Raw genomic sequence first — 115,343 nt, 5'->3', positions numbered from 1 at the left:
GTTTTCATCACGCCAATCGAGAACTTGCCGCCCGATTGTTTGGTGAAGGCGATCAGATCGCCGCGTGGCGACCAGACCGGCGTGGAATACGACCCGTCGCCGAACGAAATACGCTGCTGTCCTGAACCATCGGCATTCATTACGTAAATTTGCTGACGGCCGCCACGGTCGCTTTCAAAGGCAACACGTTGCCCATCCGGGGAGAATGACGGTGCAGTATCGATCGCGGACGTGTTCGTCAGGCGCGTCGTGGTTCGTGAGCGCAGGTCCATGGTGTAGATATTGGCGTTACCATCCTGCTGAAGGCTCATAATGACCTTCTGGCCATCCGGCGAGAAGCGCGGCGAGAATGTCATGCCGGGGAAATTACCGACCACTTCGCGCTGTCCGGTTTCCAGCTGCAGCAGGTAAACGCGCGGCTGCTGGCCTTCAAACGACATGTAGGTGACTTCCTGACGGTTCGGCGAAAAACGCGGCGTCAGAACGATGTCGTTCGAATTGGTGAGGTTACGGACGTTGAAGCCGTCCTGGTCCATGATCGACAGCTGACGCTTGCGGGCTGTCTTCGGGCCGCTTTCGGAGACGAAAACGACGCGGGTATCGAAGTAACCCTTTTCACCGGTGACGCGCTCATAAATGGCGTCCGCGATGATGTGGGCGACACGGCGCCAGTTTTCCGGCTGCGTGAAAAACTGCTGCCCGGTCATCTGCTGGCCTGCGAAAGTATCCCAAAGGCGGAACTCGGCACGCAGACGGCCGTCGCTTTCACGCGTCACGCGGCCCGTTACGAGTGCCTGCGCGTTGATAACCTTCCAGTCCTCAAAACGCGGCTGCTGATCCGGGTTGGCGATTTTTTCGATGAAGGCACTCTTGTTGACTGGCGCAAACAGGCCGGAACGCTGCAGATCGGCAGCAATTACGGCCGATACCTGCGCGCCGATGCCGTCACCCGAGATGAAGTCGGTGATGGCGATGGGCAAGGGTTCGACGTTACCCTTGTTGATGTTGATTTCCACCCGCGCAAAAGCCGGTGCGGAGAAAACCGACATAAGGGCCGCGACAGCGAGCACCAGCCGGATCGGCGAAAATATCTTCATGTTGCCAGGCCTTTCAGCATTCATAGCAATTCACTGGGATCGAAATTCACTACGACTTCGTTCCATGCATCATATTTGTCGGCAGGAAGGTTCGTGAACGGAGCAGAACGCATGATGGCACGATAGGCACCACCGGAAAGGGCGCGACGCGTTCCCTCGGAACCACCCGTTGCTTCGATCTCGGGTCGGCCGATGATGGATCCATCACGGTCAAGCTTCATGGTGACCCGAACGCGAACGTCCGAGGCATCCGCCATGCCGGGAATGATCTGCCAGTTTTTCTGGATTGCGCCACGCAGCGCATCCATTTCCGTCTGGCTGAGCGTCGAACCGCCCGTGGTCTTTTTGCCGCCAAGCGATGCCTGCTGGGTGGAGCGCTTTGCACCACCGCCGGAGGGCGCCTGCTTGTTCAAAAGCGCGGCAACATCGTCAGCGTTAAAATCGCTTTCCTTCGACGAAGCGGATTTCGCCGTTTCCTGCTTTTTCTCACCCGGCTTCTTGTCGGAAGGCTTGTCCGTGGACTTTGCCTGATCGGGCTTGGTCTCTGCAGGCTTCTCAGCGGGCTTCTGCTCGGCAGGTTTGGTCTCAGCCTGTTTCGGCACTTCCGGCTTCGGCGGCTCCGGGCGGGAATTCGGGCGCGGCACATTCGGCGGCACGGGAATTTCGGCCGGTTCCTGTTGCACCGGGGGTGGCTCTTCCGCTTTCGTTTCCTGCGGCGGCGGCTCCGTCTTCGGTTGCGGCGCGATCTCGGGCTTGGTCTGCGGCAAGGCGGCCATTTCCTGCGGCTTCGGAGCCGAGGTCTCTTCCTTGACGATTTCCTTCACCTCATTCGCCTTGGTGTCGACAACCGGCTGCGGCTTTTCCTGCTTTGGCGGAGCGGCCGCACTGATATTGTCGTTCGGCTTTGTAGTAGGCGTCGGCGGCGCTTCTATATCGGCCACGTTGTTGCCGACATTCTGAGCGTTCGGAACGATATCCGGACGTGTAGTCGGAACCGGGGCCGACTTTTCCGCCTTCGGCGCGTTCTTGTCGCCTTGCTGGATCTGGCTCAATTCCTCGATTGGCACCAGCTCCACAGGCAGTGCCTCAGCCTGCGACACGTCAAGAGGCTCCGGCGAGCCCAGGGAAACGAGGGCGAAAGCCAGAAGCGATGCGTGCACGATCGCGGATGTGGTAAGGCTGCCCTTCATCGCTGACGTCAATTATCCTGTTTCTGCTGGGTCACAAGGCCGATATTCTTGAAGCCCGCTGCCTGGATACGCGCCATCACGTCGGCGACGACGCCGTAGGCGGCAACGGAATCCGCGCGCACGAAGATGCGTTCGTTATAACCTGTCGTGGCGATTGCCTGCAGCTTGTCGGCCACCTCGGCCGCCTGGATTTCCGTTTCCTGCAAATGGATCTGGCCATTGGCATTGACGGAAATCGTGATCGGCTGCGTATCCGAATTCAGCGCGTTGGCAGATGTCTGCGGCAGGTCGATCGGAACGCCGACCGTCATCATCGGTGCGGCCACCATGAAAATGATGAGAAGCACAAGCATGACGTCAACCAGTGGCGTCACGTTGATTTCGCTGATCGCGCCGCCCCTGCGACGTCCGCCGCGCCCACGGCGTCCACCGGAACCGCCGCTGCTGCCACCTGCTGACATACCCATAACATCTACTCCATTTTGCCTTGCGGCAAATTACTGCGCGGCGCGCTTATTGGGCTGCCTGCCGCGTCTGAAGTTTTTCATCGATCTGGCGCGACAAGATCGCGGAGAACTCGTCGGCGAAACCTTCCATACGAGCGGAAAGCTTGTGCGCGTCAGCCGTGAACTTGTTGTAGGCGATAACCGCCGGAATAGCCGCGACAAGACCGATGGCCGTTGCCAGAAGCGCTTCGGCGATACCCGGCGCCACGACCGCAAGGTTGGTGGACTTCGAACCGGCAATCGCCTGGAACGAGGTCATGATACCAACGACCGTACCGAAGAGGCCGATGAACGGACCGGCAGAACCGATCGTCGCCAACGAACCGAGGCGGGCCTCGTATTGTTCGCCTTCACGAGCAATCGTCACGTCCATTGCCCGGTCGATACGCATTTGCAGACCGATGGGTGAACGGGCGCCGCGTTCAAATGATTTCTTCCACTCCCGCATGGCGGAAACGAAAATTGCCGCGAGACCAACATTCTGGCGTTCTGCCAGAGTGCGGTAAAGCTCTTCGAGCGACTGGCCAGACCAGAAGACCTGTTCGAACTGGTCGAACTGGCGCTTTGCCTTGCCGAAGCTTACGTATTTGTCGAAGACGATCGCCCACGTCCAGACCGAGGCGGCGATAAGTCCAATCATCACGAACTTCACGATGAGGCCCGCCTGCATAAACAGCGCCCAGAGACTTACATCGTGCGTCGCCGCTGCCAAACCTGCCTGTTCCATAAATATCCAATCCCCGAATCCAAACGCCCGGTACGGGACCGGGCGATTCAAACGCGTGTTAACGCTCGAAGCTATGCAGCAACAGCCGCAAACCCCTTTGCCATACCCCGATACTTGCCAGTAAGCCTTACTTGCCAATAAATTTGGTGAAAGGAAGGCGTGCGCCGCACAAATGCCAGTTGCTAAAGTAAGACACCATTATGGTTAAAGGAGTGTTACAACCGCGCCACGTCTGATGGATTTACTGGACCAGCCCCGAACTTACTTCAGGAATTTTTCGGCCACCGTCTCCGGAAGGCGCCTTGGCCGGCCATTGGCATTGATGACGGCGATGATGACCTTGGCGGCAACAAGGAGCGTTTCGCCGCGCCGGATTTCCTGATTGAGCACCATTTTTGCGCCCCCGGCCTTTTCGGTAAGGGTGGTGATCGTCAACACATCATCCATCCGGGCCGGGCTCTTGAAATCGATCTCCATACGATGGACGACGAAAACGAGACCCTCCTCGTCGGCGGTCAGGAGTGCGCTTTGCTCGCAGCCGAGGCAACGCAGGTAGTCGGTTCGACCGCGCTCGAGAAAATGCAGATAGCGCGCGTGATAAACGAGGCCGGAAAAATCCGTGTCCTCGTAATAGACCCGCTGGGTCAGGCGGTGCCCATGTTCGATGAGTTCGCCGGAAAGCGAAACCACAAGCTCGCTCATGATATCTCCTTGGAAAGTTCGGCCGCACCTGAACGACCTTCGCGGACGATAAGATGCTCGTGGCGCTGAGGCAGCATCGCGATGCGCTCAGCAATGAAACGGGGTCTGAGATCGTGTTCCAGCAGCGCGGAAGGCTGCGCGGGCAGCCAGCAGAACTCCACCTCGACGCCATCCAGCACGCGATGCACTATATCGCTTTCATGGAACGGCAAAGGCTGGCGCAGCGAAACCAGATAATAAAATGCCAATTCATGCGCGACATAATCATCATAGGCGAAAAAATTCTCCGCCGACCAGAGAAGACGCTCGACGGCGCAATCCCGGTCAAGCTCCTCGCCGATCTCGCGGATGATGGTCTGCTCTGAGCTTTCACCGATTTCCGCCCGCCCGCCCGGCAGGGCCCAATAGCTATCCTTGGCGCCACGCTGGACGAGAAGATAGTTGTCGTGGAAAATCAACGCCGCCACACGCATGCTGAACAGCTGCGGCTTGCGGTCCAGCCGGATCATATGGCGCTCAGGGGCAGAAGTCATTTGGCGTCCAGGTCGCCGTCATACCAGACAAGGTGTCTTGTGGTCTCAGGCAGGTGTTCTATTTCATCCGCGATGAAATAGGGCGGAATATCGAGTTCGGTCAATGCATCACGGGTCGCAGCGACCCAGCGAAACTCAAGCTCGTTATCGCCATCCTGAACGCGGTGAATGATATCCGTCGGGTGAAAGGCAAGGGTCTCCGGCAAATCCATCAGGTAATAGAAACCGAGTTCGTGCCACTCCTTACCCTCATAATGGAAAAAATTCTCGACCGCCCATAGAAGCCGCCCGACCTTCGCTTCGACACCAAGTTCCTCGACCATTTCGCGCGCCAGCGTTTCTTCGGAACGCTCGCCCATTTCGGCGCGACCACCTGGAAAGGTCCAGAATTTCTCATGGGACGCGCGGTGCACACCAACACGTGGCCATCCCGAAACGCCAGCCCCGCAACGCGCATCTGGAAAATGCGTTTCGGCTTGAATTTCATGCGGATACGGGTGTCCTGCACCGTGGTGTCTTGTATCATTAACTGAACCTGCTGGCTGGAAACATCAAATCGGTTTCCGTCCACCCTAACGCATCCATCTCGGCTTTTCTCGCCTTTGCGTCGTCTCCCACAATGAATTCATCCAGTTGTGGCGGCTTGATCATGGTGCCGGACAACATGGCATGCACCTGCCCGCGATGATGCGTCTGGTGCTGGAAGAGATGGGACAACACATCGTCGCAGCGATCCTGCTGGATGCGTGTTCCACGATGGATATTGACGATGGCAGCGAGGCCGTCTTCATCCAGCATGTCGACAAAATCGATCAGTTCTTCGTCCAGTTTCGCTTGGGCAGCATGCAGCTCCGCCATGGTGGCGAAAGGCTCTTCCTCGTCAAAAGCGGCAAGGCCGAGCGTCCCACCTTTGACAGCGTCGATATAAAACAGGTCAACGGTGTAGATGTGGTTCAGGGTCGCCCGAAGGGTTGGAAAGAAGCTGACGCGAGCGGCCACGAATTCCTCCTGCAACAGCTGAAGACAAGCCTGATGCAGCCTTAAATTAGCCAGCCGGTTGTTGCGCGCGAGTTTGCGGAAAACCCGCATCGGATCGTAGGCCATCGACGTCCCTTCTCATGGAGCCTGATAACGCCGCTTTTCAATCGACGTGTTCAAGCTCGGACTTGCTCTTCAGAACCTTCGCCCCATCTTCCTGCTCGATGAGATAAGCGGGTTCGTCCTTGCTAGCCTTGCGCTTTATCGTGGAACCGGAAATCGTTTTTTCGACATCATCAGTAAACGTCTCGACGATTTTTCCTTCGCCGGTTCCGTTGCCCCATTTCCAGCGAACCTTCGTACCCTTGCGATATCCAGACATCATCATTTCCTGACCAAAGAAAATCAAATGCGAAAGCGCCGGGCTTGTTCCCTCAATCCTCTTCCAGCGTCAGCCGGAATTGCGCCGCCTCGAGATCTTTAGGCGGCTGCATGCCCAGATGTTTCCAGGCAGTGCCGGTCAGAACGCGGCCGCGCGGCGTGCGCTGGATGAAACCCTGCTGGATCATGTAGGGTTCTATGATGTCTTCGATCGCATCACGCGGCTCCGACAAGCCAGCGGCGATGGTCTCGATACCAACAGGGCCGCCGCCGAAATTGACCGCGATCATGGTCAGATAGCGCATGTCCAGCTGATCGAGACCCATTTTGTCGACAAGCAACCGCGTCAGCGCTTCGTCGGCAATCTCACGGGTGACGGCTTCCGCCCGTGCCACCTCAGCGAAATCGCGAACCCGGCGCAAGAGCCGTCCGGCGATGCGCGGCGTGCCGCGTGCACGCCTTGCTATCTCGCGTGCGCCATCGTCGGTCATGTTCAGACCCATCAGCCGCGCGCCGCGCCGAACGATCAGCTCCAGCTCATCGACAGTGTAGAAGGCCAGACGGACAGGAATGCCGAAGCGGTCGCGCAGCGGCGTTGTCAACAAACCAAGACGCGTGGTCGCGGCAACGAGGGTGAACTTGGAAAGATCGATCTTCACCGAGCGGGCCGCAGGCCCCTCACCGATGATGAGGTCGAGCTGGAAATCCTCCATCGCCGGATAGAGAATTTCCTCGACTGCCGGGTTGAGACGATGGATTTCATCGATGAAGAGCACATCGCGCTCCTCGAGATTGGTCAAAAGTGCGGCAAGGTCGCCAGCCTTGGCGATCACTGGTCCGGAGGTGGACTTGAAGTTGACGCCAAGCTCCTTTGCCATGATCTGCGCCAGCGTGGTTTTGCCGAGACCGGGAGGCCCGACGAACAACACATGGTCCAGCGCCTCGCCACGGTTCTTTGCCGCCTCGATAAACACCTTGAGATTGGCGCGAGCCTCGGCCTGGCCGGTAAAATCGTCCAGCGACTGCGGGCGCATTGTGGTGTCGATATCTTCACCGCGCTTGTCCGCCGAAATCAGTCTGTCCGCATCGCTCATAGAGGGCATTCCATTGTTCTAAACCAATTCAAGAGATGGTCTTCGCCGCTATATCACGACTGTCGCACGAAGGCGCTTCACGAAATTCAGCATCGCACCCGGCTTCGTTCGCTTGCTGCGCGCAGCTTAGCGTGAAAGTTCGCGCAGGCCGAGCCGGATGAGTTTGGCACTGTCGCCGCCCTCCCCGCCGTTCTTCAGCGCGGCCGCAACGGCATTTGCGGCCTGATCGCGTGAATAGCCGAGATTGGTGAGCGCCGACACGGCATCCGCCACCGGCGCGGAGGCCACACCCTCGCCAAGTTCCTGCTTGAGTCCGATGGAAGCCGAAGCTTCTCCTGCAAAGGCAGGCGCCTTGTTGCGAAGCTCGGTAACGAGGCGCACCGCCACCTTCGGCCCTACGCCCGGCGCACGTGAAATCATCACCTTGTCCTGCAGCGCTATCGCATTGGCGAGTTCAGAAGGCGACAGGGTAGACAAGACGGCCAGCGCCACTTTCGAACCGACCCCCTGCACGCTCTGCAGCAGATTGAACCATTCCCGCTCAAGTGCCGACAAAAAGCCGAACAGCCTCAACTGGTCTTCGCGCACATAGGTTTCGATGAAGAGGACGACCGCTTCACCAGCGGAACCTATTTTTGAGAGTGTGCGCGCCGAGCAATAGGCGACGTAACAAACGCCGTGCACATCCACCAGCACGTAATCCGTGCCGATTTCCTCGATGGTGCCTTTAAGTTTTCCGATCATGATGCCGCCCGCTGCAATGAGACTTCAATATTCAACCGGCTGCCAATAGCCGCGCCATCCTGTCGCCGCCGCGATTATGGGCGTGGCAGATTGCGATCGCCAAGGCGTCCGCCGCATCGTTACCCTTGAATTCTGCTTTCGGCATCAGGATTTTCAGCATCATGTGGATTTGCTGCTTTTCGCCGTGCCCAACACCTATGACGGCTTTTTTGACCGCGTTCGGCGCATACTCGAAAACAGGCAACCCTGCCCGCGCCGGAACCAGCATGGCAATGCCGCGCGCCTGACCGAGCTTCAGCGTGGCGACAGCATCCTTGTTTACGAACGTCTGCTCCACCGCCGCCTCATCGGGTTGATAGCTGTGAACAGTATCCGCCAGCCCATCATGCAGCTGGCACAGGCGGGAGGCGAGATCCATATCACCATCCGATGTCACCGTGCCGGAAGCGACAAACCGAAGGCTGTTGCCGAAGGTTTCGATGACACCCCATCCGGTGCGCCGCAACCCGGGGTCGATACCGATGATTCGAATCGTCTTTTGCATAAGCCACCCTATCTTTTCGGCTGCGACCCTGCCAGCGATAAGTGAACAAAACGACAACATTGATCAAATTTGCAGTGCAGCATTTACCTCTGCTTAAACCGCGTACCGCATTGTTCCCGCACAAAATCAAAAAAGGGGAGCTGCGGACATGATGATCCGCAGCGCAATATTTTCGCCATATCAGCCATCCGGTGGCGCCATCAATGCATGGTGCGGGAAGTGATACGGCATTAAGGGCTGCATCGGCCATGCTGAACCGTTTTCATTCCATATCCACCAAAGTGCTCGTGATTTTCCTTGCGCTGATGACGATCTCGACCGGGGCTCTCACGCTTCTCGGCTATCAAAGCAGCAGCGGCGTTCTCGAGGAACAGGCGTCGAAATCCATGGAGAGCATTCTCGTCTTCAGGGGCGATATGCTGCAGGAACGCCTTGAGCAGCTTGAAACGCAGGCGGATTCCATCGCCAAGATCGAATCCCTGCAAATGGCGGTAGTTTCCATGCGCAGCGGCTGGGGCACCGTGCAGAAGAGTTCCGGCGACGCAAAGGCGGAACTGCAACGCGTCTTCGTCAAGGAGAACCCCTACGGAGAGAAAGAAAAGCTCATCAAGCCCGAAAATCCGAGCGGCTTTTATTATTCCACCCATGAAAAAACCCAGACGGATATCGGCGGCTACCTCAAGGGAACCCCATTCAGCGATGTTCTATTCATCGATCCGGCCGGCACGGTTTATTACTCCTATCTGAAAGGACCGGCTTTCGGGGAAACCGTCACGGGTGGCGCCTGGGCGGATAGCGGCCTTGGGGCTGCTTTTGCGCGCGGAGCCACCAACGCAGGAAAAGCCGTGAACGACGTGGCGCAGACGAGTTTCTCCGGTCTGCGCATCGACGCCGCGACTAAAGAGGCCGGCATCTATTTCGGTATTCCGGTAGTCAAATTCGGTGCGTTCAAGGGCATCGTTCTCTTCCGCGTCAAACAAGAGGTCTTCAGCCAGATCCTCGCGAAAGGCATCTCCGCCGGCAGCTCCGAACAATCCGCGATCGTTTCCGCCGATGGCAAGGTTCTGGGCGTGGATGGCAACGGTCTCGTCAGCCTTAATCCGGCAATCTATGCCTTCCATGCACAAGCACTTAATACGTCCGGCATGACGATTGCCAAGATCAACCGTCCGGACGGCGAAGCCAATGCCTATGCCCGCGCCTTCTCGTTTGCCGGTGAAAAATACCTCGCGGTGGAAAGCATGTTGCGCAGCGAGTTGAACGCCGGTTCCATTTCGATTGCCGGCACGTTAGCCGTCATCGGCCTTTGCGTTCTGGCAGCCATGTGCGCGGCAACCGCCTTTTTTGCACGGCGCCTGTTCGCACCGCTGGAGAAGCTGGCCGGGCTGACTGGCGAAGTGGCGGCAGGCCGTCTCGATGCCGAGATCGGCAATCAGGACCGCAAGGACGAGATCGGCCGCATGGCGCGCGCGCTTGGCAGTTTCCGTGAAAAACTCATTTTGCAGCGGGAAATGGAAGCGACCACGTCCCGCACGCGCGAGGAAGCCGAAACGGCACGCCGCGCACATCTTGCGGAACGAGAGGCCGAGGCCGGCACGCTGCAAATGGTCGTGCGTTCTCTTGACGAAGGGCTGGATCGACTGGCAAGCGGCAATCTCGCCTATCGCATTGAGACTGTCTTCCCAGACGATCTTGAAAGTCTGCGCCACAACTTCAATACGGCGCTTGCAAGGCTCAGCGAGACCATGCAGGCCATCGGCGGCAATTCCGCCGCCGTTCGCGGCGGCTCGGAGGAAATGCGGGTAGGTGCAGACCAGCTCGCTGAGCGCACTGAACGGCAGGCCGCCTCCATTACCGAGACGGCAAGCGCCATCAAGGCAATCACCGAAGCCGTCCGCGACCAGATCGAACGTGCCGAACAGGCAACACGGATCGCCCGCGACGCCAGTACGCAGGCCACTGCGTCCAGCCACGTCATGGAGCAGACCATCGCCGCCATGGAAGCGATCCAGACCTCGTCGCGCCAGATCAACCAGATCATCGGCGTTATCGATGAAATCGCCTTCCAGACCAACCTTCTCGCCCTGAACGCAGGTGTGGAAGCCGCGCGTGCGGGCGAGGCCGGCAAGGGTTTTGCCGTTGTGGCGCAGGAGGTGCGCGAGCTGGCACAACGCTCGGCCGCCGCCGCAAAAGAAATCACCAGCCTGCTGAAGCGCTCCACCGACGAGGTTTCCACCGGCGTGGCACTGGTCGAAAAGGCGGGGGCCTCGCTAACCGGCATCGGCAAGCACGTGCAGACCATCAGTTCCCGCATCGAAGAGATCATGGAATCCACCCGCGAGGAGGCGCATACGCTTGCTGAAATCAACAGCACCGTCACCAGTCTCGACACCATGACCCAGCAAAACGCCGCCATGGTGGAGGAGACGACGGCGGCCATTCACAATCTCGCTTCCGAGGCGGGAGAGATGGACGGCAGGCTCGGACAATTCGTGCTCGCTTCCGACCGGCAACCTCCAGACCATCGCGAAACCCGGCAATTCCGTCGAGCGGGCTAAAAAAATGAAAAGGGGCCTCTTTCGAGGCCCCAATTTTTTTGAACCATCCTTCAATTCTGCGCGACTTCTATGGTAAATCGGGACACGCGCCTTACATCCGCATCAAAGACAGAATTTGTGTAGGAGCGTTGGATGATCCCCTTTTCCATTCTCGACCTTTCGCCAATCGGCGAAGGCGAGAGCGTCAGCCAGGCGCTTGAAAATTCTCGCCGCATGGCGATCAAGGCTGAAGACCACGGTTACAACCGCATCTGGCTTGCGGAGCACCATGGCATGCCTGGTATTGCGAGCGCAGCCACATCGCTCGTGATCGCCCATGTTGGTGCCGCCACGAAACATATTCGCGTCGGTTCAGGCGGCATCATGCTGCCTAACCACTCCCCGCTCGTCATTGCCGAACAATTCGGCACGCTGGCGGCACTGTTGCCTGGCCGGGTCGATCTCGGACTTGGCCGCGCGCCGGGAACCGATATGCGGACGGCAAGGGCGCTGCGCCGCAATCTTGATGCCGGTGCGGAGAACTTCCCGCACGACATCATCGAGCTCCAGCAGTACCTTGGCCAGCCCCAGCAGGATCAGGCGATCCTTGCCGTGCCCGGCATGAATTCGCACGTGCCGCTCTGGTTGCTTGGCTCAAGCACCTATAGCGCGCATCTGGCAGCGGCACTCGGCCTGCCCTATTCCTTTGCGTCGCATTTTGCGCCTGACATGCTGATGGAGGCGATCCATATCTATCGCGAGCGCTTCCAGCCCTCTGCGACGCTGGACAAGCCCTATGTGATGGTTGGAGTGATGGGAGTCGGCGCCGATACCGACGAGGAAGCGCAATATCTCTTCACCTCGTCACAGCAGCAATTCGTCAACCTGCGCCGCAATGTACGCGTCCCGTTCCCCAAGCCGGTTCACAGCATGGACGACCACTGGAACGAGATGGAGCGTTTTTCGGTGGAACATACCTTGCGTTTCGCCGCCGTCGGCTCGCCTGAAACAATCGGACGCCACCTCGACGGCTTCCTCGCCGAAACGCAGGCCGACGAACTGATCGTCTCGATGCCGATCCACAATATCGAAAAACGGCTGCGATCCGTGGAGATCTTCGCCGATGTGCGGACCTCCATCAGGAAGGCCGCCTAAACAAAAAGCCCCGGAGCGATGACGCTGCCGGGGCTTTTTTTAGTCTGAACCGTCAGGCGGAAAGCTTGGCGAGAATTTCTTCCGAAACTTCGAAGTTGGAATAGACGCTCTGCACGTCGTCATCGTCTTCGAGATTGTCGATGAGCTTCATCAGCGACTGCGCCTTTTCCTCATCCACCGGCACCGTGTTCTGCGGCTTCCAGATGGCCTTGACGCTTTCAGCTTCGCCGAGCACGCCTTCCAGCGCCTTGGAAACCTCGTTCATCGCCTCGAAACCGCAGATGATGGTGTGACCGTCCTCAGAAGATTCGACATCGTCGGCACCAGCTTCGATAGCCGCTTCCATGACCTTGTCGGCATCGCCGACTTCGGCCTTGTAAGTGATCTCACCGACGCGGTCGAAGGAGAAGGAAACCGATCCGGTTTCGCCGAGTGCGCCACCAGCCTTGGTGAAGATGGAGCGGACGTTGGAGGCGGTGCGGTTGCGGTTGTCGGTCAAGGCCTCGACGACGACCGCGACGCCACCCGGGCCGTAACCCTCGTAACGGACCTCATCGTAGTTTTCGCTGTCTGCACCGGAAGCTTTCTTGATCGCGCGCTCGATATTGTCCTTCGGCATGGACTGGGCCTTGGCGTTCTGAATTGCCAGGCGCAGGCGCGCGTTCATGTTCGGGTCGGGCATGCCCGCCTTTGCCGCAACGGTGATTTCACGCGCAAGCTTGGAAAACATTTTGGACCGAACGGAGTCCTGCTTGCCCTTGCGGTGCATGATGTTCTTGAACTGTGAATGACCAGCCATGGAAAACCTGATTGTCTTAATTTGGAGATTGCGGGCCTTATAAGTGCGATATGCCCGCCGTTCAAGCCCGCAAGCGCTTTCTCTTGGCCGCAAGAATATAAGGAACTGATTTATCCGCTTTTCGTTTTGACAATGAAAGCGGAAGAGCGGGACATTTTTCACCCTCCCGGTCGCCGCAGCAAACCCAACGGAGGAAACACATGGTCAGCCTGACTGAAGCAAGAGAAAACCCTGCCCGCCAGCTCTGGGATGAGGTCAATTCGGTCCATGCCGGCATGCTTGGCCTCGAGGGCCTGCACAATCATATGCAGCCGATGGCACCGCACGCCGACCCCAAGACCAACACGATCTGGTTTTTCTCCAAGAAAGACACCGATCTCGTCAAAACGCTGAAGCCGGGTTCGCGGGCGCATTTTTGTGTCGTCGGCAAGGACCATGATTATCACGCCTGCCTCTCGGGTGTGCTCGAGGCGCGCGACGACAGGACAAAGATCGAAGAATACTGGAACTCCGTAACCGCAGCCTGGTACGAGCACGGTAAGAGCGATCCGCAACTGACGATGCTGGCGCTGCATGTTGACGACGCGGAAATCTGGGCCTCGACTGACAGCACGCTAAAATTCGGCTGGGAAATCGCCAAGGCCAATATGTCCGACGATAAAATGCCTGATGTCGGCGTTCGCCAGCACCTCGCCTTCGCCTGAGATACGACTCCCCCGACTTTCCTCGCCGGTCGCTTTACTACATGCCTTTTGGCACCAGTATCTGCGGCTGGCGGGGAAGGTTCCTCATTGAGACCCGGATGATCGCATCTTTTGCGTAGGCGATCTGGAAGCTTTCCCCAAACATCGTCAGAAACTGCTCCAACGGCGGCCCGGTGCGGTGCATGGGCAAGATCAGTGCGGAGCGCAGGCGCTTGACCACGCGGCTCATGCTGTCGGCCCCCATCGTCAAACCACCATCCACTGGAACCATCAGCACATCCAGACGACCGATTTCGGCATAATGCTTGTCCGTCAGTTCGTGATGCAGATGGCCGAGATGGCCGATACACAGCCCCGCAACCTCGAAGATGAAAATGGAATTGCCGTTTTCCTGAAAGGATTCGTAATCGCCCCAGCGGTTGCGAATGTCAGTCGCGACGTTGCGGATATAGACATCACCGACCAGAAGCTTGTGCTCGGCCTTTTCTCCGGGCGTATCGCTCCAACCGTGCAGCACATGCTGAATGGCCGGATCCGGACTAAGAGTGAAATGCGTCATATGCGCCCGGTTCATCGTCACCACTGTCGGCGTGACCGGTGGGCGATAGACGCCATTATAATCTGTGGCGATCGTCACGCCGCCAGGACTTTCGATGAGATAGGTGGAATGGCCGATGAAGCTGATCTTCACCTCTTCCTTAGCCGTGGCCTGCGCCAGCTGGGCACCTGCCGGTTTGAAGCTGGCGAACATGACGCCGGGAATGTTGCGGGCGATTGCCTGGCACTGGCTGACGGGAGGGCGGCTTCCAGCCTGGGAAAAGGCCGCTCCCGCGCACGCAACCAGTCCGGCCATTGCAAGCATTAGCACGCGCAGCATCATGCCACTCCCTCGAACTTGCGAAGAAAGGAAGATGAGGCAGGTTTTGCAGGGCGTCCAGCGCCAACAGCGGCGGAACGCTCACGATCTCGTCATTGTGAACGGATGATGAGCGCTAGAAGCCGAAAGCTCACGCCCAGAAGGACGGGAGGGTTTCGGAGAGCCTCGGGCCAATTCGCAGCGGTGCGATCTTTTCCGCAAGGCCGGTCCGGTCGGAAATCTCGACGCCGACGCCGCAGATCGTCGCAGGTCCACTGGCGGCTTCGAAACGGCCCTTCGGCATTTTGGAAATGAAGCGGTTGATCGGCTCTTCCTTTTCCATGCCAAGCGAGCTGTCGTAGTCACCGCACATGCCGGCGTCCGACATATAGGCCGTGCCACCGTTCAAGATCTGGGCGTCAGCAGTCGGAACATGGGTGTGGGTGCCGACGACGAAGCTTGCACGTCCATCAACGAAATGACCGAAACACTGTTTTTCGCTCGTCGCTTCCGCGTGGAAATCGAAGATGATGGCGTCGGCCTGCTCCTTCAGCGGGCAGGCAGCGAGAATGTTCTCCGCCGATTTGAAGGGATCGTCCAGTTCCGGATGCATGAAGACCCGGCCCATGATGTTGGCGACAAGCACACGCGCACCGTTGCGGGCGTAAAAGATGCCCGAGCCCTTGCCCGGCGTACCATCGGGATAATTGGCTGGCCGCAGGAACTGGTCATGGCGCTCGCAGAAGGAAACGGCCTCCTTCTGGTCCCAGACATGGTTGCCGGTCGTCACCACATCCGCACCGGCATTGATGGTTTCGAGATAGATATCCTCGGTGATGCCGAAACCACCGGCGGCGTTTTCGCCATTAACGATGACGAAATCGAGCTTCAGATCGGAAATAAGCCCGGGCAACCTGTCCCAGACAGCCGTGCGTCCGGTCTTGCCAACCATATCTCCGAGAAAAAGAAGCCTCATTCACCCGCCCCGATCTTGCGCATGTTCCTAAATTCCGTCCCCTCTAACGGGTAATCCATCTTTTAAAAAGTGCTAAAGCGCCTTTTTCCGACCGGTCATCAACGGCTACGCCGAAAACCAGCGCAAGCCACTCTCCGTCAGAACCGCCTGAAGCGGCACGTCATGTGGCTCCGCCGGCACGGATGGCACTTCCTGACAATCAAATGCGACGCCGATGAGAACGGGGGCTCGGCCTTTGCTGTGCAATCTCGCAATAGCGCGATCATAATGACCCGCGCCATAACCGATACGCTGACCCTGCCCGTCAAAGACGGAGAGCGGGACGAGCAGAATATCCGGATCGAGAACTTCTGCGTCCTCCGCCGGACCGGTCGTGCCGAAGCCCGTCTTCACCAGCGGTGCATCCGCATCAAAGGCGCGGAAAACGATGGTCTCCCGGTTCAGCACAACGGGAAGGGCGAGGCGCCCGCCTCTTGTCCGCAGTGCCTCCATCAGCGGCCGAATATCGGCCTCTGAACGGATGGGCATGAAACCGGAAATAACGGCACCTGGCGAGAACGGAATGGCAGATGCACCATATGCCGTCATCGCCTCGCTTTTTTGCTGACGCTCGGCTTGTGGCAACGCATCACGCGCGGCAAGCCTTTCGCCGCGCAGCCTTGCTTTTTCGGCGATGTCGCCAGACATCAGGCAGCCCGGCTCACGAGCACCTTGTCGATACGGTGTCCATCAAGGTCTATGACCTCAAAACGCCAGCCGTTGCGGGTGATGTGTTCGCCCAGTTCCGGCAGGCGACGGAACTCGTCAAGCACCAGACCGGCAACGGTCTCGAACTCGGCGTCTTCGTCGATCTGGAAGCCCATGCGGTAAGCGAACTCATCGGCGGGCATCCAGCCGGCAACGAGGAACGAACCGTCCTCGCGCTCGACGATCGCCGGCTCCTCGTCATTGTCTTCCTGGAAGGCACCTGTGATTGCTTCCAGGACGTCGCCAGAGCTGACGATACCTTCGAAATGGCCGTATTCGTCATAGACCAGCACCATATGCACGGTGGAACGGCGCAATGACTGGATGACATCGACAGCGCTCGTCAGATCCGAGACGACGGGAACTTCGCGCAGAAGCTCGCGCACATTCAGCTCCTTGCCGGATGCCAGCGCATCGAAAGCGTCCTTGGCGAAAAGCACGCCGAGAATTTCATCGGAAGCGCCGTTGCGCACGGGCAGGCGGGAACGCTGCGTTTCCCGAAGCTGAACACGGATTTCTTCCGCACTGTCTTCAATATCGACGACTTCCACGTCGCGGCGCGGCGTCATCAGGCCACGGGCATTACGGTCGGCAAGGCGCATGACGCTGGTGATCATCGCCGATTCCTCGGTTTCGATGACGCCGGCGCTATGAGCTTCCGCCAGAACCGTGCGGATTTCGTCATCCGTGACCGATGCATTGGACGTGCCGCTATGGCCGAGAAGCGCAAGGATGGCCTTGCCGGATTTGTCGAGAAACCAGACCAGCGGCGCGCCGACCTTAGAGAGCATCACCATGGTGGGTGCAACACGGGCAGCGATCTTTTCCGGATCGCGCAGCGCAATCTGCTTCGGCACCAGTTCGCCGACGATCAGCGACAAATACGTGATGGCGACGACCACGGAGCCCACGCCCAACGCATCGGCAACCCGATCAGGGACGCCCTGCACCGACAGCCATGCCGTGAACCGGGCGCCGAGGGTGGCGCCGGAAAACGCACCGGAGAGAACGCCGACCAGCGTGATGCCGATCTGCACCGTGGAAAGAAAGCGTCCGGGATTTTCGGAAAGACCGAGCGCCATCGTGGCGCCCTTGCTGCCGTGCGCGGCAAGCACCTTGAGCCTCGCCGGTCTGGAGGAGACAACGGCAAGCTCGGACATGGCAAGCACACCGTTCAATACGGTGAGCAGGACCACGATCATAATTTCAGTAAACAAGTTTAGCTCTTTGGGCTGTTGAACGGCACGTCGCGGTTTTGGCCGCAGCGCCCTCTTTCAAAAAAAAGGGCATGACAGACATACCAATTGAGATAATAGGGAATTGTTCCGCCATTGCAATGACAGCAGCATAAAAAAGCCGTCTCCGGCAGCAATGAAAAATAACTGTCGACACTATATGAGTCAGAAGAAGAATCGGGGAGTGACCCGAAACTTCAAGTGCGATCCACGGCGACCGATGGAGATTTACGATCCTGGGTGCCTACAAATGTAGGTGGGCGCCATGTGTCCAGCCCCACGGGACTGGCCAGGGACAGCTCCCTTTGGATCGAGTATGGCCCCAGGGATTGTGGTTCCTGTCGGGAAGCGCAGAACGCCTCTTAGATATAGGACGTATCCAACCAAACCACCAGAGGGCCACGAACGAATTTTGTTGCTGGAAAGCTTTGCCGGCGATCAATGCGCCGCAGGCTTTGGCCGCGCCAGGAGTTTTTCGGTAATACCGTTCAGACGGTCGGCCAGATCGCTGATGGCAACGGCAACCATCTCGTCCGATCTTGCCTTGTGTTCGGCCATACCGTCGCGGTTGCGAGAAAGGGACGCTATTTCCCCCTCCAGCTTTTCGATCTTGCGGTTGAGCTCGGAAAGTTCGTCCATCACCATGATGCCCGACATGACGGTCAATCGCAGATCACCGATTTCGCCGAACTGGCTCTTTAGATGCCCCACATAACGGTCAAAACGGGTAGCGAGATCGGTCAGGTGCTCTTCCTGCCCTGCCTCGCAAGCCATGCGGTAGGCCTTGCCGTCGATCATAACAGTAACTTGCGCCATGAAACCGCTCCCTATCGATCCAGCACCGCGCGAATCGTCTCCATCGCCGTCACCAGACGGCGGGAAACCTCGCGGTTGACTTCTTCGAGACGATTGGCGCGAAACTCGGCCTGGTCCAGCTCGTGCGCGAGCCTTGCGCGATCGACATGGACCCGCTTGACCTCGTTATCGATTTCGCCCGTCTCCCTTTGCCGTTCGATACGCATATCGATGGCATTTTCGAGATTTGTGATGGCAGCGCTCAGCTCCGTCACCGCAGATTGTACGGTCTTCTCAGCCGACATCGTTTTTTCCAACTCGCAAGTAACCGGCCGAATCGTCCGGTTTCAGGCCTTTTCAACATCCAAGAGGTTATTACCCGATTTATCATCACGTCAATCAAACCAGTGCATTGAGGCGTTTTGCTCTGTGGATGAACGAGGAAACGGCGACACATATCGCACGATTTTTCTCGAGACACCCGTTTTGCTAAACGATTTTTATCCTTGAGAGAACCGCAATTGCCCGTGGATTTATTGACTTGCCTGCCTCACCTGCTATGGATCAACCCGCTTTTTGGATAGTTGCGTAAAACTATCTCCCTTCACCCGGAAACAGACGGAAAAGCCATGATTTCTCGCGACAAACACGACCGGATGGCCAATGCAATCCGCTTTCTTGCCATGGATGCAGTAGAGAAGGCCAACTCCGGCCATCCCGGCCTGCCGATGGGCGCAGCTGATGTCGCCACTGTTCTTTTCACCCGCTTTTTGAAGTTCGATCCCAAGAGCTCGTTGTGGCCGGATCGTGACCGCTTCGTGCTGTCTGCGGGCCATGGTTCGATGTTGCTTTACTCGCTGCTCTATTTGACGGGCTACGAGGACATGACTATCGACGAGATCAAGCGTTTCCGTCAGTTCGGCTCCAAGACCGCCGGCCATCCCGAATATGGCCACGCGACCGGCATCGAAACGACGACCGGCCCGCTCGGCCAGGGCATCGCCAACGCCGTTGGCATGGCAATCGCCGAACGCAAGCTGGAAGAAGAATTCGGCTCCGATCTGCAGAACCACTTCACATATGTGCTGTGTGGTGACGGCTGCCTCATGGAAGGCATCAGCCATGAAGCCATCGCGCTTGCCGGCCACCTGAAGCTCAACAAGCTCGTTCTGTTCTGGGATGACAACAACATCACCATCGACGGTGAAGTTGGCCTTTCCGACAGCACCGACCAGATCGCCCGCTTCCAGGCTGTTCACTGGAACACCATACGCGTCGACGGCCATGATCCGGATGCGATTGCCGCCGCGATCGAAGCTGCACATAAATCCGACCGCCCGACCTTCATCGCCTGCAAGACCGTGATCGGTTTCGGCGCACCCAACAAGCAGGGTACCCACAAGGTTCACGGCAACCCGCTGGGCGCCGAAGAAATCGCCGCCGCCCGCAAGAGCCTCAACTGGGAAGCCGAAGCTTTCGTCATTCCGGAAGACGTGCTGGATGCATGGCGTCTCGCCGGCCTGCGCTCGACCAAGACCCGTCAGGACTGGGAAGCCCGTCTCGAAGCCACTGAAGCCGGCAAGAAGGCCGAATTCAAGCGCCGCTTCGCCGGCGATCTGCCCGGCAACTTCCACAGCGCGATCGATGCCTTCAAGAAGAAGATCATCGAGAACAACCCGACCGTTGCGACCCGCAAGGCCTCGGAAGACTCGCTTGAAGTCATCAACGGCATCCTGCCGGAAATGATCGGCGGCTCGGCCGACCTGACGCCGTCCAACAACACCAAGACCAGCCAGATGAAGTCCATCACGCCGACGGACTTCTCCGGCCGGTACCTGCATTACGGCATCCGCGAACACGGCATGGCAGCAGCGATGAACGGTATCGCACTGCATGGCGGTCTCATTCCCTATGCCGGCGGCTTCCTGATCTTCTCGGACTATTGCCGTCCGTCGATCCGTCTGGCTGCCCTGATGGGCATCCGCGTCGTCCACGTTCTGACGCATGATTCCATCGGCGTCGGCGAAGACGGCCCGACCCACCAGCCGGTGGAGCAGATCGCCGCGCTGCGCGCCATCCCGAACCTGCTCGTCTTCCGCCCGGCGGATGAAACCGAGACGGCGGAATGCTGGCAGCTGGCGCTTGAGCAGAAGCATCGTCCTTCGGCACTGGCGCTCACCCGCCAGAACCTTGCGCCTTCGCGCAAGGAATACGAAGAAAAGAACCTTTCCGCTTACGGCGCCTACGAACTCGTATCCGCAAGCGATGCCAAGGTTTCGATCTTTGCATCCGGCTCGGAAGTGGAAGTAGCGCTCAAGGCTGCAGCGACGCTGAAGGACAAGGGCGTTTCCGCCCGCGTCGTTTCCGTTCCCTGCTTCGAGCTCTTCAAGGAACAGCCGGAAACCTACCGCAACGCCATCATCGGCAAGGCTCCGGTCAAAATTGCGGTGGAAGCCGCCATCCGCCAGGGCTGGGATTACTTCATCGGCTCCGACGGCGCTTTCGTCGGCATGCATTCCTTTGGTGCGTCCGCGCCGGCGAAGGATCTCTTCAAGCACTTCGGCATCACGGCGGAAGCTGTCGTCGCCGCAGTCGAGGCAAAACTTGCATGAGGGCTTCCCAAGCCCTCACATTCCGCAAAGACCAAGCACATATCTTGTTCGGGAGACTATAAATGACTGTAAAAGTTGCCATTAACGGCTTTGGCCGCATCGGCCGCAATGTTCTGCGTGCCATCGTCGAATCCGGCCGCACCGATATCGAAGTCGTTGCCATCAACGACCTCGGCCCGGTTGAAACCAACGCCCACCTGCTGCGCTACGATTCGATCCACGGCAAGTTCCCGGCAGATGTGAAGGTCGAAGGCGACACGATCATCGTTGGCGGCGGCAAGCCGATCAAGGTTACGGCCGTTCGCGATCCGGCAACGCTGCCGCACAAGGAACTGGGTGTCGACATCGCGCTCGAGTGCACCGGCATCTTCACCGCCCGCGACAAGGCCGCTGCCCACCTGACGGCAGGCGCCAAGCGCGTCATCGTTTCCGCTCCTGCTGACGGCGCTGACCTCACGGTTGTCTTCGGCGTCAACGACGATCAGCTGACGAAAGACCATCTGGTCATTTCCAACGCGTCCTGCACCACCAACTGCCTCGTGCCAGTTGTGAAGGTTCTCGATGACGTCGTTGGCATCGATCACGGCTTCATGACAACGATCCACTCCTACACGGGCGACCAGCCGACGCTGGACACCATGCACAAGGATCTGTACCGCGCCCGCGCCGCAGCCCTTTCCATGATCCCGACCTCGACGGGTGCAGCCAAGGCCGTTGGCCTCGTTCTGCCGCACCTCAAGGGCAAGCTGGACGGTACGTCGATCCGCGTTCCGACCCCGAACGTTTCGGTCGTCGATTTCAAGTTCATCGCCAAGCGCGACACGACGGTTGAGGAAGTCAACGAAGCAATCAAGTCCGCTTCCAACGGCAAGCTGAAGGGCATTCTCGGCTACACCGAAGAGCCTTTGGTCTCCCGCGACTTCAACCACGACAGCCACTCCTCGATCTTCGCGATCGATCAGACCAAGGTCATGGAAGGCAAGTTCGTGCGCGTTCTTTCCTGGTACGACAACGAGTGGGGCTTCTCCAACCGCATGTCGGATACGGCCGTCGCATTTGCGAAGACCATCTGAACAAGCACCACGGTTCGCGAATTACGAAAAACCGGCAGGCGCAATCCTGCCGGTTTTTCTTTGCCAAAAAATTGCCGGCGGGACGAGGGACCCGCCGGTATCGCTCCTGAAGCAAGGCGGGGCGTTTCGGATCGAAAACCATCGCCCGGCAAGAGGCGCATGAGACCAAACCGACCAAGTCTGATGAACTGCACAACCCGTTATTTCTTGTTGTTGATGATAATCTGATCCGAACTGCTACCGCTCCAGATCGTATCGAAAGTCTGTTGCCTCAAATCGCTTTGCTGCATGGAAAGCTTCATCATGCAGTCAGCGAAATCACGCGAACCTTCAGGGTAACCAAACACCCGGCAACGCTCGCGTTGGGCGGCCATGTTTTCAGCCGTCTGTTCCGTGCTAGAACAGCCCGAAACAATTGGGCCGACCGCCAGCAAGGCAATAAATATAGTAATGGATTTCCGTTTCATCCGATCGCTCCGGTCATGGTGAAAGCAACTCGGACGCGACAACTAACGTAGCTGCATTGTCTCTATGTTACGTCGAAACGCCGGCATGCGAATTGTTTGCGCGAAACATCCACAGCGCTACACGCCATGAACGTTTCGTCCGGGCGCCGAAAAAAATCCCATTTCCTGCCTTCGTCTGGTCCACTTTGAAACGGACAAGAAGAACAGGGACAACGGTCGTGCGCAATGCACTTCGGCCCTGCCGTATCATTCGATACACCCCGCCTTGCGTCGCCTTTCATCGCCACCCACAACAGCGCTGACAGACCGCAACCCGTGGCGCATTGACTGCAAACGTGCAGGGCATTGATTGCGACGGCCAGCGCGGTTTGAAAGAGGCGGTGGACGTGGAATCATTTTATCTTCTGTTGCTGGTGGCAACTGTTCTGGTTCTCGTCGCAGCGTTCTCAAGCCTCATCGCCTTCCGGTTCGGCGCACCGCTCCTGCTGCTCTTCCTGATGATTGGCCTTGCGGCAGGCGTGGATGGCCTCGGTATCCAGTTCACCAACAATCCGCTCGCCTATATGCTCGGCTCGCTCGTTCTCGCCGTCATCCTTTTCGATTCCGGTTTCGGTACGTCGATACAATCCTTCCGGCTTTCGGCAGCGCCCGCCGTCGCCCTCGCCACCGTCGGCGTCATCCTCACATCCGTGTTTTTCGCAGGCGCTGCCGCCCTGCTGCTCGGACTGTCGTGGCTGGAAGGCCTGCTGCTCGGCGCCATCGTCGCTTCTACGGATGCGGCAGCCGTATTCTTTCTCTTGCGCATCGGCGGCATTCATATCCGCGATCAGGTCCGCTCAACGCTTGAGGTCGAATCCGGCACCAATGATCCCATGGCGATTTTCCTCACCGTCGCGCTGGTCGAGATCATCGCCAAGGGACAGGGACTGGCCGGCATCGACACCGGCTTCCTGCTGCTGTTCGTCGAGGAAATGGGTCTCGGTGTTATTTTCGGCCTGCTCGGCGGCGTCATGATCGCAACAGTCGTCAACCGTTTCGCTGCCGACCGCGGGCTGGCGCCGATCTTCGTGCTGGCTCTTGCCCTGCTGGTCTTCTCCTTCACCGGCGCTATTGGCGGCAGTGGATTTCTTGCGGTCTATGTGGCGGGCATCGTTGCCGGCAACCGCCGGATTTTTGCGAAGGAGACCATCCGCCGTTTCCATGAAGGGCTGACCTGGCTTGCCCAGATCATCATGTTCCTGATGCTCGGCCTTCTGGCAACGCCATCGCAATTTCCAGCGATTGCCATTCCGGCCGTGCTGCTTGCGCTTTTCCTGATCTTTGTCGCCCGCCCGCTTGCGGTGTGGCTCAGCCTCATGCCCTTCAACTATACCCAGCAGGAAACCTCCTTCGTGGCATGGGTGGGCCTTCGTGGAGCGGTTTCCATCCTGCTTGCCATCATGCCCATTCTTGGCGGGCTGGACGATGCGCAAATCTATTTCAATGCCGCCTTCATCATCGTGCTCGTGTCGCTTCTGCTGCAAGGCTGGACCATCAAGCCGGTGGCAACACGGCTCGGGCTGATCGTGCCGCCGCGCATGGGTGATGTCGACAAACTGGAAGTGGACCTTCCCGGCACTGCCAATCACGAACTGATTTCCTACCGCGTGGCCAAAGGCAGCGCCATCATGCAGGGCGAGCGAATTCCCCGCTGGGCGATGCCTTCGCTCGTCGTGCGTGATGGCAAATCCATTCGCTACCAATATGCCGGGCGCCTGCGCGAGAATGATCTCGTCTATCTTTTTATCGCGCCCGGTTATACGCGGCTGATCGACCGGCTGTTTGCAAGCGCCCTGCCGGTTGCGGATGACGACGCCGATTTCTTCGGAATCTTTGCAATCTCTCCCGCGCGTCCGGCCACGGAGCTTGACGCCGCCTACGGCCCCGGCCTTATTTCGGCCAACGAGCATGCCATGAGCATCGCGGAACTGATCGAGGCGCGCCTTTCTGGCAAGGCAGATTATGCCGACCGGGTGCGCCTTGGTTCTATTGTTCTCATCGTTCGGGCGCTGGACGAACATGAGGCGATTACCGGGATCGGAATTTCGCTTGAGCCGGTCGAACCGGCTATCGGCCTACCGATCTTTATCAGCTTTTCGGAAATTCTCCGCCGCGTGCGCGCTTATCTGGCGCAGCGACGCCAGTCGGGCTCCACCGCTGCCGGCAAGGGCATTTCCGCGCCTTCAGACGAGGCAAGAGAAAATGAGGCCTGACCGGCTTGCGTCGGCAATCAGGCATAGTATGGTCCGTCCCGAACTCGCAACGAAATCAGGATCGACCTATGCCCGCCTTCAAGACCATCGATGACCTTAACGATATTGCCGGAAAGCGCGTCCTTGTCCGTGTTGATCTCAACGTGCCGGTTGCGGATGGCAAAGTGACGGACAGCACCCGTATCGAGCGGGTTGCACCGACCATTCTGGAGCTTTCCGAAAAAGGCGCAAAAGTCATTCTGCTCGCCCATTTCGGTCGCCCCAAGGGTGAACCTGTCGCCGACATGTCGCTCTCCCAGATCGTGCCTGCGGTCGAGGAAGTGCTGGATCACGCCGTTTTCTTCGCATCCGATTGCATCGGTGCGCCGGCAGCCGACGCAGTCGCGAAAATGAATGATGGCGATATCCTGCTTCTGGAAAACACCCGCTTTCACAAAGGCGAAGAGAAGAATGACACCGCCTTCGTCGAGGCTCTGGCAGCCAATGGCGATATCTATGTGAACGACGCCTTCTCTGCCGCGCACCGTGCGCACGCCTCCACCGAGGGCTTGGCGCGTCATCTGCCCGCCTATGCCGGTCGCACCATGCAGGCCGAGCTTGAGGCGCTGGAAAAAGGCCTTGGCCAGCCTGTTCGCCCGGTCGTCGCCATTGTCGGCGGCGCCAAGGTTTCCAGCAAGATCGATCTCCTGATGAACCTCGTCAAGAAGGTCGATGCCCTCGTCATCGGCGGCGGCATGGCCAATACCTTCCTTGCCGCGCGTGGCGCACAAGTCGGTAAGTCCCTCTGCGAGCACGACCTTGCCGAAACCGCAAAACAGATCATGATCGAGGCGGCGACATCCGGCTGTGCGATCGTACTGCCGGAAGACGGCGTGGTTGCCCGCGAATTCAAGGCCGGTGCGGCAAATGAAATCGTCGATATCAACGCCATTCCCGCTGACGCCATGGTTCTCGATGTCGGCCCAAAATCGGTCGAAAGCATCAAAGCCTGGATTTCGCGCGCGGAAACGCTGGTCTGGAACGGCCCGCTTGGCGCCTTCGAAATCGAGCCCTTCGATGCGGCAACCGTTGCTGCCGCAAAACATGCCGCCGAATGCACGAAGGCCGGCAAGCTCGTCTCCGTCGCCGGTGGCGGCGATACGGTCGCGGCACTCAACCATGCCGGAGTCTCGGACGATTTCACCTATATCTCGACGGCAGGCGGCGCCTTCCTAGAATGGATGGAAGGCAAGGAATTGCCGGGCGTTGCCATCCTGACCGCCGCCAAGTAGACTTCCCACACTTGCCTGACACGAGGCCGGACAAGCGATGCTTGGCCGGCCTTGTTTTTTGGTAAGTGCGCATGGGAGGAAAGTTTCAAACGATTGAAATGATTTCAATCGTTTCAATGAGTTAGCATGCCATTTCCCTGCCCTGGAACTTCTGTTATCGGGAATTTATTGTGCCTTGGGAGAATAGCAAATGACCGAACGTCTCGAAGACATCGCAATCAAAATGGTTGCAGACGGCAAGGGCCTGCTCGCCGCCGACGAATCCACAGGAACGATCAAGAAGCGTTTCGACAGCATCAACCTGGAATCAACCGAGACCGCCCGCCGCGATTATCGCGAAATGCTGTTCCGCTCCGACGACGCCATGAAGAAGTGCATCTCCGGCGTCATCCTTTACGAAGAAACCTTGTTCCAGAAGGCCGCCGACGGTACGCCATTCGTGGACATCATCAAGGCCGCCGGCAGCCTGCCGGGCATCAAGGTGGATATCGGCGCCAAGCCGATGGCTTTCCACCCGGGTGAATTCATAACCGAAGGCCTTGACGGCCTGTATGAGCGCCTGCGCAAGTACCATGAAGCCGGCGCGCGTTTCGCCAAGTGGCGCGGCGTCATCACCATCGGTGATCAGCGTCCGAGCTGGGGTTCGATCAAGGCAAACTCCCAGTCGCTCGCTCGTTACGCTGCCCTCTGCCAGCAGGCAGACATCGTGCCGATCGTGGAACCGGAAGTGCTGATGGACGGCGAACCCGGTACGCACGATATCGATCGCTGTGCGGAAGTCACGCAATGGGTTCTCCAGACCGTGTTCGCGGATTTGTTCGACGCCCGCGTCAACCTTGAAGGCATGATCCTCAAGCCGAACATGATCATCGACGGCAAGAATGCCCGCAAGGCTTCCGTTGATGAAGTGGCGGAAAAGACCGTGAAGGTTCTGAAGGCGACCGTGCCTTCTGCCGTTCCCGGCATCGCTTTCCTTTCCGGCGGCCAGTCCTCCGAAGAGGCGACGGCACATCTCTCCGCCATGAATGCCGGTTACGACCTGCCCTGGTCGCTGACCTATTCGTACGGCCGCGCCCTTCAGGACACCGCACTCAAGGCGTGGGGCGGTAAGCAGGAAAATGTCGCGGCCGGCCAGCGTGCTTTCACACACCGCGCGATGATGAACACCCTGGCTGCCAAGGGCAACTGGAAGCAGGAACTCGAAAAGGCTGCCTGAGGCATAGCCCCAGGCATTTATAAAAAATTGAAGCCGCCCCTTGGGCGGCTTTTTCTTTATGGGCGCAAAAGCAGCGTCGCCGACCAGATGACGAAGGCGGCAACCGCTATCTTCCAGCAATCGCCTCTTTTCTTGAGGCCGGGCAGGCCCAAGGGGCGGATGATCTGCACAATCATCGCCAGCAGTAAAAAAAGGCCGATCGCCTTTGTCATTTATTGAGCCTTTTCTTTATTTCTGCATCGTCACAGGCTGGACATTTTTACCGTTCACCAGAAGAGTGCAACTCATTCGGGTAACCCCCGTCTTATGGCCTGCCGACCATACGTTCGAACGCATGAGAGTGTCTTCATGAGCAGAAATCTTCTACCCGTATTCGCTCTTTTATCCAGCACTCTGTTTCTTTTTCTCGGTAACGGCCTTCAGGGTCTCGTGCTACCCATGCGCGGTTCGGCGGAAGGCTATTCCAATGAAATTCTGGGCTTTCTCGGCACCTCCTGGGCGGCAGGCTTCGTCATTGGGTGTTTTGTGGCGCCCGCCATCGTGCGACGTGCGGGGCATGTGCGGGCATTTGCCTCCTTCGTGGCGCTTGTCTGCCTGACCGTGCTGATGACCGGCCTCGTTATCGATGATGTCTGGTGGATTACGCTCCGCGCGCTTACAGGGTTCTGCACCGCCGGCACTTCCATGATCATCGAGAGCTGGCTGAACGAGCGCGCGACCAATGAGAGCCGCGGCATGATCTTTTCGCTCTATATCGCCATAACGCTGCTTGGCGTCGTGGCTGGGCAGATGATCGTGCCGATGGGCGATATCAGCAATAGCTCGCTGTTCATGATCTGCGGCATCATCTATTGCATCGCCATTCTGCCGGCCACGCTTTCTAAGGCTGCCAGTCCCCAGCCCTTGCAAAAGGTGAAGCTGGACTTACCCGCCCTCTATCGGAATTCGCCGGTCTCCTTCGTCGGTATCCTGATGATCGGCATCGCCAATGGTGCTTACGGTACGCTTGGCGCCGTTTTCGGCGCGCGGGCGGGCCTTGATCCGACCATGATCGCCATCATGGTTTCAGTCACGATTTTCGTCGGCGCGCTCGCCCAGTTTCCAGCAGGCCGCCTTTCGGACCGGATTGACCGCCGTTATGTGCTTGCCGGACTGGCGGGGCTTGGCGCGGTTGCGGGCTTGGCCGTGGCGGCCGTGCAGCCGCATGATGTCTATGTCCTCATTCCGATGATCGCCATTTACGGCGCCGCCGCCAACGCGCTTTATCCCATCGCCGTGGCGCATGCCAACGACTTTGCGGCATCGGAAGACTTCGTCAAGGTTTCCGGTGGACTGCTACTGCTTTATGGCATCGGCACCATCATCGGCCCGACGCTCGGCGGCGCGGTCATGACCTATTCCGGCCCCTATGCGCTGTTCCTGGTGACAGCCGTCGCCCATGTGCTGATCACGGCCTATGCCATCATCAGAAGCCGTCAGCGCGCCACGCTTTCGAACGCCGAAAAGGACAATTTCTCGACGATGATGCCGACAACGCCCTCACCGCTCGTGACACCGGAAAGCATTGCGCTTGACCCGCGCGCGCCGCAATATCCCGAGGACGATGGCGACCATGTTGAAAAAGGAGCAGGCATATGAGCCTCTTGGACGATGACCGTCCGCAAAAACCGGTAGCGCATGAGATCGGCAGCGATCTCAGCCTTCTTTCGGTGGACGAGCTGAGCAACCGCATCGACATTCTTCAAACCGAAATCACCCGACTTGAAGAGGAGAGGAAAAGGAAGTCTGCCGGCCGGCTTGCGGCGGAGAACCTCTTCCGGTCCTGACAGGCGGCCTTCAGCAAAACCTCCGGCCAAGTCTTAACTCGATAAGCTGCTGCCGGAAAGGCATACGAGATTAACGATTCTGATGCAGTCTTTCGTTTACCATTAACCAAAAATTAAGCTTTCTGAGAGATTACTATACATGTCCAGTTCTTCTGGGCCTCAGGCATCTTCTCCATACGGCGAATTGGTCTGATTTTTCTCCCTGTTTTACCTTGAGAGCCGCTTTCGCGGCTCTTTTTTTACCGATCACCGGATTTCGTAAAACTGTGGGTATTAACCCTTCTTTAATAATTGCCTTGCGCATTTCAGGTAAAGATACCATCCTGAAAACACTAAAGGCCGGAACAAAATATTACCGGTCGTCGTTGCCTGACAGTGTGGTGCGTGAGCAGGGATTCAAAGAAAATGTCGGAACAGGTTTTAAATACCATTAGCTTTGCGGGTCGCGCGGCTGCTTCCAACCAGTTCAAGACCCTCTATACCGAAGGCATGACCTTGGTTGAGGAAACGGCGAGCTATCTTGATGGAGCCGGTCGTACCGCTTCAAAGGTTCTGCCGCGCATGGCGTCTGTCCTTTACGCGGCAGAATCGATGCGCCTCACCACCCGCCTGATGCAGATGGCGTCCTGGCTGCTTCTGCAGCGCGCCGTCAACAATGGCGAGATGACACGCGATCAGGTTCTCAGCGAAAAAAGCAAGGTGCGGCTCGACAGCTTCAACGTCGATCGCAACGCTCCGGGCTGGAACGACCTGCCTGAGTCCTTCCGTGACCTCATCGAGCGGTCGCTCCGCCTCCAGAACCGCGTTGCCCTTCTCGACCGTGAAATTTACCGCCCGTCCGAAGCCACCAAGGTACCTGACAACGAAAACAGCGTGCAGGCGCAGCTTAACCTTCTGCGCACGGCTTTCTCGATCAACTGAGAAAAGACGACCTTATCCGGACAATTTGAAAAGCAGGCTCATGGGCCTGCTTTTTTGTTTTGGCCTACAATGGGCTCGTTTCACCGGATCGACAGACAACAAAAAAGCCCGGTAAAACCGGGCTTTTTTAAATGATCCGTCCACAAGTGGATTAGAGGCCGAGGCCGCCGAAACGCTTGTTGAACTTGGAAACGCGACCGCCGCGGTCCATAAGCTGCTGGTTGCCGCCCGTCCATGCCGGATGGGACTTGGGGTCGATTTCAAGGTTCATGACTGCGCCTTCCGAACCCCAGGTCGAGCGGGTTTCGTATTCGGTGCCATCGGTCATGACGACCTTGATCGTGTGATAAGCGGGATGGATATCAGCCTTCATGACAATCTTCCTGGTTAAGTGACGTGCGGTCCATTTGCCGCAATTGCGTCAACTGAGCCATTTCAATAAATGAAGCCATAGTCCTGATGGGCTATGGCTTCCCAATTCGATGCGGAGCCTATACATGAAGGTCGCCCAGATAACAAGAGCCTGCTATCCCCTTGTGAAAGGAGATGGCCGCAGGGACTAGAATTTTACCGCGCGCCGGAAATTCACCCGCAAAAGGCCGAAAAACGGCACGGAACGAGGAGTGTAGCGGACGTGGCAGACATTGAAGAGCAGAAAGCGGCTAAACAGAGAAACCTGAAGCCGCTGCTTGGCCTGTTTCCCTATCTCAGGCGGTATCGCGGCCTGATGGCGGCGGCCCTGTTTGCGCTTGTGCTTTCTTCCGCCACGACGCTTGCCTTGCCGCTTGCCGTTCGCCGCATCATCGATCACGGTTTCCAGACGCCGGACGGTGGCATGATCAACAGCTACTTCGCTGTGCTTCTGGCCATTGCCGTCCTTCTCGCTCTCGCCAGCGCCATGCGCTATTATTATGTCATGACCATCGGCGAAAGGGTCGTTGCCGATCTGCGCCGGGATGTCTTTGCTCATCTCACCACGCTGTCGCAGCAGTTTTTCGATGCCAACCGCTCGGGAGAGCTGACCTCGCGGTTGACCGCGGATACCGTACAGATTCGCTCGGCGTTCGGTTCCTCAGCTTCCGTTGCGCTGCGTAACATCATCATGTGTTGCGGCGCGGTGGCGATGATGATCTATACCAGCCCCGGCCTTTCCGGCCTCGCGCTCCTGGCCATCCCGTTCATCGTTTTTCCTTTGATTGCTTTTGGGCGCTCGGTTCGTGCCCGCTCCCGCAATACGCAGGACACATTGGCCAATTCCGCCGCCTATGCCTCGGAAACGATCGGGGCGAGCCGCACCGTGCAGTCCTTTAACGCCGAGGCGCTTGCAAATGCCCGCTACGGCGCCTCCGTAGAAGCGGCCTATCAGGGTGCGCGGGCGGCGATAGGCGCCCGCTCCATCCTCACCGCCGTCGCCATCGCGCTCGTTTTCGGCAGCGTCGTCGGCATTCTCTGGTATGGCGCGCAAAGCGTTTTGTCCGGCGGCATGACAGCGGGTACGCTTGGCCAGTTCGTGCTTTATTCGGTCATCGCGGCAAGCGGCCTGGGCCAGCTCTCCGAAGTCTGGGGTGAACTGGCGCAGGCGGGCGGCGCGGCTGAACGGCTTTCCGAACTGCTGAACGAGCGCTCGCCCGTTGCCGAGCCGTCAGCACCCGTTTCGATGGTTCAGCCGCCGCGCGGCGAAGCGACATTCGAGAATGTCGGTTTCATTTATCCACTCGCAACCGGTGGCCCGATCATCTCCGGCCTCTCCTTCAAGGTCAATGCCGGCGAAACCGTCGCCATCGTCGGCCCTTCCGGGGCGGGAAAAAGCACGGTCTTTTCGCTGCTGATGCGATTCTACGATCCGCAGGAGGGCCGCATCACCATCGATGGCGTCGATATCCGCGATGTTAGCCTTGCCGATCTGCGCGCGCGACTGTCCATTGTTCCACAGGATGTGGCGATCTTTGCCTCCTCCATCCACGATAACATCGCATTCGGTCGTCCGGCTGCGACACGCGAAGAAGTGCGCACGGCCGCTATCGCCGCTCAGGCAGACAGCTTCATCGCCCGGCTGAACGATGGTTATGACACGCAGGTGGGCGAGCGCGGCGTAACGCTTTCCGGCGGTCAACGCCAGCGCATCGCCATTGCCCGCGCCATCCTGCGTAACGCCCCTATCCTGCTTCTTGACGAAGCGACCTCCGCACTGGATGCCGAAAGCGAAACGCTGGTGCAAAAGGCGCTCGATGAGCTGATGAACACCCGCACCACCATCGTCATTGCCCATCGCCTCGCCACTGTGCTGAAGGCTGACCGCATTCTGGTGATGGATGAGGGCCGTATCATCGAGGAAGGCACGCACCAGAGCCTTATCCGCCAGAACGGCCTTTATGCGAGACTTGCCCGGCTGCAATTCCAGACAGGGCCGGACGAACTGCGCGCTCAAGCGTGAGCCGTGTGGGCTTAAGCCATCACGCTACCCCCCGCGACACGGCCCGAAAACAGGCAACCGCCGAGGAATGTGCCCTCCAGCGCATTATATCCGTGCATGCCGCCTCCGCCGAAGCCTGCCACCTCTCCGGCAGCATAAAGGCCCGGAACAGGGTTGCCGGCCGCGTCCAGCACCCTCGCCTCTAGGTCCGTATGCAAACCGCCAAGCGTCTTGCGAGTCAACACATGCAGGCGCACCGCAATCAGCGGCCCTTTTGTCGGGTCTAGCAACCGATGTGGTTTTGCAGTGCGCATCAACCCGATCACCAAGATAACGCCGCGCTCCGTGGATCGCCGTAACCTGCGCATCCTTGCTGAAACCGTTTTCGATCTCCCGGTCTCGTGCCTCTATTTGATAGCGGATGTGGTCAATATTCAGCCGATTGTCCCCGTTTATGGTATTCATCGCCGCCACGAGTTCTTCCAGCGTATCACGGACGGCGAAATCCTCGCCGCGTTCCATGAAAGCCTGCACCGGCCCCGGCGGCTCCTTGCCCAACCGTTTAAGCAGTAGCCGCACATCCTTGCCCGTCAGATCCGGATTTTGCTCCGAACCAGAAAGCGCAAATTCCTTCTTGATGATTGCCTTGGTCAGAATGAACCAGCTGTGACCGCTGCCGCGTTCGCCCAGCATCTTAAGCGTGCCGAGTGTATCGAAGCCCGGCATCGCGGGTGCTCCGAGCCGGTTTCCATCCGCATCGCACCAGAAAGACGAGGGGCCGGGCAAAATACGAATGCCATGGTCCGGCCAGATCGGATCGTGATTTTTCACGCCCTCGGTATAATGCCACATACGGTCGCGATTGATGACCGTTCCGCCCGCTGCTTCCGTAATAGCGATCATACGGCCATCCACATGCGCAGGCACGCCACAGACCATGGTCGCGGGGGGCTTGCCCAGCCGCTCCAACGGCCAGTTGCGCCGCACCAGTTCCTGATTGCCGCCGATGCCACCGGAACTGACGATGACCGCCGAGGCCGAAAGGACAAAATCACCCTGCTCTTCCCGGCTGCTTGGTTGCCCGCGCAACACCGGATCCCTGGCAAGAACAACACCGGAAATGCCCGTCACCCTGCCGTCGGTGATATCCAGATGATCGACGCGGTGGCGGAACCGAAAGGTGAGCCGACCGCTTGCCGTCATGATCTTTGCCTTTTCAACGAAAGGCGCCAGCACACCGGGGCCAGTGCCCCAGGTGACATGGAAACGCGGAACGGAATTGCCGTGGCCATGAGCAAGGGCACCGCCACGCTCGGCCCAGCCGACCACGGGAAACCAGCGCATGCCCAGCCGATGCAGCCATTCACGTTTCTCGCCTGCGGCGAAATTGAGATAAGCCTCCGCCCAGCGGCGCGGCCAATGATCTTCCAAGCGATCAAAACCGGCGGAGCCGAACCAGTCCTGCCTTGCAAGATCGAGATTGTCGCGCACCCGCATTCGGCGCTGTTCGGGACTATCAACAAAAAAAAGACCACCCAGCGACCAGAAGGCCTGCCCGCCAAGGTTCTGCTCCCCCTCCTGATCCACAAGGCAAACACTGAAACCGCGCTCAACAGCCTCTGTCGCTGCGACCAGACCGGCAAGCCCCGCGCCGACAACGATCACATCATATCGCTCCATCAGCTCCTCCCAGATGCGACAGAATTACGTTTACGCGAACGTAAATTCACTTGCAGCTCAAGGCAACCGCTATGATACGGCTTAAGGTGTCAGCGCTCGGTGAGCTTCAGTTCGATACGGCGGTTCTGCTGGCGTGCTTCCGGCGTGTCGCCTTCGGCAATCGGCTGATATTCACCGAAACCGGCAGCGACCAGCCGGTTGGCCGAAACACCCTTGGAGATCAGGAACTTCACCACGGAGGTTGCGCGTGCCGAGGAAAGTTCCCAATTGTCACGGAAGCGGCCGGACCCGGAAAGCTGGACATTGTCCGTGTGGCCATCCACGCGCAGAACCCAGTTGATCTCGGTGGGGATTTCCTTGGCAAGATCGATCAGCGCGGCCGCCAGCTTCTCCATCTCCGCCTGCCCTTGCGGATTGAGGTCGTTGCCACCGGATGGAAAGAGCACTTCGGACTGGAAGACAAAGCGGTCGCCGACGATGCGAATGTTTTCGCGATCCGAGAGGATTTCACGCAGACGCCCAAAAAAATCAGAACGATAGCGGTTGAGTTCTTGAACCCGCTGCGCCAGCGCAACATTGAGACGGCGGCCGAGATCGGCGATCTTGACTTGTGATGAGGTATCCTTGGCTTCCGACGCCTGCAGGGCGGCTTCCACCGATGCGATCTGCGCCCTGAGCGCCGCAATCTGCTGGTTGAGCAATTCGATCTGTGCGGAGGCGCGGGAATTGGCCTGTCTTTGGTCATCCAGCTCGCCGGTCAGGCTGCCAATCCGGGCATTGGCGCTTGCATTGTTGCCCGATCCCGCATCGAGAAGCGACTGCAGGCGTGAGCGCTCGCTTTCAGATGCGGCAAGGGTTGATTGCAGGCTCGCCAGCGCGTCCTCGATATCCTGCTTGCTGCCCTTTTCCATGGCCAGAAGTTCGGTCAATTCGGCAATCTGGCTGTTGAGGCGGGTCAACACCTCGTCCTTGCCACTAATTTCCCGCGACAGAACAAATTGCGCCAGCACGAAGACCGTCAGCAGGAACATGATGGCCATGAGCAGCGTCGACAGCGCATCGACGAAACCCGGCCAATAATCCACACCCCTGTCGCGGCGGCGGTTGCGCGCAAGCGCCATGGCTACTCGCTCCCGTTATCGTGCCGGGTGCGTCCGGAGGATTTTGTCTCGCCGTCGATACGTGTCGACAACCGGTCGAGCGTGCGGCGAAGCGATTTCGATTCCTCCTGCTGCGCCTCGATCCAGTCACGCAACATCTGCTGCTCGCTGCGCATGTTCTTGACCAGACCTTGAATGCCTTCAGCAAGACTCGTCATGGCGGCGAGCGAGCGCTCAGTGCTGACCATTGCGCCGGGTTCAGCGTTGAATTCCTTTGGCCCATCCGCCGACGTATCCGTCACCGACGACAGCCAGTTTTCGAGCTGGGTGTAAAAACGGTTCTGGGCACGGCCGGCCTGAAGATCGAGGAAACCGAGGATCAGCGAGCCTGAAAGGCCGAGGAGCGACGAGGAAAACGCCGTTCCCATGCCGGAAAGCGGCGCGGTGAGACCGGACTTGAGCGAGCTTAGAATATCGTTGCTGGTGCCGGCGCTGGGATCGAGCGACTGAATGACATTGCTGATGGCGCCGATGGTGCCGATCAGACCCCAGAAGGTGCCGAGCAGGCCGAGAAACACCAGAAGGCCGACAAGATAACGTGAAGTATCGCGCGATTCATCAAGGCGTGTCGCGATGGAATCGAGAATTGTCCGCTGCGTAACTGCAGAAAGCCGGACTTCGCCACGCTTGCCGATCAACGTGCTCATGGGGGCCAGCAGTTTTGGAGCGCGGCCGACTTTCTCGGCGCTGCCGGCGGCCCGGAATGCGTTAAACCAGCGGACTTCCGAACGCAGGCTCATGGTCTGGGTGAATACCAGAATGATGCCGATGACGAGAACGCCGAGAATGAAGCCGTTCAAGCCCGGATTCGTCATGAAGGCCGTGTGCGCCTGCCGGTAAAGAATGGCCGCCAGAAAGCCGACGAGGATCAGAAACAGAACCATCGTCCACAGAAACGGTGTGGGGCTGGACAGCTTGTGGCTGTATTGCCGTGTGGTCACCGGCTTCTCCACGCCGAGATCGAGCAACTCCGAATCCGCCATAACGTTCGCATTCCCTTCGGTCACGTATCAACCGGACGCTATTTGAAAATTGCGACGATTTGAAGCGAAAAGCCTGTCTTTCGTCACAGGCATTTCACGAAAGCCGGCTTGACCGAAGACCGAAAAAACAAAAACGCCCGGCGATAGTTCGCCGGGCGCCTAAAACCTGGATTAAACGGCAGGTTTTCTGCCGAAATCGATCAACGACCCGGAATCGGACGGTTGGCAACTTCCACAAGTGCCTTGTGGATATATTCGTTTCCGGCAGCAACACTGCCGCTGCCGAAGATATCCGCGCCGCCCTTGGCGTCGGAGGTGAACCCGCCAGCTTCGCGAATCAGCACCAGACCGGCCGCCATATCCCACGGCGAAAGCTCTGCTTCCCAGAAACCGTCGAGGCGACCTGCTGCAACATAGGCAAGGTCGAGTGCTGCAGCACCCATGCGGCGGATGCCGGCTGCTTCACCCATGACATGGCGAAGTTCGACAAGGAATTTGCCGTGATTGCCGCGACCGAGATGCGGCACACCGCAGCCGATGACGCAATCCGTCAAGGCCTTCCGCGCGGCAACGCGGATACGACGATCGTTAAGGAACGCGCCGCCGCCACGCTCGGCGGTGTAGAGTTCGTCGGTCGCGGGATTGAAAATCACGCCGGCTACGACTTCTCCGTTACGCTCGAGCGCGATGGAAACGGCGAAATGCGGAATGCCGTGCAGGAAGTTGGTCGTGCCATCCAGCGGGTCGACGATCCAGCGATGCGCACCATCACTGCCCTTTTCCTCGCCGCCTTCCTCACCCAGAAAATCGTAGGTGGGGCGGGCTTTCATCAGCTCGTCGCGCACGATCTTTTCAGCCTTGAGGTCCGCCTGCGATACGAAATCGCTCGGTCCCTTGACCGAAACCTGAAGGTTCTGCACTTCACCGAAGTCACGCGACAAAGATTTACCCGCCTTGAGGGCGGCCTGAACCATCACATTGAGAAGGGCTGAACGTGCCATCGAATTTGTTTCCTGGAAAGCTTGCGAACCACCCGCAAGCTAGCCGGGCAGGAACGTCATTATTTTCTTGAATTGAAAGTTTGCGGTTCAAGACCACAAAACGCGCGGAAATTCAAGGCAAAAAGCCTGCACATGCACGCTGGCGCCGAACAACCGGCCTTGCATCACATCGGACGGAAACGATTTGCCGCCTCGATAGCCTTTTTCTGCTGCTCGTCGGTGATCCCGAGATAAAAATCCTCGAGAGACGGATCCTTCAGCCCGGCGCGGCGGGAAAGCACGTACCATTTGGCCGCCTCCACCGGATCGGGCCGTGTGCCGAGCGCCTGAATGTAAAGATGCGCCACCTTGTTCTGCGCCACGACATTGCCGCGCTGCGCAGCACCGTAAAGCCAGCGGAAGCCTTCATCCAGATTTCGCTCGCCGCCAAAACCGTTGACCAGCCAGATGCCGAGATCGACCTGCGCGGTATCGTAGCCTGCCTTTGCGGCCCGCGTCAGCCAATCGCGCGCCTTGGCCTTCTTTTCGGCCGGCACATCCTTGACCGAGTGGTAGATCTGCGACACCGCATATTGCGCGTCGGCAATGCCCTGCTCGGCGGACTTTTCATAATACGGCATGGCCATCAGCAATCCCTTTACGCCGGGATTTTCCGAAACCAGTATCTGCCCCCAGTTGAACTGAGCCGAAGCATTGCCGGCTTCCGCCGCACGGTGCATGTAATCGTCGGCCTTCGCCTTGTCGCGGGTAACGAACTTGCCCTCCATCAAAATGAGGGCGAATTTGAACATCGCGACGGGATCGCCACCCTGTGCCGCCTGCTGGTACCAGAAGGCCGCGGTCTTTTCGTCGCGGGCGATGCCGAGACCACGCGACATCATTTCCGCCACCAGCGTCTGGGCGGCCGCATCGCCGTTCTGCGCACGGTTGAGCGCCTTGTCGAGCGCCTGGACATATTCGCCGCGCTGGAAATGCCCATAGGCCTCATCCACCCGGCCCTTGAACTCCTTTTCAGGCGGCAAGGCCGGCAGGTCCGCGCCCATGCGCTGATAGACGTTGACGCCCTGCGACGGTTGCAAGTCCTTCTGCTCTTCGGACTGCACCCTGCCCTGACGGGAAGGCTGCGCCTCATCCTCCAACTGGCGGGAAAGCGCGTTGCTTTCGCTTTGCGGTCCGGATTGGGCAAAAGCAACGCCCGCCGGCGCGCCTAAAGACAGCGCCAGCAGCGAAATAGAAAGGCAGACGTGAACCGAGCGCATCAACATCGCCTGTATCAACCGTCAAACCGTGGCGCTTTTTCGTCAAGCAACGCGTTGATTTCAGAAACGGCCTGGGCAGCACCCGAGGCATTGTCAAAAACGCCGCTGCGCATCGCCACGAATTCCACGCCGGCTTCGGCCACGGCAACCACCGACGAGATATCGGTGCCGCCCATGACGATGGATGGAATCTCGATCATCGATGCCCACCATTCGCCGAGTGCCAGATTTTTGGGATGCGCTTCCGGCTTGATGTCGCCTTCGAGCTTTCCAAAAAACACGTAGTCCGGATTGGACTCACCCATCTCCAGAGCCTTATGCCGATCATCGGCATTGCCACCGCCAACGATCAGCTTCGGCGCGAAATTTTCCACGGCCTCCGCAAGCGCCTCGGCATTGCCCGCCACATGCAGGCCATCCGCCTTCACCCGGCTCGCAACGCGGCTGTCGCCCGCGATAAGGGCAGCGGCACCAGCCTCCTGCACCATCGGCACGATCAATTCGGCGCGTTTCTGGAAAGTGGCGTCATCCAGATCATATTGCGGAATGATGACCGAAGCCACATCGCCGCCTCGCAGTGCTTCTTGCAATTCTGTCGCCTGCTTTTGCGCGTCGTCCAATTGCGGGACGATCAGAACAAGGCGGCAACGGTTATCAACTTTGGTCATCGGTTCGTCCATTTCAGGCAGAAGACACTTTCGGCGTTATCTGCACTCGTTTTGATATGATAAATCCGATAGACCGGACCGGCGAAAGGATCAACCTTCATCCATGCTGACCGATTTTCATTTTTTCCTCGTCGCCATCCCCGCAGTCGTGCTTGTCGGCCTTTCCAAGGGCGGGTTGGGCGGTGCGCTGGCACTGATGGGCGTGCCGCTGATGGCGCTTGCCATCCCGCCCGTGCAGGCGGCGGCAATCTTCTTGCCGATCCTGATCGTGATGGATCTTGTGGCGCTATGGGCCTGGCGGCACCACAACCACCGGCAAACGCTCCTCATCATGCTTCCGGGCGCGATTGCCGGCATTACTCTCGGCTGGGCGACCTCAAGCCTCATCTCGGCAGACGCCATGCGCCTCGTCGTCGCCTCGGTGACGATCCTGTTCGTACTGCGTTATTTCCAGGAGAGCTTCAAAAGCCGCAAAGGGCAGGAGATTCCGGCCAGACCGCAGCGTCCGGTGGCTGCAACACTCTGGTCCAGCCTGTCCGGTTATGCGAGTTTCGTGGCCCATGCGGGTGGCCCACCCTTCCAGATCTATGTTCTGCCGCTGAAGCTCGATCCCAAGACCTATACCGGCATGAGCGTGCGTTTCTTCGCGATCATGAATGCAATCAAGCTCATTCCCTATTTCGCGCTCGGCGCGCTTGATGCCACCAACCTCAAGACATCGGCCAGCCTGTTGCCGGTGGCAATGCTGGCGACGCTTGCCGGCGCAAGGGTGGTGAAATATCTGAAACCATCAGTGTTCTACCCGCTGATGTATACCATGGCGCTGATCGCGGCGCTGAAACTGCTGTGGGACGGGCTGCCTTTCTAGACCCAAGGCGGCCACTAAAAAGCCCTGGCAGCACGCACGTACCGCCAGGGCCGAAAAAGAATCCGTCAGTCCTTCATCGAAGGCTGGGGAATGGCATCAATCAATGCCTTGTGGAGGCGCGAAGCCTCTGTAGTTCATCCTTCAGGCGCAGTTTACGGCGTTTGAGATCGGCGATCTCTCTATCGTCAGAGGACGGGGAAGCAAGAATACTTTCGAGCTCCTCCTCCAGAGCACCGTGTTTCTTTTCGAGCGATGCAATATGAGCCTGAATGGTCATGCGGCACGTCCTTCCATTTTTAAGCCTACCTCCAGCTCTCCATCGCTGGAGTTTCAGGTTTGCGACGACAATGTGACATGGATCGTTGGTCTTGTCGAAGGCGAAATGAAGGCAATAAGTGGGCAATTTGGTCGCAAGGGATAACTTCCCGTTACCGCGATTTGATGATAGAGGCTCGAGAACCGATGACATACGCGCCGGAGGCTCTCCGGCTGGCATAAAATGGGGATGACAAGATGCCCGATCAGGACCAGGCGGACATCAGGCTTACGCTGGCGCGGCTGCGCCAGGAGCATGAGGATTATGACGCTGCGATCAACGCGATGATCCAGACCAACTGCGATGCGCTGAGAATACAACGCATGAAAAAGAAAAAGCTGGCCGTCAAGGACAAGATGACCCAGATCGAAGATCAGGTCATTCCCGATATCATTGCCTAGAGTGGCTTCCGTGCTTCCTGCCGGATGCACGAGAGACGCTCTAATCTATTGAATTTACGCATCGTGCCTTGCAGAAATCAAAATCGATTTTTGCGCCTATGCTGTAAGCCGGAGAAGCGAAGTGACAGCAGAGACACCCCCCGTCGCCATCATCATGGGCAGCCAGTCCGACTGGGAGACCATGAAGAATGCCGCCGATACGCTGGATGCGCTGGACGTGGAATACGAAGCCCGCATCATTTCCGCCCACCGCACGCCTGATCGCCTTTATGATTTTGCCAATGGCGCGAAAGACGAAGGCTTCAAGGTCATCATCGCGGGTGCCGGCGGCGCCGCCCATCTGCCGGGCATGACCGCCGCCATGACCCCGCTGCCGGTTTTCGGCGTCCCGGTACAATCCAAGACGATGTCCGGGCAGGACAGCCTCTATTCCATCGTCCAGATGCCCGCTGGCATTCCCGTCGGAACGCTTGCCATCGGCAAGGCCGGCGCTATCAATGCCGCACTTCTGGCAGCTGCGGTTCTGGCGCTGGGCGACGAGGACCTGGCAGACCGGCTCGATGCATGGCGCGCGCGCCAGTCAGCGGCCGTTGCCGAATATCCCATGGACAGCGCCCAGTGACAGCCTCTAACATGACGATGAATACGAACAATCTCACCATCGGCATCATCGGCGGCGGGCAGCTTGGCCGCATGCTGGCAATGGCCGCCGCACGCCTCAACCACCGCACCATCGTTCTCGAACCGCAAGCCGATTGTCCGGCGGCGCAGGTCTGCAACAGCCAGATCGTCGCGGAATACGGTGACGAGACGGCGCTTGCGGAACTCGCTCGCCTTTGCGATGTCGTGACCTACGAATTCGAGAACGTACCCGTCACCGCAGCCGAGACGCTGAGCGCTTCTGTTCCCGTTTATCCCCCGCCGCAGGCTCTCAGCGCCTCGCAGGATAGGCTGACGGAGAAACGCTTCCTCAACGGTTGCGGCATTCCGACCGCCGATTTCCGCGCCGTGGATAATCAGGAAGAACTGGAGGCGGCATTGGCCGCTTTTGGTGGCAAGGGTGTGCTGAAAACCCGCCGCATGGGCTATGACGGCAAGGGCCAGAGGCTTTTCAAGGGTGGTGAGGACATCGCAGGCGCCTTCGCAACACTCGGTGGCGTGCCGCTCATCCTCGAAAGCTTCGTCGCTTTCGAGCGGGAAATCTCGATCATTGCCGCCCGTTTCAGGGATGGCACCGTTACCTGCTACGATCCGGCCGAAAACATTCATCTGAACGGCATTCTGCATACATCCACGGTGCCGGCAGCACTCTCCGATGCGGCGAAGGCGGTTGCCGTGCAATCGGCGGAAAAGCTTCTGGCTGCGCTCGACTATGTCGGCGTGATCGGCATCGAGTTTTTCGTCCTGACCGATGGTTCGCTCGTTGCCAATGAAATGGCGCCGCGCGTGCACAATACCGGCCACTGGACGGAAGCGGCCTGCGTGGTCTCGCAATTCGAACAGCATATACGAGCCGTCTCCGGTCTTGTCCCCGGCAGCACGGCCCGCCATTCGGATTGCGTCATGACGAACCTCATCGGCGATGACATCAACGATGTGCCAGCATGGCTTTCGAAAAAAGACTGTCTCGTGCATCTTTACGGCAAGACACAAGCACGGCCTGGCCGCAAGATGGGCCATGTGACCGAGCTTTTGCACACAGGAAAAGCCTCAGTCTTTTAAGGCAAAGACGTCTGGAAGTGTTGACAGGCAGGGGTCAAACGGGTATTTGCCTGCCAACCGAAAAGAGCGCGCCCCGTTGCGCGCTTTTGATTGTTTGAATAAGCACGGTAAAAGCCGTGCAAAACTGCGGACCAGTAAAATGAAAATCAAGAATTCGCTTAAAGCGCTTAAGGCCCGTCATCGCGATAACCGCCTGGTTCGCCGCAAGGGCCGCGTCTACATCATCAACAAGCAGAACCCGCGCTTCAAGGCTCGTCAGGGCTGATTGAGTGCCACTGCGGTTCGCGATCACATCGCGGATCACTTTGTTGACAGTGCAGAACTTTGCATTTGATATTGGGCGCAGTCGGGTTAAGCTTTAACCCATGCGCCCAAATCGTTTTTGCACGGCTATCATCGTCGCTCAGGGTTTCCTGCTTTCGGGCCTCCTGCTTTCAGGAATGGCGTCCCTTGGTCATGCGGCAGATGGTCAGCCTCCCGCAGCCCTGGAGGCTGCGCCTTCACCTGCAAAGACAGTTGACAGTCTTTTCGCATCGCTGAAAAAAGAGCGGAATGCGGTCAAGGCGCGCAGCATTGCCAACCAGATCGCTTCCGAATGGAACGATTCCGGCAGCGCGACAATCAATCTCCTGATGCAATGGGCAGGCGAAGCCGCAGACGAGAAGCGCAACGCCGCCGCTTACGATTTTCTCGACCAGGCTATTTTACTCGATCCGGACTACGTGCAGGCGCCCTATCGCCGCGCCATGGTGCATTTTGCGGATGGCGACACCCGAAAGGCGATGGCGGATATCAATCTGACGCTGGAGAAGGAGCCGCGCTATTTTCCGGCATTGGCGAGCCTTGCAAACATCCTCGAAGCCTCAGGCCGTGACGATCTGGCGCTGAAAGCCTGGGAACGCTATCTCGCGCTCTATCCCGCGGACAAGGACGCCCGCAAAGAGGCCGCTGACCTTTCTGAAAAGCTGGCTGGCACTCGCAGCTGAATATCGCAGACGATCCAAACAAAAATCGCCGCAAAAGCGGCGATTTTTCATTGTGGGACCGTCAACCGATCATTCCATGCCAAGCGCAGCCATATAGGTCTGAAGAATGGTTTCTTCCTCGATACGCTCGTTGGCGTCCTTCTTGCGCAGGCGGATGATGGTGCGGATCGCCTTGGTATCGTAGCCACGACCCTTCGCCTCACCCATGACATCCTTGATGTCTCCCTGAATGGCGGCCTTTTCCTCTTCGAGACGCTCGACGCGCTCGATGAATTGACGCAGTTCGGCGGCGGCGACGGTTTCGGTGGTGCTCGTTTCGTCCATCATATCATCCTTCATTGGTAGCAGCTCGGGTGAGCCTTGTTCATTAAATCCAGGCGAAGCCTTCGCCGGTCGCCGCCAGCCGGGCAGCAAAAATTCCGGCCTGTGACCTGCCCACTGACGGGCCTCACGTCAAGTCGTTTCCGTCGATCGGGGGTTATTCCGTTGGCTTGTTCTGCTCAAAGGCAGCTTTCTGGGCGTCGCTCGCCTCCGCCTGATATTTTTCCTTCCACTCCTCATAGGGCATTCCGTAGACGATTTCCCGGGATTGCTCCTTGGTGAGTGCAACGCCGGCCTCGTTAGCGGCATCCCCATACCAGTTGGAAAGGCAATTGCGGCAAAAGCCCGCGAGATTCATCAGGTCGATGTTCTGCACATCGTGACGCTCGCGAAGATGCTCGACGAGACGGCGAAATGCGGCGGCCTCGAATTCAATCTGCTGTTTGTCATTCGGTGTCGTCATGGGGCAGCTCCAGGCTCAGTAGGGGCCGGTGCGAGAGGTGAACAGCTCATATTCATGCAAAATGGGATCGTCGTTCATTGCGGCGAAAATGGGAGCGAGCCGGTCCGACCATTCGGCAATCCCTTCCTCATCCGCGATCAAATCCTGCCGAACTTCAAGAAGCGCATGCGGTATGCCCTTCATCATGCAATGGCGATACATGGTATCGCCCTTCAGCGCCCCGTCATAGGGTTCGTTGTCACCAACGAGAATGTCGCCGGTCGCGCGCAGATGCGCCAGAAGCGGATCGACCGCACGATTATCCGTGTCCCACAGAACCGCCGCATGCCAGGGACGCGGTGTTTCTTTCCAGAACGGCGTGTACGAATGCAGCGACAGAACAAGCGGCGCTTCCCCCGACGACTGCGCTACACCGGTGAGCACGCGATCGACGGCATTGTGATAGGGACGATGAAAAAACTCGATCCGTCTTTGCCATTCATCATCCGAAATCGGGTGGTTGCCGGGGATGATCGCCCCGTCCGAAATCTTCATGATAAGGGTCGGATCGTCCTCGCCGCGATTGGGGTCGATCAGGAGGCGCGAAAATCGTCCAAGCACGGCCGGCACGCCGAGGCGGGCCGCAAGAGAGCGCGTCAGCCCTTCAATGCCAATATCAAATGCGATGTGACGATGAAAAGCGGTTTGCGGAAGGCCAAGTTTGCCGTAGTGTGCCGGCAGGAGGTTCATGGCATGGTCCGCCAGAAGAACCATGCCTTTGTCATAATCGCCTTCTATGATTTCATAGGGTATGAAGTCGTTCATCGATAATTTTCTGGGGCAGGATTGAGGAGAAAAGCTTGATGGCATGGCTTGAGGCCGGGCGCAAGTTTCGGCGACAGAACAGCCATCTACCTTATCGCACTCACGATCCCACGAACAATATAATCGATTAAACTCGCGTTGACTTTCTTTGGCGGCCACGCCAAGAAGTGTGTTCATTATAACCATGGAATCCGGATGGAAGCCGTGACTCAGTCATCTCTCGCTCTTCCTCGCCACTTTCGGCATCTTGCCCGTCTTTTCTCCGCAGCGGCATTGTTTCTGACCCCGTTTGTCTTCGTGGAGGCCGCGCATGCGGATTTCCGCGTCTGCAACAGCACGCAAAACCTCGTGGGGGTCGCAATCGGCTACCGGGCGCAGGACGGCTGGGTCAGTGAAGGTTGGTGGCAGGTCCCCTCCTCTACCTGCGCAACGCTGATAGAGGGTGAGTTGCAGTCGCGTTATTATTATCTTTATGCCGAGGACGCCGCTCACGGCGGCCGCTGGACCGGTGACGTCAACATGTGCGTGGCGGAAAACGAGTTCAAAATCGCCGGCGTAGACGATTGTTATGCCCGCAGCTTCCAGAGAATGGGTTTCAAGGAATATGACACGGGCAGACAGGGCAGCTGGATGGTCCAGCTTTCCGATACGCCAGGCACACAGGGAAATCAAAACTGATGAAGCGTAACCGCAAAGTCAAAATTCTTGCAACTCTCGGCCCCGCCTCTTCCGACGAGGCAATGATCGAAAAGCTGCATCTGGCCGGCGCCGATCTCTTCCGCATCAACATGAGCCATGCGAGCCACGACGTGATGCGGACGCTGATTGAGCGTATTCGCTCCGTCGAAAGCCGTAACGGCCGTCCCATCGGCATTCTGGCCGACTTGCAGGGTCCCAAGCTGCGCGTCGGTAAATTTGCCGAGACCAAGGTTGATCTCGTTCCCGGCCAGACGTTTACGCTGGACAATAACGATACGCCCGGCGACAACACCCGCGTTTTCCTGCCGCATCCTGAAATTCTCGAAGCGGTCAAGCCTGGCCACCGCCTGCTGATCGATGACGGCAAGCTGCATCTGCGCGCTGAGAAGAGCGACGGCAAGAGCATCGTCACCACTGTTGTTTCGGGCACCCGGATTTCCGACCGCAAGGGCATTAGCCTGCCCGACACCCTGCTCGGCGTCGGCGTTCTGACCGACAAGGACCGCGTCGACCTCGACGCCGTTCTTGCAACCAACGAAGTGGACTGGGTTGCCCTTTCCTTCGTTCAGCGCCCGGAAGACCTGGCCGAAGTGCGCAAGATTTCGCGCGGTCGCGTTGGCCTGATGTCCAAGATCGAGAAGCCGCAGGCTATTGAGCGCATCGAAGAAATCATCGAGCTTTCCGACGCATTGATGGTCGCACGCGGCGATCTCGGCGTGGAAATGCCGCTGGAAGCAGTTCCGGGCATCCAGAAACAGCTGACCCGCGCCTGCCGTCGTGCCGGCAAGCCGGTTGTCGTTGCCACACAGATGCTGGAATCGATGATCACAGCTCCGGTTCCGACCCGTGCGGAAGTTTCGGACGTTGCGACTGCCGTATTCGAAGGCGCCGACGCCATCATGCTCTCGGCCGAGTCCGCTTCCGGCGATTATCCGATCGAAGCCGTATCGACCATGGCATCCATCGCCAGCACGGTGGAACAGGACCCCTATTATTCCAACATCATCTACGCGCAGCGCCCACAGCCGGAAGCGACGGGTGCAGACGCCATTTCGCTTGCTGCCCGCCAGATTGCCGAAACGTTGAAGCTCGCCGCGATCGTCACCTACACCTCGTCCGGCACAACGGGTCTGCGCGCCGCGCGCGAGCGGCCACAGGTTCCGATCATTGCGCTTTCGCCGATCATCCAGACCGCACGCCGCCTGTCGGTCGTCTGGGGCCTGCATTGCGTGGTTACCGGTGACGCCAGCGATCTGGACGATATGGTGAACCGCGCTTGTCGCATCGTCGTGTCCGAAGGTTTCGGCAAGCCGGGCGACCGCATCATCATCTCCGCCGGCGTGCCGCTCGGCACCCCGGGCGCGACCAACATGGTGCGCATCGCCTATATCGGTTCGGACGGCCAGAGCGGCGTCTGATATCGCGATATCAAGCATAATAAAAAACCCGCCGTCACCGGCGGGTTTTTTGTTGGCCTTTCGGCCGCATTGCAGAAAGCGGGGCTCAGTGCATCTTCACCGGCGTGCTGAAACGGCTGGACTCGATCGCCGCTGCACCGGGCTTGAAGCTAGCCGATGTGGCGGAAGCCGACATGTCGTGGCTGAGCATACGGTTGGCGACGACGCGCGGCGCCTTCACCGAACGGCCGGTCGAGCCCTTGTTCTGGTTGAGCGCCCAGTCAGAGATCAGATCCTGCGTCAGACGACCACCGCCGACCATGGCCTGATGGGAAACGGCGGCATCCTGCCTGCTCGGGCGTGAGCCCTTGGTCGGTAAGCCGGCCGTCAGCCCACCATTGATGGAAGGTTTCAGATCAAAGGCGTCACCGAAACCTGCCTCTGGCTCAGCCTTAGCCGTTTCGGCGGGCGCGACTGTAACCTTGTGGTTGACGGCAGCCGGGAACGGCGCGGCTGTCGGCACGGTAGCGGAATTGATCTGCGAACGGGCGGCCTGACCGCTCTGTTCCAGAGCAGCAACCACAGTCGGCGAAAGCGTATCTTTCCGCTCTTCGGCGAGATCTTCGTCGCCTTCCGGATCAGCATTGGCCTGTGCCAGCAGGGCTTCCGCCACAGCCGGACGATTGGCCGGCACCGGAATAGACGCAAGTTCGCCCGTCGCTGCGGGTGTCGCACCATCTGCGGATGCGGTCAGGATCGATCCTTCAGCGTCGCCACGCATGCCACGCGGCCCAAGAAGCGTCGGCACAGGCACGGATACCTCAGCCAGATCGGCAAACTGCTGACGCTCGGCCGGAGCAGAGGTTGGCGTCGGTGTTGTCGCAGCCTGGAGTGCATCCTGCGCCGCATTACGGGCTGGAGAATAAAGCGCGGTGGCAAGGCCCGTATTGGCCGGAGGCTGGTTGCCGAAAGCTGGACGTGCAATGGGCAGCGGCGCAGTGCTCACACCGGGAAGCGGTTGGGCGGAAGCAACGGCGATCGTCGGTTCTGGCTCAGGTGCAGCAGGCGGTGGCGTTGCAGGGCGAGCGACAGCCGGACGTTCTGCGGGCTGCGGCGTAGCGATGCTATCGGGATCTTCATCCTCGTCGCCTCCGCCAAAGAGCGCCTGCAACAGTGTCTTGCGCTTGCCGCCACCACCGGAGGACGCAGGGCCGGCACCGGCGCTGGAAGCAACCTGAATGGAAGAGGAATTGACGCGCTTCTTGTAGTCAGCCAAGGCCTGTTCATAACCGGGAAGCGGATTGCCATCGGAAGGAACGTGCAGCGTATTGCCCTTGGGGAAGATACGCACGAGTTCCTGACGGCTCATGCGCGGCCAGGCACGAACGCCGCCGACATCCATGTGCACGAAGGGAGAACCCGAGGTCGGGTAGAAACCTACGCCGCCAATCTGCATCTGCATGCCGATTTCGCGCAGTGTGGAAAGCTTCACGCCCGGAATGTAGAAATCCATTGCCTTGCCGAGCATATGCTGGCTTTTTTCCGCCACGCCCTTGGTGCGCGTGCGCAGGAGGCCGTTAGTCTCAGGCGAACGGAAGGCCGACACAACGTTGATGTAATCGGTCGCGCCACTGCGGCGGTAGACTTCCCAGACAAGATCGAAAAGACGCGGATCCATCCGCGTCGGCTGGTTACGACGCCAGTCACGCAAAAAGCGGTTCAGCTCCTGCAGACCCTTCTGGTCGTATTTTCCGTTGCGCTTGAAGGTTATGACCGCCTTCTCGCGTGTATGGATATAATACAGTTTGAGACTGCGCGTTTCGGCGAAAGCTTCCGTCGCCGAGACACCTGCGAATGGCATTGCGGCGAGCATCAAGCAGGCAAAAGTGACAGCGCGTGCCGACAGCTTCGTGCATATATCCTTGATCAAGCCGCGCGCGATCTTGGTCGACAGCGCGATATTTCGATGCAGATATGGCAATTCGATCCCCGCCTGGAAGACAATTTCTGTCACATTGCCTCAAATGAACGTCAAATACGGTGACACGATGGCAAAATTGCCACACAGATGCAACCTTCCTCTATATAGTGAATCAGCCACTAACAAGAGGTTTATAGACGGTAAGCGGATATCCTTGCTCAGAAGTTAACGAATCTTGCTATCTGCCGTCGAACAGGCGGTTTGTGCAATCAGGCCGCATCCCGCAACGGATCGTCCGGATCAATGCCATAGTCCTTCAGCTTGCGATAAAGCGTCGAGCGGCCGATACCAAGTTTCCTTGCGACCTGACTCATCTGCCCGCGATAAAAACGAAGGGCAAAACGGATAAGCTCCTCTTCGATCTCGGCCAGCTTCCTGATATTGCCTGAGTCGTCCATGCTGGAGATCAGGTTTCCTCCCCGGTATATCGTGGTGGAAATATCTGACGCCTCATCCAGAATGGCGTGACTTTCGGCGACCGGCGGCGGCGGAGAATATGCGGCGAGTTTCAGCGACGATCCAGACGGCGACCGGATCGACTCACCCGCATCGTCCCCACCTGCGAATTCTGGCAATTGCAGCGCGATTTGCGGAAAATCGGAATCAGCCAGTTCCTCGCCCTGCGACAGCACGACGGCGCGGAAGACCGCATTTTCAAGCTGGCGGATATTGCCCGGCCAGTCATAGGCCGTTAGCAGTGCCAGCGCGCTAGCATCGAGGCCGACGGGATTTGGCAATTTCTGTTCCACCGAAAAACGCTCCGCGAACACCCGTGCCAGATGGGGAATATCCTCCTTGCGCCGGCGCAACGCCGGAATGGTGATAGGAAAGACGTTGAGGCGATAATACAGGTCCTCGCGGAAGCGGCCTTCCTTCACCTCTTCGATGAGATTCTTGTTGGTGGCGGAAATCAGGCGGACATTCACCTTCTGCACACGCGCGGAACCGACAGTTTCGATTTCGCCCTGCTGAACCGCCCGCAGTAGCTTTACCTGCACGTCGAGCGGCAGATCACCGATTTCATCGAGGAACAGCGTTCCGCCATCGGCTTCCATGAACTTGCCAACGTGTTTTTCCGTGGCTCCGGTAAAAGCGCCCTTCTCGTGACCGAAAAGAATACTCTCCACCAGATTGTGCGGGATAGCGCCGCAATTGACGGTGATGAATGGTTTGTTCGCCCTGTCGCCAGCCGACTGGATTGCACGGGCGACCATTTCCTTGCCGACGCCGGATTCGCCTTCCAGTACCACGGGAATGCTGGACTGGGCGGCGCGCTGCGCCAGTTCTATCACCCTCAGCATGGCCGGGCTTGCGGAAACGATATCAGTAAAATTCACGGCATTGCTCCGTCCGCGCCTGCCCGTGCGGGCCTTTGCCTCTCTCCTGTCGAGCTTGAGGGCATTGGAGATGGCGGCGCCGATCCGTTCCGGCGAGACCGGCTTGACGACGAAATCGAAGGCGCCGGCGCGCATGGCCTGCACGACGGTATCGATGCCGCCCTGCCCCGTCTGGACGATGACCGGGACGTCGGTGCCGAGTTCGCCAACGGCTTTCAGGAAGGCGAGGCCATCCATTTCCGGCATCATCAGGTCGAGGACGACAACATTGATCCTCGCCGCTATATTGCTTGAGCAGCTCCAGCCCCGCCCTGCCGTTTTCTGCAAGCAAGGCCAGATGCCCATAACGTTCCACCGCATTTTTGAGCAGGCGGCGCTGGACGGGATCATCGTCTATCACGAGAACATGCGCGGTCATTTTTGGCTCCGGTTTCCGGTTTATGGACCTGCGTCATGCGGTCCCTTGTGGCGCACTCTGGCACGGGAGATTTGAACATCCAGTTTTGAGATTTGCTTGCATTTTATCCATTGCTGCGGGAAACAAAGGCCCCATATGCTGCGCAGGCATAACGACAAGGACGCGTTCGATGACCCTCAATCGCCCAACACCGCACCCCGTATTTTCGCTTGCCGAAACCTCCGGCCCTGCCCTTGGCGACCTGCCCGGCTGGAAACTCTCGGATCTCTATCCCTCGGGCGATTCGCCGGAATACAAGGGCGACATTGAGAAGGCGGCGGCGCTGGCGGCGGCTTTCGAGGATAAATGGAAGGGCAAGCTTGAAGACGCTGCAAAGGCGACGGGCGCCAACGGCATCGGCGCTGCTCTCAAGGAATATGAAGCGTTGGACGATCTTATCGGCCGCATCGGTTCCTTTGCGGGGCTGACGTATTTTTCAGATACCTCCAACCCGGCAAACGGCAAGCTTTACGGCGACGCCCAGGCGAAACTGACGGATATTTCCGCCCATCTGCTGTTCTTTACGCTTGAACTGAACCGCATCGACGACGCCGTAATGGATGCCTGCATGGCAAACGATGCCTTAGCTGGGCACTACAGGCCGTGGCTGGTGGATTTGCGTAAGGACAAGCCGCACCAGCTCGATGACCAGCTCGAACAGCTATTCCTCGAAAAATCGATGACGAGTGCCAGCGCGTTCAACCGCCTGTTCGATGAGACGATGGCCGACCTGCGCTTCGACATAGACGGCGCAAGCCTTTCGCTGGAAGTAACGCTCAATATGCTTCAGGAGCCGGAGCCGGAAACTCGCAAGAAGGCAGCGCAGGCGCTCAGCACCACCTTCACCAATAATCTGCGGGTCTTCACCCTCATCACCAACACACTGGCCAAGGACAAGGATATTTCCGACCGCTGGCGCAAGTTCGAAGACATCGCCGACAGCCGCCATCTGGCAAACCGTGTGGAGCGCGAGGTCGTAGACGCTCTGGCTGCCGCCGTGAAAAACGCCTATCCGCGCCTTTCGCATCGTTATTACGCCATGAAGGCGAAATGGCTCGGCATGGAACAGATGAACTACTGGGACCGCAACGCGCCGCTTCCCGATACATCGAATACGATAATTCCCTGGGATGAGGCGAAGGACACCGTGCTGTCCGCCTATGGTGATTTTGCGCCGGAGATGGCCGATATTGCCCGCCGGTTCTTCGATGAGCAATGGATCGACGCCCCCGCCCGGCCCGGCAAGGCGCCGGGCGCCTTCGCGCATCCGACCGTGCCTTCGGCCCATCCTTATGTCCTCGTCAACTATCTCGGCAAACCGCGCGACGTGATGACGCTTGCCCATGAGCTTGGCCACGGCGTGCACCAGGTGCTGGCCGGCGACCAAGGCGCGCTGATGTGCGCGACGCCGCTGACGCTTGCCGAAACTGCCTCCGTTTTCGGAGAAATGCTGACCTTCCGCAAATTGCTTGACGACACGAAGGACGTCAGGGAACGCAAGGCCATGCTCGCCCGCAAGGTCGAGGACATGATCAACACGGTCGTGCGACAGATCGCGTTTTATGAATTCGAACGCAAGCTGCACACCGCCCGCAAGCAGGGTGAGTTGACCTCCGAACAGATCGGTGAATTGTGGCTTTCCATTCAGGCCGAGAGCCTCGGCCCGGCGATCAAGATTTCCGAAGGGTATGAGACCTGGTGGACCTACATCCCCCATTTCATCCACTCTCCCTTCTATGTTTATGCCTATGCCTTCGGTGATTGCCTGGTGAACTCGCTGTATGCCGTTTACCAGAAGGCCGAGACCGGCTTTCAGGAGAAATATTTCGAGCTTTTGAAAGCAGGCGGCACCAAGCACCATTCGGAACTTCTGAAACCATTCGGCCTCGATGCGACAGACCCTTCCTTCTGGGACAAGGGTCTTGCCATGATCGAAGGGCTGATCGACGAACTGGAAGCGCTTGACAGCAAACAGGCCTGATTGCCTCCGAAAAATACCGATGACAGGCGACGAGCAAAGGCAATGAAACGCAAACCCGCCGATCTGACCTTGAGAGAAACGCTGCGCTGGGAGCCGCAATCGGGTTTTCAGCGCATTGACCAGCATATGCGCCGGTTATTGCGCTCAGCCGATGCGCTCGGTTTCCGAGCACCGGTCAACGCGGTTCAGGTACTGGAGAAGAAGGTGGGCGGCGAAAGTCCGCTCTGCGTGAAGCTGGTCATGAACTACAAGGGTGAGCTCGATATCGAAACGGCCGAGTTTCGGCCGTTGCAGGAGGGAACCGTCTGGCGGATCCGCATCGCGACGCAAACCAGGCTTGATTCCACCGACACCTTCTATCGCCACAAATCATCGCGCCGGGAACCCTATGATGCCGCCCGCGCCGAATTTTCAGCCGGGGATGCAGACGAGGTTCTGCTGCTCAACGAGCGCGGCGAGTTGTGCGAGGGATCATCGACCAGCATCTTCGTCGAAATGCCGGACGGGCAATTGCTGACGCCGCCGCTCGACAGCGGTATTCTGCCGGGCGTTCTGCGTGCCGATCTCATCCGCCAGCGCAAGGCACGCGGGCAGGCATTGAAGCCGGAGGATATTGCCGGTCGACGGCTGTTCGTGGGAAATTCGCTGCATGGGCTGATTGCGGCGGAGCTGGTCTAAACCGTCACCGCCAAAAGCCGGTCGCGGCCCTTTTCCTTGGCAGCGTAAAGCGCCTGATCGGCGCGCATGAAAACATCGTCGGCACTTTCTGCCATCCGATAGGTCGTCATTCCAGCGGAACAGCTATAGGAAAAATCCGGAAACTCGGCCAGAGGTCTGGAAAGACGCACCTTTTGCAGTAGCCGCTCGACGATCTCCCGGCTCTCAACAACCGAACTGCGCGGCAGGATGAGCATGAATTCCTCACCGCCGATCCTGCCAAAACAATCCACCCGCCGGACGACGGAATGGGCGATCCCGACAAAATCGCGCAGCACCGCATCGCCGCATTTGTGGCCGAAACGATCATTGATGTGCTTGAAAAAGTCGATGTCGAGCGTGCAAAGGCAAAAGGGTGCTTCAAGCCCCTTGCCGACCCGCTCCACCTGTAGCGCGAGTTTGGCGAAAACAAAACGCCGGTTCGCCGTTCCCGTCAATTCGTCGGTCTGCGAGGCGCGCACCGCCAGATCCCGGTCCTGCCGCAGGGTTCTGTAGCCCTGGCGCAATTCGGTGACATCGCTTGCGACACACAGCATCCAGCCATCCTGCTGCACCGTCTCCGTCATCCAGAACCAGCGGCCGTCATACATGTCCATCTCGAAGGCACGATACGGCAGCTTGCCGCGCCGGGACTGCGCCGACAAAAGCCAGCCCTCGAAATCGCTGTTTCTGACGACCACGCCGGTTCGCAGACGGTGGTTCAAGCGCATGATTTCCGCCCAGGTCGAAAAATCATCGTCGGCAAGCTGAAAGCTCTGCCGAAACGACGGGTTGGCATGCCGCAACCGGTCTTCGGAATCGTAAAGTGCAATAAGAACGGGGGTGGCGCTCTGAAGCGCTGCGACACGCTCGATAAGACTATTCAACAGGCAACACTCCTGTGATGACGAAAAGCCCCCTTTTCGTCATCTTGCAAAAGCCCCCAAGCCCTAGGGCATATACACGAAAAGAAGAACTTGATTATAAACGTAGTCTCTAAAATGCGAAGGGGAAGAATGCGGTCGGAAGGTCTCGACTTCAATCTCGCCGGATCGCAACCGCGCAGAACGGGATCACCACACACCAACCCGTCACAACTTTCGCATCCCGGGCTTGCGCCACCGTCATATGTCCGTCATGCACCTGCCCTTTATTGTGGCACGCTTTTATGATCTAGCTTACTTATTGGCTTAAAAAGGAAAAATGACGAATGACGGACGCAAACCATCCGATTTACGGCGATATTGACGGCCCCATCATCATGATCGGCTTCGGCTCCATCGGGCGCGGCACTCTTCCGTTGATCGAACGTCATTTCAACTTCGACAAGACCAGGCTCGTCGTCATCGACCCGCGCGAGGATATCGCAGCGTATCTGGCCGAGAGAAACATTCGCCATATCCGTACGCATCTGACCAAAGAAAACTACAAGGAGGTGCTCAAGCCACTCCTTAAAGGGGTTCAGGGTCAGGGCTTCTGCGTCAATCTTTCGGTCGATGCCGCATCCGTCGATCTGATGAGGCTCTGCCGCAAACATGGCATGCTCTACATCGACACCGTAGTGGAGCCGTGGCCCGGCTTTTACTTCGATGCAGACGCCGACAATGCCTCCCGTACCAATTATTCGCTGCGCGAGACCATGCTGAAAGAAAAGGCTCGGAAACCGGGCGGCACAACGGCCGTTTCCACCTGCGGCGCAAATCCCGGCATGGTGTCCTGGTTCGTAAAACAGGCGCTGGTCAATCTCGCCAAGGATAGCGGTCTCGACATCGAAGAGCCGCGACCGCATGACCAGCAGGCATGGGCAAAGCTCATGCAGCAGCTCGGCGTCAAGGGCGTGCATGTGGCAGAGCGCGATACGCAGCGGGCAAAAAATCCCAAGCCATTCGGCGCATTCTGGAACACCTGGTCCGTCGAGGGTTTTATCGCCGAAGGTTTTCAGCCCGCCGAACTCGGCTGGGGAACGCATGAAAACTGGATGCCAAAAAACGCGAAAAAACAAAAAAAGGGCAGCAAGGCAGCGATCTATCTCGATCAGCCCGGCGCCAATACGCGGGTACGGACATGGTGTCCCGGACAAGGGCCGCAATATGGATTTCTGGTCACCCACAACGAGGCGATCTCGATTTCCGACTATTTCACCGTCCGCAATGACGATGGCGATCTGATCTACCGGCCCACCTGTCACTATGCCTACCACCCCTGCAACGACGCCGTCCTTTCCCTGCACGAACTTTTCGGTAATGGCGGCACGCCGCAGCCGATCCAGCATGTGCTTGGCGAAGACGAGCTTGTCGATGGTGCCGACGAGCTGGGTGTTCTTCTCTACGGCCATGACAAAAATGCCTATTGGTATGGCTCGCGGCTAACCTTGCAGGAGGCACGGGCGCTCGCCCCCAGCCAGAACGCGACCGGATTGCAGGTCAGCTCCGCGGTACTGGCCGGAATGGTCTGGGCGCTGGAAAATCCGCAAGCCGGCATCGTCGAGGCGGATGAAATGGATTATCGCCGTTGCCTTGAGGTGCAGCGTCCCTATCTTGGACCGGTCGAAGGACATTACACGGACTGGACGCCGCTCGACGGTCGCCCGGGACTGTTTCCAGACAATATCGACACCTCGGATCCCTGGCAGTTCCGCAACATCCTCGTGCGCTGAGGGCATGGCGTCTCATATTTGTCACGCAGGTGTTTTCATGACGGATGTCAGGAACCCGGGAGAGCAAACAACGTTGCCTTGAAATAAATAACGCTTCACGGCATGGTCGAAACATCAGGGTTTCATCGAATCGCAGGAGAACAGGCTCATGAACTTCAAGACAAGCGCTGCTTTGCTTTGTGCCGCAATCGCGGTGTCTTCATGCGTTGCGCCGGGTCCCTCCCAGCAGACGTCGATGGCACCCTCGCTTGCCCGCGGCCCGGCCGTGGATGGCCGCTGGATCGACCGCAACGGCATCGTATCGACATTCCAGAACGGTGCTTTCTCCACCCGTTCGACCGATACCAACACGCTTCTCGCATCCGGCACCTATGTTACGATTTCGCCGACGCTCTATGAGATCAACATGACGTCATTGGTGCGCAACACGCAATCGCGCGTCAACTGCGCGCTCGTCTCCCCGTCGCAACTGAATTGCACGACAGACAGCAACAGCCAGTTCTCGCTAACGCGTCAGGGCTGATAACACAGACTTTTCAATGGCATGAGCTTTTAAAACGCACGCCTCAAGCGTGCGTTTTGCTTTATTGCGCCACTGTCACAATTTCCGCTTGCGGCAGCTGCCGCTAAATGGAAACATCGCGCTTTGAAAGACTGACATACTTTCAGACTAGAGAATGAGCACGGCCTGATGATGATCGACCGGCCAAGGCTTCCGCTTTGAACAGGAGAGAGGGACCATGAAGAAAATTTTGAGACTGAGTATGCTGAGCGTTTCCGCGATAACGCTTTCAGCCGGAGCGGCTCTGGCCGACTACGAACTCAACATTCTTCACATTAACGATTTTCACTCCCGTATCGAATCGATCAATAAATTCGACTCGACCTGCTCAGCGGAAGAGGAAGGCAAAAACGAATGCTTTGGCGGCGCCGCGCGCCTCTTGACCGCAATCAACCAGACAAGGGACGCGCTCAAGGCTCAAGGCAAGAACGTTCTCCTGCTCAATGCCGGCGACAATTTTCAAGGCTCGCTGTTCTACACCACCTACAAGGGTACCGTTGAAGCCGAAGTGCTGAACGCCATGAAGTTCGACGCCATGACCGTCGGCAACCATGAATTCGACGATAGCGAAGACGGGCTTGCGGGCTTCCTCGACAAGGTTCAGTTTCCGGTCGTGACCGCCAATGTGGTTGCCAGCGCCGCCTCGAAAATCGGCGATCGCGTCAAGCCGTCCATCGTCCTTGAAGTCGGCGGCCAGAAAATCGGTATTGTCGGCGCTGTCGCCAACGACACGGCGGAACTTGCGACCCCCGGCCCCAACATCACCATTGCGGAAGATGTCGCGAAAATCAGCGAACAGGTGCAGAAGCTGAAAGGCGAGGGTGTCAACAAGATCATTGCCCTGACCCATGTCGGATATCCGCGCGACCTCGAATTCATCGCGAAAATCCCGGATGTGGACGTCGTTGTCGGCGGCCACTCGCATACGTTGCTCTCCAACACCGATCAGAAGGCCGAAGGGCCTTATCCGACACTCGTCGACAATCCCGGCGGCTACAAGGTTCCGGTCGTTCAGGCAGGGCAATACAGCAAATACCTGGGTGACCTGCGCGTCGTCTTCGATGACAGCGGCGTGGTCAAGGAAAGCAAGGGCGATCCGATCCTGATCGATTCATCCTTCAAACCCGACGAAGCAACGCTCAAGCGTATCGATGAACTGAAAGCACCAATCGAGGCGTTGAAATCGAAGGTCGTCGGCACTTCGGAAGGCCCGATCGAAGGTGACCGCAAGGTTTGCCGCGTCAAAGAATGCTCTATGGGTAATCTGGTAGCGGATGCGACCCTGGCCCGCGTCAAGGATCAGGGCGTCACCATCGCTTTCGCAAATAGCGGTGGCCTGCGCTCCTCCATCGATAGCGGCGATGTCTCGATGGGCGAAGTCCTGACGGTTCTGCCGTTCCAGAACACGGTCGCGACTTTCCAGCTGAAGGGCGAGGATATTCGCGCTGCCCTCGAAAACGGCGTCAGCCAGATCGACGATGGCGCAGGTCGTTTCATGCAGGTTTCAGGCATGAAATATTCCTTCGACCGCTCCAAGCCGGCCGGCAGCCGTGTTACTGCGGTCGAGGTCAAGGAGGGCGACGCTTTCGTGCCTCTCGACCCGGCAAAGACCTACACTGTTGCGGCGAATAATTACGTTCGCACCGGCGGCGATGGCTTCAAGGTATTCGCGACCAAGGCGATCAACGCCTATGACTTCGGCCCCAACCTCGAAGAGGCTGTAGCTGCATATATTACGGCCAACAGCCCCTATAAGCCCTTCACGGACGGCCGCATCACTGAAGTGACGCCTGCCGGTTATGTAGCTCCGGCAAAGCCCGCTGCACCAGCGCCTGCCGCAACAGCACCGGCGGCAACTGCAACCGCTCCGGCCGCCACACCGGCCCCGGCTCCCACAGCACCTGCCGCGACCGCACCTGCCACCACCACGCCGGCAGCGGCCGCGGCTGCCGCCAGCAAATATGTTGTCGCAAAGGGCGATTCGCTCTGGAAGATCGCGGCGGAGAAGTATGGCGACGGTGCCCTTTGGACCAGGATTGCCAAGGCAAACACGCTGAAGCATCCGAACCATATCGAGATCGGCGAGGAACTGGAGGTTCCGGCTCAATAAGCCGCGAACACATACAGACAGGGCAATTTGCCGCAGATGGGAAGCCGGCCTCGCACCATGAGGCCGGCTTCTTATTTTCCCTTTAAAAACAGATCATTACAGGCTGCGTTTTATCAAAAGACAATGCGTCCGTTACCGCACCTCGGAAATCACCTCCGCAGGTGGTTCAATCCTTACAAATTTCGTCTAGAACACGTGAACAAATTGACGGCACGAGCATATAGCTTGAGCATTTCCGGCAAAACCGCGTCACGGTTTGCGTCCGGCCATGTATAAAAACAAAAAATGGAGCGTTTCCGCCCTTTATCCCAAACGGAAACGTTCTCACGCAACCAGTACGAGTTCAGGGTGTCATTCATGACGACAGAATTATCCGCACTTCCCGTAGACCATCCCCGCGTAAGATTTGGCAAGGTTGGCGTTCTGCTTGTCAATCTTGGCACGCCGGATGGTACGGACTATTGGCCGATGCGCCGTTATCTGGCGGAATTTCTGAGCGACAAACGCGTGATCGAATGGTCGCGCCTCTACTGGTATCCGATCCTGTACGGCATCGTCCTCAACAAGCGCCCGCAGAAGGTCGGCAAGGCCTATGAGGCAATCTGGAACCGCGATCGCAACGAAAGCTATCTGCGCACCTATACCCGAAGCCAAGGCGAACTGATGGCACAGGCGCTGAAGGATTTGCCGAATGTCGTCGTTGACTGGGCCATGCGCTACGGCCAGCCTTCCATCGCCTCGAAAATCGACGCGCTGAAGGAGCAGGGATGCGAGAAAATCCTGCTATTCCCGCTCTATCCGCAATATGCCGCATCGACCACGGCGACGGTGAACGACAAGGCTTTCGAACATCTGATGAAGCTGCGCTGGCAGCCCGCCATCCGGACCGTTCCGCCCTATCATGACGATCCTGCCTATATCGAGGGGCTTGCCGCCTCCGTCAAAAACCATCTGGCAACGCTGGACTGGGAACCGGAGATGCTGATCACCTCCTTCCACGGCATTCCGCAATCCTACTTCAGGAAGGGCGATCCCTATTATTGCCACTGCCAGAAGACCGCCCGTCTGCTGAAGGAAGCGCTGGGACGGACCGAGAAGAACTTCATGATCACCTTCCAGTCGCGTTTTGGGCCAGAAGAATGGCTGCAGCCCTATACCGACAAGACCATGGAAAAGCTGGCATCCGAGGGCATCAAACGCATCGCCGTCATGAACCCCGGTTTCGTATCGGATTGTCTTGAAACGCTGGAGGAAATTGCCGGTGAGGCCGGAGAAATCTTCCTGCACAATGGCGGCGAGAAATTCACCCACATCCCGTGTCTCAACGACAGCGTAGAGGGTATGACAGTTCTCGAAAAGGTTGTACGACAAGAGTTGCAAGGTTGGGTGTAATCTTGCCATAACGATGCGGGTGTAAGATCCCAAAAGGTTGTGGTGCTGGAGGAAGAAGTGATGATTGCATTGGGCGGTTTCGATATCGTCGTCATAGCGGCGGTTGTTTTGGTCATTCTGGTGCTCTTTGCCGGCATCAAGACCGTACCGCAGGGACATCGCTACACGGTTGAACGGTTCGGGCGCTACACCCGCACACTCGAGCCGGGCCTCAACCTCATCGTGCCGTTCTTCGAAAGCATCGGTTCGAAGATGAATGTGATGGAGCAGGTTCTGCATATACCGACACAGGAAGTTATCACCCGCGATAATGCCAGTGTCTCGGCTGATGCCGTCACTTTCTATCAGGTCCTGAATGCCGCACAGGCCGCTTACCAGATTACCAATCTGGAAATGGCGATTGAAAACCTCACCATGACCAACATCCGCTCGGTAATGGGCTCGATGGATCTCGATGAGTTATTGTCGAACCGTGATGCCATCAACGATCGCCTGCTGCGCGTGGTGGACGAGGCGGTGGGACCATGGGGTATCAAGGTCACGCGCATCGAGATAAAAGATATCGCGCCGCCGAAAGATCTCGTCGATTCCATGGCTAGGCAGATGAAGGCGGAGCGTGAAAAACGCGCGCAGGTGCTGGAGGCCGAGGGCGCCCGCAATGCTCAGATTCTGCGCGCAGAGGGCGCAAAACAATCTGCCATTCTCGAGGCGGAAGGCCAGCGCGAAGCGGCGTTCCGCGATGCCGAGGCCCGCGAGCGTCTGGCCGAGGCCGAAGCCAACGCCACCCGCATGGTGTCGGAAGCCATCGCTGCCGGCAATGTCCACGCGATCAATTACTTCGTTGCCCAGAAATATACCGAAGCGCTCTCCAGTATCGGTACCGCCAAAAACTCGAAAATCGTGTTGATGCCGATGGAGGCGTCTGCGTTGATCGGCTCGCTCGGCGGCATAGGGGCAATCGCCCGTGACGTTTTCGGCGACAAGGGCGATGCACCAACGGCGCCTGCCGTCCCCGCATCTTCCCGCTCGGTGCCGCCGTCGCGGCCTTCGGCCCAGGCCATCAACGTGACAATTCCCGGTAATCCCTTCGGCTCTTCATCGGAGAAGTGACGATGCTGCAACGGCTTGCCACGGAACTGGGACCATGGAGCTGGTGGATTGCCGGCTTCATTCTGCTGGCTGCCGAGCTGGTCGCTCCGGGCGTGTTTCTGATCTGGATTGGCATTGCCGCGCTGGTGATCGGCGCGCTCTCCCTGCTGTTCTGGGATGCCGCATTCTGGGCGTGGCAATTGCAACTGGTGCTGTTTGCCGCCCTCTCCATCGCCTTCGCCCTGCTTGGCAGGAAATATTTCGGCAAAAACCGTGAGGCAAGCGACGAACCCTTCCTCAATCAGCGGGAAGCCAGCCTTGTTGGCCGCACAGCGACCCTGCAGGAGCCGGTTGTCGAAGGGCGCGGCCGCATAAGGCTGGACGATACCTGGTGGTCCGTTAACGGTGAGGACATGCCAGCAGGAACACGTGTCAGGATCGCAGCTGCGCGTGGCCGCACCCTGACAATAGAGCCGCTCGACCGCTCATAGCGATCAGGCCACACCGATTCTCAACAGATCGTGGAAATGCACCAGCCCTATCGGCCGGTTATCGTCATCAACGACGATCAGCGCACCGATGTGGAATTTTTCCAGCGTCGCGAGAGCGCTGGTCGCCAGCACCGATTTTTTGACCGTTTTCGGAGTACGGGTCATGATGTCGTCCACCGTCAATTCAGCGAGGTTGCGCGACAGGTTGCGCGCCATATCGCCCTCGGTGACGATGCCACACAGACGGCCATCCTCGTCCAGAATACCGACGCAGCCGAAATGCTTGCGGGAAAGAACACTGACTGCTTCCGGCATGGAAGTTCCCTTGCCGACTAGCGGCACCCGGTCGCCGGTATGCATGATATCGCTGACCAGCGTAAGGCCCGCGCCCAGTTTGCCGCCGGGGTGAAACACCTTGAAATCACCGGCAGTGAAATTGCGTGCTTCCAGAAGCGCAACGGCAAGGGCATCACCAAGTGCCAGCTGCATCAATGTGGAGGTGGTAGGCGCAAGACCGAGCGGGCAGGCTTCCTGTTCATTGGGAACCAGAAGCACGATATCGGCTGCCTTCGCCAGCGATGCACTCTCCGAACAGGTAAGTGCAATCAGCGGGATGGAGAAACGGCGCGAATAGTTGATGATGCTACGCAGCTCTGAACTTTCACCGCCTTTGGAGATCGCCAGCACCACATCATCGCCGCCGATCATGCCCAGATCGCCATGGTTGGCCTCTGCCGCATGCACGAAAAATGCAGGCGTTCCGGTGGAGGCGAAGGTGGCCGCGAGCTTGGCGCCTATGTGGCCGCTTTTACCAACACCGGTGATGATGAGGCGGCCATTAGACTGGCCGATCGTCTCGATCGCCTTGCAGAAAGGTTCGGAAAGCCCGTTTTTGAGGGCCTCTTCAAGAGCGGCAAGGCCAGCCCTCTCCATCGAAATCGTCCGCACGGCGGATTCAATCGCATTGTCTTCAACCAGTTTCACGGCTCTCGTAATCATGGCCGACTGTTACTATTTCAACTGGAATAAGTCCACTCTACAGCCGAAAATTGCCGCTCTTTAGTGACGCAGGTTCGGCGGAGAAATCTCCTCCATCGTTCCCATCCGCTTGAAAGGGATGTTCTCTTCATCGACCAAATATCGCCCGACTGTCCTAATCCACGAGATAGAGCCGTCATCACGGCGCACAGCATATTCCTGATGGTAAAAGCTGGCGGCCTTGAGCGTCGTGAGCGCAGTTTCGATCACATGATTGCGATGGCCGATATCCACTTTTTCGAGCATCTGGAAAATGCTGATGCCCTGCATCGCCTGCCGCAAAGGAATGCCCAAGAGTTCAGCGCAGACTTCGTCTAGATAGAATCGGTCATTGGTAATATCCCAGCAATAAAAACCGACCTGCTTGACGTTCAAAACGGGATTCATGAAACGACGCTGTGACACAAAATAAAAATCAATTGGATTGCTAAAATAAAACGGATGAGTTCCACCCAATCATAGGGCGATTCCGTATCAAAATGAAACGTTTAAATCTGATCATATTCGAAATATTGGGCATCTCGGCAAATTTTCTTCAGTCGCGGTGCCGAAGCGGCCAGATCGAACTAGGAAGCCCCCCAGCTTTGCCGCAGCCACAGATGTGGTGAAATCCGGGAGGTCTTTATCAACTGTTAACCATAAAAATCCTATTGTTAAAGCGATATTAAAACTTGCGTCGCGTGTCTGGTCTCTGGGTCGTCCACTTCATCCGTCTGCCGCTCATTCGGCTTCAGGAAATGCTGAGACGAACTTTCGATCCGACATCGGCCAAATGCGCCGGGTGAAGAGGAATGATTGTGAAGGGCACCGCCACACGTCTGCCGACGTCGCGGAAAGCAGCAACCCTGCTGCTGCTTGCCTGTACGCTTCTCTACACCCCGGGAACTGTTTTCGCGCAAACAGCGGCCACGCGGCTGCCGGTCGCAGTTCCATCCGGCGATGCAACGCCGACAGAGAACCCCACAACGACAACTGAAAACGAGGCAAGCATGGTGCGAGCAGCACCGCAACAGCAACTATGGCGCCCCTCGAATAATCCGGGCGACCCGATTTCCGAACAGCGGGAAGAAGCGGGCCAGCCTTATGCCGACGCGGAAAACCCATATGAGCCAACGGTAGACGGCGGTGAAAACCCGCAAAGAGCCACCGAACCCGGACAAACCCCCGGTATCCGGCTCGGTACATTCCTGCTGCGGCCTTCGATCAGCCAGACGATCAATACGGAAAAGCAGACGAACACCGGCGGCCCTTCCAGACGTAACTACCTAACGACAGGTATTCGCGGCACACTAACCAGCGACTGGTCCCGCCATGCGCTGACTGTAACAGGCGATGGAGCCTGGGAGAAAAATTTCGGCAGCAAGAATGGTGAAGAGCCGAGGGCGCGGATAGAAGCCGATCTGCGCCTCGATCTCGGCGAAGAAACGACGGCTAATCTCAAGGCGGGTTACGAATTCAGTCGTGAAGGCACTACGGACCCCAACGCTTTGACTGGCGCTGCCGTGCAGGGCGGAGAACACCGTTTCACGACCGGCGCATCGATCCAACGGGATTTCGGCAAGCTGCGCGGGCTAGCGGCGCTCGATCTGTCGCGTACGGTCTACACGGATGCAAAGGGCATAAACGGCCAGCCGATCAGTCTTAGCGATCGCGACCAGAACGGCGCGAACCTGCGCGGCCGTATCGGCTACGAATTGTCACCGGCCCTGATCCCGTTCCTCGAATTGAACGCGGGAACGACCAAATATGACAGGCGCCTGGACAATACCGGTTACGCACGGTCCTCGAATTCCTACGGCGCCAAAATTGGAGCCGAGGTCGATCTTGGCGAGAAGACCCGCGGCGAGGCCGCCATCGGCTATCTACGTAAACAATATGACGACGACCGCATCGCTTCCATCGGCGCGCTGACACTGGACGGCGAACTGAACTGGTCGCCGCAGCGCGGCACCAACGTCAATCTTGGCCTGCGCACGACGATAGAGGATTTCGCCGGCGGACCACAGGGCGGCTGGATTTCCTATCGGCTGGATGCCGGGCTGACCCATGAATTGCGCAGCAATCTGGTCGCGCGGCTGACCGGGCAGATCGTGCACCGGACATTTCCCTCCTCCGATATCGAGGATGCCGTGGAATACACCGCAGGCGCTGGCTTGACCTGGGGGCTGAACCGCTATCTCGATCTGACGGCGGACGTTAGTTATCAGTGGACGCCAATTTATGACAGCAACGAACTGCGCGTCGGCGCGGGGCTTGTCCTGAAACGATAACGTTGCCCCAAACAGAAATCCCGGCGCGAAGGCCGGGATCCCGTTGTCCAGTTGGTAAATTACTTCAGTCCGTCGATAAGAGCCTTGATCGGCTCCTCGATTGCGGGGCGGATGTCAGCGCGTTCGAGCGCGAAAGCAACGTTGGCAAGAATGAAACCGTCCTTGGCGCCGCAATCGAACGTCTGCCCGCGGAAATGATAGCCAGCGAATTCCTGGGACTTGGCAAGCGTCAACATGCCGTCCGTCAGCTGGATTTCGTTGCCGGCGCCCCGTTCCTGATTTTCCAGAATGTCGAAAATCTCAGGCTGAAGGATGTAGCGACCGTTGATGTAGAAATTCGAAGGTGCCGTACCCTTGGCAGGCTTCTCGACCATTTCAGTGATCTTGAAACCCTCGCCCACGGCGTTACCCACGCCGACGATGCCGTATTTATGCGTCTGATCGGGAGCGCATTCCTGCACCGCGATGACGTTGCCGGCGGTCTGGTCATAAAGTTCGACCATGCCCTTGAGGCAGCTTTTCTGTGAATGCATGATCATATCAGGCAGCAGCACGGCGAAAGGTTCGTCGCCGACGATATCACGCGCACACCAGACCGCATGGCCAAGACCAAGCGGCACCTGCTGACGCGTGAAGCTTGCCGTGCCCGCCTTGGGCAGAAGGCCGGCCAGCAATGTAAGCTCGGCATTCTTGTTGCGCTCGCGCAGCATTTGTTCGAGTTCAAATTGAATATCAAAATAATCTTCAATCACCGCCTTGCCGCGGCCGGTGACAAATACAAAATGCTCGATGCCCGCTTCCGCCGCCTCGTCGACGACGTATTGAATGACCGGCTTGTCAACGACAGTGAGCATTTCTTTCGGAACCGCCTTGGTTGCGGGCAGGAAACGCGTACCCAGACCTGCGACCGGAAATACGGCCTTCCGAATTTTCTTATGTTCTACCACATATCCCTCCTGAGAGATAAAACTTGATCACAATCCCCGCACAGTGTTGTTATTTCAAAAATAACAACGTTTTGTAAAGGGTGACGCTACCATCTATTAATGGTAAAGAATTTGTTGACATTCTTTTGTTATGCATGACGACGCCCGATGCGTTTTCGCAATCGAAATGATATTCGAGAGAACGAAAGACTGACGATGACAAAGATGATCCTTTCAAATGTCCGCAAATTCGGCTGCATGATGGTTGCAGGTCTGGCGATCTCGCTGGCCCCCGTCTCGGCCCGGGCCGATGCTGGGTTCAAGCAGTGGATCAACCAGTTCTACGCAACAGCCGCGAAAGAAGGCATTAGCAAGGCGACCTACCAGAAAGCCTTTGCTGGTGTCAGCGAGCCGGATCCGGATGCGCTGCGCAAGGCGACCTTCCAGCCGGAATTCACCACCCAGATCTGGGATTATCTCGATTCCCGCGTCAACCCCTATACGGTGCGCATCGGCCGCGAGATGAAGATGAAGCACGCGACGACGCTCAACTGGATCGAGCGCAACTTCAACGTCGACAAACATATCATTCTCGCCATCTGGTCGATGGAATCGAATTACGGCGCGGTTCTCGAAAAGCCGGAGCGCCTGCACAATATTCCGCAGGCACTGGCCACGCTCGCCTATTCCGACCCCAAACGCGCCAAGTTCGCGCGCACGCAATTGATCGCCGCACTCAAAATCCTGCAGGCAGGCGATGTCACGCCCAAGCAGCTGACGGGTTCCTGGGCGGGGGCAATGGGCCATACCCAGTTCATTCCGACCAGCTACCTGCTCTATGCTGTCGATGCGGACGGCAACGGTAAGCGCGACATCTGGCACTCGGTTCCGGACGCGCTGGCGACGGCCGCCAATCTACTCGCCAAGAATGGCTGGGAACCCGGCCGGACCTGGGGTTACGAAACAGCCGTGCCGCGTGGCGGCGCCCGTTATGAGGGGCAGACGAAGTCCATTGCGGAATGGACCAAGCTTGGCTTTGCCCGCCCGAACGGCAAGAATTTCACCCGCGGCTCCGATCGCGCCATGCTGAAACTGCAGGGTGGGGCAAATGGTCCAGGTTTCCTGATGATGAAAAACTTCTTCACCATCAAGAAATACAACGCATCCGACAGCTATGCGCTGGCCGTTGGCCTGCTTGCTGACGAGATCGCCGGTTATGGCGGCATGCAGCAGAAATGGCCGCGTCCGGACGGCACGCTGGATATTCGTGAAAAATTCGAACTCCAGACCCGCATGAAGGAACTTGGCTATTACGATGGCGAAGTCGATGGCAATTTCGGCTCCGGCTCGAAGGCGGCGATCAGCGCCATCCAGTCGCGCATGGGCCTCGAAACCGACGGTCAGCCGTCGCAGCGATTGCTGAGAGCACTGCGGAATTGATAATATGCCGGTGAATTCGGCGGCGGTCTTCAACGCCGCCGAAGCATCCGGAAGGATCGATGTCATGAGTAGGAAACCTGCGGCGAAAAGCACAAGTACGGGCTGGCGCATCTGCGCCATCATTCTTTGTGCTGTCTTGTGCACGCCGCTTGTCCCTTCGCAAACCTTCGCCCAGGAACAGCGACGCACCCTTTTCGAAATGCTGTTTGGCCGGCCCGTGGGCCGGGAGGACACGCCCGGCCGCGAATACCAGCCCCGCAGTCGCCGGGATTTCCCGGCTGCCCCGCGTGAAAAATCAGTCACCCGTCCGCAACCCGCAAGAAAAGCGCCTTCGGTGGTTCAAATGCGAACCATAAAACCGGAGCCGACCGCCAAGCTTGAAAATGCCAGGCGTGTTCTGGTCGTCGGTGATTTTCTGGCCGGTGGCATGGGGGAAGAATTGGTCAATGCCTTCGCCAGCTCTCCGGGAATTTCGGTCGATGTGCGCGCGAATGGTTCTTCGGGCCTCGTACGCACGGATTATTACGACTGGTTCGCCAATCTGCCGCAGTTCATAACCGAAACAAATCCCGCCACCATCGTCATCATGATGGGATCGAACGATCGCCAGCAGATGCAGATCGGCGATACCAGGGAAAAATTTGGCACCGATGTCTGGTTCAAGGAATATGAGCGGCGGATCGATGAACTTCTGACCCTTGCCGGCCGCCCGAAGGTGCCGCTGCTGTGGGTTGGCCTGCCGGCCTTCCAGTCAACCTCACTCTCGGCCGATCTCGTCGGCTTCAACCGGCTTTATCGCAGCCATATCGAAAAATACGGCGGCGAATTCGTCGATGTCTGGGACGGCTTTGTCGACGAGGCCGGTAAATTTGTCATCACCGGCTACGACATGAACGGGCAGCAGGCCCGTCTGCGTGAGGCAGATGGCGTCGGCATGACGCAGGCCGGCAAACGCAAGCTTGCTTTTTACGTCGAGAAATTCGTGCGCAGGCACCTCGACAGCGCCGGACCGGACCTCGTGAAACTGGACGGCAGCAATTTGCCTGCACTCACCTCCCTGCCCGCGCTTGGCATCGACGCGGGACAGGTGCGCACCCAGCCGATCAGCCTGACCGATCCGAACCTCGATGGCGGTGACAAGCTGCTTGGCGATGTCCCTTCGACGGCCGTATCGGCACGTGTCTCGGTGGTGGAATCGCCACGCGAACGGCTGACCAAGCGGGGCGAGATGGCCGATGCACCGGCGGGTCGTATCGATGACTACCGGATTGTCCCGGATACTGCTCAGGCCAGACAGTAGCCACTTCTCCGCCGTCGCTACGGCTCGAACCGGCGTAATGTTGAGGCAACCCGGCAATGGCAGGATAAATTCAGCTTTGCAGCAAATGCGGGGTCGGCCAATTGCCCTCCCCTGCCCGCGTCTTACTGCACGGTGATATTTATCCGATGCCCCCGCGCCCCTTCCTCTCCGGGAAGGCGTACGCCAGACACTGCCGAGAACAATTCATGCGCCTGCTGCTTGTTGAAGACGAACGCGAAATGGCAGCAGCCCTTTCCGCCGCCCTGCACCGGTTCGATATCATCGTGGACAATGTCGGCACGCTCGATCTTGCCCGGCATGCGATCATGGACGGTGTTCACGATCTTGTCGTACTCGACCGGCAATTGCCCGATGGCGATGGCATCCAGCTTATAGAAGATCTGCGTCTGCTTCCCGTCACACCGCCCGTCATCGTGCTGACAGCGCAAGGCACGCTTGCGGATCGGGTGAACGGCCTGAACCTTGGTGCGGACGATTATCTGGCCAAGCCCTTCGCTGTCGAGGAACTCCTTGCTCGCATCCGCGCCCTGATGCGCCGGCCAGCCGGCAGCGTGACGATGACGGCGAAACTGGGCAAGCTGGAATTTTGCTTCGAAACCCGCGAAGTCCGCATCAAGGGAGAGTTTATTCCCCTGACCAGACGCGAATTGCTGATCCTTGAAGCCCTGTTGCGTCGGCAGGGCAGAACGGTGCTGCGATCGGTACTGGAAGAGGCGGTTTATAATTTCGACGATGAAATCCAGTCGAATGCGCTTGATTCCCATATCTCCCGTCTGCGCCGCAAATTGCAGGCAGCGGATGCGGGTCTGGAGGTTCACGGTATTCGCGGCGTCGGTTATCTGCTGAGGGCGGCCTCATGAAATCGGCCGGAAGGAAATCGCTCAAGCGACGCCTGACCATTCAATTGCTGCTTTTCCAGATCGGCAGCCTTTTCATCGTCACTGCCGCCTTCGTCGCTTACCTGTCCAGCGGCGCTTCGGGCAGCGCCCTTCTCAGCCCGGCAGCGGCCCAGATTACAGCCAATGCCATCATGCGTGACAAGGATGGCCGGCTGATGCTTGACGAAACAAATGAATTTGTCGAGCTGCGCGACAGCATGCCCGGTTTCTGGTTCGTTGCAGTCAGCGAGAAAGGTGAGATCGTGCAGGGTGGGCCGGTGCCTGAGGCCTTTAGCAACATGGATCAACAGCTTAGCGACGTCAAAGTGTCGGACGTACGCGATGCGGCATTGTCCTACTCCTATCTTGCTGTCTTGCGAATCGCCGTCGTGCGTCGTGCATCGGGACCGGCGGGCGAATTCGTTATGGTCGGCAAGGGCGGAGCCTTCAGTATGGCATTCCCGGTCCTGCTGTTCTCCAACATACTGATCATGCCGATCCTCCTTATCATGTCCATTGTGACAATCGTGACCATTCCATGGATCATCCGTCGGGAATTTTTCGCACTTTCCGCAATTGCGCGAACGGCGGAAAGCATCGACATCGACAAGCGCGGATATCGATTGCCGGATGGCGATATTCCATGGGAGGTGCAGCCGCTCGTGCATGCCGTCAACGGCGCGCTGAAACGGCTGGACGATGGTTACGAGCGGCACAAGCGCTTCATTCTCGACGCCGCCCATGAATTGCGGACCCCTGTCGCCATTCTCCAGACCCGTGTCGAAACGTTGCTGGACGGACCGGACCGGAGCCGGATATTAGCCGATGCCAGCCGTCTCGCCGTGCTTGCCGAACAGTTGCTCGATCTGCAACGACTTGGCGGGCAAAAGGCGCCGCTTATTCCACTAGATCTTGTTGGCCTCTGCCGGTCTGTCGTCGCTGATATGGCGCCGCTTGCAATCTCTCAAGGCTACGAACTTTCGTTCGAGCCGGACGAAGAGCCGATCCTCGCCCTTGCCGATGACGCCTCGCTGCAACGCGCCCTGATGAACGTCGTGCAAAACGCCATCGAACATGGCGGCAATCGCGGAACGATCACCATAAAAGTGGGGGCCAACCGCGTGATCGACATATCCGACCAAGGCAACGGAATTCCCGAAGAGGACCGGGAAGCCGTGTTTGACGCATTTCACCGGTTGATACCGAAGGATCGCGGTACCGGGCTCGGTCTCAATCTCGTGCAGGAAATCGTCCGCTACCATGGAGGGGAGATCACCATCAGTGATTCCCCATCCGGCGGCGCCTCCTTCCGTATCAGCCTTCCCTATTGCTGACACGAACCCCGTCTTCGGAAGCACGTAGTGTCATCGCAATTCTCAGGCGCGATATGTTGCCGTCCCCCTGCATGCGACACCTCCATCGCGTTTCGGTTCTCCAGTCAACCGAAAGGCCTGTTGTGAAACACAACAGGCCTTTTTGTTTTCGTTACGACGGCTTGCGCCGCGTCAACTCGCTCAGCGCGGAAGGACGGTTGCGCCCATCAGCTCTTCGTCGATCGCACGTGCGGCCTGACGGCCTTCGCGGATTGCCCAGACCACCAGCGACTGGCCACGGCGAACGTCGCCCGCCGCCCACAGCTTGTCGACCGAGGTCTTGTAGTCCGTTTCGTTGGCGATCACGTTGGTGGAGCCGCGACGATCGGTGTTGAGCGACAGCTTGCCATCCATTTCCTTCAGCACGCTATCGGTGAAAGGACCGGAAAAACCGATGGCGATGAAGGCGAGATCAGCCTTGATGATAAATTCCGTACCGGCAATGGGCTTGCGCCGGTCGTCCACCTGACAGCACTTCACACCCGTCAAAACGCCGTCTTCACCGACGAATTCAAGCGTGGCAACCTGGAACTCGCGAACGGCACCTTCTGCCTGCGAAGAAGAGGTGCGCATTTTCGTTGCCCAGAAGGGCCATACGGCAAGCTTGTCTTCCTTTTCCGGCGGCATCGGGCGGATATCGAGCTGGGTGACTTTAACCGCACCCTGACGGAAGGCCGTGCCGACGCAGTCAGACGCCGTATCGCCACCGCCGACGACGACGACATGCTTGCCGCCGGCGAGGATCGGATCGGCCGGCCAGCCGATGCTGTCGATGTTTTCGCGGCCAACGCGGCGGTTCTGCTGCACGAGATAGGGCATGGCGTCGTAAACGCCATTGAAATCGGCGCCACCGATGCCAGCCGGGCGCGGAGTTTCCGAACCGCCGCAATAAAGAACCGCATCGTGATCAGCCAGAAGCGCTTCGACCGTTACATCCACGCCGACGTTGACGCCGCAATGGAAGGTAACACCTTCACCCTTGATCTGCTCGACACGGCGGTCGATGAAGTTCTTCTCCATCTTGAAATCCGGAATACCGTAACGCAGCAAACCGCCGGGCTTTGATTCACGCTCGTAAACGTGGACCTCATGACCGGCGCGGCCAAGCTGCTGCGCTGCCGCCATGCCGGAAGGACCGGAACCGATGATGGCGACCTTCTTGCCGGTGTGGATCGTCGCCGGCTTCGGCACGATAAAGCCCAGCTCGTAGGCCTTGTCGGCAATCGCCTGCTCCACGGTCTTGATGGCGACCGGTGCATCCTCGAGGTTCAGCGTGCAGGCTTCCTCGCAGGGTGCCGGACAGACGCGGCCGGTGAATTCCGGGAAGTTGTTGGTGGAATGGAGGTTGCGGATCGCCTCTTCCCAATTGTTGTTATAAACCAGATCGTTCCAGTCGGGGATCTGGTTGTGCACGGGACAGCCCGTCGGGCCGTGACAGTAGGGAATGCCGCAATCCATGCAGCGCGCCGCCTGCTTCTGCACCTCGGCATCCGACATCGGAATGGTGAATTCGCGGAAATGGCGGATACGGTCCGATGCGGGCTGATACTTGCCCACCTGCCGGTCGATCTCAAGAAAACCTGTAACCTTGCCCACGTTTATGTCCTCACATCAAAGCGGAGCGCCTGTTAGGCCCCAGTACCAGTAAGCGAAACCGAAAGCCGCCCCCAATACGATGAATTCAAATCCGGTCTCGCCGCTTGTCCAATAGATCACCATGGGAACGGCGACCGCGATCATCAGCGAGACCAGTTGGTGTAGTATCCCCACGCGGCGGATTATTCCGCCGCGACGCCCATACGCATGCGCTCCATTTCCTCAAGCGCACGACGGTATTCGACCGGCATGACCTTGCGGAATTTCGGACGGAACTCGCTCCAGCGGTCGAGTATATCCTTGGCGCGTGCAGAGTTGGTGTAGTGGAAGTGATTGGAAATCAGCTGGTAGAGCCGCTCCTCGTCGTGACGCGTCATGTCCTCGGATACGTCAACGCGTCCCTTGTGCATGAGGTCGCCACCGTGATGGTGCAGCTTCTCGAGCATGTCGTCCTCTTCCGGAACCGGCTCCAGCTCGACCATGGCCATGTTGCAGCGGGTGGCGAAATCGCCCTTCTCGTCGAGAACGTAAGCCACGCCACCGGACATGCCGGCCGCGAAGTTGCGGCCCGTCTCGCCGAGCACCACGACAATACCGCCCGTCATATATTCGCAACCGTGGTCGCCGACACCTTCGACAACCGCGACCGCGCCGGAGTTGCGCACTGCAAAGCGCTCACCCGCAACACCACGGAAATAGCACTCGCCGGTGATGGCGCCGTAAAGAACGGTGTTGCCGACAATGATCGAGTTTTCAGCGACGATACGGGTGTTTTCCGGCGGGCGCACGATGATGCGGCCACCCGAAAGACCCTTGCCGACATAGTCGTTGCCGTCACCCACCAGATCGAAGGTGATGCCGCGAGCGAGAAACGCGCCGAAGGACTGACCAGCCGTGCCGCGCAGCGTCACGTGGATCGTATCGTCCTTCAGACCCTTATGGCCCCAGCGCTTGGCAAGCGCGCCTGACAGCATGGCACCGGCGGAACGGTCGACGTTCTTGATCGGCACTTCGAAAACGACAGGCTCGCGGTTTTCCAGCGACGGTAGCGACTTCTCGATCAGCTTGCGATCGAGAATATCGTCGATCGGGTGCTTCTGACGCTCGGTCCAGAAAGTTGCCTCCTTGGGAGCCTCTACCTTGTGGAAGATGCGGCTGAAATCCAGACCCTTGGCCTTCCAGTGCGCCAGCATCTCATCCTTTTCGAGAAGTTCGGAAGCGCCGATGATCTCGTCCAGCTTGGTAACGCCAAGCGAGGCGAGTATTTCGCGCACTTCTTCAGCCACGAAGAAGAAGTAGTTGATGACGTGTTCCGGCGTGCCCTTGAAGCGCTTGCGCAGAACCGGGTCCTGCGTTGCGACGCCGACGGGGCAGGTGTTCAGATGGCACTTGCGCATCATGATGCAGCCCGCAGCAATCAGCGGCGCGGTGGCAAAGCCGAATTCATCCGCACCAAGCAGCGCGCCGATGATGACGTCGCGGCCGGTCTTCAGACCACCATCCACCTGCAGCGCGATGCGCGAACGAAGGCCGTTCAGCACCAGCGTCTGCTGGGTTTCGGCAAGGCCGATTTCCCAAGGCGAACCGGCATGCTTCAGCGACGTCAGCGGCGAAGCACCGGTGCCGCCATCGAAACCGGCGATGGTGATATGGTCGGCGCGCGCCTTGGCGACACCCGCCGCAACCGTGCCAACGCCCACTTCCGACACGAGCTTCACAGAAACATCTGCTTCCGGGTTGACGTTCTTCAGGTCGTAGATCAGCTGCGCCAGATCTTCGATGGAGTAGATATCGTGGTGTGGCGGCGGCGAAATGAGGCCGACGCCCGGCGTGGAGTGACGGGTTTTTGCAACCGTGGCATCCACCTTGTGGCCGGGCAGCTGGCCGCCTTCGCCGGGCTTGGCACCCTGCGCGACCTTGATCTGCAACATGTCGGCATTGACGAGATATTCCGTCGTAACACCAAAGCGGCCGGATGCGATCTGCTTGATGGCGGAACGCTCGGGGTTCGGCTTGCCGTTCAGAAGCGGCATGTAACGGTCGGATTCTTCGCCGCCTTCGCCGGTGTTGGACTTGCCGCCGATGCGGTTCATCGCAATCGCAAGCGTGGTATGCGCCTCGCGGCTGATCGAGCCGAAGGACATGGCGCCAGTCGAGAAGCGCTTGACGATATCGACCGCCGGTTCGACGTCGTCGATGGAAACCGGCTTGCGGCCGAGCGCTTCCGCCGATTTGACCTTGAACAGGCCGCGAATGGTGTTCATGCGCAGCGCCGTCTCATTCACCATGTCGGCAAATTCACGGTAGCGCTCCTGGCTGTTGCCGCGCACGGCGTGTTGCAGCGAGGCGACGGCATCCGGCGTCCAGGCGTGGCTTTCGCCGCGCATGCGATAGGCATATTCGCCGCCGATATCGAGCGTGTTGGCAAGGATCGGATCCTTGCCGAAAGCCGCTGTGTGGCGCGTTACGGTTTCTTCGGCGATCTCGGTCAGACCCACGCCCTCGATGGAGGTGGCGGTGCCGAAGAAATACTTCTCGACGAATTCCGACGACAGGCCGATGGCGTCGAAAATCTGCGCGCCGCAATAGGACTGGTAGGTGGAAATGCCCATCTTGGACATGACCTTGAGGATGCCCTTACCCACCGCCTTGATGTAGCGATAGACGACTTCGTCGTCCGACACTTCCTTCGGGAAGGCGCCGTGCTTGTGCATGTCGAGCAGCGTGTCGAAGGCGAGGTAGGGGTTGATCGCCTCCGCGCCATAGCCAGCGAGCAGACAGAAATGATGGATTTCGCGCGGTTCGCCGGTTTCAACGACGAGGCCGACCGAGGTGCGCAGACCCTTGCGGATCAGGTGGTGATGCACAGCAGCCGTCGCCAGCAGCGCGGGGATCGCAATCCGGTCCGGGCCAAGCTGGCGGTCGGACAGAACGATGATGTTGTAACCACCGCGAACAGCGGATTCAGCCCGCTCGCACAGGCGGTCGAGCATGTCAGGCATGCCTTCGGCGCCGCGCTCCACATCATAGGTGAAGTCGAGCGTCTTGGTATCGAAACGGTCTTCGGTGTGGCCGATGGAGCGGATCTTTTCCAGATCGCCATTGGTGAGGATCGGCTGGCGCACTTCCAGACGCTTGGCACGGGCCGCACCCTCGTGATCGAGAAGGTTCGGGCGTGGGCCAATGAACGAAACGAGGCTCATCACCAGTTCTTCGCGGATCGGATCGATCGGCGGGTTGGTCACCTGCGCGAAGTTCTGCTTGAAATAGGTGTAAAGCAGCTTGGACTTGTCCGACATGGCCGAAATCGGCGTATCGGTACCCATCGAGCCGATGGCTTCCTGGCCCGTTGTTGCCATCGGCGACATCAGGAGCTTGGTATCTTCGCTGGTGTAACCGAAGGCCTGCTGGCGATCGAGCAACGACACGTCACGCCGCAGCGCCCGTGGCTCCACCGGCTTCAGATCCTCAAGAATGAGCTGGGTGCGGTCTAGCCAGGTGCGATAGGGGTGCTTGGCAGCAAGCTCGTGCTTCACGTCCTCGTCGGAAATGATCGAGCCCTTTTCCATGTCGATCAGCAGCATCTTGCCGGGCTGCAAACGCCACTTCTTGATGATGCGTTCTTCCGGAACCGGCAGCGTGCCGGCTTCCGACGCCATGATGACGCGGTCGTCGTCGGTGACGAGATAGCGCGCCGGGCGCAAACCGTTACGGTCGAGGGTTGCGCCGATCTGCTTGCCATCGGTGAAGGCAACGGCGGCCGGGCCGTCCCACGGCTCCATAAGCGCGGCATGATATTCGTAGAAAGCCTTGCGTTCAGCCGACATGGACAAGTTGCCCGACCAGGCTTCCGGGATCAGCATCATCACGGCATGGGCCATGGAGTAACCGCCGCGCACGAGGAATTCGAGCGCGTTGTCGAAGCAGGCGGTGTCCGACTGGCCTTCATAGGAAATCGGCCAGAGCTTGGAGATATCGTCACCGAACAGCGCCGACGAAACAGACGCCTGACGCGCCGCCATCCAGTTCACGTTGCCGCGCAGCGTGTTGATCTCGCCGTTATGGGCGACCATGCGATAGGGATGCGCGAGCTTCCAGGACGGGAAGGTGTTGGTGGAGAAACGCTGGTGCACCAGCGCAACCGCGGATTCGAAACGCGGGTCCGCCAGATCCTTGTAATAGGCCCCAACCTGATAGGCGAGGAACATGCCCTTGTAGACGATGGTGGAGGAGGACAGCGAGACGGGATAGAAATCCTGCGTTTCCTTGCCGCCGCCCTCGTCGTAGATGCGGTTGGAGAGAACCTTGCGGATCAGGAACAGCTTGCGCTCGAAGTCATGATTGGTCGCCGCATCGCGGCCGGCGCCGATGAAAACCTGAACATGGTGCGGTTCGGTGCCAGCGATATCGGGTGCCTTGGAAAGGGAAGAATTGTCGACTGGCACGTCGCGGAAGCCGAGGAACTGCTGTCCCTCCTCGCCGATCACGTCGACAATGACCTTCTTGTAGTGATCGATACGGGACGGATCGCGCGGCATGAAGATGTGGCCAACGGCATATTCGCCAGCTTTCGGCAGCGTCACACCCTGGCTCGCCATTTCCTCGCGGAAAAAGCGGTCGGGGATCTGCACGAGAATGCCCGCACCATCGCCCATCAGCGGATCAGCGCCGACAGCACCGCGATGCGTCAGGTTTTCAAGAATGAACAGGCCGTCCTTGACGATCTGGTGCGACTTCTGACCCTTCATATGGGCAACAAAGCCGACGCCGCAGGCATCGTGCTCATTGCGCGGATCGTAAAGACCCTGCTTTTCCGGCAGGCCGCCCGCGAAACGCCCCTTCGCAGAAACGGGTGCGGCCGCAGCCGCGGTGGGACAGTCTGTGGTCAGGGTTGCGGCGACGTTGTCTGCCTGCAGCTTGTTTGTCATTTTCGTCCCTCCTGCAAAATTACTTGCATGGTTTCATGCGAAGATCCGGCTCGACACGAATTTCGCTTTCCGAAAAATCCGCATTCAATCCGGCTCGACCAAATTTAGGACAGCAAAGCTGTCTCAATTCGAGAGAATTTTGGCAGAAACCCGCGGGTTTAGCAAGGGTGCGAATCCAATTAGTCGCAGTGCCGATTTGCAGCGAAGTTTCGATACTGACCCATTGCGCGAAACTTTCTTGTCACAAAACGCTTCGGGCCGTTGCTTTCATTGCCGGATTTGCCAACCGCGAGGTTAGGTCCTAGAACTTTGCGGATCATCGTCAACGCATTCCCAACACCAGCACAACAGCCATCGGAAAGCTTTCAGAGATGTTTTTTGCCTCAGACAACTGGGCCGGCGCCCACCCTGCCATCAACGAGCGCCTTTCGCGGGAATCCACCCGATTTGCGGCTGCCTATGGCACCAGCGCCCTCGACCTTTCCATAGAAAAGCGCTTCAATGAAATATTCGAACGCGAAGTGGCGGTGTTTTTCGTCGCCACAGGTACGGCGGCCAATTCTCTTTCGCTGGCAAGCATTGCCCGCCCCGGCGGCCTGACCTTCTGTCATTCCGAAGCCCATGTGATCGAGGATGAATGTGGAGCGCCGGATTTCTTCTCCGGCATGCGCATGGTTGCCGTCGAGGGACCGAACGGCAAAATGCTGCCGGAAAATCTGATCGAGCGCATTTCGCGCTATCCGCAGGACGCCGTTCATCACGGACGCGCCGCAGCGGTTACGATGACACAGGCAACCGAGGCCGGTACTGTCTATACGCTCGATGAAATCGACGCGATTGCCAAAATCGCCAAGGAGAACGGCCTGCCGCTGCATATGGACGGCGCGCGCTTTGCCAATGCGCTTGCCGCACTCGGCACCACGCCCGCCGAAATGACCTGGAAACGCGGCGTTGATGTGCTCTCTTTCGGTGGCACGAAAAACGGCTGCTGGTGCGCGGAAGCGATCGTGTTTTTCGACCCCGCGCTCGCCAAAGACTTCGCCTTCCTGCGCAAGCGCACCGCCCAGCTTTTTTCGAAGTCGCGCTTCATCGCCGCACAATTCGAAGCCTATCTGCAGGACGATCTCTGGTTGGGTCTCGCAAGCCACGCCAATGCCATGGCCAATCGGCTGCGGGCCGGCTTCGCCTCGCTTAACAGTGCCCGTCTGGCATGGCCAACCACTGCAAACGAGGTTTTCGCCATTCTGCCGAAAGCCGCCGCTGAAGCGGCAACGGAGAAAGGCGCGAAGTTCTACGACTGGCTGGTGCCCCGCGATATGCCGGAAAAGGTCGGAAAGGACGAGGTGCTGATCCGCATGGTCACCAGCTTCGCAACGACCGAGGCTGATGTCGACGAATTCCTGTCGATCTGCGCCGCCGTCTGACAAAACATTCGGGGGCGCCGTTTCTTAACGGCGCCCTCAAACCTCCTGCAGCCGGTAGCCGACACCAGTTTCCGTAAGGATATAGCGCGGCTGATCCGGAATTTTTTCGATCTTCTGGCGAAGCTGGCGTACGTAAACGCGCAAATATTGCACGTCGGTCAACTCGTCCCACACATGCTCCAGCAGGAAACGGTGCGTCAGCACCTTGCCCGCATGCTGGACCAGGACCCGCAGAATATCATATTCCTTGGGCGAGAGTTTCACCTCCCGGTCCTCCACCTTGACGATGCGTCTGACGAGATCGACCGAAAGATCGCCGGTATGAAACACCGGTCTCTCACCCTGGCTCTGAAGGCGATGGCGCAGGGCGACACGAATGCGGGCAACAAGCTCGTTCATGCCGAAAGGCTTGGTGATGTAATCGTCGGCACCCAGCTCCAGTGCCTTGACGATACCCGCCTCGTCAGTGCGGCTGGAAAGAATGATGACGGGTAGGGAAAGTCCCTCGCCCCGCCATTTCTCCAGAAGCTCGTGTCCCGACATATCCGGAAGACCGAGATCAAGGACCACGAGATCGGGCTTGTCCTCGTTCATCAACTCCATCGCGACGCGGGCATTCATCGCCTCGCTGACCGCATAGTCCTGCGTCGAGAGACCGACCCGCAAAAGTTTGCGGATCGGCGGTTCATCGTCGACGATCAGAATGCGAACGGCGGAATTGGTCATTGCCGATCTCCTTCAGCCCTAGTCATGATTCAGCACCGGCACTTCGGCGGGAACGGGCAGGCTTATGGTAAATTGCGCGCCCGTGCGACCTGATCTGTTTTCAGCGCGGATAGATCCACCCATGGCCTCGATAAACCCCTTGCAGATGGAGAGCCCGAGGCCGGTCCCGGCCTGCACATGGTCCGCCTTGCGCACACGGTAGAAACTGTCGAACACCCGCTCGGTATCATCAGGGGGAATACCCGGCCCCTCGTCGGCAACGGACAGGAAGACATGTCTGCCCTGCCGCCACCCGCGAATCTGGATTAGGGTTTGTTCGGGCGCGTATTTGGCGGCATTGTCGATCAGATTGAACAGAACCTGCTCAAAAAGCACCGGATCGACCTTCAGCATCGGCAGATCGGAGGGAATGTCCAGAACGATCTCGTGCCTGACAATTATTTTCGCCGCGCGTGAAAGCGCTGTTCCGACCATATCGCCAACAAAGTGCAATCCGTAATTCGGCTCCATCGCGCCCGAACCGATCCTCGTCATATCGAGCAGGTTGGAAATGAAGCGGTTCAGCCGTTCGGATTCCTCGACGATGGTTAGAAGCAGTTCGGTGCGCGCCTCGAGCGGAATGTCGTCGGCGAAATCCTTCAGCGTTCCGGCGGAACCCAGAATGGCGGCGAGTGGCGTTTTCAGGTCGTGGGAGATGGAGGTCAAAAGCGCGGTGCGCAGCCGGTCGGTTTCCGCCGCAAGCCTTGCCCGATCGACATCCGAAACCAGCTGGATGCGCTCGATGGCAAGTGCCGCCTGATCCGCCAGCGCATCGAAAAGCCGCTGCTGCTCAGGTGTGAAAAGCGGGCCAAGCCGGTCGTCGTCCAGCCCCACCACCCCGACGGCGCCGCTGCCGGTGCGCAGCGGCAGATAAAGGCGTTTGGCACCCGGGAGCGTATCGGCGCCCCGGCCTGCAGCCTTGTTATGTTCCCAGGCCCAGTGAGCGGCCGCAATGTCCGCATCCACGAGCGTGTCATCGGGCGGATAGCCCGCCTTGACGGTGATCGAATTGTTTTCGGGCAGAAGCAGGACGACCCTGACTTTCAGCATCGACGCCATCTGGAACGCGGTTGCCCACAATACGTCATCCAGCGTGCCGGTAACCGCGAGTTTTTTGGAAAAAAGGTACAAATCTTCCGTGGTTCGCGCACGCATCCGTGCAGCTGCGGCCTGCCGCTGCACCGCCGCAGTCAGATTTGAGGCGACAAGCGCCACACCGAGATAGAACAGCAGCGCCACAACGCTTTCGGGATCGCGGACAGTCAGGGTATAACGCGGTTCAAGAAAGAAAAAATTGAACGCAAAGGCACCAAGCAGGGAAGCATAAAGGCCAGGCCCCAGCCCTCCGCGCACGGCCGCCGCAAAAACCGCCATCAGGAACACCAGCGCCAGATTTTGAACATCAAGGGCTTGGTCAAGTACGATGCCGGCTACGATTGCCAGTCCGACAAACAGGGTGCTGTTGAGATAGGGCAGTATCGAAAACCGCGATTGAGCCGTTGCCGGCTTCACGGTCTGGACCGGCTTCTCCGCGTTTTTGTCGCCGGAAATGACATGCACGCTGATATCGCCGGCATGGTCTATCAAATCATGCGTCAGCGAACGCTGCAGAATTCTCTGCCACCACGACCTTCTGGGACGGCCGATGATGATGTGGGTGAAGTTATTGGCGTTGGCATAGGATATGATTTCGTGCGTCAGGTCGAGCGCCGGCAGTGTTACTGTCTCGCCGCCCAACTGCTGCGCGAGCCGCATGGTGCCGGCCAGCCGATCCTTCTCCGCCTCCGACAATTGCTGAGAGCGAGGCGTGTCCAGATGCAGTGCCGTCCACGGCGCGCGCAGGCGATCGGCCTGCCTACGGGCATAACGCACCAGACCGGGGCCGTTGCCGCCGTGGTCCAGACAGACCAGAACACGGTCTCCCGCAGCCCACGGCCCGGAGATGGCGTGCGACTGCATGTGGTTGAGCAATTGCTCGTCCACCCGTTGCGCTGTGCGCCGTAGCGCAAGCTCGCGCAGGGCCGTCAGATTGCCGCGCGAAAAATAGTTCTCGATGGCGCGCCGCGCGGTGCGGGGCATATAGACCTTGCCGTCCTGCAGGCGCTTGATCAGATCGTCGGGGGTGATATCGATGATCTCAACATCGTCAGCCCGGTCAATGATGCTGTCCGGCACCGTTTCGCGCACGCGGATACGGGTGATCTGCGCCACCACATCGTTCAGGCTTTCCACATGCTGAATGTTCAATGTCGTATAGACATCGATGCCCTGCGCGAGAATTTCCTGAACATCCATATAGCGCTTGGGATGCCGGCTGCCGGCCGCATTGGTGTGGGCCAGCTCATCGACCAGAACCAGCGCCGGTCGACGGGCGAGAATGGCGTCGAGATCCATCTCGTTCAGCGACTGGCCGCGATAATCAATGTTCCGGCGCGCAATGATCTCGAAACCCTGCACAAGTGTTTCGGTTTCCTTGCGGCCATGCGTTTCCACGACACCGATAATGGTATCGACACCATCTGCGAGTTTTGCCCGGCCAGACATCAGCATTTCATAGGTCTTGCCGACACCGGGAGCTGCGCCCAGAAAAATCTTCAGCCGCCCTCGCGCCTCGCGCCGGGCGTTTTCAAGCAGCGCATCCGGCGATGGTCTGCTCGGCATATCACGATTATCGTCAGGCATTTAACTCACCAGTGGACAAGCTATGGCTTCCAAAGAAGCCATAGCCATTTCAGTTCATGAGCCGGCTGCGTCAAGAGCCATGTTGAGAGCCAGCACATTTACAACGGGCTCGCCCATGAAGCCCAATTCAGGCGCCTCCACATGGGCGTCGACGACGGCGCGCAGTGACGCTTCGTTCATGCCCCTTGCCTTGGCGACACGCGAGACCTGAAAATAGGCGGCCTCAGGCGACACATGCGGGTCAAGACCGCTGCCCGATGCCGTCACCAGATCAATGGGAACCTCGGCTGCCGAATTTTCGGCTTTAGCAGCCTCGTAGTCCTGCTTCACCCGGTCGATAAGCTTTGCGCTCGTCGGTCCCAGGTTGGAGCCGGAAGACGACGCGGCATTGTAGCCGTCGCCGGCAGCTGACGGCCTGCCGTGGAAATATTTCTCGCCGGTGAAGGCCTGCCCTATCAATTGCGACCCGACAACAGTCCCATTCTTCTCGATCAGACTGCCATTTGCCTGGAAGGGAAAGATAGCCTGTGCAAGGCCCGTCATTCCAAGAGGATAGGCAAGGCCGGTGATTGCGGTGGTGGCAAGGATCAGCACCAGTGCGGGACGTAGCTGTTTCAACATTTCCATACTCCTCAGGCGAGACCAAGCGCCGTAATGGCGAGGTCAATGGCCTTGATGCCGATGAAGGGCACGATAATGCCGCCCAGACCATAGATGACCAGATTGCGCGACAGCAGCGCCCCGGCCCCGATCGGGCGGTATTTGACGCCCTTCAGCGAGAGCGGGATGAGCGCGATGATGATGAGCGCGTTGAAGATGATGGCAGACAGGATCGCACTTTGCGGTGTCGAAAGACCCATGACATTCAGCACGCCAAGCTGCGGATAGAAGGCCAGGAACATTGCCGGGATGATGGCGAAATATTTGGCGATGTCGTTGGCGATGGAGAATGTGGTTAGCGCGCCGCGCGTCATCAGCAATTGCTTGCCGATTTCGACGATTTCGATGAGCTTGGTCGGATCGCTGTCGAGATCGACCATGTTGCCAGCCTCGCGCGCTGCGACCGTGCCGGTGTTCATGGCGACACCCACATCGGCCTGCGCCAGTGCGGGCGCATCGTTCGTGCCGTCACCGCACATGGCGACGAGCTTGCCCTTGGCCTGTTCCTCGCGGATAAGCTCCAGCTTGTTTTCCGGGGTCGCCTGGGCGAGGAAATCGTCCACCCCTGCTTCCGCCGCGATGGCAGCGGCCGTCATGGGATTGTCGCCGGTGATCATCACCGTGCGGATGCCCATGCGGCGAAGTTCGGCGAAGCGCTCGCGAATGCCGCCCTTGACGATATCCTTCAGCTGCACGACGCCGAGCAGCTTTCCGTCGCGCACGACGGCAAGCGGTGTGCCGCCTGTCTTGGCTATCTCTTCCGCGATCGTGCGGATGTCGCGCGTTACATCCGTTTCGGTTTTAACGGCAAGCGCCGTATTGCCTTGCTGCGTAACACCGCCATCGACATAGGAAAGAACGGCATCGACAGCCCCCTTGCGAATGGAAGAGCCTTCGAAATCCACACCGCTCATGCGGGTCTGGGCGGTGAAGGGCACGAAAGTGGCGTGCAGTTTCTGCATGTCGCGGGCACGGATGCCGTATTTTTCCTTGGCGAGAACGACGATGGAACGGCCTTCCGGCGTTTCGTCGGCAAGCGATGCAAGCTGCGCCGCATCGGCCAGTTCCTGTTCGGAAACACCGGTGACGGGGCGGAATTCGGTTGCCTGGCGGTTGCCGAGCGTTATCGTGCCGGTCTTGTCGAGCAGCAGCGTGTCGACGTCGCCGGCGGCTTCCACCGCGCGGCCGGACATGGCAAGCACGTTGAAACGCACCAGCCTGTCCATGCCGGCAATGCCGATCGCCGACAAGAGAGCGCCGATGGTCGTCGGGATGAGCGTCACAAACAGCGCCACCAGCACGATGATCGGGATGGAGCCACCGGCATAGGCCGCAAAGCTCGGAATGGTCGCGGTGGCCAGAACGAAGATGAGCGTCATGCCCGCAAGCAGAATGTTGAGCGCGATTTCGTTCGGCGTCTTCTGGCGCTCGGCGCCTTCAACGAGCGAAATCATCCGGTCGAGGAAGGTGGAGCCGGCAGCAGCGGTGATGCGAACCCTTATCCAGTCCGACAGCACCTGCGTACCACCGGTGACAGCCGAGCGATCGCCGCCGGATTCGCGGATAACAGGGGCGGATTCGCCCGTTATTGCCGCTTCATTGACTGAGGCAACACCTTCGATGACTTCACCGTCGGACGGAATGATGTCGCCAGCCTCGACGAGAACGACATCGTTCACCTTGAGGCCAGCGCCGGCTACCATCGTATATTGGCTACGATCATCACCGGTCAGAAGTTTCGCCTGGGTTTCCGTGCGGGTTTTCCGCAGCGAATCCGCCTGCGCCTTGCCGCGCCCTTCGGCTACGGCCTCGGCGAAATTGGCAAAGAGAACGGTGAACCAAAGCCATAGATTGATCTGGAAGGAAAAGCCGAGATTTGCATTGCCGATGATGAGATCGCGAACGAACAGCACGGTAGTCAGCACCGATACCGTTGCCACGACAAACATGACCGGATTGCGCGCAAGCGTGCGCGGATTGAGCTTTTTGAATGCGTCGGCAATTGCCGGAACGAGAATGCGAGAATCAAGGATGCTCGCTTGTTTGGACTGGCTCATGAAGAGACTCCAGCGTTTGAAACAGGGCGACCGATGAGGGTCGATCAGCCCGTGAGAACTTCGAGAGCGCAGACGGCGGCGAACAGAGCCGCCATCATTGCAAGAATGAGATTGGATGCGCACCAGCCGCCCGGGCCGGCGCTCCCGTGAACAGGAGCGCCAGTGCGGACAGGAAGGGTGCGGTTACGTCGGGGAGTATCCTTCGTCATGGCACCACCTCAAAATACCTGGCCGGTGGCCATGACCAGATGTTCCACGACCGGACCAAGCGCCAGGGCCGGCAGGAAGGTGAGGCCACCGACGACCACGATCGTGCCGACGAGCAGACCGACGAAGAGCGGGCCGTCCGTGGGGAAGGTGCCGGCTGATGCCGGAACGGTCTTTTTGGTAACCAGCGAGCCGGCAATCGCCAACGCCGGGATGATCACCAGAAAACGTCCCATCAACATGCCAAAACCAAGCGTGATGTTGTACCAGGTCGTGTTGCCCGTGAGGCCGCCGAAGGCAGAGCCGTTATTGGCAGCAGCCGAGGTATAGGCATAAAGAATCTCGGAGAACCCGTGCGGTCCGGCTGTGCCGACCGACGCGACCGCCGAGGGCAGGATGGTGGCGGTGGCTGTGAAAACCAGCATGGCGAGCGGCAGGCAGAGAATGGCCAGAACCGCCATCTTCATCTCCTTGGCCTCTATCTTCTTGCCGAGATACTCCGGCGTGCGCCCGACCATCAGCCCCGCCACGAAAATGGCGATGATGATGAAGAGAAGAATGCCATAGAAACCCGCGCCAACGCCGCCGACGATTACCTCACCCAGTTGCATGTTGATGAGCGGAATGAGACCACCGAGCGCCGTGAAGCTGCCATGCATGGCGTTGACCGCACCGCAGGAGGCAGCGGTGGTGATGACCGCAAAGAGCGACGAGAGTGCCACGCCGAAGCGAGCTTCCTTGCCTTCCATGTTGCTTCCGGCAAGGCCGAAGCTGTGCATAAGCGGATTTCCGGCCGCTTCCGCCCAATAGGTCACTGCAACACCGGCGATGAACAGAACACCCATGGCAGCAAGGATTGCCCAGCCCTGACGGGTGTTGCCGACCATACGGCCGAAGACGTTGGTGAAGGCAGCACCGATCGCGAAGATCGACACCATCTGGATCATGTTGGAGATGGCATCAGGGTTTTCGAACGGATGCGCGGAATTGGCATTGAAGAAACCGCCGCCATTGGTGCCGAGCATCTTGATCGCCAGCTGCGACGCTACCGGGCCGACTGCGATCGTCTGCCGCGCGCCTTCAAGCGTCTGGGCACCGACATAAGCGCCAAGCGTCTGCGGCACGCCGAGCCATACGTAAACCAGGGTAAGCACGATACAGGCAGGCAGCAGGATGTAGAGCGTCGAGCGCACCATATCCACCCAGAAATTGCCGATGGCCTTGCCGGAAGCGCGCGCGAAGGCGCGGATTAGCCCGATTGCAATCGCCATGCCCGTCGCGGCAGAAACAAAGTTCTGCACGGTGAAACCAGCCATCTGGGTCAGATAGGACATGGTGCTTTCGCCACCATAATTCTGCCAGTTGGTATTGGTGACGAAGCTGACTGCCGTGTTGAAAGACAGTTCCGGCCCGACTGCTGCCATTCCTTCCGGATTATATGGCAACATACCCTGAAAGCGCATCAGGGCGTAGAGCAGGGCAAAACCGAAGAGGTTGAAGAGGAGCATGGAAAACGCATAGGTCGTCCAGTGCTGTTCTTCGCGCTCGCTTGTCCCGGCAAGGGCATAAAGGCCGCGCTCGACGGGTGCGAGAACCGGCGAAAGCAGGGTGCGTTCGCCATTGAAGACTCGCGCCATATAGAAGCCGAGAGGCTTCACCAGCGCGACAACGATCCCGCAGAAAAGCAGGATCTGAAACCATCCATTGAGGGTCATGGTATTGAACTTTCAATAGCCGCCGCTTCCCGATCAGAAGCGTTCGGGGCGAATGAGAGCATAGGTGAGGTAGGCGGCGATAAAGACGGTGACGGCACCGCTCAAAACATAATCGAATAACATCTCGACCTCCGCCTAAAGCCGGTCGCAGGCGCGCGTATAGGCAAAGCAAAGCGCGAAAAACACCGTGGCTGCACCGATCAGAATAACGTCCATCATCGATGGGACTCCTTTTTTAACCGAGGAGCCGGACAGGAAGAAAAGCGCCGTCATGTGGGACGTCGCTTTTCATTCTTTCTGGCTGGGAAGAAACACCATCCCTTCCCGCACAGAAGAATGCACCCGAACCGCATAAAGGTTCGAGACGGCGGCAGATGGAATAAAATAGGAATCTCATAGGAATTTCGATGCCCGCCAATGCGGGCATTGCAGCCGATGCTTAAGAGAGCGAGCCGTCTTTGAACGCGGAAACGATCTTTTCCGCCGGGCTGTTGGCGGCAATCAGCGCCGCAAGCAGTATACGCGCCTGTCCGGGGCGCAGCGTTGACGAATGGATGGCACCGGCCGCGACCAGATCGTGACCACCGCCGCCACCGCCGTAACTCGCCACCAGCAGTCCTTCCGGGACCCTGCTGGAGACGACGACGGGAACGCCTCGCTCGGCACAGCGCTTCACCGCCACAGCGATGCCCGGATTGGCGTTGCCGGAGCCAAGTGCGGCAAGCACGATCCCATCCGCACCGGCCTGCAGGCTTGCCTCGATATGGGCGGCATCACAACCGGGATAAATGGCAACGATATCAACCCGCAGATCGGCGAGGGGCGCAGCAAGCTCCAGCGCTGCGGCATGGGCCGCCGGCCGCGCAGAGCGGAACGCATCCGCCGCATCCGCGCTCAGCTTGTACAGCCCCCATGCCGGCAGACATCTGCCGCCGAAGGATAAAAGCACGCCGCGTTCGGCATTCGTCTGATCAAGCGCCGTTTCTATGGCCGCGGCCAGATTGGACGGCCCGTCCGCATTCGGATGGTCGGCCGTAAACTGTGCGCCGGTGAAGACAACCGGCTTGGTGGTGGCATGCTGCAAATGCACGAGCAGCGAGGATTCTTCCATCGCATCGGTTCCATGCAGAACGACGACACCGGTGACAGCGGGATCATTGAGCTCCACGCCTACCGCATCGCTGATGCGCTGTATGTCGGCCAATGTCAGGCTGGAGGAATCCTTCGCCATCAGATCGACCGGCTTCAGCCTCGCGTTGATTTGCGGAACCAGTGCAAGCAGGTCTTCACCCGAAAGGCTTGGTGTGCTGGCGCCATCGGCGCCGCGCCTGCTGGCGATGGTACCACCGGTGGCGATGACCGCCACCAATGGAGCTTCACCATGCCCGCTCAATGCGACGCTCCCGCGCCTGCACGTTCGCCGGCCAGACGGTGGATACGGTCGCGCAGCATATACCAGCCGATGACCAGCGCCGGGATGATGACCAGCAGCGAAGCGATGGTCCACGAGCCGACAGGGTAATCAAAAGCCATCAGCACCAGCACGCCGAACAGGAAGACGAGTGTGAGAATGCCAGTGTAAGGCGCACCGAACATGCGGAAATCCGGGCGAGCCAGTTCGCCGCGCCTGGAAAGCTGCCACAGTTTGAGCTGGCAGAGCACGATGACGGCCCATGCGCAGATGATGCCGAGCGCCGACAGGTTGAGTGCAATTTCGAAGGCCGCAGCTGGCACGACGGCGTTCAGCGCCACACCGAGAACGGTGACGGCGGCGGTCACCGCAATACCGCCATAGGGCACGCCGGCCTTGTTCATCTTTGCCAGCGCTGCCGGCGCCGATCCAGAGACCGCCATCGAATGAAGAATACGGCCGGTAGAATAAAGCCCGGCATTGAGCGAAGACAGCACGGCGGTTAGCACCACAAGGTTCATGATCACATCCGCACCCTGAACACCGATGGAACCGAAGAAGGTAACGAAGGGGCTCTCGCCAGCCTTATAGGCGGTATAAGGCAGAAGCAGCGTGAACAGCAATACCGAGCCGACATAAAACACCACGAGGCGCAGCACCACGGCGCGGATGGCGCGGGGCATGACTTTGCGAGGGTCTTCGGTTTCCCCTGCCGCCGTGCCGATCAGTTCGATCGAGGCGTAAGCGAACACTACCCCCTGAATGATGACGAAGGCAGGAAGAATGCCGTTCGGGAAGAAGCCGCCATTGTCGGTGATAATGCTGAAGCCTGTCACATGCCCTTCAATGGGCGTGCCAAAGATGACGAAATAGACGCCAACGACGAGGAAGATCGCAAGCGCCAGCACCTTGATCAGGCTGAACCAGAACTCAAGCTCGCCAAAAACCTTCACCGACAGCATGTTCATCGCCAGCACAACCAGAAGTGCCGTCAACGCAAACACCCATTGGTCGATGCCCGCCAGCCAGGGGACGTAGTGCTTGAAGAAGTTCATATAGAGCGCAACGGCGGTCACATCGGCCACCGAGGTCATTGCCCAGTTCAACCAATACATCCAGCCGGCAAAGAAAGCCATCTTCTCGCCATAGAACTCGCGGGCATAGGACACGAACGAGCCGGAACTCGGGCGATGCATGATAAGTTCGCCAAGTGCACGCAGCACCAGAAACGCAAAGAAGCCGCAAAGCGCATAAACAAACACCAGCGCCGGACCGGCCTGCGCCAGCCGTCCACCGGCGCCCAGGAACAGCCCGGTGCCAATTGCGCCACCAATCGCGATCATCTGGATCTGACGCGGTTTAAGTGCCTTGTGGTATCCGAGGTCTTCTTCCGTGAAGACCTCGCGTTCGGCAGGTGCCGTTTTTACAGATTTCATTGATATTTCTCCTCCCAATGAATTTGCTTTGCAGTCGGCGATACGCCGGAAATCAAAATTGGAACTGGCATGCTCGGCGCTGGATACAGCGCCAGCAAGCTCATGCATCGCTGTAAAGCTGCATGACAGATTTTTGCCCTCATAATTGCAGAGAATGCCGTTCGTCAAGGGGATCGAAGTATTATTGACCTTCGTACGGCGAAGGATTAAGGTCGAAAAATCTGTAAGACAGCTTTACAGATTTTGGTAACGCTTTGAGCTATTGGAGGAAAAAGTGGGCGTGACGCGCATGGAGCATGATTTGCTCGGAACGAAGGAAATTCCGGCAGATGTTTATTGGGGCGTGCACACGGCACGCGCGGTGGAGAACTTTCAGATCACCGGCGTAACGATCGGCCACAACCCCTATCTCGTCAGGGGACTTGCCTATGTGAAGGAGGCCGCCGCCCTCGCCAATCACGAGCTTGGCTTGCTTGACCAGGAGCGGATGGAAGCAATCGTCAGAGCCTGCCGCGAAATTCGTGAGGGTGCGCTTCACGAGCAGTTCGTCGTGGACGAAATTCAGGGCGGTGCTGGCACTTCCACCAACATGAACGCCAACGAGGTCATCGCCAACCGGGCACTTGAACTGCTCGGCCACGCGAAAGGCGATTATGCCCACCTTCACCCCAACGACCACGTCAATCTCAGCCAGTCCACCAACGATGCTTATCCGACGGCGGTCAATGTAGGAATGATCGAAGCGATCGACGATCTCGCGGCTTCGATGGGTGTGCTGAAAGACGCGTTCGATCGCAAGGCACAGGAGTTTTCCGGCTTCATCAAGCTGGGACGGACGCAATTGCAGGATGCCGTGCCGATGACGCTCGGTCAGGAGTTCCGCACTTTCGTGGTGATGCTGGGCGAGGATCAGGCCCGCCTCATCGAATCCGCAGCCCTGCTGCACGAGATCAATCTCGGCGCCACCGCCATCGGCACCGGGCTCAATGCACCGCGCGGTTATGCGGCGCTTGCCTGCCAGCATCTGGCGCGGTTGACCGGACGCCCGCTGGTGACGGCCGCCGACCTGATCGAAGCGACGCAGGACCCCGGCGCATTTGTGCATCTGTCCGGCGTGTTGAAACGTGTCGCCGTCAAACTGTCAAAAACCTGCAACGACCTTCGCCTGCTCTCTTCCGGCCCGCGCGCCGGCATCGGCGAAATCACCCTGCCCTCCGTTCAGGCGGGGTCCAGCATCATGCCGGGCAAGATCAATCCGGTCATTCCCGAAATGGTCAATCAGGTGGCTTATGCGGTAATCGGCAACGACATCACCATCACAATGGCCGCCGAAGCCGGGCAGCTACAGCTGAACGCCTTCGAGCCGATCATGGTGCGTGCCCTTTCCCAGAGCATCAGCCAGCTGAGCGCCGCTTGCCGGACTTTGGCGGCACGTTGTGTCGATGGCATCGTCGCCAATCCCGCCATCATGGCACAGCGTGTGGAGGAATCGATCGGTCTCGCAACCGCGCTTAACCCGCTGATCGGATACTATGCAGCAACTGACGTCGCAAGGGAGGCGCTGGCCAGCGGCCGCACCGTCCCGCAGGTGGTGCTGGAGCGCGGCTATCTGACGGAGGAGCAACTTCATCAGGCACTGAGCCCCCGCCACCTCGCCAACCTACCCGCGCTTACGGGTGTCGAGCCCGATCTTCTCCAATAATGGTCGTTACCACCTGCTTCACCTGACCCAGGTGAAGCTCCATCGCTTCGCGCGCATCGGGGGACGAACCCCGCCGGATCGCCTCGACGATCCGGCGGTGCTCCAAATTCGATGCAACGCGCCGGCCAGCCATCAGGTTGACCATCTCGGACTGTTGGGAAAGAGCCTCGCGCGCATCGGCCACAACCTTGGCAAACAGTGCATTGGACGAGGCTTCCGCAATGGCGCAATGAAATTGCCCGTCCAGCAGCACCCACGGATGCGGCCTTTCCTCAGCCTCCATCCTGTCGCAGAGTTCGAGCAGGGTCTCTAGTTGGGCATCCGTGCGCCGTAGCGCCGCCCAACCGGCCGCCGGCACCTCAATGAAGGGGCGTGCCTCGATCAGGTCACGGGCGGAATATGCTCCGTAACTCAATTCAGCAGGCGGTGTGGCGGTCATTACATAGGTGCCGCTACCCGTGCGCGTCTGCGTCAACCCCAGAGTCTGGAGAGATCGCAACGCCTCGCGCACGATCGGCCGGCTGACACCATATCTTTCCGCCAGATGGGCTTCGGAGGGCAGCCGGGTTCCGACCACGAGCTGACCAGAGGTGATGGCCGAACGGATATCTTCGAACACCACTTCTGCGGCATTCTTGCGATTGATCGGCTTTGCGTCCGCAAGCCAATCCGACAACCCGCCCATCCTTGAACCCTCCGGCACCCTTGGTCTGTCAACGACGCAGAAGCAAACGCTTATCTATTGAAGGACAGCGCCGCTGCCGCAGCTAAGCCGATCTTCCTAACACTATCTGCGCCGAAGGAACAACGATGGCGGGCACATTTGCAGAATTTAAGCGGGACAGTGGCTTTGCCGGCGCCACACCCTCGCGATCACGAGGGTGTGGCTGTCTCACAGGAAATTACGTCTTGATTTCCTGTGCTTCCTGCTTGTCATCTTCGCGCGGAATGCGGAACCACGCGACATAGAGTGCCGGAAGGAACAGCAGCGTGAGCGCCGTGCCAACCACGATGCCGCCCATCATGGCATAGGCCATCGGACCCCAGAATATCTCCCGAGATATGGGGATGAGGGCAAGTGTTGCCGCCGCAGCCGTCAGCATGATCGGTCGCATGCGATGCTCGGTCGCCTCGATGACGGCGCGCCAGGCCGAGACCCCCTCGCTTCTGAGATGTTCGATCTGAACGACGAGAATGACCGAGTTTCGGATCAGAATACCGATCAGTGCCAATATGCCGAGAATGGCGACGAAACCCATCGGCGCGTTGGAGAGCAGCAGCGCTGCCACCACGCCGATCAGCGCCGTCGGAGCAACGGCAAAGACAAGAAACAGCCGGCTGAAGCTCTGCAACTGAACCATAAGGATCGTTGCCATCGCAAACAGCATCAGAGGCACCACGGCTACGATTGGCGCCTGCGAATCCGCGCTGGATTCCACCGAGCCTCCTATTTCCACCTTGTACCCCACGGGGAGCGACTTTTCGAAAGCCTCGAGTTTCGGCTTCAACTGCTCCACGATCGTCGCCGGCTGCGTCGGGCCGATGATGGCAGCCTTGACCGTGACTGTCGGAATTCTGTCGCGACGCCAGATGGTCGGCTGTTCCAGCTCGTAGCGGAAATTGGCGATTGCCGACAGCGGCACGGCCTTGCCGTTCGTGGCCGGCAATTGCAGGTTCTGCAATGTTTCGATGGAGCCGCGCTCCGCCAGCTGCGCACGCGCCACCACATTGACGAGGTAGATATCATCCCTGACCTGCGTCACGGTGGAACCCTCGACAATGCTGTTCATTGCATTGGCGATGTCTTCCGAAGAGACACCGAGCTGGCGGGCCTTGTCCTGCAAAACGTCGACCTTGACCACCCGCGTCGGCTCATTCCAGTCCATGACCATGTTGGACAGCAGCCGATGCTCGCCGACGATGCCCGCCAGCTGCTGGCCTAGTTCGCGGACATGCTGGATATCCGGACCGCTCAAGCGATATTGCACCGGCTTTCCGACCGGAGGGCCGATGTCGAGCAATTTCACGAAGGCGTCGGTGCCGGTAAACGTCCGGTTCAGATAGTCCTGCAACTCAGCGCGCACCTTGTCGCGCACATCAAGCCCCTTGGTGACGATGATTGTCTGGCCGAAGGTGACATCAGGCGTCTGCACGTCAAAGGAGAGGATGAAACGTGGTGCGCCTTCACCGACATAGGTCGTCCAGTGGTCGATGTCGGGGTTTTTCGCCAGCGCTTCCTGCTCGAACTGTGCCATCTGCCGGTTGGTTTCGGCAATCGAGCTGTTCTGTGGCAGGTTCCAGTCTACGATCAATTCCACACGGTCAGAAGCCGGGAAGAACTGCTGCTGCACGAGGCTCATGCCGCCAACGGAAAGGGCAAACAACGCAACCGTGAGGATGATCGTAACCCAACGAAAGCGCAGCGCCCGGGCTAGAAGCCAGGAAAAGCCAGAGGCAAAACGGCCCTTCTTCTCATGGTGCGATTTCATCGTCTTGGGCAACATCGCCACGCCAAGCAGTGGCGTGAACACAACCGCGACAATCCACGACACGATCAGCGAAACGGCGATCACCACGAACAGGGTGAATGTGAACTCACCCGCCGCGCTGTTGTTGAGGCCGACGGGAATGAAACCGGCAACGGTGACCAGCGTACCGGTCAGCATCGGGAATGCGGTCGAAGTATAAACATAGGTCGCCGCTTTTCTGAGATCATCGCCGACCTCGAGGCGTGCGACCATCATCTCGACAGCAATCATAGCATCGTCGACGAGAAGCCCGAGCGCGATGATAAGCGCGCCGAGCGAGATGCGTTGCAGCGAAATGCCGGTATATTCCATATAGACGAAGGTGATCGCCAGCACGAGCGGTATGGAGACCGCAACCACCATGCCCGCCCGCAATCCGAGGCTGATGAAGCTGATGACGAGAACGATTGCGATCGCCTCGAACAGCGCCGAAGTGAAGCCGGAGACCGCCTCATCGACCACGGCCGGCTGATCGGACACGCGATGCACATCGACGCCAACAGGCAGGTCCGCCACGATACGCTTCATCTGTGCATCCAGCTCCTCGCCGAAATGCACGAGGTTCGCACCGGTTTTCATGCCTATGGCAAGACCGATGGCCGGTTGCCCGTTAAAGCGGAACAGAGAAGACGGCGGATCGACATAACCGCGCCGGATCGTCGCCACTTCCGTCAGCGGGAAGAACCGGTTGTTGACGCGCAGATTGATGGCGCGAAGGCTGTCTTCCGAGGTGAACTGGCCGCTGACACGCAGCGCAACACGTTCCGGCCCGGCATTGACGAAGCCGGACTGGGTGACAGCATTCTGGGCTTGCAGCGTCTTGATAATCGATTGCTGATCGATGCCCAGCGCTGCGATCTGCCGCGTGGAAAACTCCAGATAGATCGCCTCGTCTTGCGCGCCGATGACATCAACCTTGCCGATATTGTCGACAGTCAGAACCTTGGCACGCGCGTCCTCCACCAGATCGCGCAATTGCCGCTGGCTGAGACCGTCGCTGGTGAAGGCGTAGATATTGCCATAAACATCGCCGAAACGGTCGTTGAAGAACGGGCCGACAACGCCCGAGGGGAAGTCGCCCTTGATGTCGCCGATCATGTTGCGCACGCGCACCCAGGTGGGTTCGACATTCTTGGCTTTGGTTTCCGGCACGAGTTCCACGAAAATCGTCGTCTTGCCAGCGACTGTCTGGCTGCGCAGATAGTCGAGATTGTCGAGTTCCTCGAGCTTCTTCTCGATCCTGTCGGTCACCTGCCTGGCCACTTCCTCCGCCGAAGCGCCGGGCCATTGCGCGCTGATCACCATTGTCTTGATGGTGAAATTCGGATCTTCCTCACGTCCGAGGTTGAGATAGGAGAAAACACCGGCAAGAACGAAGACCAGCATGAAGTACCAGACGAGCGAACGGTGCTCGAGCGCCCAGTCGGAAAGATTGAATTTCTTCACTGATGGACCTCCTGATCGATCCTGATGGCTTGACCATCCTTAAGCTTGTGAACGCCGGCACTGGCGACACGTTCGCCGGGCTTGACGCCGCCGGTGATGCGCACACTGCCGCCTTCAGCGGGCTCGCCCTCTATTTTGACCGGGCGCGAGGTGACCGTGGCCGTATCGGTATTGACGATCCAGACACTCCAACCGTCTTCGGTTTTCAGCAGGGCCGACGAGGGGAGCATGATCTGCGATTCGGAGGCGGCAATTGCTGAGGCCGTGACGACCGAGCCGAGCCGGAATGTCGGCGGCGCATCCTGAAGGCTGATTTTCGTGCGGCGCGTGCGTGTTGCGGTTTCGGCTTCTGGGGCAATCTCACGCACCACGCCGGTGGTGCGTATCTTTGGGTCCAGTTGCAGGGCGATATCGAAGGTCGATCCGATATCAAGTCGCTGCGCCGCAAATTGCGGAACATCGACCACAACATCCCGCACTTCCGGGCGGGCAATGGTCACGACCGTCTGTCCGGCAGAGACGACCTGGCCAATTTCACCGGATGTCGCAGTCACCACGCCGTCAAATTCCGCGTGTAGCTGCGTATAGCCCAGTTGCTCCTCGGCCTTATCAAGATTTGCACGGGCTTTGGCGACGGCGGCATTGGCCGTTCGCGTGGCCTGCTCGGCCTCTTCAAGTGCTGCTTCCGTGCCGCTGCGGGCCTCGGCCAGCACGCGCTGACGCTGCTCGGTCGTCACCGCATTGGCCAGTTGCGCTTCGGCGTTGGACAGATCGGATTGGGCGCTCTTTACCGAAAGTTCCAGCGCGAGCGGATCGATCGAGGCCACCACATCGCCTTTCTTGACCAGATCGGCCACATCGACATTGCGGGCAATGATCCGGCCGAGAACACGAAAGCCGAGATCGGTCTGAATTCTCGATTCCACCGTGCCGGTCAGCCGCAGCGCATCGGCGCGCGTCTCCCCTACGACAACGGAGAGCACCGGGCGCGGCGCCTCAGCGGGCGCTTCCTGCTTTTCCTGGCAGGACGAGACCGCAATCGCCGGAAGCAGCAAAAACAAGCTTCTGTTTATCCTGAACATTATTGTGCCTGCCCCTTTTCATAGGCGACCTTTTCACCGGTGCGGAGAAATTTGGTCCCGCTGGTCACGACGAGATCGCCGGGAAGAAGTCCTTCCGCCACGACGAATTGACCCGTCTCATAGTCGGAGACCTCAACCCGGCGCATGGCGATTTCCGAGGACTGCGCATCGACCACCCAGACGGCGGGAAGGCCGTTCTGCGATGCCATTGCCGACCAGGGAAGCTCAATCGCCTCCACCTGCTTGAAGCGGAAATGACCCGATACCGGTGCTCCGAGCGGCATGGTCATATCGCCGTTCAGGCCAACCTTGACCCGGATCGTCCCATTGTCGGGATCGATCGTCGGGGAAATCTCCCGCACCGGTCCCTCGACAGCGCGGGCGGGATCCGACAGGAGGCTGACATTGACGAGATTGTCGATATCGCGCTCGAGGAACAGGGATTCGTAGACATCAAATACCGCATCGCGCGGCCCGTCATGCGCCAGCGTGAAAACGAGCTGAGCGGCCTGCGCCACCTGACCGACTTCGACATTGCGCGCGGTGATCACACCATCCGCATCGGCCCTGAGTTCGGTGTAGGAAAGCGCATCGCGCGCCGTATCCAGCTGGGCCTGCGCCGATCTGACGGCGCCTTGTGTGGTGAGCAGGGTTTCCTGCGCCTTGTCGACCGCGGAGCGCGAAGTCACCTGCGTCTTGAAAAGACTTTGCTGGCGATCGAATGCCAACTGCGCCTGCGTCATCTGCGCTTCGGCAGATTGCAGGTTGGCCACCGCAACGTCGATATCCGCCTTTTGCTCTTCCGGGTCGATGCGAGCAAGCAATTGCCCGGCCTTTACCGGGGTACCCACATCCACCAGCCGCTCGGTGATCTTGCCGCTCACCCGAAAGGAAAGGTCCGTCTGGACCCGTGCCCTTACTTCACCGGTGATGACGCTGCCACGGCCGACGGGCTTTTTCGCTGCCGCAACCACATCGACGACACGCAACGGCTTTTCAGCAGGCGGCTCTTCGTTGCTGCAGGACGACAGGGCGAAAATGCCGCCGACCGCCATTGCTAAAAGAATGCTTTTCATGGTGACCTCTTGATCTTCGCCTCACCCTATAATATTTGACTGACTGAATAGTCAATGAAATTCTTGCGTCGCCGATCGGGAACCGTCCGGACGTCAAACCGGGCTCCCCGAATGATCATTACGAATGCCCGGCGCGTCCTCTCGGACGCATCGGGGGATGTGCCGACATATTGAACCACGCACCACGTCTTGTAAAAATCGATTCCGGTTTTTACGCCGGTGCTATAGGCAAACCACCTGTCATTTCCGCCGATTGCGACGGGTAAAAAGGCAAGTGCCGAAAGAATACGTAGGGATCCGGGGTTATGGCAAAAGCAAAACTGACACGCGCAGAACAGAAGATACAACGTCCGTTGGAAATTCTCGACGCCGCATTCGAGGAATTCACCAAGAGAGGATTTACGGCCACGCGGGTGGAGGACATTGCCGAGCGGGTGGGAGTGACGAAAGGCACGGTCTACGTCTATTTCGAAACCAAGGAGGCTCTTTTCGAGGCGATGATCAGGCATGCCTCGGCACCTTTTCAGGAGGCATTCAAGGCTTATGCACGCACGTCGGATGATCCCGTCGAGGAGCTTCGGATGCTTCTTGAATTCCTGTTCGACGCCCTCGTCGACAATAGAAAGATGCGGGAACTGTTTCGCTTCATCGTTGCGGAAGGAGCAAAATTCCCCGATCTCATCGACCAGCACCATGACGTGGTGATGGCGCCGGTATTCGAGCGGATCAATACGATCCTCGAAGAGGGCGTGGCGAAAAAAAGGTTTAGAGCCAACCCCACCGAACTGGCCAAGGTCGTCATGTCACCCATAGTCGGAACATTGGTTTTCCGGTTGATTTTCGACGATCGGCGCAGTCTGGACAAGCAGGTCGTTCTGAAGATTCATCTCGAACTGATCATGCGCGGGCTGCTGGCATAAGGGGCACTCTCCTGCCAGTCGATGACCCCTGATGCTGCGATCTGATACATCGCAAGAAACCTTACATGTCGGGCGCGATACAGCCACAATGCTGCGGTAAGGGTCTGTTGCCTCGAGCATATTGCTCGTATTTGAACGAGTAATTGCCATCCTGTTGCCGAGACCCGCTCACCACTCCAACTTTTCAGCGATTTTAGTTGCCGAGTCGAGCTGTGCTCCTGCGAGAGAATGCCAGTGCCGATTAAATTCTAGTACCCTTCAATCAATTTGAGGTCACCCTGCCCCTCTGTGCAAACAGCGCCGGTACAGTTAGACAGAACAGGTTCCAGCCGCGCAGAGTTGTGCGAGATCCTCGCCGAGCAGATCGACTTAATTAACCGTTTCAGATTTCAGGAGCGAGCTTACAGCTCGAACATTTATGAACAAAACAGTGAATGCCCGCGCCGAGCAGAGCACGGAACCGCCGCGGCAACGCGTGTTGGCTCGAGATCGGGCTATTCCAGAAAACGACCGCCAGCGCGGTGAACACTTTTTTCGAAATGCAGGCGACCAGAAGGATTGCTATCAACCATGACCGCGACGTTAACAGCCCAATTACCTGGCGGCGCGAGTGAAAAGGCCCTGCTTAAAATACTTTCGAATTATCGCAAACCCCGGACCGGCCGCAGCCTGTACGAACTTGCCGTGACGCTTGTTCCCTTTGTATTCCTTTGGGCAGCAGCGTCGGTATCGATTCATTTTGGTTACTGGCTTGGCCTGCTTCTGGTGATCCCCGCAGCCGGATTCCTGTTGAGGCTCTTCATACTGCAACACGATTGCGGACACGGCTCTTTTTTCGGGCGCCGTCGCTGGGATGACTGGACGGGTCGCGCAATCGGTATCCTGACGCTGACGCCCTACGACTATTGGCGCCGCGCGCATGCGGAACACCATGCGTCAGCCGGCAATCTCGATGAGCGAGGGGTTGGCGACATTACAACTCTGACCGTGACCGAATATCGTGCACTCTCCTCACGCGGAAAACTCGGTTATCGCTTGTACAGGCATCCGCTGGTGATGTTCGGCATCGGTCCTGCTTTCCTGTTTCTGTTCAAACAAAGGCTACCGTTTGGCATGATGCGGTCTGGAGCGTTGCCCTGGATTTCGACAATGGCAACAAATGCCGGTGTGGCCGTATTGGCCATTCTTCTTATCTGGGCGATAGGGCTCGTGCCTTTTCTGTTGGTTCATCTGCCAATAGTGCTGCTTGCCGGGTCAGCAGGTGTCTGGCTGTTTTATGTCCAGCACCAGTTTGAAGAAACCCACTGGTCCAAGCCTCCGGAATGGGCTTTTCCCCATGCGGCGATGCATGGCGCCTCGTATTACGATCTTCCGGGTCCGCTGCGTTGGATCACCGGCAATATCGGCATGCACCATGTCCACCATTTGTCGAGCAAGGTACCTTTTTACAGGTTGCCAGAGATTCTGCACGACTACCCGGAGCTTGCGAAACTTGGTCGCATCAGCCTTCGCGACAGCCTGGGCTGCGTAAAGCTCATTCTGTGGGACGAATCCACCAAACGGCTGATTTCGCTACGTGAGGCAGAAAAGCAACCGCGATAGACGAGAGCTGGAACGACGCAATACCCTTTGAGCCGGTGCGTGAGATATCATTCCGCTAAATGCAGAACCGACCCCAATGAGACGTGGCCAACAGTGTAGGTTTGCATTGTTTCAGTAACGGCCGGCACTGTCGGCCAGAGATTGAATTGTAGCAGCAGCCATTTTGTTGGATCGAATGCGGCTATGGCCGCGAGCGCGCCGGCCCTGATTGCTGAACGCGCGTCCGCGGTCGCCGTATCGCGTAGCTTGGCCAGATCAGAATGGGGCGCTATGGACCGAGCCTCCCGTGTGGCATATCGCGAAGCTGTAAGATCAGGTACGTGGTCGGCGTGCCAGACCAGCCATGTCTGCACCGATGGCCAGCCGAAGTCCCGTGTCAGAACCGCAAAACCTGGACCGGATAGGAAGCTGTCTATCCCTTCTGGCTCGTCCCAGAGATAGAACGGCGCGTAGAGATTTTCAGCACTGGTGAAGCCGGCATCCTGCTTTCTCGCCGAAAGATAGGCCTTGAAACGCAGGCGTGGAAAGCCATCGAGCAGCGGCCCCTTCTCCCTTATGCGCCGGTCTATGATCGCCATGTCGTAGCCGGCAGGCAGCGTGAAGCTGTATTGCATGGCGATCATGACGTGCTCTCCTCTTTTTTGACAGGTTCCATCCAGTGGACGGCAGTTCCACTCCTGACCGGCTGGACGCTGAGATAGCTGAAGGGACAGGACGGCGCGGCGCCATGCCAATGGGCTTCGCCGGGCGCAAACCACACCGCATCTCCGGCACGAACTTCACGCGGATCGTCACCCTTGCGTTGGATGAGACCGATGCCATCCAGCACGAAGAGAAGCTGGCCGCGCGGATGACTGTGCCAATGGGTCACGACCCCCGGCGGCACAAAAGCGCGCATTGCCGTCATCTCGCCATCGATCCGGCTCGATAACAGCATCTGGACGAGGAAGGATCCGCTGGAGATACCCTCAGGTGCAGCAACTATTCCGTCACCGGCTCGACGCACGCTCATGGTGGATGGACAGGCCGGTTGCATCTCGAAAAAATCGGTCATCGGCCACTCCCATCCGCTGGTGTGCCTGCTGAAACGCCTGATGCAAAGGACCAGTCATCAAACGTCGAGTTGACGATGGCGACCATCACATCCTCCGGCCTCACACCGGGCGACACCGCCAGGTTTTCGACGAGCCTCGCATAGAAGCGCGCCTTGGTTTCCGGCGATCGCGTCTTGCCGGTGGTGATATGAAAGAAAATGAAATCATCCGACCGAGGGCCGCCGCGATATGTTCGGTCGAAGATCAGTTCGCCCGGTTGGTGCTGGTGGATTGCAGCGAAGCGGTCGTTTTCCGGAACGTCAAAGCAGTCGACAAGCGCGTGGTCGAGACTGTCGGAAACCGCCTTGAGATAGTCGGTGGATTTGCCCGCAAGCAAAGATATTCGGGTGAAAGGCATGGATGCGCTCCGTTCAAGAGGATTGACAGCCACACTATGAAACGACATCATCATCCTGAAAATCAAATTATTCAGGACATTACGTCCTGATTTTAGGGACATTTAATTTGCGCCTTACCCATTTGGATCTGGACGCGCTCCGCAGTTTCGTGATTGGCATCGAGAGCGGGTCGTTCGCGCAGGCCGCAGACAGACTGGGGCGTTCGACCTCTGCGGTCAGCGCACAACTCAAGAAGCTGGAGGACCAGACCGAAACCGCTCTGGTGCGCAAATCCGGCCGGGGGCTGGCGCTGACCGAGAGCGGCGAAGTGCTGCTGTCCTATGCCCGCCGCATATTGAGCCTGAATGACGAGGCGATCAGCGCCGTTCGCGGGCCGGAACTCGCAGGCTGGATCCGCCTCGGGATTCAGGAGGATTTCGGAGAAACCGTGTTGCCGCAGGTGCTGGGCCGTTTCGCACGGGCCCATCCGCGGGTTCGGATCGAAGGGCGCATCGCTCGCAATAGCGAATTGCGGGAGAAGGTCGAGTCCGGCCATCTTGACCTCGCCTTGGCTTGGAATGACGACACGGCTTCGCCGGCTGAAACGGTTGCATCCATGCCACTGTGCTGGCTGGGCGCGGCGGAAACAGAAACTGTCTGGCAGACCGGCGGGAAAGAGCCGCTGCCACTTGCAGTCTTGGAAGCGCCGTGCCTTTTACGTAGCATTGCCTGCAACCACCTTGATCAACAGCGTATCGCCTGGCGCATTGCATTCGTCAGCCCTAGCCTCGGCGGGTTGTGGGCTGCGACAGCCGCAGGCCTTGGCATCGCACTTCGCACACCGTTCGGCCGGCCGCCTTCCGTACGGGTTCTCGATCCACTCACCAATGGTTTGCCACAACTCCCGTCGCTGGGGCTCAGCCTTCTTCGCTCCGGAAAAGACGAAAATCCAATCAGCGCCCATCTCGCCACGATCATCCGCCAAGCCTTGCAGGAAACGCTGCCGGAAGCATGGATAGTGCGACCGTAATCGCTGAAATAGCATGAGCTTCCGCCAAGATTACAGGCACGGCGAAGCTGCAGGGGATTCTTGGCTCGGTTTAAAGGCTTGCGCTCGATTCACAAAAATTCCGCATAATATCTTTCATTATCACAATAAACATGATTATCTGCGGAAATGGATTCAACAGACCGCAAAATCATCAGTCTTCTTGCAGAAGACGCCCGCCGCTCTCTGGCCGATATCGGAAATGTCGTGGAGCTTTCCGCTTCGGCCGTGAACGAGCGCATCCGACGCCTGACGGCCAGCGGGGCGATCCGTCGCATCACCGTTGATGCCGATCCATCCGCATTCGATTTGCCCGTGATCGCCTTCGTGTGGATCGCGTTGGCGCCGGATGCGGACGAGGCCGCGTTTCGTGTCTATGCGGCGTCGCAGTCCGCTATTGCGGAATGTCACCATGTGACCGGGCAGTGGTCCTACCTCGTCAAAGTTCACGTCGGGTCGCTGGCGGAGATCGAAACCTTTCTGGCGACAATGAAACAGAACGGGTTCCTTGCCCGTACCGAAACGATCATCGCCCTGTCTTCTGTCGTGCCGGGACCATTTATGCCGAAGGAAAGCGTGGACTGATGGAACTGATGCTCGTTTTGAAAAGCATTGTGCTGGGCCTTGCGGTCGCAGCCCCGCTCGGCCCCATCGGCGCCCTCTGCATCAACCGGACCCTTGAGCGCGGGTTCTGGGCGGGAGTGGCAGGTGGCCTTGGGACTGCTCTGGCGGATGCCGTGTATGCCAGCCTCGCAGCGCTGGGCTTTTCCGCTTTCGCGGCGACCCTTGCGACAATCGATACGCCGCTCAAAATCGTCGGCGGCCTTTTCATGCTGTGGCTCGGCTGGAAAAGCCTGAGGCCCAAACCTCTGGCAGAAGCGGCCAAGGTTGGAGCGCGCGATCTGCTCGGCACCATCACCGCGACCTTTTTCCTGACGATCACCAACCCCATGACGATTCTGTCCTTTGCAGCAATTTTCGCGGGTCTCGGCCTTGCTGACGCATCGGGAGCGACGAGCGCGTTTTTTGTGGTCGCGGGCGTTTTTCTAGGGTCTTTATTGTGGTGGTTCATGTTGAGCGGCGGCGTTGCATTTGCCCGGCAGCGCCTTCCCACCACCTTTGCCCGCTGGGTTTCCCGCCTGTCCGGAGTGATCCTTGTCTTATTCGGGATTTTTTCCCTAGGTTCACTTGCCTGGGGCATGATGGCTCATTGAAATGCAACGGTTTTTTCTGCGGCTCCAACTTCTGGGAAAATCGGCGCTCCCTCCACGGCCGCATCGAGATCGGCGTCGTCGACGATGAAGGGCGCATTGCCGCAAAGTTCCAGTCCCAGTTTCTTGATGGTCGGCGCGCATTGCCGGTAGAGATGTCCTCCCGTGCTCGCCGAAGAGCATGGGATCATTAAGATGCATATTTCCGACCCTCAACAGAAAACCTGCGCCGACGCGGGATCGAAGGCCAGATGCACGAGATCACCACGGTTGAGGCCCGAAATCGCCTCATGGCCAAATGGCAGGCGCACGGCAAAGGGCTCTCCCGAACCTGTATGGGCGACGACATGGACGTTGTTGCCAAGGAAGGTGATATCGCTGACGGTGGCCTGAAAACCGGCGTAAGAGCCGGGCCTGTTGCGGCTGAGCTGTAAACGCTCCGGACGCAGCATCAGCGCCGCCTTTTTTCCCGGTGCAGCTTCGCCATGAACCGGAATATGGTCAAAGACGATATTCTGCCCGAGCGAAACCGTCGCCTTGCCGCCCGAGGCGGCGAGGAGATCGCAGGCGATGAAGTCGCTGTCACCGATGAATTCGGCCACGAAGCGGGTGGTGGGGTGAGCGTAAAGCTCCGGCCCCGTACCGATCTGGTCAATCACGCCTTTTGAAAACACCGCGATCCGGTCGGAAAGACGCAAGGCCTCTTCCTGATCATGGGTGACGTAAAGGATCGTTACTTCCGTCTGCTGGTGGATGCGACGGATTTCGAACTGGATTTCTTCCCTGAGCTTCTTGTCGAGCGCCGAGAGCGGCTCGTCCATCAGAAGAACCGGCGGATCATAAGCGAGCGCCCTTGCCAAGGCCACGCGCTGCTGCTGGCCGCCCGACATCTGCGCAGGCTTTCTGTCCTCGAAACCTTCGAGACGAACGAGCCTCAGCATCTCCTTCACCTTCGCATCGATTTCCGCCTTGCTCTTTCGGCGCACTTTCAGCGGAAAGGCGATATTCTCGCCAACAGACAGATGCGGAAACAGCGTGTAACGCTGGAAGACCATGCCGATATTGCGCTTGTGCGACGGCGTGGAGAGCAGACTTTCGCCGTTCAGCAGGATGTCGCCCGCCGTCGGCTGTTCGAAACCGGCCAGAATGTAGAGCGTCGTGCTCTTGCCCGAACCGGATGGTCCGAGAAACGTCATGAACTCGCCCGGCTGCACCTCGAGATTGACATCCTGAACGGCGACGACCGGTCCGTATTGCTTGGCGATGCCGCGAATTTGCAGGAGCGGTTTGGTCATGTTTTCAATCCTTTTCGCACAGCCGCGACAAGCAGCATGAGAATGATGGTCACCGCGATGAGAAGCGTCGATGCAGCGGCGATCACCGGCGTCAGATCCTGCCGCAGCGTCGCCCAGATTTTCACCGGCAGCGTCTGCAACGTTGGACTTGCCATGAAGATCGCCAGCACCACCTCATCCCAGGAAGTGAGGAAAGAAAAGATCGCGGCTGAGAACAGGCCATGGCTGATGGCCGGCAAGGTGATGCGGATTTTGGCCTGCAGCGGGCTCGCGCCGCATAGCACTGCAGCGTCTTCGATCGATTTATCGAAATCCTCGAGCGCGCTGGTCAACGCCAGAATGGAGAAAGGCAGCGCCACGACAAGATGGGCAATGACAAAGCCCGTAGTGGTGCCCGCAAGGCCGAGCTTCAGGAAAAAAGCATAAAGCGCCACCGCCAGCACCACGACAGGCAGGATCATCGGCGTCATGAACAAAGCCCGCAGACCCTCGCGCCCAATGAAACGCCCCCGCACCAGGCCGAAGGAGGCCACGAGGCCGATCAACACCGACAGGACTGTGACCATCACGGCGATACGCAGGCTTGTCCAGGCAGCATCCAGCCACCTCGGATCGGCAAAGAAATCCGCATACCATTTCAGCGTCCAGCCGGGCGGCGGAAAGATCAGCCATTGCGACGAGCCGAAGGACAAAGCAGCGATGAAGACAATCGGCAGGATAAGGAATGCCGCTGTCAGCACGGTGATTAAAAGGAGCAGCCACTTCCATGCGCCAAGGCTGTTGTAGTTCAAAAGCATGTCAGCGCCCCCCTGCCCCGGCCGCGCCGAAGAATTTCAGCTGGATTGCGTAAAGCGTCAGCGTCACCACCAGAAGCACCAGCGCCGCTGCCCCGCCCATGCCCCAGTTGACGAGAGACTGCACGAATTGCGCGATAAGCTCGGCCAGCATCATGTTCGCCGTGCCGCCCAGCAGCGCCGGGGTGACGAAATAGCCAAGCGACATGACGAACACCATCAGCGCGCCGGAGATCATACCGGGAGCGGCAAGTGGAATGAGAACGCGGGTCAGCGCCTGAAAGCGGGTTGCCCCGCACAGCGCCGCCGCCTGGAGAATGGCCGGATCGATCTTGCGGATGACGCCATAGAGCGGAATGATGATGAATGGCAGCATGATATAGGTCATGCCGATCGTGACGCCGGTCAGGTTGTTGACCAGTGCAAGCGGCTTGTCGATGATGCCAAGGCCCATCAGCGTCTTGTTGACGACACCCGTCCGCTGCAACAGCACCATCCAGGCATAGGTGCGTGCCAGAAGGTTGGTCCACATGGACAGAAGCAAAATTGCGAAAACGACGGAGGCAAGCCGCGACGGCATGATGGCAAGCGCCCACGCGACAGGAAAACCGATGACCAGCGTTACGAGCGTGACCAGCGCCGAGACCGCGAATGTATTGAAGAAAATCTTCAGGTAGGTGGAGCTGCCCAGCAATGCGGCGTAATTGCCAAAGCCCAGAACAGGCTCGGTAACGCTGCGCGACAGCAGGATGATAACCGGCACGACGAAGAACAGGGCAAGCAGAACGAATGCCGGCAGGGTGGCGGCAAAATTGCCGGGCCGGAAGGGCATCCGCACCTTCGTCTTCGGGCTTTCTGTTTCATCGGTAAGCGAGACCATGCCCAAACCTCCCCGGAGGTGAAAATTTGCGCGGGCGCTTTTGGCTGCCCGCGCCGTTGCCTTACTTGGCCTGCCAGGCGTACCAGCGCTCACCGATCTCGTCACGATGTTGCGCCCAGTAGTTCATGTCGGCATTGACCTGGCTCGCTGTCTGCTGGTCAGGCAGGGTCTTTGCCGTTTCCGGATCCATCAGCTTTGCGGATTCGACATTGACCGGGGCATAACCCGTGGCAGACGCCATATCCGCCTGCGCCTGCGCGGAGGTCGCAAGAGCGATGAACTTCATCGCCGCGTCCTTGTTCTTCGTTCCCTTGGGAACGACGAGAGAATCCGCTGCCGTGATGTTCTGCTCCCAGGAGGTCTCCACCTTCACACCGCTCTTCTCAAGCGCTGTCATGCGGCCGTTCCAGACGCTGCCGAAGGGTGCCTCCGCAGAAGCGATCAACTGCTGCGATTGCGCACCGCCAGACCACCAGATGATATCGGATTTGATCGTGTCCAGCTTCTTGAAGGCGCGATCGAGATCGAGCGGGTATAGCTTGTCGGCGGCAACACCATCGGCCAGCAGGGCTGCTTCGATCACACCCGGCGCGGACCACTTGTAAAAGGTGCGCTTGCCGGGGAACTTTGCCGTATCGAAAAGGTCGGCCCAGCTCTTGGGGCAGGCGGCTACAGCATCAACATTGCAGCCGATGACGAAGGAATAATAGAAGCTTCCGACGGAGTAATCAGTGACGAAACGAGGGTCTAGCTTCGTTTTGTCGATGACGGCGAAATCAAGCTTCTCCAGCAGGCCCTTCGGCCCGGCCTGCGCGGCGTAGTCGCCCTCCACGTCGACCACATCCCATGTCACGCCGTTCGCCTCGACCATGGCTTTCAGCTTGCCATAGTCCGTCGGGCCATCCTGAAGCACGTTGATGCCGGTCGCCACCATGAATTTTTCGGCCCAGGCCGCCTTCTGCGCGTCCTGCGTGGTTCCTCCCCAGCTGGAAAAAACCAGATCATTCGCCTGTGCGGATGCGCCCAGGGCGAAAATTGCTGCGCATGTCATCAATACCAGTTTCGATCTCATGTTCCCTTACTCCGTTTTAGAGCTTGTTGTTGGCATGCACTTCGCGGCCGGCAGATTCACTTCAGCGGTGAAAAAGGCGCCGGCTTCATGATCTTGTTTTCGGCGACTTCAATGAGGTCGCGGATCTTAGGCAGGAAAGACAACCAGCGTGGATCGGCCAGGAGCCGCGCGCGCCGTTCTTCGCGGTCATCCAGGCTGGAAAAAGCCCAGATGTGGACAATTTCATTGATCGGCCCGATCTCGGAAAAGAAGTAACCCACCAGCTCGCCCAGATGGCTTTTCTGGATTTCGATGCCTTCCTCCTCGACAACCCGAAGGTAGGCCGGAATGGCGCCGTTCTTCAGCCGGTAGGTGCGGATCTCGTAAAACATCGCGTCACCGCATCACGAATGGATCGGGGATCGGGTCATCGGAGGTTCTAAGCCATATGGTCTTCGTGCGCGTGTAATCGAGCGCTGCCGCAAGCCCGCCTTCGCGACCATCACCGGAAAGACCGAAACCCCCGAAAGGCGCAATCGGTGAGACGGCGCGATAGGTGTTCACCCAAACCACACCGGCACGGATCGCCTTCATCAGCCGATGGGCGCGCGTCAGGTTCTGCGTGAAGACGCCCGAGGCGAGGCCATAGACCGTGTCATTGGCCAAAGCGATCGCTTCCGCCTCGGTTTCGAAGGAAACAACCGAAAGAACCGGGCCGAAGAACTCCCTTTCCATGGACGGCGAACGAATGCCGTCACAATCGAGAATGGTCGGAGGGTAGAAATAACCAGCGCAATCCACCGCCAGACCGCCCGTCACCACCTTCGCACCGGCTTTTTCGGAAGCAGAGACCAGAGAGACAATATGCTTGCGCTGCCGCTCGGTCGCGAGCGGCCCCACTTCCGTTGCCATGTCCAGCGGCGAGCCGATGCGGATCGCCTCAGCCTTCGCCTTCAAAATCCCGAGGAAGCGATCCTTCACGCTTCTCTCGACGATCAGCCGTGATCCGGCAACACAGCTCTGACCGGTTGCCGCGAAAATTCCCGCGACCTGCGCATTGGCGGCGCTTTCGAGATCGGCGTCGGCAAAGACGAGGATTGGCGATTTGCCGCCGAGTTCGAGCGACGTGGAGGCAAGATTTTCGGCCGAGTTGCGAACGATGTGACGCGCCGTTTCCGGCCCGCCGGTAAAGGCGATATGGGCCACCTTGGGGTGTGTGGTGAGTGCCGTGCCGCAGGACGCACCGAAACCAGTGACTATATTGACGACGCCGGCAGGAAAACCAGCCTCCTGCACCAGCCGGGCGAACTCCAGAAGCGGCGCCGGTCCGTCTTCCGAGGCCTTGATGACGATTGTGCAGCCGGCAGCGAGCGCCGGGCCGATTTTAACGGCTGCCAGAAAAAGCTGGCTGTTCCACGGGACGATCGCGGCCACCACACCCACGGGTTCGCGCCGCAGCCAGACATCCATGTCCGGCTTGTCGATCGGCAGGTAGGCGCCCTCGATCTTGTCAGCCAAGCCCGCATAATAGCGATAATAGTCCGCGACATAGGCAATCTGCGCCGAGGTCTCGCGGATGATCTTACCGGTGTCACGGGTTTCGAGCTCGGCAAGCGTCTTTGCATTTTCGGCAACCAGATCGGCAAGCCGATAGAGCAGCTTGCCGCGTTGCGTCGCCGTCAGTTTCGACCAGGCGGCATCGTCATAAAGCGCCCGATGCGCAGCCTCTACGGCGCGGCTAATATCCGCTTCGCGGCTTTCCGGCATTTCTGCCCAAGGTTCACCGGTTGCCGGGTCGAGGCTCGAAAAGCTCGCCTCACCATCCTCGAAGCGCCCGTCGATGTAACATTGGAAACGGCGCATCATCTTACTCCTTGAAAGCCGGCATGACATCGGAAAGGAAGCGTTCCAGCGAGGCCTTCTTGCGCTCGAAGCTCATGCCGGTATCGATCCAGAAGGAATATTCGTCGTAGCCCATGGCCTCGTAGGCCTTAAGCCGGGTAATAACTTCATCGGCATCGCCGACAACGTTGTTCTTGCGCATGACATCACCGGAAAGCATGGCGTTTGCGGCAATCTCCTCCGGCGCAATACGCTCGATCAGCCCCTGATGAACGGGCTTTTCGTTTTTGAACCATGCAAAGAAGTAGTTGTAATAGACGCTCATCTCATGGGCCGCCTGGGCAATATCGGCTTCATCGGAACCGACATAGGTGTGGCGCAGCAGCATGATTTTCGGCCGCTGTTTATCCGGATTTTTCGCACAGGCATCGTTGAAGCGGCCCATCAGGGTTTCCACCTCGTCATCGCCTTGCCAGAGCGGCGTCACCTGAACATTGCAATCATTGGCGACAGCGAATTCATGCGAATTCGGATCACGCGCCGCCACCCAGATGGGCGGAAAAGGCTGCTGCAGCGGTTTGGGAGCCGATGTGGTGGCCGGGAACTTGAAGAATTCGCCGTCGTGGGTGTAGTCACCCGCCCAAACCCCTTTGACAGCCGGAATAAGCTCGCGCATCCGCTGGCCGGCGCCCCAGGCATCGAGGCCTGGAAGCAGCCGCTCATATTCGAACGAATAGGCGCCACGCGCGATGCCGATATCAAGACGGCCGTCACAGATCAGATCCGCCATCGCCGCTTCTCCGGCAAGCTTGATCGGGTGCCAGAAAGGCGCGATCACCGTTCCCGTACCCAGGCGTGCCGTCTTCGTACGCCGCGCCAGATCGGCGATCGTTACAAAGGGGTTGGGCGCTATGGTGAAATCCATGCCGTGATGTTCGCCGGTCCAGATGGCATGCATGCCACCACGATCGGCGATTTCGCAAAGCGTTACGAACTCCTCGTAGAGTGTCTTGTGGTCCTGGGAGGCGTCCAGCCGCTCCATGTGAACGAAGAGGGAGAATTTCATGGGTTTGGCCCCTTCATGGAGATGGGATGAACCTTGCCGGCAGTCTCGTTACCGACATAGACGCCGAAGTTGCCGATCGAGCTTTCCAGCACGAAACGATTGACGATATCCGCCGTAGCGCCGGAGTCGAATTTTGCCGAAGCCAGCGCGCCGGGCAACAGAAATCGGCCCTCGCGCGGCGCTTGATCGCCATCGGCAAGCGCGTGATAGACGACGTGTTGGCGCCCATCCGTCTTGTTCTCATAAACCGAGTAGAGAAATCCCGTTTTGACGGAGAGACCCGTCAGGTCTTCGAGACGTGATGTCAGCGCCGCGACCGGATCGCCGCTTGCCACGACACAACCGGGAAGCGACAGCACGTCGTCGCCAACGAGGTAAATCTCGCCGCGCCGTTCCAGAACGGCGCCCACGACGATATCGCCCTCTGCCGCTGCCGATACCGCCTTTGCAGCCAGCATCGGCGTGAAATAGCCGCCGCGCGCATAACCGAGACCGTTCAGGCCGCTATTGTCGAAAGCCTCGATACGGCCGAGCAGAATGACATGATCGCCGGCCTCGATAACCTCCTGCATCGAACATTCGAACCAGGCCGCGACGTCTGCAAAGACCGGGGAGCCCTTCGGCGCATCCAACCAGCTGGCGGTGGCGAAACGGTCTTCGACCGGCCGGGCGAAGGTGTTGGAGAGGTCCTTCTGGCTTTCCGACAGAATATTGACCGCGAAGTTTTTGGTGCCCGTCATCGTCGCGAAATTGCGCGAGCTACGGGCAAGGCAGATCAGCAGCAACGGCGGATCGAGCGAAACCGAGGTGAAGGAGTTGGCGGTAAAACCGATGGGCTTTCCTGCATCGTCCCGGGTGGTCACGATTGTTACTCCCGTAACGAAAGCGCCGAATGCATCGCGCAAAGCGCGCGGATCAAGGGTTGCAACAGTCATTGCGGCTCCTCCTCTAAAGCCAGCCATTCGGCCATCATTGCATTGACAGTTTCAGGCGCGGTCAGGTTGACCATATGCCGGTGCGCCTCAACGACGCGGGCGTAACCGCGCGGTGTGATCGCCGCCATCTGCTCGGCCATCAACGGCGTCGAATTGGGGTCGTCCGAACCCGTCAGGAAAAGAGCCGGGCAGATGACCGAGGGCCACCGATCCGCATAGGTCTCGTCGCCGCCCGCAAATGCGGTATAGGCAACCGCGTAACCTTCGGGATCGACCATTTCCAGCCAGCCCCGCGTCAACTCCCGCGCCTGCTGGCTCTTTGGATCGTCGCCGAACCAGCGTAACAAAGGGCCTTCCTTGTCCACGCCAGTGGTCCGGATGGCAGCCGCGCGTGCAAGAACCGCAGCCTTCGCGGCCGGATCACGGCGGTAGACGCCGTTCAGATAACCAACGCGCGCAATTCGATCTCCAAAGGTTGCAGCGGCACCGCCGGAAATCAGCGCACCCATGGAGTGCCCGGCCACATTGGCACGCGCGATCCGCATATCGTCAAGAAACCGGCCGAACCAGCCGACAAAATCCTTGAGCGAGCTGCCCGCTGGCAGGCGTTCACTGCCGCCATGCCCCGGCATATCTACCGCGATGACACGGTGCGTCTTTGAAAAGATTTCGATCTGCGGCTTCCAGGCTTCCAGCCGCATTCCCACACCGTGGATGAGGATCAGGTCTTCACCGGCGCCTGCCTCGAAATAGGCCGCCCCGCCCTCGGTCACCTTGCGAGGGAGCACAGCAGCACCTGCCTTTGCAGCATTGACCCGTGACGTGGTGGCGGCCTCCTGCATTTGCATCACCCTCAAACGCCCGCCGGGTTGGCAACATCCTGACCGAGATCCTTCAGATCCTGATAGCGGTCGCCGATGCGGTGATGAGGCCTGCCGCCGACTGAAGCACCGAGCGCCACGACGATCTCGTCGGCAGCCGGAGCATCGGGAACGGAGGTCTGGATAGTCAGGTAGTGCGAACGGCGGCCTTCATCGTTCTTGTCCATTAACGGGATCATGATCGGCGCATTGCCGGGACCACGCGTATTGCAGAAGGCCAGATAGGACTTGGCACCCACAGCCTGACGATAGTGATTGCCGAAACGCAGCGTGTGAATGAGCGCGGAGGCATGTTCGATCTCACCATCCAGCCCGACGACGGCCGCCTTGCCATAGGCCTCCACCGCTTCGCCGGAACCCACGGCATCAAGGATCATCTTCGTCAGCAGTTCGCCCAGCACCGGCGCCCCGGCGTGGATTTCCGGTTTGAGGTCATCCACGAAGCCTTTTCCAGCCCAGGGATTTTTCACGACCGCGATGGCGGTGAACAGCTTCAAAGGTGTCGCTGCGGCCTTGCCTCCTTCAATCAACGTTGTTTCGACCTGCAACAGGGTCTTACGGATCTGGATGGGCATTGGCGTTCTCTCCGATAAATATTATATCTTATGGTATGCCATAATATGTAAGTGTCAAGTGGCGGAAATCTATGGCTTGAAGTTGCGAAAAATGACAATTGTTACAGGATGTTATGGCTCAAGGCCCTTCCATGCGGCCGTCAAAGGCCAGTTCGTAAAGGCGCGTCATTTCAGCTGCCGTCGGAACCCGTGGATTATTTGCCGGTGTGCCGGAGGCGAGGCCTTGCCGCACCATTTCCGGCAAAAGATCGAGATAGCGGGTTTTGTCGATACCGAATTCCTTCGGGGTCGGCACCTTCAGCCGCCTGTTCAGGTCGATGAAAGCCTCCACCATCTTTGCGCCTGCAATCTGGTCACTGTCCGTCGAACTGGCGCAACCAAGTGCGCGGGCAGCGGCGGCATATTGCGGTAGAGCGGAATTCAACGAAAATTGTGTGACCAACGGCAGTACCATCGCATTCGACATGCCGTGCGGAACGTGGAAAAAGGCACCGACCGGCCGGCTGAGGCCGTGGATCAACGCTGTGGATGTGTTGGAAACGGCAAGACCCGCATGCGTCGCCCCGAGCATCATCGCCTCTCGTGCGTCCCGGTTCTGCGGGTCGTTCGCGACTTTTTCGAGATTTGCCCCGATCAGTTTCAGCGCGGACAGCGCCAACGCCTCGGAATGGGCATTACCGTTGCGGTTGACCAGCGCTTCCAGCGCATGGGTCAGCGCATCTATGCCGGTATCGACCGTGACGCGGTAAGGGCAGGTCAGCGTCAGCTCGTAATCGATGATGGCCGCAACGGGCAAAGCGGCAGTGCCGAGGATGAGCATTTTTTCGCTGGCAGCCGTGTCCGTCACGACGGCGGCGCGTGTTACTTCCGATCCGGTTCCTGCGGTTGTGGGTATGGCAATTACCGGCATGACGGCAAAATCCACGATCCTTGGAACTTTCAGCGCCCGCAGCTCTTCGCCACTGGTTGCAACGATGGCACCTGCTTTCGCCGTATCCATGGCGCTACCGCCGCCGAGTGCGACGAGACCATCATGGCCTCCCCCGGAAACGCGTTTCACCAGTGTGGCGATGGATATATCCGTTGGATCTTCCACGACATCCGCAAAAATGGCGGCATCGATACCCTCGCCGCCAAGCGCCTGCAAAAGCGCATCCGCATGGCCGAGTTTCTGCATGACTGGATCGCAGACGAGCAGAGGGCGCTTCACCCCCAGAGATTTCAGCAGTGACGGCAATCGGAAACGGCTGCCACCGCCGATGAGCATTTCGCGAGGCATCAGGACACGGTTTATCATTGCGGTTCTCCGCCACTATCATTCTGCGTTGTTCGGAACGGCCTAAGGCACACGATCTGAAGCGGGACTTCGTCATCCCGCTCCGGTCACCGTGGCCTCAATGCGCCAGGATTTTCGACAGGAACGAGCGTGCGCGATCCGTCTTCGGATTGGTGAAGAAGCTGTCCCCCTCGCCGATCTCGACGATCTCGCCGCCGTCCATGAAGACGATGCGGTCCGCCACCTTGCGGGCAAACCCCATTTCATGCGTCACCACCATCATCGTCATGCCTTCCTGCGCAAGCGAGACCATGACGTCGAGCACCTCGTTGATCATTTCCGGATCAAGCGCCGATGTAGGCTCGTCAAAAAGCATGGCGACCGGATCCATCGCCAGCGCGCGGGCGATTGCGACGCGCTGCTGCTGACCGCCGGAAAGTTGACCGGGATATTTCTTCGCATGCGCGGTAAGCCCCACACGCTCCAGAAGGGCGTTGGCTTTGACCAGCGCCTCCGCAGGGGAGCGGCCGAGAACCTTCTCCTGCCCGATGCACAGATTTTCGAGGATCGTCATATGCGGGAAGAGTTCGAAATGCTGGAACACCATGCCCACTTTGGAGCGCAGCTTCGGCATATCGGTCTTTGGGTTGGTCACCTCAACCCCGTTGACGGTGATGATGCCGTTGCCGATCGTCTCCAGCGCATTGACGCATTTGATCAGCGTCGACTTGCCCGAACCGGAC

At 58.7% G+C, this 115,343-nt stretch carries 108 protein-coding genes, 1 other RNA gene and 3 pseudogenes (2 of these 112 only partly in view); 40 read left to right on the top strand and 72 right to left on the bottom strand.

The genetic code is table 11. The features are described 5' to 3' along the window. The 12 genes and pseudogenes from tolB to ruvC all read right to left on the bottom strand — a co-directional run. On the bottom strand, positions 1-1,097 hold the 5' portion of the coding sequence (gene tolB / locus QE432_RS05210) for a Tol-Pal system beta propeller repeat protein TolB (protein WP_003511387.1). Its footprint begins 211 nt before the window's first position; 1,097 of the gene's 1,308 nt are visible here — the first part of the coding sequence; its start codon is at positions 1,095-1,097; its stop codon lies off the left edge, out of view. Positions 1,098-1,117: 20 nt separating this feature from the next. Continuing rightward, a complete protein-coding gene (locus QE432_RS05205) occupies positions 1,118-2,287 on the bottom strand; it encodes a hypothetical protein (protein WP_013761817.1) in 1,170 nt (389 codons plus the stop codon). 8 nt (positions 2,288-2,295) lie between these two features. After that, on the bottom strand, positions 2,296-2,754 hold the full coding sequence (gene tolR / locus QE432_RS05200; protein ID WP_003511389.1) for a protein TolR: 459 nt from the start codon (positions 2,752-2,754) through the stop codon (positions 2,296-2,298). A 46-nt stretch (positions 2,755-2,800) separates the two neighbouring features. After that, on the bottom strand, positions 2,801-3,520 hold the full coding sequence (gene tolQ / locus QE432_RS05195) for a protein TolQ (protein ID WP_003511390.1): 720 nt from the start codon (positions 3,518-3,520) through the stop codon (positions 2,801-2,803). A gap of 261 nt (positions 3,521-3,781) precedes the next feature. Beyond that, positions 3,782-4,222, bottom strand: a complete 441-nt coding sequence (gene ybgC, locus QE432_RS05190) for a tol-pal system-associated acyl-CoA thioesterase (protein ID WP_003511391.1) — start codon at positions 4,220-4,222, stop codon at positions 3,782-3,784. After that, complete coding sequence (locus QE432_RS05185; RefSeq protein ID WP_035199649.1) at positions 4,219-4,755, bottom strand: NUDIX hydrolase; 537 nt, start codon at positions 4,753-4,755, stop codon at positions 4,219-4,221. Before QE432_RS05185 ends, ybgC begins: the two co-directional genes overlap by 4 nt. Then, positions 4,752-5,281, bottom strand: a pseudogene (locus QE432_RS05180) (NUDIX hydrolase). The gene QE432_RS05185 and the pseudogene QE432_RS05180 overlap by 4 nt, the downstream one beginning before the upstream one ends. Continuing rightward, positions 5,281-5,859: a DinB family protein gene (locus tag QE432_RS05175; RefSeq protein WP_111809737.1), complete on the bottom strand. Its 579-nt coding sequence runs from the start codon at positions 5,857-5,859 to the stop codon at positions 5,281-5,283. The pseudogene QE432_RS05180 and the gene QE432_RS05175 overlap by 1 nt, the downstream one beginning before the upstream one ends. A gap of 37 nt (positions 5,860-5,896) precedes the next feature. Beyond that, positions 5,897-6,115 carry a DUF2945 domain-containing protein gene (locus tag QE432_RS05170; RefSeq protein ID WP_075807662.1) on the bottom strand — a complete coding sequence of 73 codons (219 nt, stop codon included), beginning with the start codon at positions 6,113-6,115 and terminating at the stop codon, positions 5,897-5,899. A 52-nt stretch (positions 6,116-6,167) separates the two neighbouring features. Continuing rightward, positions 6,168-7,208 (bottom strand): Holliday junction branch migration DNA helicase RuvB, encoded by a 1,041-nt coding sequence (gene ruvB / locus QE432_RS05165; RefSeq protein ID WP_003511396.1) that lies wholly within the window; start codon positions 7,206-7,208, stop codon positions 6,168-6,170. 126 nt (positions 7,209-7,334) lie between these two features. After that, positions 7,335-7,952: a Holliday junction branch migration protein RuvA gene (gene ruvA / locus QE432_RS05160; protein ID WP_003511397.1), complete on the bottom strand. Its 618-nt coding sequence runs from the start codon at positions 7,950-7,952 to the stop codon at positions 7,335-7,337. 31 nt (positions 7,953-7,983) lie between these two features. Then, entirely contained in the window at positions 7,984-8,496 is a 513-nt protein-coding gene (gene ruvC, locus QE432_RS05155; RefSeq protein WP_003511398.1) for a crossover junction endodeoxyribonuclease RuvC, read from the bottom strand. A 248-nt stretch (positions 8,497-8,744) separates the two neighbouring features. Between ruvC and QE432_RS05150 the strand changes: the two genes are divergently transcribed. Continuing rightward, the gene (locus QE432_RS05150) at positions 8,745-11,054 is read left to right on the top strand and encodes a methyl-accepting chemotaxis protein (protein WP_019564903.1); all 2,310 of its coding nucleotides are present in this window, start codon (positions 8,745-8,747) and stop codon (positions 11,052-11,054) included. Between the two features lie 132 nt (positions 11,055-11,186). Further along, positions 11,187-12,188 carry an LLM class flavin-dependent oxidoreductase gene (locus QE432_RS05145; protein WP_019564904.1) on the top strand — a complete coding sequence of 334 codons (1,002 nt, stop codon included), beginning with the start codon at positions 11,187-11,189 and terminating at the stop codon, positions 12,186-12,188. Positions 12,189-12,240: 52 nt separating this feature from the next. On the opposite strand, the gene QE432_RS05140 is transcribed toward QE432_RS05145, so the two are convergent. Next, positions 12,241-12,987, bottom strand: coding sequence for a YebC/PmpR family DNA-binding transcriptional regulator (locus tag QE432_RS05140; protein ID WP_003497595.1), 747 nt, complete (start codon positions 12,985-12,987; stop codon positions 12,241-12,243). 200 nt (positions 12,988-13,187) lie between these two features. Between QE432_RS05140 and QE432_RS05135 the strand changes: the two genes are divergently transcribed. Further along, positions 13,188-13,691: a pyridoxamine 5'-phosphate oxidase family protein gene (locus QE432_RS05135; protein WP_003511401.1), complete on the top strand. Its 504-nt coding sequence runs from the start codon at positions 13,188-13,190 to the stop codon at positions 13,689-13,691. Between the two features lie 37 nt (positions 13,692-13,728). Here QE432_RS05135 and QE432_RS05130 read toward each other — a convergent pair whose 3' ends face one another. The 7 genes from QE432_RS05130 to QE432_RS05100 all read right to left on the bottom strand — a co-directional run bounded on the left by QE432_RS05130 (position 13,729) and on the right by QE432_RS05100 (position 18,605). Continuing rightward, positions 13,729-14,571, bottom strand: a complete 843-nt coding sequence (locus tag QE432_RS05130; protein WP_013761825.1) for an MBL fold metallo-hydrolase — start codon at positions 14,569-14,571, stop codon at positions 13,729-13,731. Positions 14,572-14,698: 127 nt separating this feature from the next. After that, the gene (locus tag QE432_RS05125; protein WP_003511403.1) at positions 14,699-15,523 is read right to left on the bottom strand and encodes a TIGR00282 family metallophosphoesterase; all 825 of its coding nucleotides are present in this window, start codon (positions 15,521-15,523) and stop codon (positions 14,699-14,701) included. A gap of 105 nt (positions 15,524-15,628) precedes the next feature. Continuing rightward, the gene (locus QE432_RS05120; RefSeq protein WP_035199653.1) at positions 15,629-16,210 is read right to left on the bottom strand and encodes a 5-formyltetrahydrofolate cyclo-ligase; all 582 of its coding nucleotides are present in this window, start codon (positions 16,208-16,210) and stop codon (positions 15,629-15,631) included. Then, entirely contained in the window at positions 16,210-17,472 is a 1,263-nt protein-coding gene (locus tag QE432_RS05115; protein WP_003511405.1) for a hemolysin family protein, read from the bottom strand. The genes QE432_RS05120 and QE432_RS05115 overlap by 1 nt, the downstream gene beginning before the upstream one ends. A 234-nt stretch (positions 17,473-17,706) precedes the next feature. Then, positions 17,707-17,865, bottom strand: a non-coding RNA gene (gene ssrS / locus QE432_RS05110) — 6S RNA. Between the two features lie 78 nt (positions 17,866-17,943). Beyond that, positions 17,944-18,321 (bottom strand): cell division protein ZapA, encoded by a 378-nt coding sequence (locus tag QE432_RS05105; protein ID WP_003511406.1) that lies wholly within the window; start codon positions 18,319-18,321, stop codon positions 17,944-17,946. Between the two features lie 11 nt (positions 18,322-18,332). Beyond that, the gene (locus QE432_RS05100; RefSeq protein WP_003511407.1) at positions 18,333-18,605 is read right to left on the bottom strand and encodes a DUF4164 domain-containing protein; all 273 of its coding nucleotides are present in this window, start codon (positions 18,603-18,605) and stop codon (positions 18,333-18,335) included. A gap of 324 nt (positions 18,606-18,929) precedes the next feature. Between QE432_RS05100 and tkt the strand changes: the two genes are divergently transcribed. Both tkt and gap read left to right on the top strand, forming a co-directional pair. After that, positions 18,930-20,912 (top strand): transketolase, encoded by a 1,983-nt coding sequence (gene tkt, locus QE432_RS05095; RefSeq protein WP_065704432.1) that lies wholly within the window; start codon positions 18,930-18,932, stop codon positions 20,910-20,912. A 62-nt stretch (positions 20,913-20,974) separates the two neighbouring features. Beyond that, positions 20,975-21,985 (top strand): type I glyceraldehyde-3-phosphate dehydrogenase, encoded by a 1,011-nt coding sequence (gene gap / locus QE432_RS05090; RefSeq protein WP_003511409.1) that lies wholly within the window; start codon positions 20,975-20,977, stop codon positions 21,983-21,985. A 200-nt stretch (positions 21,986-22,185) separates the two neighbouring features. Here the strand turns inward: gap and QE432_RS05085 are convergent, their stop codons facing one another. Then, on the bottom strand, positions 22,186-22,452 hold the full coding sequence (locus QE432_RS05085) for a hypothetical protein (RefSeq protein ID WP_003511410.1): 267 nt from the start codon (positions 22,450-22,452) through the stop codon (positions 22,186-22,188). A gap of 386 nt (positions 22,453-22,838) precedes the next feature. Here QE432_RS05085 and QE432_RS05080 point away from each other — a divergent pair, with 386 nt between their 5' ends. From QE432_RS05080 to QE432_RS05070, 3 genes are all read left to right on the top strand, one after another. Next, on the top strand, positions 22,839-24,704 hold the full coding sequence (locus QE432_RS05080; RefSeq protein WP_026330715.1) for a potassium/proton antiporter: 1,866 nt from the start codon (positions 22,839-22,841) through the stop codon (positions 24,702-24,704). 68 nt (positions 24,705-24,772) lie between these two features. Beyond that, complete coding sequence (locus QE432_RS05075; protein ID WP_003511413.1) at positions 24,773-25,975, top strand: phosphoglycerate kinase; 1,203 nt, start codon at positions 24,773-24,775, stop codon at positions 25,973-25,975. Positions 25,976-26,165: 190 nt separating this feature from the next. After that, complete coding sequence (locus QE432_RS05070) at positions 26,166-27,191, top strand: class I fructose-bisphosphate aldolase (protein ID WP_003511414.1); 1,026 nt, start codon at positions 26,166-26,168, stop codon at positions 27,189-27,191. A gap of 56 nt (positions 27,192-27,247) precedes the next feature. Here the strand turns inward: QE432_RS05070 and QE432_RS05065 are convergent, their stop codons facing one another. Then, positions 27,248-27,403, bottom strand: coding sequence for a hypothetical protein (locus tag QE432_RS05065; protein ID WP_013761835.1), 156 nt, complete (start codon positions 27,401-27,403; stop codon positions 27,248-27,250). A gap of 136 nt (positions 27,404-27,539) precedes the next feature. Here QE432_RS05065 and QE432_RS05060 point away from each other — a divergent pair, with 136 nt between their 5' ends. The 3 genes from QE432_RS05060 (at position 27,540) to rcdA (ending at position 29,938) form a co-directional block, all read left to right on the top strand. Beyond that, positions 27,540-28,829, top strand: coding sequence for an MFS transporter (locus QE432_RS05060; protein WP_003511417.1), 1,290 nt, complete (start codon positions 27,540-27,542; stop codon positions 28,827-28,829). After that, positions 28,826-29,017, top strand: coding sequence for a DUF1192 domain-containing protein (locus QE432_RS05055; protein WP_003511418.1), 192 nt, complete (start codon positions 28,826-28,828; stop codon positions 29,015-29,017). The genes QE432_RS05060 and QE432_RS05055 overlap by 4 nt, the downstream gene beginning before the upstream one ends. Positions 29,018-29,422: 405 nt before the next feature. Further along, positions 29,423-29,938 carry a protease adaptor protein RcdA gene (gene rcdA, locus QE432_RS05050; protein WP_003511419.1) on the top strand — a complete coding sequence of 172 codons (516 nt, stop codon included), beginning with the start codon at positions 29,423-29,425 and terminating at the stop codon, positions 29,936-29,938. Positions 29,939-30,089: 151 nt separating this feature from the next. Here rcdA and rpmE read toward each other — a convergent pair whose 3' ends face one another. Continuing rightward, a complete protein-coding gene (gene rpmE / locus QE432_RS05045) occupies positions 30,090-30,311 on the bottom strand; it encodes a 50S ribosomal protein L31 (RefSeq protein WP_003506183.1) in 222 nt (73 codons plus the stop codon). 261 nt (positions 30,312-30,572) lie between these two features. Here rpmE and QE432_RS05040 point away from each other — a divergent pair, with 261 nt between their 5' ends. Beyond that, a complete protein-coding gene (locus tag QE432_RS05040) occupies positions 30,573-32,372 on the top strand; it encodes an ABC transporter transmembrane domain-containing protein (RefSeq protein WP_065704434.1) in 1,800 nt (599 codons plus the stop codon). Between the two features lie 11 nt (positions 32,373-32,383). Here the strand turns inward: QE432_RS05040 and QE432_RS05035 are convergent. From QE432_RS05035 to QE432_RS05010, 6 genes and pseudogenes are all read right to left on the bottom strand, one after another. Continuing rightward, positions 32,384-34,031 (bottom strand): annotated as a pseudogene (locus QE432_RS05035) (FAD-binding dehydrogenase). An 89-nt stretch (positions 34,032-34,120) separates the two neighbouring features. Further along, complete coding sequence (locus QE432_RS05030) at positions 34,121-35,152, bottom strand: peptidoglycan -binding protein (RefSeq protein WP_035199659.1); 1,032 nt, start codon at positions 35,150-35,152, stop codon at positions 34,121-34,123. A gap of 2 nt (positions 35,153-35,154) precedes the next feature. Beyond that, positions 35,155-36,174 carry a hypothetical protein gene (locus QE432_RS05025; protein ID WP_035199661.1) on the bottom strand — a complete coding sequence of 340 codons (1,020 nt, stop codon included), beginning with the start codon at positions 36,172-36,174 and terminating at the stop codon, positions 35,155-35,157. Positions 36,175-36,374: 200 nt separating this feature from the next. Further along, on the bottom strand, positions 36,375-37,175 hold the full coding sequence (locus QE432_RS05020; protein WP_003511424.1) for an inositol monophosphatase family protein: 801 nt from the start codon (positions 37,173-37,175) through the stop codon (positions 36,375-36,377). Positions 37,176-37,339: 164 nt separating this feature from the next. Next, positions 37,340-38,440: a tetratricopeptide repeat protein gene (locus tag QE432_RS05015; protein WP_019564913.1), complete on the bottom strand. Its 1,101-nt coding sequence runs from the start codon at positions 38,438-38,440 to the stop codon at positions 37,340-37,342. Between the two features lie 8 nt (positions 38,441-38,448). Then, on the bottom strand, positions 38,449-39,102 hold the full coding sequence (locus QE432_RS05010) for a thiamine phosphate synthase (protein WP_003511427.1): 654 nt from the start codon (positions 39,100-39,102) through the stop codon (positions 38,449-38,451). Between the two features lie 103 nt (positions 39,103-39,205). Between QE432_RS05010 and QE432_RS05005 the strand changes: the two genes are divergently transcribed. Then, complete coding sequence (locus tag QE432_RS05005; protein ID WP_003511429.1) at positions 39,206-39,970, top strand: sulfite exporter TauE/SafE family protein; 765 nt, start codon at positions 39,206-39,208, stop codon at positions 39,968-39,970. A gap of 100 nt (positions 39,971-40,070) precedes the next feature. Here QE432_RS05005 and QE432_RS05000 read toward each other — a convergent pair whose 3' ends face one another. Beyond that, positions 40,071-40,247, bottom strand: a complete 177-nt coding sequence (locus QE432_RS05000) for a YdcH family protein (protein WP_003511430.1) — start codon at positions 40,245-40,247, stop codon at positions 40,071-40,073. Positions 40,248-40,483: 236 nt separating this feature from the next. On the opposite strand from QE432_RS05000, the gene QE432_RS04995 reads away from it, so the two are divergent. The 5 genes from QE432_RS04995 to QE432_RS04975 all read left to right on the top strand — a co-directional run bounded on the left by QE432_RS04995 (position 40,484) and on the right by QE432_RS04975 (position 43,395). Then, complete coding sequence (locus QE432_RS04995; protein ID WP_003511431.1) at positions 40,484-40,687, top strand: YdcH family protein; 204 nt, start codon at positions 40,484-40,486, stop codon at positions 40,685-40,687. 154 nt (positions 40,688-40,841) lie between these two features. Then, positions 40,842-41,309, top strand: coding sequence for a 5-(carboxyamino)imidazole ribonucleotide mutase (gene purE / locus QE432_RS04990; RefSeq protein ID WP_034501985.1), 468 nt, complete (start codon positions 40,842-40,844; stop codon positions 41,307-41,309). 11 nt (positions 41,310-41,320) lie between these two features. Next, complete coding sequence (locus tag QE432_RS04985) at positions 41,321-42,409, top strand: 5-(carboxyamino)imidazole ribonucleotide synthase (protein WP_035199671.1); 1,089 nt, start codon at positions 41,321-41,323, stop codon at positions 42,407-42,409. Positions 42,410-42,548: 139 nt separating this feature from the next. Next, complete coding sequence (gene ykgO, locus QE432_RS04980; RefSeq protein WP_003497670.1) at positions 42,549-42,674, top strand: type B 50S ribosomal protein L36; 126 nt, start codon at positions 42,549-42,551, stop codon at positions 42,672-42,674. 100 nt (positions 42,675-42,774) lie between these two features. Further along, the gene (locus tag QE432_RS04975; RefSeq protein ID WP_003511434.1) at positions 42,775-43,395 is read left to right on the top strand and encodes a tetratricopeptide repeat protein; all 621 of its coding nucleotides are present in this window, start codon (positions 42,775-42,777) and stop codon (positions 43,393-43,395) included. Positions 43,396-43,464: 69 nt separating this feature from the next. Here the strand turns inward: QE432_RS04975 and QE432_RS04970 are convergent, their stop codons facing one another. The 3 genes from QE432_RS04970 to QE432_RS04960 form a co-directional block, all read right to left on the bottom strand. Beyond that, complete coding sequence (locus QE432_RS04970; RefSeq protein ID WP_006314683.1) at positions 43,465-43,722, bottom strand: DUF2312 domain-containing protein; 258 nt, start codon at positions 43,720-43,722, stop codon at positions 43,465-43,467. A gap of 151 nt (positions 43,723-43,873) precedes the next feature. After that, the gene (locus QE432_RS04965) at positions 43,874-44,179 is read right to left on the bottom strand and encodes a DUF1244 domain-containing protein (protein WP_035199673.1); all 306 of its coding nucleotides are present in this window, start codon (positions 44,177-44,179) and stop codon (positions 43,874-43,876) included. Positions 44,180-44,194: 15 nt separating this feature from the next. Next, positions 44,195-44,983: an N-formylglutamate amidohydrolase gene (locus QE432_RS04960; RefSeq protein WP_035199675.1), complete on the bottom strand. Its 789-nt coding sequence runs from the start codon at positions 44,981-44,983 to the stop codon at positions 44,195-44,197. A gap of 273 nt (positions 44,984-45,256) precedes the next feature. On the opposite strand from QE432_RS04960, the gene QE432_RS04955 reads away from it, so the two are divergent. Both QE432_RS04955 and pyk read left to right on the top strand, forming a co-directional pair. Beyond that, a complete protein-coding gene (locus QE432_RS04955) occupies positions 45,257-45,661 on the top strand; it encodes a DUF1036 domain-containing protein (RefSeq protein WP_370647635.1) in 405 nt (134 codons plus the stop codon). After that, a complete protein-coding gene (gene pyk / locus QE432_RS04950) occupies positions 45,661-47,100 on the top strand; it encodes a pyruvate kinase (protein ID WP_003511440.1) in 1,440 nt (479 codons plus the stop codon). The genes QE432_RS04955 and pyk overlap by 1 nt, the downstream gene beginning before the upstream one ends. Positions 47,101-47,185: 85 nt before the next feature. On the opposite strand, the gene QE432_RS04945 is transcribed toward pyk, so the two are convergent. Continuing rightward, positions 47,186-49,093: a DUF882 domain-containing protein gene (locus tag QE432_RS04945; RefSeq protein WP_003511441.1), complete on the bottom strand. Its 1,908-nt coding sequence runs from the start codon at positions 49,091-49,093 to the stop codon at positions 47,186-47,188. A gap of 176 nt (positions 49,094-49,269) precedes the next feature. Continuing rightward, positions 49,270-50,742 carry a sigma-54-dependent transcriptional regulator gene (locus QE432_RS04940; protein ID WP_373465094.1) on the bottom strand — a complete coding sequence of 491 codons (1,473 nt, stop codon included), beginning with the start codon at positions 50,740-50,742 and terminating at the stop codon, positions 49,270-49,272. A gap of 242 nt (positions 50,743-50,984) precedes the next feature. Between QE432_RS04940 and QE432_RS04935 the strand changes: the two genes are divergently transcribed. After that, positions 50,985-52,835 (top strand): M3 family oligoendopeptidase, encoded by a 1,851-nt coding sequence (locus tag QE432_RS04935; RefSeq protein WP_035199679.1) that lies wholly within the window; start codon positions 50,985-50,987, stop codon positions 52,833-52,835. A gap of 42 nt (positions 52,836-52,877) precedes the next feature. Then, on the top strand, positions 52,878-53,513 hold the full coding sequence (locus QE432_RS04930) for an aminotransferase class IV family protein (RefSeq protein ID WP_035199681.1): 636 nt from the start codon (positions 52,878-52,880) through the stop codon (positions 53,511-53,513). On the opposite strand, the gene QE432_RS04925 is transcribed toward QE432_RS04930, so the two are convergent. Next, positions 53,510-54,418, bottom strand: a complete 909-nt coding sequence (locus QE432_RS04925) for a sensor domain-containing diguanylate cyclase (protein ID WP_003511446.1) — start codon at positions 54,416-54,418, stop codon at positions 53,510-53,512. The genes QE432_RS04930 and QE432_RS04925 overlap by 4 nt on opposite strands. A 323-nt stretch (positions 54,419-54,741) precedes the next feature. On the opposite strand from QE432_RS04925, the gene QE432_RS04920 reads away from it, so the two are divergent. From QE432_RS04920 to QE432_RS04895, 6 genes are all read left to right on the top strand, one after another. Then, positions 54,742-56,187 carry a homospermidine synthase gene (locus tag QE432_RS04920; RefSeq protein ID WP_019564920.1) on the top strand — a complete coding sequence of 482 codons (1,446 nt, stop codon included), beginning with the start codon at positions 54,742-54,744 and terminating at the stop codon, positions 56,185-56,187. A gap of 148 nt (positions 56,188-56,335) precedes the next feature. After that, positions 56,336-56,710, top strand: coding sequence for an outer membrane lipoprotein Omp10 (omp10, locus tag QE432_RS04915; protein WP_003511448.1), 375 nt, complete (start codon positions 56,336-56,338; stop codon positions 56,708-56,710). 217 nt (positions 56,711-56,927) lie between these two features. After that, on the top strand, positions 56,928-58,859 hold the full coding sequence (locus tag QE432_RS04910) for a 5'-nucleotidase C-terminal domain-containing protein (protein WP_035199683.1): 1,932 nt from the start codon (positions 56,928-56,930) through the stop codon (positions 58,857-58,859). 357 nt (positions 58,860-59,216) lie between these two features. Continuing rightward, positions 59,217-60,251 (top strand): ferrochelatase, encoded by a 1,035-nt coding sequence (gene hemH, locus QE432_RS04905; protein WP_013761853.1) that lies wholly within the window; start codon positions 59,217-59,219, stop codon positions 60,249-60,251. A 60-nt stretch (positions 60,252-60,311) separates the two neighbouring features. Beyond that, complete coding sequence (locus QE432_RS04900) at positions 60,312-61,361, top strand: SPFH domain-containing protein (RefSeq protein WP_013761854.1); 1,050 nt, start codon at positions 60,312-60,314, stop codon at positions 61,359-61,361. A 2-nt stretch (positions 61,362-61,363) separates the two neighbouring features. Next, a complete protein-coding gene (locus QE432_RS04895; protein WP_035199685.1) occupies positions 61,364-61,831 on the top strand; it encodes an NfeD family protein in 468 nt (155 codons plus the stop codon). Positions 61,832-61,834: 3 nt separating this feature from the next. Here QE432_RS04895 and QE432_RS04890 read toward each other — a convergent pair whose 3' ends face one another. Then, positions 61,835-62,830, bottom strand: coding sequence for a KpsF/GutQ family sugar-phosphate isomerase (locus QE432_RS04890; protein ID WP_035199687.1), 996 nt, complete (start codon positions 62,828-62,830; stop codon positions 61,835-61,837). A 60-nt stretch (positions 62,831-62,890) separates the two neighbouring features. Next, positions 62,891-63,256, bottom strand: a complete 366-nt coding sequence (locus tag QE432_RS04885) for a PAS domain-containing protein (RefSeq protein ID WP_013761857.1) — start codon at positions 63,254-63,256, stop codon at positions 62,891-62,893. A 404-nt stretch (positions 63,257-63,660) separates the two neighbouring features. On the opposite strand from QE432_RS04885, the gene uppP reads away from it, so the two are divergent. Then, positions 63,661-65,139, top strand: a complete 1,479-nt coding sequence (uppP, locus tag QE432_RS04880; protein ID WP_111782979.1) for a polysaccharide biosynthesis protein UppP — start codon at positions 63,661-63,663, stop codon at positions 65,137-65,139. A gap of 59 nt (positions 65,140-65,198) precedes the next feature. Here uppP and galU read toward each other — a convergent pair whose 3' ends face one another. Next, on the bottom strand, positions 65,199-66,086 hold the full coding sequence (gene galU, locus QE432_RS04875; protein ID WP_003511458.1) for a UTP--glucose-1-phosphate uridylyltransferase GalU: 888 nt from the start codon (positions 66,084-66,086) through the stop codon (positions 65,199-65,201). A 195-nt stretch (positions 66,087-66,281) separates the two neighbouring features. Here galU and QE432_RS04870 point away from each other — a divergent pair, with 195 nt between their 5' ends. The 4 genes from QE432_RS04870 (at position 66,282) to QE432_RS04855 (ending at position 71,038) form a co-directional block, all read left to right on the top strand. Then, positions 66,282-67,505 carry a lytic murein transglycosylase gene (locus QE432_RS04870; protein WP_003511460.1) on the top strand — a complete coding sequence of 408 codons (1,224 nt, stop codon included), beginning with the start codon at positions 66,282-66,284 and terminating at the stop codon, positions 67,503-67,505. 64 nt (positions 67,506-67,569) lie between these two features. Further along, entirely contained in the window at positions 67,570-68,805 is a 1,236-nt protein-coding gene (locus tag QE432_RS04865; RefSeq protein WP_035200604.1) for an SGNH/GDSL hydrolase family protein, read from the top strand. Between the two features lie 206 nt (positions 68,806-69,011). Continuing rightward, positions 69,012-69,686 carry a response regulator transcription factor gene (locus tag QE432_RS04860; protein WP_003511462.1) on the top strand — a complete coding sequence of 225 codons (675 nt, stop codon included), beginning with the start codon at positions 69,012-69,014 and terminating at the stop codon, positions 69,684-69,686. Further along, a complete protein-coding gene (locus tag QE432_RS04855; RefSeq protein WP_065704448.1) occupies positions 69,683-71,038 on the top strand; it encodes a sensor histidine kinase in 1,356 nt (451 codons plus the stop codon). Before QE432_RS04860 ends, QE432_RS04855 begins: the two co-directional genes overlap by 4 nt. Positions 71,039-71,218: 180 nt before the next feature. Here QE432_RS04855 and QE432_RS04850 read toward each other — a convergent pair whose 3' ends face one another. From QE432_RS04850 to gltB, 3 genes are read right to left on the bottom strand one after another with little or no spacing between them, the layout of a single operon-like run. Beyond that, on the bottom strand, positions 71,219-72,673 hold the full coding sequence (locus QE432_RS04850; protein WP_003511464.1) for a glutamate synthase subunit beta: 1,455 nt from the start codon (positions 72,671-72,673) through the stop codon (positions 71,219-71,221). A 15-nt stretch (positions 72,674-72,688) separates the two neighbouring features. Next, a complete protein-coding gene (locus QE432_RS04845; protein ID WP_158006613.1) occupies positions 72,689-72,847 on the bottom strand; it encodes a hypothetical protein in 159 nt (52 codons plus the stop codon). Positions 72,848-72,855: 8 nt separating this feature from the next. Further along, positions 72,856-77,601 carry a glutamate synthase large subunit gene (gltB, locus tag QE432_RS04840; protein ID WP_003511466.1) on the bottom strand — a complete coding sequence of 1,582 codons (4,746 nt, stop codon included), beginning with the start codon at positions 77,599-77,601 and terminating at the stop codon, positions 72,856-72,858. Positions 77,602-77,972: 371 nt separating this feature from the next. Here gltB and QE432_RS04835 point away from each other — a divergent pair, with 371 nt between their 5' ends. Further along, a complete protein-coding gene (locus QE432_RS04835) occupies positions 77,973-79,025 on the top strand; it encodes a threonine aldolase family protein (RefSeq protein ID WP_019564929.1) in 1,053 nt (350 codons plus the stop codon). 36 nt (positions 79,026-79,061) lie between these two features. Here the strand turns inward: QE432_RS04835 and QE432_RS04830 are convergent, their stop codons facing one another. The 10 genes from QE432_RS04830 to QE432_RS04785 all read right to left on the bottom strand — a co-directional run bounded on the left by QE432_RS04830 (position 79,062) and on the right by QE432_RS04785 (position 89,958). Further along, positions 79,062-79,751, bottom strand: a complete 690-nt coding sequence (locus QE432_RS04830) for a response regulator transcription factor (protein ID WP_003511468.1) — start codon at positions 79,749-79,751, stop codon at positions 79,062-79,064. Between the two features lie 18 nt (positions 79,752-79,769). Then, a complete protein-coding gene (locus QE432_RS04825; protein ID WP_019564930.1) occupies positions 79,770-82,472 on the bottom strand; it encodes a sensor histidine kinase in 2,703 nt (900 codons plus the stop codon). A 54-nt stretch (positions 82,473-82,526) separates the two neighbouring features. Further along, a complete protein-coding gene (gene kdpC, locus QE432_RS04820) occupies positions 82,527-83,093 on the bottom strand; it encodes a potassium-transporting ATPase subunit KdpC (protein WP_025595364.1) in 567 nt (188 codons plus the stop codon). An 11-nt stretch (positions 83,094-83,104) separates the two neighbouring features. Continuing rightward, a complete protein-coding gene (gene kdpB, locus QE432_RS04815; protein ID WP_035199695.1) occupies positions 83,105-85,189 on the bottom strand; it encodes a potassium-transporting ATPase subunit KdpB in 2,085 nt (694 codons plus the stop codon). 44 nt (positions 85,190-85,233) lie between these two features. Then, the gene (locus QE432_RS04810) at positions 85,234-85,398 is read right to left on the bottom strand and encodes a hypothetical protein (protein WP_162995269.1); all 165 of its coding nucleotides are present in this window, start codon (positions 85,396-85,398) and stop codon (positions 85,234-85,236) included. A gap of 9 nt (positions 85,399-85,407) precedes the next feature. Beyond that, positions 85,408-87,111 (bottom strand): potassium-transporting ATPase subunit KdpA, encoded by a 1,704-nt coding sequence (gene kdpA, locus QE432_RS04805; RefSeq protein WP_035199696.1) that lies wholly within the window; start codon positions 87,109-87,111, stop codon positions 85,408-85,410. Between the two features lie 33 nt (positions 87,112-87,144). Next, positions 87,145-87,234, bottom strand: a complete 90-nt coding sequence (gene kdpF / locus QE432_RS04800; RefSeq protein ID WP_003511473.1) for a K(+)-transporting ATPase subunit F — start codon at positions 87,232-87,234, stop codon at positions 87,145-87,147. Between the two features lie 12 nt (positions 87,235-87,246). Continuing rightward, complete coding sequence (locus tag QE432_RS04795) at positions 87,247-87,384, bottom strand: hypothetical protein (protein ID WP_003497749.1); 138 nt, start codon at positions 87,382-87,384, stop codon at positions 87,247-87,249. A gap of 166 nt (positions 87,385-87,550) precedes the next feature. Further along, positions 87,551-88,504: an asparaginase gene (locus QE432_RS04790; protein ID WP_065704452.1), complete on the bottom strand. Its 954-nt coding sequence runs from the start codon at positions 88,502-88,504 to the stop codon at positions 87,551-87,553. Continuing rightward, positions 88,501-89,958 carry an amino acid permease gene (locus tag QE432_RS04785; RefSeq protein ID WP_019564934.1) on the bottom strand — a complete coding sequence of 486 codons (1,458 nt, stop codon included), beginning with the start codon at positions 89,956-89,958 and terminating at the stop codon, positions 88,501-88,503. Before QE432_RS04785 ends, QE432_RS04790 begins: the two co-directional genes overlap by 4 nt. Positions 89,959-90,247: 289 nt before the next feature. Here QE432_RS04785 and QE432_RS04780 point away from each other — a divergent pair, with 289 nt between their 5' ends. After that, positions 90,248-91,660: an aspartate ammonia-lyase gene (locus QE432_RS04780; protein WP_065704453.1), complete on the top strand. Its 1,413-nt coding sequence runs from the start codon at positions 90,248-90,250 to the stop codon at positions 91,658-91,660. Here QE432_RS04780 and QE432_RS04775 read toward each other — a convergent pair. The 4 genes from QE432_RS04775 to QE432_RS04760 form a co-directional block, all read right to left on the bottom strand. Continuing rightward, on the bottom strand, positions 91,629-92,345 hold the full coding sequence (locus QE432_RS04775) for a FadR/GntR family transcriptional regulator (protein ID WP_019564936.1): 717 nt from the start codon (positions 92,343-92,345) through the stop codon (positions 91,629-91,631). The genes QE432_RS04780 and QE432_RS04775 overlap by 32 nt on opposite strands. A gap of 217 nt (positions 92,346-92,562) precedes the next feature. After that, complete coding sequence (locus QE432_RS04770) at positions 92,563-95,634, bottom strand: efflux RND transporter permease subunit (RefSeq protein ID WP_019564937.1); 3,072 nt, start codon at positions 95,632-95,634, stop codon at positions 92,563-92,565. Beyond that, positions 95,631-96,716, bottom strand: coding sequence for an efflux RND transporter periplasmic adaptor subunit (locus tag QE432_RS04765; protein WP_019564938.1), 1,086 nt, complete (start codon positions 96,714-96,716; stop codon positions 95,631-95,633). The genes QE432_RS04770 and QE432_RS04765 overlap by 4 nt, the downstream gene beginning before the upstream one ends. After that, on the bottom strand, positions 96,716-97,792 hold the full coding sequence (locus QE432_RS04760) for an efflux RND transporter periplasmic adaptor subunit (protein WP_025595357.1): 1,077 nt from the start codon (positions 97,790-97,792) through the stop codon (positions 96,716-96,718). Before QE432_RS04760 ends, QE432_RS04765 begins: the two co-directional genes overlap by 1 nt. A gap of 305 nt (positions 97,793-98,097) precedes the next feature. Here QE432_RS04760 and QE432_RS04755 point away from each other — a divergent pair, with 305 nt between their 5' ends. Next, entirely contained in the window at positions 98,098-98,712 is a 615-nt protein-coding gene (locus QE432_RS04755; protein ID WP_019564940.1) for a TetR/AcrR family transcriptional regulator, read from the top strand. Positions 98,713-99,282: 570 nt separating this feature from the next. Continuing rightward, positions 99,283-100,314, top strand: coding sequence for a fatty acid desaturase (locus QE432_RS04750; protein WP_035199703.1), 1,032 nt, complete (start codon positions 99,283-99,285; stop codon positions 100,312-100,314). A gap of 47 nt (positions 100,315-100,361) precedes the next feature. On the opposite strand, the gene QE432_RS04745 is transcribed toward QE432_RS04750, so the two are convergent. The 3 genes from QE432_RS04745 to QE432_RS04735 are packed head-to-tail and all read right to left on the bottom strand — an operon-like array spanning position 100,362 to position 101,766. After that, positions 100,362-100,937: a DUF4865 family protein gene (locus QE432_RS04745; protein ID WP_035199704.1), complete on the bottom strand. Its 576-nt coding sequence runs from the start codon at positions 100,935-100,937 to the stop codon at positions 100,362-100,364. Then, on the bottom strand, positions 100,934-101,368 hold the full coding sequence (locus QE432_RS04740) for a cupin domain-containing protein (RefSeq protein ID WP_080671296.1): 435 nt from the start codon (positions 101,366-101,368) through the stop codon (positions 100,934-100,936). Before QE432_RS04740 ends, QE432_RS04745 begins: the two co-directional genes overlap by 4 nt. Beyond that, complete coding sequence (locus QE432_RS04735; protein WP_306623479.1) at positions 101,365-101,766, bottom strand: tautomerase family protein; 402 nt, start codon at positions 101,764-101,766, stop codon at positions 101,365-101,367. Before QE432_RS04735 ends, QE432_RS04740 begins: the two co-directional genes overlap by 4 nt. Positions 101,767-101,873: 107 nt before the next feature. Here QE432_RS04735 and QE432_RS04730 point away from each other — a divergent pair, with 107 nt between their 5' ends. From QE432_RS04730 to QE432_RS04720, 3 genes are all read left to right on the top strand, one after another. Then, on the top strand, positions 101,874-102,776 hold the full coding sequence (locus QE432_RS04730) for a LysR substrate-binding domain-containing protein (RefSeq protein WP_013761885.1): 903 nt from the start codon (positions 101,874-101,876) through the stop codon (positions 102,774-102,776). Positions 102,777-102,923: 147 nt separating this feature from the next. Continuing rightward, a complete protein-coding gene (locus QE432_RS04725; protein WP_013761886.1) occupies positions 102,924-103,379 on the top strand; it encodes an Lrp/AsnC family transcriptional regulator in 456 nt (151 codons plus the stop codon). Continuing rightward, entirely contained in the window at positions 103,379-104,008 is a 630-nt protein-coding gene (locus QE432_RS04720; RefSeq protein ID WP_035199708.1) for a LysE family translocator, read from the top strand. Before QE432_RS04725 ends, QE432_RS04720 begins: the two co-directional genes overlap by 1 nt. Positions 104,009-104,046: 38 nt before the next feature. Here the strand turns inward: QE432_RS04720 and QE432_RS04715 are convergent. From QE432_RS04715 to QE432_RS04655, 13 genes and pseudogenes are all read right to left on the bottom strand, one after another. After that, a pseudogene (locus tag QE432_RS04715) lies at positions 104,047-104,181 on the bottom strand (aldehyde dehydrogenase family protein); the annotation flags it as partial. Positions 104,182-104,217: 36 nt separating this feature from the next. Beyond that, positions 104,218-105,300 carry an ABC transporter ATP-binding protein gene (locus QE432_RS04710; protein ID WP_065660446.1) on the bottom strand — a complete coding sequence of 361 codons (1,083 nt, stop codon included), beginning with the start codon at positions 105,298-105,300 and terminating at the stop codon, positions 104,218-104,220. Continuing rightward, on the bottom strand, positions 105,297-106,097 hold the full coding sequence (locus QE432_RS04705) for an ABC transporter permease (protein WP_035199713.1): 801 nt from the start codon (positions 106,095-106,097) through the stop codon (positions 105,297-105,299). Before QE432_RS04705 ends, QE432_RS04710 begins: the two co-directional genes overlap by 4 nt. Position 106,098: 1 nt before the next feature. Beyond that, positions 106,099-106,926, bottom strand: coding sequence for an ABC transporter permease (locus tag QE432_RS04700; RefSeq protein ID WP_370647636.1), 828 nt, complete (start codon positions 106,924-106,926; stop codon positions 106,099-106,101). A 109-nt stretch (positions 106,927-107,035) separates the two neighbouring features. Continuing rightward, positions 107,036-108,046, bottom strand: coding sequence for an ABC transporter substrate-binding protein (locus tag QE432_RS04695; RefSeq protein WP_026330721.1), 1,011 nt, complete (start codon positions 108,044-108,046; stop codon positions 107,036-107,038). A gap of 56 nt (positions 108,047-108,102) precedes the next feature. Continuing rightward, positions 108,103-108,417, bottom strand: a complete 315-nt coding sequence (locus QE432_RS04690; RefSeq protein WP_019564951.1) for an NIPSNAP family protein — start codon at positions 108,415-108,417, stop codon at positions 108,103-108,105. A 4-nt stretch (positions 108,418-108,421) separates the two neighbouring features. Beyond that, positions 108,422-109,888, bottom strand: coding sequence for an aldehyde dehydrogenase (locus QE432_RS04685; protein WP_065704548.1), 1,467 nt, complete (start codon positions 109,886-109,888; stop codon positions 108,422-108,424). Positions 109,889-109,892: 4 nt separating this feature from the next. Next, positions 109,893-110,933, bottom strand: coding sequence for an LLM class flavin-dependent oxidoreductase (locus QE432_RS04680; protein WP_035199716.1), 1,041 nt, complete (start codon positions 110,931-110,933; stop codon positions 109,893-109,895). Further along, entirely contained in the window at positions 110,930-111,868 is a 939-nt protein-coding gene (locus QE432_RS04675; RefSeq protein WP_035199719.1) for a flavin reductase family protein, read from the bottom strand. The genes QE432_RS04680 and QE432_RS04675 overlap by 4 nt, the downstream gene beginning before the upstream one ends. Next, positions 111,865-112,710: an alpha/beta fold hydrolase gene (locus QE432_RS04670; protein WP_035199722.1), complete on the bottom strand. Its 846-nt coding sequence runs from the start codon at positions 112,708-112,710 to the stop codon at positions 111,865-111,867. The genes QE432_RS04675 and QE432_RS04670 overlap by 4 nt, the downstream gene beginning before the upstream one ends. A gap of 11 nt (positions 112,711-112,721) precedes the next feature. Continuing rightward, positions 112,722-113,324, bottom strand: a complete 603-nt coding sequence (locus QE432_RS04665) for an amino acid synthesis family protein (protein WP_003511499.1) — start codon at positions 113,322-113,324, stop codon at positions 112,722-112,724. Between the two features lie 118 nt (positions 113,325-113,442). Next, the gene (locus tag QE432_RS04660; RefSeq protein ID WP_306623477.1) at positions 113,443-114,621 is read right to left on the bottom strand and encodes an iron-containing alcohol dehydrogenase; all 1,179 of its coding nucleotides are present in this window, start codon (positions 114,619-114,621) and stop codon (positions 113,443-113,445) included. 97 nt (positions 114,622-114,718) lie between these two features. Beyond that, positions 114,719-115,343 carry the 3' portion of an amino acid ABC transporter ATP-binding protein gene (locus tag QE432_RS04655; RefSeq protein WP_025595347.1) on the bottom strand. 107 nt of this gene lie beyond the right edge of the window, so only the last 625 of its 732 coding nucleotides appear in the window; its start codon lies off the right edge, out of view; its stop codon occupies positions 114,719-114,721.

The sequence above is a fragment of the Agrobacterium sp. SORGH_AS_0745 genome, assembly GCF_030818995.1.
Taxonomy (GTDB): Bacteria; Pseudomonadota; Alphaproteobacteria; order Rhizobiales; family Rhizobiaceae; genus Agrobacterium; species Agrobacterium tumefaciens.
This window is presented reverse-complemented; position numbering and strand designations above follow the sequence as displayed.

Coding starts and splice junctions, on each gene's coding strand:
- QE432_RS04780 (WP_065704453.1), top strand. CDS start 90,248: ATGGAGCATGATTTGCTCGGAACGAAGGAAATTCCGGCAGATGTTTAT.
- QE432_RS05175 (WP_111809737.1), bottom strand. CDS start 5,859: ATGGCCTACGATCCGATGCGGGTTTTCCGCAAACTCGCGCGCAACAAC.
- QE432_RS05015 (WP_019564913.1), bottom strand. CDS start 38,440: ATGTTGATGCGCTCGGTTCACGTCTGCCTTTCTATTTCGCTGCTGGCG.
- QE432_RS05030 (WP_035199659.1), bottom strand. CDS start 35,152: ATGGCGCTTGCGCGCAACCGCCGCCGCGACAGGGGTGTGGATTATTGG.
- tolQ (WP_003511390.1), bottom strand. CDS start 3,520: ATGGAACAGGCAGGTTTGGCAGCGGCGACGCACGATGTAAGTCTCTGG.
- rcdA (WP_003511419.1), top strand. CDS start 29,423: ATGTCGGAACAGGTTTTAAATACCATTAGCTTTGCGGGTCGCGCGGCT.
- purE (WP_034501985.1), top strand. CDS start 40,842: ATGGGCAGCCAGTCCGACTGGGAGACCATGAAGAATGCCGCCGATACG.
- QE432_RS05115 (WP_003511405.1), bottom strand. CDS start 17,472: ATGATCGTGGTCCTGCTCACCGTATTGAACGGTGTGCTTGCCATGTCC.
- ruvA (WP_003511397.1), bottom strand. CDS start 7,952: ATGATCGGAAAACTTAAAGGCACCATCGAGGAAATCGGCACGGATTAC.
- ybgC (WP_003511391.1), bottom strand. CDS start 4,222: ATGAGCGAGCTTGTGGTTTCGCTTTCCGGCGAACTCATCGAACATGGG.
- QE432_RS04960 (WP_035199675.1), bottom strand. CDS start 44,983: ATGAACGACTTCATACCCTATGAAATCATAGAAGGCGATTATGACAAA.
- QE432_RS04665 (WP_003511499.1), bottom strand. CDS start 113,324: ATGCCCATCCAGATCCGTAAGACCCTGTTGCAGGTCGAAACAACGTTG.
- QE432_RS05005 (WP_003511429.1), top strand. CDS start 39,206: ATGCTGACCGATTTTCATTTTTTCCTCGTCGCCATCCCCGCAGTCGTG.
- QE432_RS05075 (WP_003511413.1), top strand. CDS start 24,773: ATGCCCGCCTTCAAGACCATCGATGACCTTAACGATATTGCCGGAAAG.
- QE432_RS04750 (WP_035199703.1), top strand. CDS start 99,283: ATGACCGCGACGTTAACAGCCCAATTACCTGGCGGCGCGAGTGAAAAG.
- QE432_RS04685 (WP_065704548.1), bottom strand. CDS start 109,888: ATGCGCCGTTTCCAATGTTACATCGACGGGCGCTTCGAGGATGGTGAG.
- QE432_RS05145 (WP_019564904.1), top strand. CDS start 11,187: ATGATCCCCTTTTCCATTCTCGACCTTTCGCCAATCGGCGAAGGCGAG.
- QE432_RS04660 (WP_306623477.1), bottom strand. CDS start 114,621: ATGATAAACCGTGTCCTGATGCCTCGCGAAATGCTCATCGGCGGTGGC.
- QE432_RS05130 (WP_013761825.1), bottom strand. CDS start 14,571: ATGATGCTGCGCGTGCTAATGCTTGCAATGGCCGGACTGGTTGCGTGC.
- QE432_RS04690 (WP_019564951.1), bottom strand. CDS start 108,417: ATGTTTTACGAGATCCGCACCTACCGGCTGAAGAACGGCGCCATTCCG.
- QE432_RS05060 (WP_003511417.1), top strand. CDS start 27,540: ATGAGCAGAAATCTTCTACCCGTATTCGCTCTTTTATCCAGCACTCTG.
- QE432_RS04775 (WP_019564936.1), bottom strand. CDS start 92,345: ATGGGCGGGTTGTCGGATTGGCTTGCGGACGCAAAGCCGATCAATCGC.
- QE432_RS04760 (WP_025595357.1), bottom strand. CDS start 97,792: ATGAAAAGCATTCTTTTAGCAATGGCGGTCGGCGGCATTTTCGCCCTG.
- QE432_RS04700 (WP_370647636.1), bottom strand. CDS start 106,926: ATGCCCTTCCGGCCCGGCAATTTTGCCGCCACCCTGCCGGCATTCGTT.
- QE432_RS05150 (WP_019564903.1), top strand. CDS start 8,745: ATGCTGAACCGTTTTCATTCCATATCCACCAAAGTGCTCGTGATTTTC.
- QE432_RS04810 (WP_162995269.1), bottom strand. CDS start 85,398: ATGACGAAGGATACTCCCCGACGTAACCGCACCCTTCCTGTCCGCACT.
- QE432_RS05020 (WP_003511424.1), bottom strand. CDS start 37,175: ATGGCACGTTCAGCCCTTCTCAATGTGATGGTTCAGGCCGCCCTCAAG.
- QE432_RS04755 (WP_019564940.1), top strand. CDS start 98,098: ATGGCAAAAGCAAAACTGACACGCGCAGAACAGAAGATACAACGTCCG.
- QE432_RS04855 (WP_065704448.1), top strand. CDS start 69,683: ATGAAATCGGCCGGAAGGAAATCGCTCAAGCGACGCCTGACCATTCAA.
- QE432_RS05000 (WP_003511430.1), bottom strand. CDS start 40,247: ATGACCATTCAGGCTCATATTGCATCGCTCGAAAAGAAACACGGTGCT.
- QE432_RS04785 (WP_019564934.1), bottom strand. CDS start 89,958: ATGAAATCTGTAAAAACGGCACCTGCCGAACGCGAGGTCTTCACGGAA.
- QE432_RS04795 (WP_003497749.1), bottom strand. CDS start 87,384: ATGACGGCGCTTTTCTTCCTGTCCGGCTCCTCGGTTAAAAAAGGAGTC.
- QE432_RS05100 (WP_003511407.1), bottom strand. CDS start 18,605: ATGTCGGCTGAGAAGACCGTACAATCTGCGGTGACGGAGCTGAGCGCT.
- QE432_RS04720 (WP_035199708.1), top strand. CDS start 103,379: ATGGAACTGATGCTCGTTTTGAAAAGCATTGTGCTGGGCCTTGCGGTC.
- QE432_RS04670 (WP_035199722.1), bottom strand. CDS start 112,710: ATGCAGGAGGCCGCCACCACGTCACGGGTCAATGCTGCAAAGGCAGGT.
- pyk (WP_003511440.1), top strand. CDS start 45,661: ATGAAGCGTAACCGCAAAGTCAAAATTCTTGCAACTCTCGGCCCCGCC.
- ruvB (WP_003511396.1), bottom strand. CDS start 7,208: ATGAGCGATGCGGACAGACTGATTTCGGCGGACAAGCGCGGTGAAGAT.
- uppP (WP_111782979.1), top strand. CDS start 63,661: ATGATTGTGAAGGGCACCGCCACACGTCTGCCGACGTCGCGGAAAGCA.
- omp10 (WP_003511448.1), top strand. CDS start 56,336: ATGAACTTCAAGACAAGCGCTGCTTTGCTTTGTGCCGCAATCGCGGTG.
- ykgO (WP_003497670.1), top strand. CDS start 42,549: ATGAAAATCAAGAATTCGCTTAAAGCGCTTAAGGCCCGTCATCGCGAT.
- QE432_RS04900 (WP_013761854.1), top strand. CDS start 60,312: ATGATTGCATTGGGCGGTTTCGATATCGTCGTCATAGCGGCGGTTGTT.
- QE432_RS04910 (WP_035199683.1), top strand. CDS start 56,928: ATGAAGAAAATTTTGAGACTGAGTATGCTGAGCGTTTCCGCGATAACG.
- QE432_RS05025 (WP_035199661.1), bottom strand. CDS start 36,174: ATGGCGGATTCGGAGTTGCTCGATCTCGGCGTGGAGAAGCCGGTGACC.
- QE432_RS04830 (WP_003511468.1), bottom strand. CDS start 79,751: ATGACCAATTCCGCCGTTCGCATTCTGATCGTCGACGATGAACCGCCG.
- tolR (WP_003511389.1), bottom strand. CDS start 2,754: ATGGGTATGTCAGCAGGTGGCAGCAGCGGCGGTTCCGGTGGACGCCGT.
- QE432_RS04765 (WP_019564938.1), bottom strand. CDS start 96,716: ATGTTCAGGATAAACAGAAGCTTGTTTTTGCTGCTTCCGGCGATTGCG.
- QE432_RS04965 (WP_035199673.1), bottom strand. CDS start 44,179: ATGACGACACCGAATGACAAACAGCAGATTGAATTCGAGGCCGCCGCA.
- QE432_RS04975 (WP_003511434.1), top strand. CDS start 42,775: ATGCGCCCAAATCGTTTTTGCACGGCTATCATCGTCGCTCAGGGTTTC.
- QE432_RS04745 (WP_035199704.1), bottom strand. CDS start 100,937: ATGATCGCCATGCAATACAGCTTCACGCTGCCTGCCGGCTACGACATG.
- QE432_RS05010 (WP_003511427.1), bottom strand. CDS start 39,102: ATGACCAAAGTTGATAACCGTTGCCGCCTTGTTCTGATCGTCCCGCAA.
- QE432_RS04725 (WP_013761886.1), top strand. CDS start 102,924: ATGGATTCAACAGACCGCAAAATCATCAGTCTTCTTGCAGAAGACGCC.
- QE432_RS05125 (WP_003511403.1), bottom strand. CDS start 15,523: ATGAGGCTTCTTTTTCTCGGAGATATGGTTGGCAAGACCGGACGCACG.
- QE432_RS04860 (WP_003511462.1), top strand. CDS start 69,012: ATGCGCCTGCTGCTTGTTGAAGACGAACGCGAAATGGCAGCAGCCCTT.
- QE432_RS04895 (WP_035199685.1), top strand. CDS start 61,364: ATGCTGCAACGGCTTGCCACGGAACTGGGACCATGGAGCTGGTGGATT.
- QE432_RS05135 (WP_003511401.1), top strand. CDS start 13,188: ATGGTCAGCCTGACTGAAGCAAGAGAAAACCCTGCCCGCCAGCTCTGG.
- QE432_RS04675 (WP_035199719.1), bottom strand. CDS start 111,868: ATGACTGTTGCAACCCTTGATCCGCGCGCTTTGCGCGATGCATTCGGC.
- QE432_RS04920 (WP_019564920.1), top strand. CDS start 54,742: ATGACGGACGCAAACCATCCGATTTACGGCGATATTGACGGCCCCATC.
- QE432_RS04885 (WP_013761857.1), bottom strand. CDS start 63,256: ATGAATCCCGTTTTGAACGTCAAGCAGGTCGGTTTTTATTGCTGGGAT.
- QE432_RS04930 (WP_035199681.1), top strand. CDS start 52,878: ATGAAACGCAAACCCGCCGATCTGACCTTGAGAGAAACGCTGCGCTGG.
- QE432_RS04735 (WP_306623479.1), bottom strand. CDS start 101,766: ATGCCTTTCACCCGAATATCTTTGCTTGCGGGCAAATCCACCGACTAT.
- QE432_RS04995 (WP_003511431.1), top strand. CDS start 40,484: ATGCCCGATCAGGACCAGGCGGACATCAGGCTTACGCTGGCGCGGCTG.
- QE432_RS05170 (WP_075807662.1), bottom strand. CDS start 6,115: ATGTCTGGATATCGCAAGGGTACGAAGGTTCGCTGGAAATGGGGCAAC.
- QE432_RS04985 (WP_035199671.1), top strand. CDS start 41,321: ATGACGATGAATACGAACAATCTCACCATCGGCATCATCGGCGGCGGG.
- QE432_RS05120 (WP_035199653.1), bottom strand. CDS start 16,210: ATGTCTGGCGACATCGCCGAAAAAGCAAGGCTGCGCGGCGAAAGGCTT.
- QE432_RS05085 (WP_003511410.1), bottom strand. CDS start 22,452: ATGAAACGGAAATCCATTACTATATTTATTGCCTTGCTGGCGGTCGGC.
- tkt (WP_065704432.1), top strand. CDS start 18,930: ATGATTTCTCGCGACAAACACGACCGGATGGCCAATGCAATCCGCTTT.
- QE432_RS04970 (WP_006314683.1), bottom strand. CDS start 43,722: ATGATGGACGAAACGAGCACCACCGAAACCGTCGCCGCCGCCGAACTG.
- QE432_RS04865 (WP_035200604.1), top strand. CDS start 67,570: ATGAGTAGGAAACCTGCGGCGAAAAGCACAAGTACGGGCTGGCGCATC.
- QE432_RS05055 (WP_003511418.1), top strand. CDS start 28,826: ATGAGCCTCTTGGACGATGACCGTCCGCAAAAACCGGTAGCGCATGAG.
- gap (WP_003511409.1), top strand. CDS start 20,975: ATGACTGTAAAAGTTGCCATTAACGGCTTTGGCCGCATCGGCCGCAAT.
- QE432_RS05065 (WP_013761835.1), bottom strand. CDS start 27,403: ATGACAAAGGCGATCGGCCTTTTTTTACTGCTGGCGATGATTGTGCAG.
- QE432_RS05185 (WP_035199649.1), bottom strand. CDS start 4,755: ATGACTTCTGCCCCTGAGCGCCATATGATCCGGCTGGACCGCAAGCCG.
- QE432_RS04870 (WP_003511460.1), top strand. CDS start 66,282: ATGACAAAGATGATCCTTTCAAATGTCCGCAAATTCGGCTGCATGATG.
- kdpB (WP_035199695.1), bottom strand. CDS start 85,189: ATGAGCCAGTCCAAACAAGCGAGCATCCTTGATTCTCGCATTCTCGTT.
- QE432_RS04695 (WP_026330721.1), bottom strand. CDS start 108,046: ATGAGATCGAAACTGGTATTGATGACATGCGCAGCAATTTTCGCCCTG.
- QE432_RS04705 (WP_035199713.1), bottom strand. CDS start 106,097: ATGCTTTTGAACTACAACAGCCTTGGCGCATGGAAGTGGCTGCTCCTT.
- QE432_RS04940 (WP_373465094.1), bottom strand. CDS start 50,742: ATGGGCATCTGGCCTTGCTTGCAGAAAACGGCAGGGCGGGGCTGGAGC.
- QE432_RS04740 (WP_080671296.1), bottom strand. CDS start 101,368: ATGACCGATTTTTTCGAGATGCAACCGGCCTGTCCATCCACCATGAGC.
- ruvC (WP_003511398.1), bottom strand. CDS start 8,496: ATGCAAAAGACGATTCGAATCATCGGTATCGACCCCGGGTTGCGGCGC.
- kdpC (WP_025595364.1), bottom strand. CDS start 83,093: ATGTTGAAACAGCTACGTCCCGCACTGGTGCTGATCCTTGCCACCACC.
- QE432_RS05105 (WP_003511406.1), bottom strand. CDS start 18,321: ATGGCGCAAGTTACTGTTATGATCGACGGCAAGGCCTACCGCATGGCT.
- QE432_RS05070 (WP_003511414.1), top strand. CDS start 26,166: ATGACCGAACGTCTCGAAGACATCGCAATCAAAATGGTTGCAGACGGC.
- QE432_RS05205 (WP_013761817.1), bottom strand. CDS start 2,287: ATGAAGGGCAGCCTTACCACATCCGCGATCGTGCACGCATCGCTTCTG.
- QE432_RS04825 (WP_019564930.1), bottom strand. CDS start 82,472: ATGCCTGACGATAATCGTGATATGCCGAGCAGACCATCGCCGGATGCG.
- QE432_RS04890 (WP_035199687.1), bottom strand. CDS start 62,830: ATGATTACGAGAGCCGTGAAACTGGTTGAAGACAATGCGATTGAATCC.
- kdpA (WP_035199696.1), bottom strand. CDS start 87,111: ATGACCCTCAATGGATGGTTTCAGATCCTGCTTTTCTGCGGGATCGTT.
- QE432_RS04680 (WP_035199716.1), bottom strand. CDS start 110,933: ATGAAATTCTCCCTCTTCGTTCACATGGAGCGGCTGGACGCCTCCCAG.
- kdpF (WP_003511473.1), bottom strand. CDS start 87,234: ATGTTATTCGATTATGTTTTGAGCGGTGCCGTCACCGTCTTTATCGCC.
- gltB (WP_003511466.1), bottom strand. CDS start 77,601: ATGACAAACAAGCTGCAGGCAGACAACGTCGCCGCAACCCTGACCACA.
- QE432_RS04835 (WP_019564929.1), top strand. CDS start 77,973: ATGTTTTTTGCCTCAGACAACTGGGCCGGCGCCCACCCTGCCATCAAC.
- hemH (WP_013761853.1), top strand. CDS start 59,217: ATGACGACAGAATTATCCGCACTTCCCGTAGACCATCCCCGCGTAAGA.
- QE432_RS05140 (WP_003497595.1), bottom strand. CDS start 12,987: ATGGCTGGTCATTCACAGTTCAAGAACATCATGCACCGCAAGGGCAAG.
- rpmE (WP_003506183.1), bottom strand. CDS start 30,311: ATGAAGGCTGATATCCATCCCGCTTATCACACGATCAAGGTCGTCATG.
- QE432_RS04710 (WP_065660446.1), bottom strand. CDS start 105,300: ATGACCAAACCGCTCCTGCAAATTCGCGGCATCGCCAAGCAATACGGA.
- QE432_RS04935 (WP_035199679.1), top strand. CDS start 50,985: ATGACCCTCAATCGCCCAACACCGCACCCCGTATTTTCGCTTGCCGAA.